99 protein-coding genes, 4 tRNA genes and 1 pseudogene (2 of these 104 only partly in view) are annotated in these 115,343 nt (G+C 69.7%); 63 read left to right on the plus strand and 41 right to left on the minus strand.

From position 1 onward, the window contains the following. The 4 genes from MT347_RS00885 to MT347_RS00900 all read right to left on the minus strand — a co-directional run. Positions 1-752, minus strand: partial view of a hypothetical protein gene (locus tag MT347_RS00885; protein ID WP_243497197.1) — the 5' portion only. Its footprint begins 187 nt before the window's first position; the window shows 752 of its 939 coding nt (coding positions 1-752); it begins with the start codon at positions 750-752; its stop codon lies off the left edge, out of view. Between the two features lie 10 nt (positions 753-762). Further along, positions 763-1,020, minus strand: a complete 258-nt coding sequence (locus tag MT347_RS00890; protein WP_243497198.1) for a glutaredoxin family protein — start codon at positions 1,018-1,020, stop codon at positions 763-765. Positions 1,021-1,108: 88 nt separating this feature from the next. Continuing rightward, positions 1,109-2,236 carry a glycosyltransferase family 2 protein gene (locus MT347_RS00895; RefSeq protein WP_243497199.1) on the minus strand — a complete coding sequence of 376 codons (1,128 nt, stop codon included), beginning with the start codon at positions 2,234-2,236 and terminating at the stop codon, positions 1,109-1,111. A gap of 154 nt (positions 2,237-2,390) precedes the next feature. Next, positions 2,391-3,542: a polysaccharide deacetylase family protein gene (locus MT347_RS00900; RefSeq protein WP_243497200.1), complete on the minus strand. Its 1,152-nt coding sequence runs from the start codon at positions 3,540-3,542 to the stop codon at positions 2,391-2,393. A gap of 103 nt (positions 3,543-3,645) precedes the next feature. Here MT347_RS00900 and MT347_RS00905 point away from each other — a divergent pair, with 103 nt between their 5' ends. From MT347_RS00905 to MT347_RS00915, 3 genes are all read left to right on the plus strand, one after another. Next, positions 3,646-4,602 carry a Gfo/Idh/MocA family protein gene (locus MT347_RS00905; RefSeq protein ID WP_243497201.1) on the plus strand — a complete coding sequence of 319 codons (957 nt, stop codon included), beginning with the start codon at positions 3,646-3,648 and terminating at the stop codon, positions 4,600-4,602. Positions 4,603-4,643: 41 nt separating this feature from the next. Continuing rightward, the gene (chrA, locus tag MT347_RS00910; protein ID WP_243497202.1) at positions 4,644-5,837 is read left to right on the plus strand and encodes a chromate efflux transporter; all 1,194 of its coding nucleotides are present in this window, start codon (positions 4,644-4,646) and stop codon (positions 5,835-5,837) included. 258 nt (positions 5,838-6,095) lie between these two features. After that, the gene (locus MT347_RS00915) at positions 6,096-7,676 is read left to right on the plus strand and encodes an AMP-binding protein (RefSeq protein ID WP_243497203.1); all 1,581 of its coding nucleotides are present in this window, start codon (positions 6,096-6,098) and stop codon (positions 7,674-7,676) included. A 25-nt stretch (positions 7,677-7,701) separates the two neighbouring features. Here the strand turns inward: MT347_RS00915 and MT347_RS00920 are convergent, their stop codons facing one another. Then, on the minus strand, positions 7,702-8,736 hold the full coding sequence (locus tag MT347_RS00920) for a LacI family DNA-binding transcriptional regulator (RefSeq protein ID WP_243497204.1): 1,035 nt from the start codon (positions 8,734-8,736) through the stop codon (positions 7,702-7,704). Positions 8,737-8,889: 153 nt separating this feature from the next. Between MT347_RS00920 and MT347_RS00925 the strand changes: the two genes are divergently transcribed. The 5 genes from MT347_RS00925 (at position 8,890) to MT347_RS00945 (ending at position 16,469) form a co-directional block, all read left to right on the plus strand. Continuing rightward, positions 8,890-10,989: a beta-galactosidase gene (locus MT347_RS00925; protein WP_243497205.1), complete on the plus strand. Its 2,100-nt coding sequence runs from the start codon at positions 8,890-8,892 to the stop codon at positions 10,987-10,989. Beyond that, complete coding sequence (locus MT347_RS00930) at positions 10,989-11,933, plus strand: carbohydrate ABC transporter permease (protein ID WP_243497206.1); 945 nt, start codon at positions 10,989-10,991, stop codon at positions 11,931-11,933. The genes MT347_RS00925 and MT347_RS00930 overlap by 1 nt, the downstream gene beginning before the upstream one ends. A 50-nt stretch (positions 11,934-11,983) precedes the next feature. Next, positions 11,984-12,829: a carbohydrate ABC transporter permease gene (locus MT347_RS00935; protein WP_243497985.1), complete on the plus strand. Its 846-nt coding sequence runs from the start codon at positions 11,984-11,986 to the stop codon at positions 12,827-12,829. Between the two features lie 91 nt (positions 12,830-12,920). After that, positions 12,921-14,267: an ABC transporter substrate-binding protein gene (locus MT347_RS00940; RefSeq protein ID WP_243497207.1), complete on the plus strand. Its 1,347-nt coding sequence runs from the start codon at positions 12,921-12,923 to the stop codon at positions 14,265-14,267. 78 nt (positions 14,268-14,345) lie between these two features. Continuing rightward, positions 14,346-16,469, plus strand: coding sequence for an RICIN domain-containing protein (locus MT347_RS00945; RefSeq protein ID WP_243497208.1), 2,124 nt, complete (start codon positions 14,346-14,348; stop codon positions 16,467-16,469). Between the two features lie 66 nt (positions 16,470-16,535). Here MT347_RS00945 and MT347_RS00950 read toward each other — a convergent pair whose 3' ends face one another. From MT347_RS00950 to MT347_RS00965, 4 genes are all read right to left on the minus strand, one after another. Continuing rightward, positions 16,536-18,596, minus strand: coding sequence for an MDR family MFS transporter (locus tag MT347_RS00950; RefSeq protein ID WP_243497209.1), 2,061 nt, complete (start codon positions 18,594-18,596; stop codon positions 16,536-16,538). A gap of 461 nt (positions 18,597-19,057) precedes the next feature. Then, positions 19,058-19,130: transfer RNA gene (locus MT347_RS00955), tRNA-Phe, on the minus strand. Positions 19,131-19,194: 64 nt separating this feature from the next. Beyond that, positions 19,195-19,268 (minus strand) — tRNA-Asp (locus tag MT347_RS00960). Between the two features lie 27 nt (positions 19,269-19,295). Continuing rightward, positions 19,296-19,368 (minus strand) — tRNA-Glu (locus MT347_RS00965). Between the two features lie 214 nt (positions 19,369-19,582). Between MT347_RS00965 and MT347_RS00970 the strand changes: the two genes are divergently transcribed. Beyond that, positions 19,583-21,037 carry a M23 family metallopeptidase gene (locus MT347_RS00970; protein WP_243497210.1) on the plus strand — a complete coding sequence of 485 codons (1,455 nt, stop codon included), beginning with the start codon at positions 19,583-19,585 and terminating at the stop codon, positions 21,035-21,037. A gap of 59 nt (positions 21,038-21,096) precedes the next feature. On the opposite strand, the gene MT347_RS00975 is transcribed toward MT347_RS00970, so the two are convergent. Next, a complete protein-coding gene (locus MT347_RS00975) occupies positions 21,097-21,630 on the minus strand; it encodes an inorganic diphosphatase (RefSeq protein WP_243497211.1) in 534 nt (177 codons plus the stop codon). A gap of 272 nt (positions 21,631-21,902) precedes the next feature. On the opposite strand from MT347_RS00975, the gene tilS reads away from it, so the two are divergent. The 13 genes from tilS to lysS all read left to right on the plus strand — a co-directional run bounded on the left by tilS (position 21,903) and on the right by lysS (position 34,282). Next, positions 21,903-22,901 (plus strand): tRNA lysidine(34) synthetase TilS, encoded by a 999-nt coding sequence (gene tilS, locus MT347_RS00980; protein WP_243497212.1) that lies wholly within the window; start codon positions 21,903-21,905, stop codon positions 22,899-22,901. A gap of 132 nt (positions 22,902-23,033) precedes the next feature. Then, positions 23,034-23,585 carry a hypoxanthine phosphoribosyltransferase gene (gene hpt / locus MT347_RS00985; protein ID WP_243497213.1) on the plus strand — a complete coding sequence of 184 codons (552 nt, stop codon included), beginning with the start codon at positions 23,034-23,036 and terminating at the stop codon, positions 23,583-23,585. A gap of 147 nt (positions 23,586-23,732) precedes the next feature. Continuing rightward, on the plus strand, positions 23,733-25,736 hold the full coding sequence (ftsH, locus tag MT347_RS00990) for an ATP-dependent zinc metalloprotease FtsH (RefSeq protein WP_243497214.1): 2,004 nt from the start codon (positions 23,733-23,735) through the stop codon (positions 25,734-25,736). A 6-nt stretch (positions 25,737-25,742) separates the two neighbouring features. After that, positions 25,743-26,330 (plus strand): GTP cyclohydrolase I, encoded by a 588-nt coding sequence (gene folE, locus MT347_RS00995; protein ID WP_243497215.1) that lies wholly within the window; start codon positions 25,743-25,745, stop codon positions 26,328-26,330. Then, on the plus strand, positions 26,327-27,121 hold the full coding sequence (folP, locus tag MT347_RS01000; RefSeq protein ID WP_243497216.1) for a dihydropteroate synthase: 795 nt from the start codon (positions 26,327-26,329) through the stop codon (positions 27,119-27,121). Before folE ends, folP begins: the two co-directional genes overlap by 4 nt. After that, positions 27,121-27,489: a dihydroneopterin aldolase gene (gene folB, locus MT347_RS01005; RefSeq protein WP_243497217.1), complete on the plus strand. Its 369-nt coding sequence runs from the start codon at positions 27,121-27,123 to the stop codon at positions 27,487-27,489. Before folP ends, folB begins: the two co-directional genes overlap by 1 nt. Then, positions 27,486-28,004, plus strand: a complete 519-nt coding sequence (gene folK / locus MT347_RS01010) for a 2-amino-4-hydroxy-6-hydroxymethyldihydropteridine diphosphokinase (RefSeq protein WP_243497218.1) — start codon at positions 27,486-27,488, stop codon at positions 28,002-28,004. Before folB ends, folK begins: the two co-directional genes overlap by 4 nt. Then, positions 28,001-28,486: a DUF3180 domain-containing protein gene (locus MT347_RS01015; protein ID WP_243497219.1), complete on the plus strand. Its 486-nt coding sequence runs from the start codon at positions 28,001-28,003 to the stop codon at positions 28,484-28,486. The genes folK and MT347_RS01015 overlap by 4 nt, the downstream gene beginning before the upstream one ends. A 307-nt stretch (positions 28,487-28,793) precedes the next feature. Continuing rightward, positions 28,794-29,390 carry a PH domain-containing protein gene (locus MT347_RS01020; protein WP_374206469.1) on the plus strand — a complete coding sequence of 199 codons (597 nt, stop codon included), beginning with the start codon at positions 28,794-28,796 and terminating at the stop codon, positions 29,388-29,390. Continuing rightward, positions 29,387-31,102 (plus strand): PH domain-containing protein, encoded by a 1,716-nt coding sequence (locus MT347_RS01025; protein WP_243497220.1) that lies wholly within the window; start codon positions 29,387-29,389, stop codon positions 31,100-31,102. The genes MT347_RS01020 and MT347_RS01025 overlap by 4 nt, the downstream gene beginning before the upstream one ends. Then, complete coding sequence (locus tag MT347_RS01030; RefSeq protein ID WP_243497221.1) at positions 31,099-31,818, plus strand: DUF2520 domain-containing protein; 720 nt, start codon at positions 31,099-31,101, stop codon at positions 31,816-31,818. The genes MT347_RS01025 and MT347_RS01030 overlap by 4 nt, the downstream gene beginning before the upstream one ends. Next, entirely contained in the window at positions 31,815-32,669 is an 855-nt protein-coding gene (gene panC / locus MT347_RS01035; protein ID WP_243497222.1) for a pantoate--beta-alanine ligase, read from the plus strand. The genes MT347_RS01030 and panC (MT347_RS01035) overlap by 4 nt, the downstream gene beginning before the upstream one ends. Before the next feature lie 92 nt (positions 32,670-32,761). Next, positions 32,762-34,282: a lysine--tRNA ligase gene (gene lysS / locus MT347_RS01040; protein ID WP_243497223.1), complete on the plus strand. Its 1,521-nt coding sequence runs from the start codon at positions 32,762-32,764 to the stop codon at positions 34,280-34,282. On the opposite strand, the gene MT347_RS01045 is transcribed toward lysS, so the two are convergent. Further along, entirely contained in the window at positions 34,233-35,387 is a 1,155-nt protein-coding gene (locus tag MT347_RS01045) for a DUF4192 family protein (RefSeq protein WP_243497224.1), read from the minus strand. The genes lysS and MT347_RS01045 overlap by 50 nt on opposite strands. A gap of 133 nt (positions 35,388-35,520) precedes the next feature. Between MT347_RS01045 and MT347_RS01050 the strand changes: the two genes are divergently transcribed. The 3 genes from MT347_RS01050 (at position 35,521) to MT347_RS01060 (ending at position 38,051) form a co-directional block, all read left to right on the plus strand. Continuing rightward, complete coding sequence (locus tag MT347_RS01050; protein WP_243497225.1) at positions 35,521-35,718, plus strand: hypothetical protein; 198 nt, start codon at positions 35,521-35,523, stop codon at positions 35,716-35,718. A gap of 64 nt (positions 35,719-35,782) precedes the next feature. Then, positions 35,783-37,249, plus strand: coding sequence for a cardiolipin synthase (gene cls, locus MT347_RS01055; protein ID WP_243497226.1), 1,467 nt, complete (start codon positions 35,783-35,785; stop codon positions 37,247-37,249). Positions 37,250-37,328: 79 nt separating this feature from the next. Continuing rightward, positions 37,329-38,051, plus strand: a complete 723-nt coding sequence (locus tag MT347_RS01060) for a hypothetical protein (protein ID WP_243497227.1) — start codon at positions 37,329-37,331, stop codon at positions 38,049-38,051. Between the two features lie 10 nt (positions 38,052-38,061). Here MT347_RS01060 and MT347_RS01065 read toward each other — a convergent pair whose 3' ends face one another. Next, entirely contained in the window at positions 38,062-38,295 is a 234-nt protein-coding gene (locus MT347_RS01065) for a helix-turn-helix transcriptional regulator (protein ID WP_243497228.1), read from the minus strand. Further along, positions 38,292-38,918: a hypothetical protein gene (locus MT347_RS01070; protein WP_243497229.1), complete on the minus strand. Its 627-nt coding sequence runs from the start codon at positions 38,916-38,918 to the stop codon at positions 38,292-38,294. The genes MT347_RS01065 and MT347_RS01070 overlap by 4 nt, the downstream gene beginning before the upstream one ends. Positions 38,919-39,109: 191 nt before the next feature. Between MT347_RS01070 and MT347_RS01075 the strand changes: the two genes are divergently transcribed. From MT347_RS01075 to MT347_RS01090, 4 genes are all read left to right on the plus strand, one after another. Beyond that, the gene (locus MT347_RS01075) at positions 39,110-41,635 is read left to right on the plus strand and encodes an ATP-dependent Clp protease ATP-binding subunit (RefSeq protein WP_243497230.1); all 2,526 of its coding nucleotides are present in this window, start codon (positions 39,110-39,112) and stop codon (positions 41,633-41,635) included. A gap of 75 nt (positions 41,636-41,710) precedes the next feature. Further along, entirely contained in the window at positions 41,711-42,220 is a 510-nt protein-coding gene (locus tag MT347_RS01080) for an amino-acid N-acetyltransferase (RefSeq protein WP_243497231.1), read from the plus strand. Between the two features lie 100 nt (positions 42,221-42,320). Then, on the plus strand, positions 42,321-43,001 hold the full coding sequence (locus MT347_RS01085) for a hypothetical protein (protein ID WP_243497232.1): 681 nt from the start codon (positions 42,321-42,323) through the stop codon (positions 42,999-43,001). Between the two features lie 380 nt (positions 43,002-43,381). Next, positions 43,382-43,792, plus strand: a complete 411-nt coding sequence (locus MT347_RS01090; RefSeq protein WP_243497233.1) for a dehydrogenase — start codon at positions 43,382-43,384, stop codon at positions 43,790-43,792. A gap of 594 nt (positions 43,793-44,386) precedes the next feature. On the opposite strand, the gene radA is transcribed toward MT347_RS01090, so the two are convergent. Continuing rightward, a complete protein-coding gene (gene radA / locus MT347_RS01095; protein ID WP_243497234.1) occupies positions 44,387-45,754 on the minus strand; it encodes a DNA repair protein RadA in 1,368 nt (455 codons plus the stop codon). A 229-nt stretch (positions 45,755-45,983) separates the two neighbouring features. After that, positions 45,984-46,937, minus strand: coding sequence for an L-lactate dehydrogenase (locus MT347_RS01100; protein ID WP_243497235.1), 954 nt, complete (start codon positions 46,935-46,937; stop codon positions 45,984-45,986). 257 nt (positions 46,938-47,194) lie between these two features. Between MT347_RS01100 and MT347_RS01105 the strand changes: the two genes are divergently transcribed. The 5 genes from MT347_RS01105 (at position 47,195) to MT347_RS01125 (ending at position 53,785) form a co-directional block, all read left to right on the plus strand. Then, positions 47,195-47,284: transfer RNA gene (locus MT347_RS01105), tRNA-Ser, on the plus strand. Positions 47,285-47,575: 291 nt separating this feature from the next. Next, positions 47,576-49,444, plus strand: coding sequence for a hypothetical protein (locus MT347_RS01110; RefSeq protein WP_243497236.1), 1,869 nt, complete (start codon positions 47,576-47,578; stop codon positions 49,442-49,444). An 85-nt stretch (positions 49,445-49,529) separates the two neighbouring features. Further along, the gene (locus MT347_RS01115; protein WP_243497237.1) at positions 49,530-50,894 is read left to right on the plus strand and encodes a 3' terminal RNA ribose 2'-O-methyltransferase Hen1; all 1,365 of its coding nucleotides are present in this window, start codon (positions 49,530-49,532) and stop codon (positions 50,892-50,894) included. Beyond that, entirely contained in the window at positions 50,891-53,410 is a 2,520-nt protein-coding gene (locus MT347_RS01120; protein ID WP_243497238.1) for a polynucleotide kinase-phosphatase, read from the plus strand. Before MT347_RS01115 ends, MT347_RS01120 begins: the two co-directional genes overlap by 4 nt. Positions 53,411-53,527: 117 nt before the next feature. Next, a complete protein-coding gene (locus MT347_RS01125; RefSeq protein ID WP_243497239.1) occupies positions 53,528-53,785 on the plus strand; it encodes a hypothetical protein in 258 nt (85 codons plus the stop codon). 40 nt (positions 53,786-53,825) lie between these two features. Here the strand turns inward: MT347_RS01125 and MT347_RS01130 are convergent, their stop codons facing one another. The 4 genes from MT347_RS01130 to MT347_RS01145 all read right to left on the minus strand — a co-directional run bounded on the left by MT347_RS01130 (position 53,826) and on the right by MT347_RS01145 (position 57,089). Continuing rightward, positions 53,826-54,443: a hypothetical protein gene (locus MT347_RS01130; protein WP_243497240.1), complete on the minus strand. Its 618-nt coding sequence runs from the start codon at positions 54,441-54,443 to the stop codon at positions 53,826-53,828. Positions 54,444-54,589: 146 nt separating this feature from the next. Next, positions 54,590-55,444: a 3-methyl-2-oxobutanoate hydroxymethyltransferase gene (gene panB / locus MT347_RS01135; RefSeq protein ID WP_243497241.1), complete on the minus strand. Its 855-nt coding sequence runs from the start codon at positions 55,442-55,444 to the stop codon at positions 54,590-54,592. Then, positions 55,441-56,322 carry a pantoate--beta-alanine ligase gene (panC, locus tag MT347_RS01140; protein ID WP_243497987.1) on the minus strand — a complete coding sequence of 294 codons (882 nt, stop codon included), beginning with the start codon at positions 56,320-56,322 and terminating at the stop codon, positions 55,441-55,443. Before panC (MT347_RS01140) ends, panB begins: the two co-directional genes overlap by 4 nt. 2 nt (positions 56,323-56,324) lie before the next feature. After that, a complete protein-coding gene (locus MT347_RS01145; RefSeq protein WP_243497242.1) occupies positions 56,325-57,089 on the minus strand; it encodes a DUF2520 domain-containing protein in 765 nt (254 codons plus the stop codon). A gap of 383 nt (positions 57,090-57,472) precedes the next feature. Between MT347_RS01145 and MT347_RS01150 the strand changes: the two genes are divergently transcribed. Together MT347_RS01150 and MT347_RS01155 are read left to right on the plus strand one after the other, a co-directional pair. Continuing rightward, positions 57,473-58,168 carry a MerR family transcriptional regulator gene (locus MT347_RS01150; protein ID WP_243497243.1) on the plus strand — a complete coding sequence of 232 codons (696 nt, stop codon included), beginning with the start codon at positions 57,473-57,475 and terminating at the stop codon, positions 58,166-58,168. A gap of 33 nt (positions 58,169-58,201) precedes the next feature. Beyond that, on the plus strand, positions 58,202-59,107 hold the full coding sequence (locus MT347_RS01155) for an alpha/beta fold hydrolase (protein WP_243497244.1): 906 nt from the start codon (positions 58,202-58,204) through the stop codon (positions 59,105-59,107). Between the two features lie 101 nt (positions 59,108-59,208). Here the strand turns inward: MT347_RS01155 and MT347_RS01160 are convergent, their stop codons facing one another. The 4 genes and pseudogenes from MT347_RS01160 to MT347_RS01175 all read right to left on the minus strand — a co-directional run. Beyond that, positions 59,209-59,586, minus strand: a complete 378-nt coding sequence (locus MT347_RS01160) for a PH domain-containing protein (RefSeq protein WP_243497245.1) — start codon at positions 59,584-59,586, stop codon at positions 59,209-59,211. A gap of 192 nt (positions 59,587-59,778) precedes the next feature. Continuing rightward, on the minus strand, positions 59,779-60,804 hold the full coding sequence (locus tag MT347_RS01165) for an agmatine/peptidylarginine deiminase (protein WP_243497246.1): 1,026 nt from the start codon (positions 60,802-60,804) through the stop codon (positions 59,779-59,781). 60 nt (positions 60,805-60,864) lie between these two features. Further along, complete coding sequence (locus tag MT347_RS01170; RefSeq protein WP_243497247.1) at positions 60,865-63,735, minus strand: aminotransferase; 2,871 nt, start codon at positions 63,733-63,735, stop codon at positions 60,865-60,867. Positions 63,736-64,097: 362 nt separating this feature from the next. Beyond that, positions 64,098-65,771: pseudogene (locus tag MT347_RS01175) on the minus strand (amidase); the annotation flags it as partial. A 66-nt stretch (positions 65,772-65,837) separates the two neighbouring features. Here MT347_RS01175 and MT347_RS01180 point away from each other — a divergent pair. The 3 genes from MT347_RS01180 (at position 65,838) to MT347_RS01190 (ending at position 68,064) form a co-directional block, all read left to right on the plus strand. Next, positions 65,838-66,470 (plus strand): TetR/AcrR family transcriptional regulator, encoded by a 633-nt coding sequence (locus MT347_RS01180; protein WP_243497248.1) that lies wholly within the window; start codon positions 65,838-65,840, stop codon positions 66,468-66,470. 93 nt (positions 66,471-66,563) lie between these two features. Further along, on the plus strand, positions 66,564-67,244 hold the full coding sequence (locus MT347_RS01185; RefSeq protein ID WP_243497249.1) for a phosphatase PAP2 family protein: 681 nt from the start codon (positions 66,564-66,566) through the stop codon (positions 67,242-67,244). 16 nt (positions 67,245-67,260) lie between these two features. Next, entirely contained in the window at positions 67,261-68,064 is an 804-nt protein-coding gene (locus tag MT347_RS01190) for a DUF1206 domain-containing protein (RefSeq protein ID WP_243497250.1), read from the plus strand. A 66-nt stretch (positions 68,065-68,130) separates the two neighbouring features. On the opposite strand, the gene MT347_RS01195 is transcribed toward MT347_RS01190, so the two are convergent. Then, the gene (locus MT347_RS01195) at positions 68,131-68,763 is read right to left on the minus strand and encodes a dihydrofolate reductase family protein (protein WP_243497251.1); all 633 of its coding nucleotides are present in this window, start codon (positions 68,761-68,763) and stop codon (positions 68,131-68,133) included. A gap of 210 nt (positions 68,764-68,973) precedes the next feature. On the opposite strand from MT347_RS01195, the gene MT347_RS01200 reads away from it, so the two are divergent. Together MT347_RS01200 and MT347_RS01205 are read left to right on the plus strand one after the other, a co-directional pair. Then, positions 68,974-70,125 (plus strand): sorbosone dehydrogenase family protein, encoded by a 1,152-nt coding sequence (locus MT347_RS01200; protein ID WP_243497252.1) that lies wholly within the window; start codon positions 68,974-68,976, stop codon positions 70,123-70,125. A gap of 183 nt (positions 70,126-70,308) precedes the next feature. After that, a complete protein-coding gene (locus tag MT347_RS01205) occupies positions 70,309-70,713 on the plus strand; it encodes an RCC1 domain-containing protein (protein ID WP_243497253.1) in 405 nt (134 codons plus the stop codon). A 35-nt stretch (positions 70,714-70,748) separates the two neighbouring features. Here the strand turns inward: MT347_RS01205 and MT347_RS01210 are convergent, their stop codons facing one another. Then, positions 70,749-71,933, minus strand: a complete 1,185-nt coding sequence (locus MT347_RS01210) for a Fic family protein (RefSeq protein WP_243497254.1) — start codon at positions 71,931-71,933, stop codon at positions 70,749-70,751. A 487-nt stretch (positions 71,934-72,420) separates the two neighbouring features. Further along, positions 72,421-73,227, minus strand: coding sequence for a DeoR/GlpR family DNA-binding transcription regulator (locus MT347_RS01215; protein WP_243497255.1), 807 nt, complete (start codon positions 73,225-73,227; stop codon positions 72,421-72,423). A 230-nt stretch (positions 73,228-73,457) separates the two neighbouring features. On the opposite strand from MT347_RS01215, the gene MT347_RS01220 reads away from it, so the two are divergent. From MT347_RS01220 to MT347_RS01240, 5 genes are all read left to right on the plus strand, one after another. Further along, positions 73,458-74,753 carry a sugar ABC transporter substrate-binding protein gene (locus MT347_RS01220; RefSeq protein WP_243497256.1) on the plus strand — a complete coding sequence of 432 codons (1,296 nt, stop codon included), beginning with the start codon at positions 73,458-73,460 and terminating at the stop codon, positions 74,751-74,753. 73 nt (positions 74,754-74,826) lie between these two features. Next, positions 74,827-75,756 (plus strand): carbohydrate ABC transporter permease, encoded by a 930-nt coding sequence (locus MT347_RS01225; protein ID WP_243497257.1) that lies wholly within the window; start codon positions 74,827-74,829, stop codon positions 75,754-75,756. 1 nt (position 75,757) lies between these two features. Beyond that, positions 75,758-76,657 carry a carbohydrate ABC transporter permease gene (locus MT347_RS01230; RefSeq protein ID WP_243497258.1) on the plus strand — a complete coding sequence of 300 codons (900 nt, stop codon included), beginning with the start codon at positions 75,758-75,760 and terminating at the stop codon, positions 76,655-76,657. A gap of 32 nt (positions 76,658-76,689) precedes the next feature. After that, positions 76,690-77,553 (plus strand): ketose-bisphosphate aldolase, encoded by an 864-nt coding sequence (locus MT347_RS01235; RefSeq protein ID WP_243497259.1) that lies wholly within the window; start codon positions 76,690-76,692, stop codon positions 77,551-77,553. Between the two features lie 19 nt (positions 77,554-77,572). Beyond that, positions 77,573-78,814, plus strand: coding sequence for an ADP-dependent glucokinase/phosphofructokinase (locus MT347_RS01240; RefSeq protein WP_243497260.1), 1,242 nt, complete (start codon positions 77,573-77,575; stop codon positions 78,812-78,814). Positions 78,815-78,829: 15 nt separating this feature from the next. Here the strand turns inward: MT347_RS01240 and MT347_RS01245 are convergent, their stop codons facing one another. Continuing rightward, positions 78,830-79,795, minus strand: coding sequence for an alpha/beta fold hydrolase (locus MT347_RS01245; protein ID WP_243497261.1), 966 nt, complete (start codon positions 79,793-79,795; stop codon positions 78,830-78,832). 78 nt (positions 79,796-79,873) lie between these two features. On the opposite strand from MT347_RS01245, the gene MT347_RS01250 reads away from it, so the two are divergent. Continuing rightward, positions 79,874-80,113 carry a DUF3072 domain-containing protein gene (locus tag MT347_RS01250; protein WP_243497262.1) on the plus strand — a complete coding sequence of 80 codons (240 nt, stop codon included), beginning with the start codon at positions 79,874-79,876 and terminating at the stop codon, positions 80,111-80,113. Positions 80,114-80,138: 25 nt separating this feature from the next. Here MT347_RS01250 and MT347_RS01255 read toward each other — a convergent pair whose 3' ends face one another. Further along, entirely contained in the window at positions 80,139-80,627 is a 489-nt protein-coding gene (locus MT347_RS01255) for a MarR family winged helix-turn-helix transcriptional regulator (protein WP_243497263.1), read from the minus strand. 135 nt (positions 80,628-80,762) lie between these two features. Here MT347_RS01255 and MT347_RS01260 point away from each other — a divergent pair, with 135 nt between their 5' ends. Then, complete coding sequence (locus MT347_RS01260) at positions 80,763-81,290, plus strand: MarR family winged helix-turn-helix transcriptional regulator (RefSeq protein WP_243497264.1); 528 nt, start codon at positions 80,763-80,765, stop codon at positions 81,288-81,290. A 110-nt stretch (positions 81,291-81,400) separates the two neighbouring features. Continuing rightward, positions 81,401-81,655, plus strand: a complete 255-nt coding sequence (locus tag MT347_RS01265) for a hypothetical protein (protein ID WP_243497265.1) — start codon at positions 81,401-81,403, stop codon at positions 81,653-81,655. A gap of 1 nt (position 81,656) precedes the next feature. Here MT347_RS01265 and MT347_RS01270 read toward each other — a convergent pair whose 3' ends face one another. Then, on the minus strand, positions 81,657-81,968 hold the full coding sequence (locus tag MT347_RS01270; protein ID WP_243497266.1) for a hypothetical protein: 312 nt from the start codon (positions 81,966-81,968) through the stop codon (positions 81,657-81,659). 114 nt (positions 81,969-82,082) lie between these two features. On the opposite strand from MT347_RS01270, the gene MT347_RS01275 reads away from it, so the two are divergent. Then, the gene (locus MT347_RS01275; RefSeq protein WP_243497267.1) at positions 82,083-82,400 is read left to right on the plus strand and encodes an ATP-dependent DNA ligase; all 318 of its coding nucleotides are present in this window, start codon (positions 82,083-82,085) and stop codon (positions 82,398-82,400) included. Between the two features lie 37 nt (positions 82,401-82,437). Here the strand turns inward: MT347_RS01275 and MT347_RS01280 are convergent, their stop codons facing one another. Then, positions 82,438-82,764 (minus strand): hypothetical protein, encoded by a 327-nt coding sequence (locus tag MT347_RS01280; protein WP_243497268.1) that lies wholly within the window; start codon positions 82,762-82,764, stop codon positions 82,438-82,440. A gap of 117 nt (positions 82,765-82,881) precedes the next feature. Here MT347_RS01280 and MT347_RS01285 point away from each other — a divergent pair, with 117 nt between their 5' ends. From MT347_RS01285 to treZ, 7 genes are all read left to right on the plus strand, one after another. Then, complete coding sequence (locus tag MT347_RS01285; protein ID WP_243497269.1) at positions 82,882-83,022, plus strand: hypothetical protein; 141 nt, start codon at positions 82,882-82,884, stop codon at positions 83,020-83,022. Positions 83,023-83,065: 43 nt separating this feature from the next. Then, a complete protein-coding gene (locus tag MT347_RS01290; protein WP_243497270.1) occupies positions 83,066-83,743 on the plus strand; it encodes a GTP pyrophosphokinase family protein in 678 nt (225 codons plus the stop codon). Positions 83,744-83,793: 50 nt separating this feature from the next. Beyond that, a complete protein-coding gene (locus MT347_RS01295; protein WP_243497271.1) occupies positions 83,794-84,645 on the plus strand; it encodes a transposase in 852 nt (283 codons plus the stop codon). Beyond that, positions 84,642-85,130: a glutaminase gene (locus MT347_RS01300; protein ID WP_243497272.1), complete on the plus strand. Its 489-nt coding sequence runs from the start codon at positions 84,642-84,644 to the stop codon at positions 85,128-85,130. The genes MT347_RS01295 and MT347_RS01300 overlap by 4 nt, the downstream gene beginning before the upstream one ends. 81 nt (positions 85,131-85,211) lie before the next feature. Next, a complete protein-coding gene (gene glgX, locus MT347_RS01305; protein WP_243497273.1) occupies positions 85,212-87,434 on the plus strand; it encodes a glycogen debranching protein GlgX in 2,223 nt (740 codons plus the stop codon). A gap of 5 nt (positions 87,435-87,439) precedes the next feature. Continuing rightward, positions 87,440-89,827: a malto-oligosyltrehalose synthase gene (treY, locus tag MT347_RS01310; RefSeq protein WP_243497274.1), complete on the plus strand. Its 2,388-nt coding sequence runs from the start codon at positions 87,440-87,442 to the stop codon at positions 89,825-89,827. Positions 89,828-89,913: 86 nt separating this feature from the next. Continuing rightward, a complete protein-coding gene (gene treZ, locus MT347_RS01315) occupies positions 89,914-91,665 on the plus strand; it encodes a malto-oligosyltrehalose trehalohydrolase (protein WP_243497275.1) in 1,752 nt (583 codons plus the stop codon). Positions 91,666-91,862: 197 nt separating this feature from the next. Here treZ and MT347_RS01320 read toward each other — a convergent pair whose 3' ends face one another. The 3 genes from MT347_RS01320 to MT347_RS01330 all read right to left on the minus strand — a co-directional run bounded on the left by MT347_RS01320 (position 91,863) and on the right by MT347_RS01330 (position 94,402). Beyond that, the gene (locus MT347_RS01320; RefSeq protein ID WP_243497276.1) at positions 91,863-92,678 is read right to left on the minus strand and encodes a tryptophan-rich sensory protein; all 816 of its coding nucleotides are present in this window, start codon (positions 92,676-92,678) and stop codon (positions 91,863-91,865) included. Positions 92,679-92,843: 165 nt separating this feature from the next. Beyond that, positions 92,844-93,572, minus strand: a complete 729-nt coding sequence (locus MT347_RS01325) for a GMP synthase (RefSeq protein WP_243497277.1) — start codon at positions 93,570-93,572, stop codon at positions 92,844-92,846. A 107-nt stretch (positions 93,573-93,679) separates the two neighbouring features. Next, a complete protein-coding gene (locus MT347_RS01330; protein ID WP_243497278.1) occupies positions 93,680-94,402 on the minus strand; it encodes a LysR substrate-binding domain-containing protein in 723 nt (240 codons plus the stop codon). A 34-nt stretch (positions 94,403-94,436) separates the two neighbouring features. On the opposite strand from MT347_RS01330, the gene MT347_RS01335 reads away from it, so the two are divergent. Then, the gene (locus MT347_RS01335; RefSeq protein ID WP_243497279.1) at positions 94,437-94,826 is read left to right on the plus strand and encodes a DUF1304 domain-containing protein; all 390 of its coding nucleotides are present in this window, start codon (positions 94,437-94,439) and stop codon (positions 94,824-94,826) included. A gap of 256 nt (positions 94,827-95,082) precedes the next feature. Here the strand turns inward: MT347_RS01335 and MT347_RS01340 are convergent, their stop codons facing one another. The 5 genes from MT347_RS01340 to MT347_RS01360 form a co-directional block, all read right to left on the minus strand. Further along, a complete protein-coding gene (locus MT347_RS01340; protein WP_243497280.1) occupies positions 95,083-95,490 on the minus strand; it encodes a transferase in 408 nt (135 codons plus the stop codon). A gap of 228 nt (positions 95,491-95,718) precedes the next feature. Beyond that, positions 95,719-96,495 carry a DNA-formamidopyrimidine glycosylase family protein gene (locus tag MT347_RS01345; protein ID WP_243497281.1) on the minus strand — a complete coding sequence of 259 codons (777 nt, stop codon included), beginning with the start codon at positions 96,493-96,495 and terminating at the stop codon, positions 95,719-95,721. Between the two features lie 162 nt (positions 96,496-96,657). Beyond that, a complete protein-coding gene (locus MT347_RS01350) occupies positions 96,658-101,340 on the minus strand; it encodes an ATP-dependent helicase (protein WP_243497282.1) in 4,683 nt (1,560 codons plus the stop codon). A gap of 107 nt (positions 101,341-101,447) precedes the next feature. Continuing rightward, positions 101,448-103,040 carry an ABC-F family ATP-binding cassette domain-containing protein gene (locus MT347_RS01355; RefSeq protein WP_243497283.1) on the minus strand — a complete coding sequence of 531 codons (1,593 nt, stop codon included), beginning with the start codon at positions 103,038-103,040 and terminating at the stop codon, positions 101,448-101,450. A gap of 265 nt (positions 103,041-103,305) precedes the next feature. Then, complete coding sequence (locus MT347_RS01360) at positions 103,306-104,025, minus strand: alpha/beta hydrolase (RefSeq protein WP_243497284.1); 720 nt, start codon at positions 104,023-104,025, stop codon at positions 103,306-103,308. Between the two features lie 237 nt (positions 104,026-104,262). On the opposite strand from MT347_RS01360, the gene MT347_RS01365 reads away from it, so the two are divergent. Continuing rightward, on the plus strand, positions 104,263-104,877 hold the full coding sequence (locus MT347_RS01365; protein ID WP_243497286.1) for an NUDIX hydrolase family protein: 615 nt from the start codon (positions 104,263-104,265) through the stop codon (positions 104,875-104,877). 91 nt (positions 104,878-104,968) lie between these two features. Beyond that, positions 104,969-106,897: a M3 family metallopeptidase gene (locus MT347_RS01370; protein WP_243497288.1), complete on the plus strand. Its 1,929-nt coding sequence runs from the start codon at positions 104,969-104,971 to the stop codon at positions 106,895-106,897. An 85-nt stretch (positions 106,898-106,982) separates the two neighbouring features. Here the strand turns inward: MT347_RS01370 and MT347_RS01375 are convergent, their stop codons facing one another. Then, positions 106,983-108,050 (minus strand): low specificity L-threonine aldolase, encoded by a 1,068-nt coding sequence (locus MT347_RS01375; protein WP_243497290.1) that lies wholly within the window; start codon positions 108,048-108,050, stop codon positions 106,983-106,985. A 101-nt stretch (positions 108,051-108,151) separates the two neighbouring features. Between MT347_RS01375 and MT347_RS01380 the strand changes: the two genes are divergently transcribed. Further along, a complete protein-coding gene (locus MT347_RS01380; RefSeq protein ID WP_243497292.1) occupies positions 108,152-111,349 on the plus strand; it encodes a DEAD/DEAH box helicase in 3,198 nt (1,065 codons plus the stop codon). A gap of 65 nt (positions 111,350-111,414) precedes the next feature. Then, a complete protein-coding gene (locus MT347_RS01385; protein WP_243497295.1) occupies positions 111,415-112,914 on the plus strand; it encodes an MFS transporter in 1,500 nt (499 codons plus the stop codon). A gap of 46 nt (positions 112,915-112,960) precedes the next feature. Here the strand turns inward: MT347_RS01385 and MT347_RS01390 are convergent, their stop codons facing one another. Further along, positions 112,961-113,659, minus strand: a complete 699-nt coding sequence (locus MT347_RS01390; protein WP_243497296.1) for an SDR family NAD(P)-dependent oxidoreductase — start codon at positions 113,657-113,659, stop codon at positions 112,961-112,963. A gap of 29 nt (positions 113,660-113,688) precedes the next feature. Beyond that, complete coding sequence (locus tag MT347_RS01395; protein WP_243497297.1) at positions 113,689-115,086, minus strand: DUF6421 family protein; 1,398 nt, start codon at positions 115,084-115,086, stop codon at positions 113,689-113,691. A gap of 108 nt (positions 115,087-115,194) precedes the next feature. On the opposite strand from MT347_RS01395, the gene MT347_RS01400 reads away from it, so the two are divergent. Continuing rightward, positions 115,195-115,343: the start of an Lrp/AsnC family transcriptional regulator gene (locus MT347_RS01400; RefSeq protein WP_243497301.1), read on the plus strand. It continues 343 nt past the right edge of the window; only the first 149 of its 492 coding nucleotides appear in the window; the start codon lies at positions 115,195-115,197; its stop codon lies beyond the right edge, outside the window.

The raw sequence follows: 115,343 nt of genomic DNA on the forward strand, positions 1-115,343 counted from the left end.
AGGGCCAGCAGCTCGCGGCGGTTCAGGCCGACCGGCAGGGGACCGTTCCCGAGGTCGGTTCCGTAGAGCACTCGTCCACCGCGCACGGCGAAGGCGCGAAGGTTCGCGATCGCCTGCGCGCGGGCGGGTCCGCGATGGATGTCGAGGGTCGAGATCCACGCCTGGCCCGCAGCGATGGCGCGCGAGAGGGTGCGCCGCGACACGGGCGCGTCGAAGGGTGTGTGCGCGAGGGCGGCGACCCCCGCCTCGACCGCCCGCTCGACCTGCCCGGCTCCCTGCGCGTGCGCGACGACCGGGAGGCCACGCTCGGCGGCCGCCGCGACGATGCCCGCGAGGATGTCGTCGGACATCACCGGACCCGCGTCGGCGTGGAGGGCCACCTTGATGACCGATGCGCCGGCATCCGCCTGCTCGTCGACGATCGTCTGCGCTCCACGGGCGACCCCCGGATGCCGGGACGCGTCGGTGACGACGCGCACGATGGCATCCGGGGCCCATGACCGCCCCTGTGGATACCCGCCAGGAGCGGTGAGGAACGCCCCCGCGTAGGAGACGCGGGGGAAACCGCTCGCACGACGAGCGAGGACGACCGGGTCTCCGCCGAGATCGACCACCGCGGCGATACCTCGCGCGGACAGCGCCGCCGCGTCGATCAGGTGCAGGTGCACGTGATGGTCGATGAACGCCGGGAGGGCGGTGCCGGATTCGGAGGTGAGTGCTCGCCGGACGGGCCAGGCGGCGGAGAGGGTCACGTCGACCCGGTCAGATCAGCGACAGCTCGCGCAGCTTGGTCTCGACGTCGGCGTTGGAGGGCTCGACGTGGTGGCTGGAGTCGGGGTAGACGACCACGGGGATGCTCGTGCGACCCGAGATCTCTTTCGCGACATCGGCCGCAGCGGGGTCGGCCACCAGATCGACGTACTCGTAGTCGATCCCCAGCTCGTCGAGCTGCTTCTTGGTGCGGATGCAATCGCGGCACCAGTCGGCGCCGAACATACGAATGGTTGCGTCGGAAGACATGTCTCCAGCGTACGCCGATGCACCGACACCGGACCCGGCCGAGAACGCGAGCCGAGCGTGTCCCGCACGTTTCCCGCCTCCGCGGATGTCAGGCGGTGACTTCGTCTTCGAGGGGTTCGATGGCGCGAGCGACTTTACCGATACGGCTCTTCTTGGGGGCGTAGACGACGAGCGCGTGGAAGACGAAGCGCACGACGAAGGCTGCGACGAGGGTGAGTCCTGCGGCGACGACGCTCTGGATGTGCGCCTGGCTCACCAGCACCCAGATGACCGGGATGCGGATGATCGCCTCGACACCGTTGAAGGTGAACGACTTGACGAAGCGGTGGCGCATGAGTCCCGACTCGGCGCGCATGTCGGCGAACACCAGGTATTCGAGGGCGAGGAAGTTCGCCACGATGGTCACCACGCTCGCGATGACCGCGGCGACGATGTATTGCACGCCCACCATCTGCAGCGCCCACATGATGGCCAGGTTGGCGACGGCTCCGAGGCCACCCACGAGGGCGAAGGCCGACATGCGGCCGAAGCGCAGCATCGTCAGCTGCAGCAGGAACCGCATGCCCTGGCTGAACGACGCCTTCGACTCGCCCGCGAAGCGGGGAGCGAACGAGAACGGTACCTCGGCGATGCGCATCTGCTTGCGAGCGAGGATCTCGAGCAGGATCTTGAACCCTCGCGGCTGCAGCGTCTCGATCTCGAGGGCACGACGGTCCACGAGGAAGAACCCGGTCATCGGGTCGGAGCAGTTGTGCAGCTTCTTCGGGAACATCGACTTGGTCAGCAGCGTCGACGCGCGCGACACCGTGGTGCGCACCGCGTTGGCGAGACCGTCGGAGGTGCCCCCGGCGACGTACCGGGATGCCACGACCACATCGACGTCGCCCTGCTCGGCGCGGGCGAGGAGGGACGCGATGACCTCCGGCGGATGCTGCAGGTCGCCGTCCATCACCACGCACCGATCGGAGGCGGCGGCTTTGATGCCCTCCACCACGGCACCGCCGAGCCCGCCCCGCGGGTCGTCGCGGTGGATCAGGCGCACCGGGATGTCCGCGGTCGCGGCGACCGCACGGATGACGTCGGGAGTGTCGTCGGTGGAGTCGTCGACGAAGATCACTTCGACGATTCGACCCGCCATGGCATCCGTCGTGCGACGCACGAGTTCGGCGACGTTCGGACCCTCGTTGAAGGTCGGAACGATGACGGAAAGATCCATGGGTACTCGCGTTTTCGTGGGAAGTCAGGGAAAGACAGCGTAGTGAGGCCGACGCGTGCCTTCACAGGATTGTGGCGGACGTACCTGTGAGCTAGCGGTTGCCCGCCCCAGCGTCGGATGCGCAGCGGTGGCGCGGATGTCGACGGGAGCGAGGTCAGCCGATCTTGGCCTGGAGGTCTTCGACGGTCATGCCGTAGTCGATACGGACGACGGGCAGGGCCAGCTTATCGGTCCCGATCCGCACGTACCCGGGTTCTATGCCGCGGGCCAGGTCGAACCCCGCCCGTCGGACGCCCTCCTTCGCCGTGTCGTCGTAGTGACCGAAGGGGTAGGCGATGACCTCTTTGGCGCCGAGGATCTGCGCCGAGGTCTCGAGGTCGGCGGCGATCGTGTCGGCGTCGTCGTTGACCATGCGGCCCTTGCCGTTGGCGCCCGCGCGGTGCATGTCATGCGTGTGCGAGCGCTGCATCACGAAGCGATTCGGGGTGGGTTCGGTCCGGGCGGACGTGATGACGAAGGAGGTGGTCAACAGGTTCCGCCCGTCGACGATCGGGGCGGCCAGTTCGAGCCAGGTGCTGTCGGCGTCATCATCGGTGATCACGACGGAGCGCTTCGGCAGGAAGAGCGCGCCGTCGATGAAGGCGCTCACCTCGTCCCACGTGGGGAGGTAGAACGCGCCCTCCTGGATGTGGGCCATCTGCGCGTCGAAGTCGCCGATGTAGGCGTAGTTGCCGCGCAGCCAGTTGTCTTCGCCCTCGGGCTTCTGCGTGAACTGGTGGTACATGAGGATCGGGAGCTCGGTGTCCTCCGCCTGGTTCGCCTCGGGCGTCGTCCACCCCGCGAACAGGGTTCGCTGACGCTCCGTGCAGGTGACGAGGTCGGCGCCGTTCACGCGCTCGGCGGTGTTCAGCGAGCTCGCGTCGGCAGCGGTGGCGTACCACCCGGCGAACACGCGTCCGTCGGTCCGGGGAAGGGGGAGCGCGTCGTACCGGAGGTCCTCGGACTGCAGCTGCGGGCCGAGGGCGATGCCGTCGCCGGTGAACGACACCGCACACGCCTTCGGATCGGTCGCGCTCGCCAGCAGTTCCTCGGCCGGGCTCCGGGGGGTGGGTGTGGGTGTCGGGCTGGGGGTCGGCTCGCTCGACGACACCGTTTCGGCGGTGGGAGCGGCGGACGGACCACGCGTGAGGGCGAAGGCGGTGACGCCCCCGCCGATCAGCACGATGGCGAGGGTGGCGACGACGGTGCGGCGCAGGCGCACGCGGCGAGAGGTGCGGCGACGGTGCTCGGCTCGGGTGACGGTCATGATGCCTCGGGTCGGCGGGCGGGTCGCCGCGATCCTATCGATACGGCACGCGCCTGCGCGGGACGCGCCACGCCGCGCGGTGACGGCACGGCAGGATGGAGGCATGATCCGCCTCGGCATCGTCGGCACCAGTTCCATCTCCGAACGCTTCGCGCAGGCGGTGGCGACCGTGGAGGGCGCGGAGGTGTCCCGGGTCGCATCGCGCGACGCGCAGCGCGCCCGCGCGTTCGCCGACCGGGTCGGGGCTCCCGGCGTCGCGGTCGGTCTCGACGACCTCCTCGCCGCGGACGACGTCGACGCCGTGTACCTCGCCAGCCCGAACTCCGTGCACGCCGAGCAGATCGCCTCGGCGGTGGATGCCGGCATCCCGGTGCTGGTCGAGAAGCCCGCGGTGCTGACGGCGGGGGAGTGGGATGCCGCGGTCGCCCACGCTCGTCGACGCGGTGTCGTCCTGCTCGAGGCGATGCGCACGGCCTACGACCCGGGTCTGGCCGCGGTCCGGGCGGCGCTGCCGGAACTCGGGACCGTCCGGCGGGTCTCTCTGCGCTACGAGAAACGGTCGGCGCGGTACGACGAGGTGCTGGCCGGTCGGCAGACGAACATCTTCGATCCCGCCCTGGGCGGGAGCGCCCTGCGCGATCTCGGGGTCTACCCGCTGCACGCGCTCGTGCGTCTCTTCGGGGAACCGCGCGCCGTGCAGGGCGTGCGCGTGGGGATCGGATCGGGAACGGACGGGCTCGGCAGTGCGCTGGCCGCCTACGAGGGCTTCGTGGCCGACGTCGCGTGGTCGAAGATCACCGACACGAGTCTGTCGAGCGAGATCCAGGGCGAGGAAGCCTCGCTGCTCATCGACGCGATCGACGCGCCGCGGAGACTCGTGCTCACCCCGCGCGGCGGTGCGGCGCGCGGGATCACGGTGGAGGCCGACGACAACCCCATGGTCGGGGAGGTGCGGCGTTTCGTGGACGCCGTCGCCGGCACCGACATCACCGCGGACCAGGACCTCACCGCCCTGACCCTGCGGATCGTCGACGAACTGCTCGAGCACCCCCTGGTCTGAGGGTTCACCCGTTGTTTCCCCCGCGACGGGAGGATGCCGGGATGCAGAGACCGGGTCGCGTGGGCGAGGTGTTCCTCGTGTTCCTCCGTCTGGGCCTGACGTCCTTCGGCGGCCCGATCGCCCACCTCGGCTACTTCCGCGACGACCTCGTCGTGCGGCGGAAGTGGATGGACGACCGCGCCTACGCCGACCTCGTCGCGTTGTGCCAGTTCCTGCCGGGTCCGGCGTCGAGCCAGGTGGGCTTCGCGATGGGCCTGCAGCGGGCGGGCGTGCTCGGAGCGTTGGCCGCCTTCGCCGCGTTCACCCTTCCGTCGGCTCTTCTCCTCGTCGCCTTCGCCGGGGGTGCGGCCGTGCTGGGCGGCGTCGTCGGCGACGGCATCCTGTCCGGGTTGAAGATCGTGGCCGTCGCGATCGTCGCCCACGCCGTGTGGGGGATGGCGCGCTCCCTCACCCCCGACGCGCCGCGCGCGGGCATCGCGGTCGCAGCTCTCGCTCTGGCGCTGCTGCTCCCCGCCGCCCCGGGTCAACTCGCCGCCCTCGCGATCGGGGCGGTGGCCGGTGTCGTCCTGCTGCGCGAGACCGACGAGGACACCTCGGTGCCATCGGCGACGTTCGGTGTGCGAAGGAGTGTGGCGGTCGCGTGCCTCGTCGTCTTCGTCGGCGGCCTGGTGACGCTGCCGCTGCTCGCCGCACTCACGGGATGGAGCACCGTGTCCCTCGTCGACGCCTTCTACCGCGCGGGTGCGCTCGTCTTCGGTGGCGGACACATCGTCCTTCCCCTCCTCCAGGCGGGGGTCGTGGAGACGGGCTGGATCTCGCCCGAGTCCTTCCTCACCGGGTACGCCGCCGCCCAAGCCGTGCCGGGGCCGCTCTTCACCTTCGCGGCGTACCTCGGCACCGTCTCGGGGGCCGGGCCCGGTGGCATCCCGGGGGCCGCCCTCGCGCTGGGCGCGATCTTCCTCCCCGGCTTCCTCGTGCTCGTCGGTGCGCTCCCGTTCTGGGACGCCCTGCGCGATCGCCCGCGCGTGCGGGCCGCGATGCGCGGAGCCAACGCTGCCGTCGTCGGCATCCTGGGCGCCGCGCTCTACACGCCCGTGTTCACCACCGCGATCACGGGGCCCGGGCCGCTCGTCCTCGCCGCGGTGGGCTTCGTGCTCCTCGCGGTGTTCCGCACGCCCGCGTGGGCGGTGGTCCTCGTGGGCGCCGCGGGCGGGATCGTGCTGGCGTTCGTGTGAGCGGTCGCGTGTTCGCGGTGCGCACGACGCAGCGTGCACAACGCAGGAGATATGGCCGCCGCCTCCGAGCGGTCCGCAGAATTCCGGGGCCCGCGACAGGTGGCGCCGACGTTCTTCCTGCGTTGTGCACCGCCGCTCCGCACGACCGCGGCACCTCGCGGCATCCTGAGACTCGTCTCCGCGAAGCGTGACACCGGGTACCGGCGGTGCCAGGATGAGCGCACGGCGACGCCGCCGGTGTTTTCGAGGGAGAGAACCGTGTTCCACAGCCCCCACCCGCCCGTCGAGATCCCCGACCAGAGCATCTACGACTATCTGTTCGGCTCACTCGACGACGGCGACCTCGATCGGGTGGCCCTGGTGGACCCGGCAAGCGGCGCCGAGACCACCTACGGTGCGCTGCGCGCGCAGGTCGACGCCGTCGCGGGAGCGCTCGCCGCCCGCGGTGTCGGCACCGACACCGTCGTCGCGATGCTGTGCCCGAACGTTCCCGCGTTCGCGACCGTGTTCCACGGCATCCTGAGGCTCGGGGCGGCCATCACCACGATCAACTCCCTCTACACCGCGCACGAGATCGAGAACCAGTTGCGCGATGCCGCGGCCACCTGGCTCGTGACCGTGTCGCCGCTGCTGCCGCCGGCGTTGGAGGCCGCGCGCGCGGTCGGCATCACCGACGACCGGGTGATCGTGCTCGACGGCGCCGAGGGGCACCCCGATCTGCGCACGCTGCTGAGCGAGCAACGGACGCCGCCTGAGGTCACCATCGACCCGGCCACGCACGTCGCCGTGCTGCCCTACTCGTCGGGCACCACCGGGGTGCCCAAGGGCGTGATGCTCTCGCACCGCAACCTCGTCGCGAACGTCCACCAGTGTCGTCCGGTGATCGAGATCGGCCCCGACGACCGCGTGCTCGCGGTGCTGCCGTTCTTCCACATCTACGGCATGACGGTGCTGCTCAACCTGGCCCTACGTCAGCGCGCGACCCTCGTGACGATGCCGCGGTTCGACCTGATGGAGTTCCTCCGCGTCATCCAGGATCACCGCTGCACGTTCCTCTTCATCGCCCCGCCCATCGCCGTCGCCCTCGCCAAGCACCCCGCCGTCGAGCAGTTCGACCTCTCGAGCGTGCACAGCGTGTTCTCGGGCGCGGCCCCGCTCGACGGTGAGACGGCCGAGACCGCGGGGCGGCGAATCGGCGCCCGCTTCTTCCAGGGCTACGGCATGAGCGAGCTGAGCCCGGTGTCGCACGCCATTCCGGCGGAGGGAGGGATGCCGGTGAGCTCGGTCGGCGTGCTCATCCCCAACTGCGAGGCCAAGCTCGTCGACCCCGAGAGCGGGGCGGAGCTCGAGGAGCACGGCGACGACGGATTGACGGCGCCGGGGGAGATCTGGGTCCGCGGACCGAACGTGATGCTCGGCTACCTGAACCGGCCCGACGCCACGGCCGAGACCCTCGACGCCGACGGATTCCTGCACACCGGCGACATCGGCGTGCACCACGTCGACGGCTACTTCACGATCGTCGATCGACTGAAGGAGCTCATCAAGTACCACGGCTACCAGATCGCCCCGGCGGAGCTCGAGGCCCTGCTGCTGTCGCATCCGAAGATCCAGGATGCCGCGGTCATCGGCGTCCGCGGAGACGACGGCGAGGAGATCCCCAAGGCGTTCGTCGTGGCGGCACCGGACGCGGGCCTGTCGGCGGAGGATGTGATGGCGTTCGTGGCCGAGAACGTCGCCCCGCACAAGAAGGTGCGCCGCGTGGAGTTCATCGACGTCATCCCGAAGTCCACCTCGGGCAAGATCCTGCGGAAGGACCTGCGGGCGCGGGAGCGCTGAACGTCGAGGCCGGTGACGGCTCCGGCTAGAGGCGGCGCGCCGGTCCGGTCGAGCGCCGCACGACCAGCGTCAGCGGCTCGGGTGCGCCGTCGATCACCTCGGGCGCGCGGACGCTGCGCAGCAGCGCGTTCACTGCGTCGCGGCCCTCGGCGCGGAAGTCCACCCGCACGGTGGTCAGGGGCGGTGAGAAGAACGCCGATTCGGGGGTGTCGTCGAGGCCCGTGACGCTGACGTCGCCCGGAACGTCGAGACCCGCCTCCGACAGGGCGAGCAAGGCCCCGAGGGCCATCTGGTCGTTCGCGGCGACGATGGCCGTGGGCCGCCCGAGCGCGAGCAGCTCCCGTGTGGCGCGATGGCCGGACTCGGCCGACCAGTCTCCCTCGACGTCTCCCGTCGACACCAGACCCCGCTCGGTCACGAGACGCTCGTACGCGAGTCGTCGGTTTCTCGCCGCCGACCACGTCAGCGGGCCGGAGATGTGTGCCACGTCGCGGTGTCCGAGAGAGATCAGGTGCTCCATCGCGAGCGGGATGCCGTTGAGCTGGCCGGGCCCGGCGTCTTCGTCCTGTTCCGAGAACAGCAGGACGGGGACGTCGACGGCCAGTCCGGCGATCGCGCTGCGCATCTCGTCGGTGGAGGCCAGGGCGACGACGCCCGCGAGATCGTGCTGCAGAAGGATCTCGAGGGCGCGGGTGATCTCGCCGGGGTCGCTCATGTCGAGGGCGACGATGTCGAGGAGATATCCCGCGTCGCGCGCCGCCGCGCTCGCGCCCTGCAGCACCTGGCTCGGACCGACCTGGTCGATCTCGTGCGTGAGGGCACCGAGGCGGTGGGAGCGTCCCGTCACCAGGGAGCGGGCGGTGAGGTTCGGCTTGTATTCGAGCGTCTCGAGGGCTCGTTCGATCTTGGCGCGGGTGGCCGAGCGTTGGTCGATGCCGCGCATGTAACGGCTCACCGACTGGTGCGACACCCCCGCTTCGCGGGCGATGTCGTAGATCGTGGCGGGTCTGCGCGGGGCAAGACCGGCCGAGGGTGGGGTGTCGGCGACGTGGATCGTCATCGATGGCCTCCTCTCCGAGCCTCGCGGTTGACGACGAGTCTGCACCCGAACCGCCGCACTTGCCAAACAGAACTTTTACCGATAACAATTGCTTCCACGCCGGTTCTGTTATCGAGAACAGTTGCCCTGCCGGCCTGACATGGAGGTCGACGGATGCCCGCAGCGATGCCCGCACCCCCGCGGCAGATCCTCTTCGGGGTCGCCTATTACCCCGAGTACCACCAGAGCGAGCGCGTGAACCTCGACCTCGATCTCATGGCCGACGCCGACATCACGGTCATCCGCGTCGGCGAGTCTGTGTGGTCGACCTGGGAGCCCCGGGAGGGCGTGTTCGACCTGGAGTGGTTGGAGCGGGTCCTCGACGCGGCGCACGAGCGCGGTATCGCGGTCATCCTCGGAACCCCCACCTACGCGGTACCGCCGTGGCTGCAGACCGCGCACCCCGAGATCGCGGGCGAGCGCCGCACCGGCGAGAAGATCGCGTGGGGAGCCCGCCAGGAGGTCGACTATTCGCACCCCGCCTTCCGGTACTACGCCGAGCGCGTCATCCGGCGCATCGTCGCCCGCTACGCCGCGCACCCCGCCGTCATCGGCTACCAGGTCGACAACGAACCCGGCCTCGAGCTCCTCCACAACCACGGCGTGTTCACGAAGTTCGTCCGCTGGCTGAAGGAGCGCTACGGCGACGTCGACACCCTCAACCGCGAGTGGGGCCTGACCTACTGGTCGCACCGCATCGCCGACTGGAGCGAGTTGTGGCGCCCCGACGGCAACACGTTCCCGCAGTACGACCTCGCGTGGCGGCGCTTCCAGGCCCTCATCACCACGGACTTCATCTCGTGGCAGGCCAACATCGTGCGCGAGTACGCCCTCGACGACCAGTTCGTCACGACGTGCCTGCAGTACCCGCGTCGGGGAGTCGATGACCGCACGGTCTTCGAGAACCTCGACATCACCTCCGGCAACCCCTATTACGGAATGCAGGATCGCCTAGCCCACGGCAAGGAACTCAGCCAGCTGAACTACTGGACCACGACCGGCGTCGCCGGACTGTTCCGCCAGGCCGATCGCCTGTACTCGTCGAAGCAGGGGCGCTACCTGATCACCGAGACCAACGCGCAGGCCATCGACGCCGCCGAGAGCAATCACCCGCCCTACCCCGGCCAGTTGCGCCAGGCGGCGCTGGCGTTCGTGTCCCGCGGCGCCGCGATGATCGAGTACTGGCACTGGCACACCCTCCCGTACGGCGCCGAGACGTACTGGGGCGGCGTGCTCCCGCACAGCCTCGTCCCCGGCCGCGTTTACCGCGAGGTGGCCGCGATCGGCGCGCAGTTCGCCGCGCTCGGCGATGCGCTGGACGGGTTCGTGCCCGACGCGGATGCCGCCGTGCTCTGGTCGACTCCGAGTCGCTACGCGATGCAGTTCATGCCGCCGTTCTCGCGCGACGGACGCGCCGACGACAAGTCGTACGAGCACATCGTGGACGCGTTCCACCGCGGCATCCTGGATGCCGGCGGGCAATCGCGCATCCTGCACGTCGAGCAGGCGGCCGAGCTCGGTGCGGCCGAACTCGCCGCGCGCTTCCCGGTCCTCGTGGCCGCCGGCGCATACGTGCTCACCGACGCGCAGATCGACGTCCTGCGAGACTACGCGCGCCTCGGCGGGCACCTCGTGCTCGGCCCGCGCACCGCGTACGCCGACCACGAAGCCCGGGCGCGCGTCCAGGTCGCCCCGCCCGGACTCGCCGACGCCGCGGGCGTCAGCTACGAGGAGTTCTCGAACCTCGAGACGGCCCTTCCGGTCTCGCTCGAGGGTGCCGGGTCCGCGGCCTCGGGTCGTCTCTGGGTCGACGGCCTGCGCCCCGACACGGCCGAGGTCGTCGCGCGGTACCACCACCCTCGTTTCGGCGACTTCGCGGCCGTCACGGAGTCGGTGTGGGGGAGCGGACGCATCACGGTCGTCGGCACGGTGCCCGACCCGACGCTCGCCGCCGACCTCGCACGTCGGCTGCTCGCACCCGTCCGGACGCCGTTCGGGGCGGTTCCGGAGGCGGTCACGATCTCATCGGGGGTCGCCGGTTCCGGCCGGAGGTATTGGTTCGTCTTCAACTGGAGCGGGGATGCGGCCGCGTGGTCGATCCCGGCCGACGCCGTCGACGCGGTATCGGGGGAGCGGATCTCCGCGGACACGGAGCTCGCGCTCACCGCCTGGGATGTCCGCGTGTTCACGCAGACCGAGGAAGCGGGCGCCTGATGGCCGTCTTCGACACTCCGTCGCGTCGGCGCGCGTTGCCGACCGGAGGCACGGCGACGTCCGCGCCGCGCCGAGCCAAACGGGACTGGAAGGGCTGGCAGTTCACCGGCCCGTTCGCGGTGGTCTTCGTCCTCGTGTTCATCGCTCCACTGGGGTACGCGCTGTACCTGAGCCTGTTCCAGAACCGCCTGATCGGGGGGAACAGCTTCGTCGGGCTCGAGAACTACGCCACGGCGCTGAGCGATCCGCAGTTCTGGGACGGGTTCCTGCGGGTCGTGATGTTCCTGCTGATCCAGGTGCCGATCATGCTCGTGCTGGCTATGGTCGCCGCCCTCGCGATCGACAGCGCCCGCCTCTACGCCTCCGGCTTCTTCCGCATCGTGGTGTTCCTCCCGTATGCGGTGCCCGCCGTCGTCGCGGTGCTCATCTGGGGCTTCATGTACGGCGACAACTTCGGTCTGACCGCCAACATCAACGACCTGCTGGGCGCGGACGTGCTGCAGCCCTTCGCGGGTACATGGATCCTCGCCTCGATCGGCAACATCGTCACGTGGGAGTTCGTGGGCTACAACATGCTCATCTTCTACTCGGCGCTGAAGACCATTCCCGCAGACCTGTACGAGGCGGCCGAGATCGACGGGGCCCGCGGCTGGCAGGTCATCCGGGCGATCAAACTGCCCGCGGCGCGAGGGGCGATCGTGATCGCCACAATCTTCTCGATCATCGGGAGCTTCCAGCTCTTCAACGAGCCCAACGTGCTCAAGCCGCTGGCGGAGAACGTCATCTCCTCCTCCTTCACCCCCAACATGTACGCCTACAACCTGTCGTTCGCCGGTCAGCAGTACAACTACGCCGCAACCGTCGCGATCATCATGGGCGTCATCACCGCCGCGATCGCGTACGTCGTGCAGCTGCGCGGAACCCGTAAGGAGGACCGCGCATGACCACGGCACTGCGCACCGTCAACCCGAAAGCCCGTCGCCGCACTTCTGTGATGCAGCCGAGGAAGTCGTTCGCCCTCACGATCGTCATGATCCTGTTCCTCATCTACGCGCTCATCCCGCTGGCGTGGCTCGTCATCAACGCGAGCAAGACGCAGGCCGACCTGTTCAGCACGTTCGGGCTCGGATTCGGCAACAGCTTCGCGCTGTGGGACAACATCGTCGCCACCTTCACCTACCGCGACGGGATCTTCGTTCGATGGCTCGGCAACACGCTGCTCTACGTGGTGGTCGGCGCGGGCGGGGCCACGCTGCTGGCGACCCTCGCCGGGTACGGGCTCGCCAAGTACACCTTCCCCGGCAAGCGCGCGTACTTCGCCACGGTCCTGGGCGCCGTCGCCGTGCCGGGCACGGCGCTCGCGGTGCCGACGTTCCTTTTGTTCAGTCAGATGGGCCTGACGAACACGCCGTGGGCGATCATCATCCCGTCCCTGATCACGCCCTTCGGGCTCTACCTCATCTGGGTCTACGCGATCGACTCGGTGCCCACCGAGCTGCTGGAGGCCGCCCGCCTGGACGGTGCCGGCGAGATGCGCACGTTCTTCACGATTTCGATCCGGCTGTTGACCCCCGGCATCGTGACGGTGGCGCTGTTCGCCATCGTGGCGACCTGGAACAACTACTTCCTGCCGCTCATCATGTTGAGCGATCCGGCGTGGTATCCCCTCACCGTGGGGCTCAACCAGTGGAGCGCCCAGGCCTCGGGCGTCTCGGCCCAAGCCATCTACAACCTGGTCATCACCGGGTCGCTGATCACGATCGTGCCGATCGTCGTGATCTTCCTCTTCTTACAGCGCTTCTGGCAGTCCGGCCTGAGCGCTGGGAGCGTCAAGCAGTGACGAGAGCACCGCGCGACGATCGATAACCCGAACTCTCGATCCCGGGGGGACACCCGCCCCCTGCACGAAGAAGTGGAAGGAACGAACTCACATGTTCAACGCAATACAGCGCTCGACCGGGCGCATCGCCGCGACCCTGATCGTCGCCGGTCTCGCGGCGGTCTCGCTGACCGCGTGCGGCGCGTCCGGGAACGGCAACGCCCAGCCCGGCTCGGCCTCGGACCTCGACGCCGCCCTGGAAGCCGGGGGCGAGCTCACCTATTGGACGTGGACGCCGTCGGGCGAGGCCCAGGCAGAGGCCTTCATGAAGGAGTACCCGAACGTCAAGGTCACGGTCGTCAACGCCGGTACCGCGACCGATGAGTACACGAAGCTGCAGAACGCGATCTCCGCGGGAAGCGGTGCACCCGACGTCGCGCAGATCGAGTACTACGCGCTGCAGCAGTTCGCGCTGTCGGACGGCCTCCTCGACCTCGGCGCGTACGGCTTCGGCGACCTCGAGAGCGACTACACGGCCTCCACCTGGGGAGCGGTCAACCTCAACGGTGGCATCTACGGCCTCCCGCAGGACTCCGGTCCCATGGTCATGCTCTACAACAAGGCGGTCTTCGACCAGTTCGGGCTGTCGGTGCCGACGACGTGGAGCGAGTACATCGCTGACGCGCAGAAGCTCACCGCCGCCGACCCGTCGAAGTTCATCACCAACGACGCCGGCGACCCCGGTTTCGCGCAGCCGCTCATCTGGCAGGCCGGTGGACAGCCCTACAAGACCGACGGCAGCTCCGTCACGATCGACCTGCAGGACGCCGGTTCGAAGAAGTGGGCCGACACCTGGAACCAGCTGCTGAAGCCGGGCCTGCTCGCCGACATCCCGACGTGGAGCGACGACTGGTTCCGTGCCCTGGGTGACGGCACGATCTCGACGATCATCACCGGCGCGTGGATGCCCGGCATCCTCGAATCCTCCGTGCCGGACGGCGCCGGTGACTGGCGTGTCGCTCCGCTGCCCAGCTACGACGGATCGCCCGTCACGGCGGAGAACGGCGGAAGCGCGCAGTCGGTGATCAAGCAGTCGAAGAACCCGGCCCTGGCCGCGGCGTTCCTGAAGTGGCTGAACAACTCCGACGCCAGCATCGACGTGTTCCTCGGAACCGGCGGATTCCCCTCCACCACCGCCCAGCTCGAGGACCCCGCGTTCCTCGAGGAAGCGCCGGAGTACTTCGGCGGGCAGCAGATCAACCAGGTGCTCGTCGAGTCGTCGAAGAACGTCGTCCCGGGCTGGGAGTACCTGCCCTACCAGGTGTACGCCAACAGCGTCTTCCCCGACACGGTGGGGCAGGCATACGCCAACCGCTCCGACCTGAACGCCGGCCTCACGGCCTGGCAGGAGAACCTCGTCACCTACGGCCAGAGCCAGGGCTTCGACGTCAACAAGTAACACCACCGGCCCCGCGGGAGCAGCAGCTCCCGCGGGGCCTGCGGCCTTCTCCTATCCCAACGAAGCGAAGTGAGATCCATGAAGACCCCCTCCCTACGTCGGCGCCTCGCCGCCGGCGCCGTCGCCCTCGTGACGGCATCCGTCCTCCTGGCCGGTGGTGCGACCTCGGCCCAGGCCTATAACGCCTCCGGCGACGCCATCGTGACGCTCGGCGATGAGCCCTGTCTCAAGGGCCGTGGCAACTGCATCGTCTACCCGAAGTCGGCGCAGCTGCCGGGCGGGCGCCTGGTCATGGCATTCGAGAAGTCCACGGTGGCCGTCTCCGGCAGCGCAGACGGACAGACCATGCCCGTCTACAAGAGCGACGACGACGGGACCACCTGGCAGTCGCTGTCACAGGTCCCCGCTCCCGCTTACGCCTCGAGCGACCCGAAGTTCGCCCCGTACGTCAGTAACTGGACGAACGGGAGCCTCTTCGTCCTGCCGCAGGACGTCGGGTCTCTGCAAGCCGGCACGCTGCTTCTGTCCAGCGTCGTCTCGGGTGACGACGAGTACTACAAGGAGCGCAAGGCCGCCGACCCGTCGTGGGTTCCCTCGAACGACGGTGACCGTTCGAACGTCGCGATCGCGCTCTACGCGAGCACCGACGAGGGAGCCTCGTGGTCGGTGATCGACATCATCGCCCGCGGTGGATGGCAGGGGGGCAGCGCCGGCAATATCGGCGGGGCGATCTCGGCGATGAACACCACGGCACAGGTCGACCCCGTGTGGGAGCCGCACCTGGAGGTCATCGGGGGCACGCTCGTCGCCTACTACTCCGACGAGAACGACTACCTCGGATTCGACCCGCAGACGGGGGTCGCCCGCATCGACCCCGACAACGCCACCGCGCCCGATTCCCGGGGGCAGATCCTGGTGCACAGGACGTGGACAGGGACCGGTGCGTGGAGCGAGCCCGTCATCGACGTGCCCGGCCTCACCGTCGACAGGGGCAACGGCAAGTCCCAGATCGGCGGCGGACGCCCCGGGATGACGACGATCGCCGAGACCACCGATGGCAAGTGGATGATGACGTTCGAGTACTTCGGCGGCGGCTCGACGGGTCGCTACCAGGTCGCCGACGACCCGCTGCAGTTCTGGCGCCTCGGCACCCCGGGAGGCTCGCCCGTGGGTCAGCTCCCCCTCGCCAACAACTCGCGCCCGTTGTGGGGCGGAGGGAGCCCGGTGCTCCTCGGTCTGCCCGATGGACGGATCATCTTCAACTCCGACGGCAGCGGCAACATCTGGGTCAACGAGTCGGGGCGATCCGACGGCGCGTGGGTCGAGCGTCAGACTCCGCTCGGTTCGGGGTACAGCCGCAATCTGCAGTACGTGAAGGACACGGGCCTGGTCCACATCCTCCAGGCCACGTGGGGCGGTCCCACAAGCGGGTCGGTCATCCGCTCGGCCGATGTCGACCTCGGTCGCTCTGCCGGCCCGTACGCGACGTTGGTCAACAAGAAGACCGGTCAGGTGCTGGGTACGGGGGGTAACACCACCGATGCCAGCATCGGCAACTTCGACCAGCCCGACGTCCGCGTCGAGGACCCGCGCACCGATGCCTCGGCCGCCACCCAGCTGTGGCACGTGCGTCAGGACACCGGCGGCACGGTGACCCTGCTGAACAAGTCGGGGGGTCGCGAGGCGGCCGTCTGGACAGGCAACGCCACCGCAGGGCAGCGACTCGGTTCGTGGGTCGACGATCAGGACGGCGGCCTGTACCGCGTCGTCTCCCGCGCCGACGGATACGTGTCGCTGCAGTCGGCGCAGAACGCGTCTCTTTACGTCAGCGCGCCGACCGCGAACGGCGCGGTGACCCTGCAGTCGGCAGCCTCCGACGGTGCCGATCAGTGGAGGATCGTGGATGCCACCGCCCCGGTGGATCCGTCCGCTTCGGTGTCGTCGTCGGCGCAGACGCGCTGCATCGGCAAGAAGGTCACGCTGATGGTGACCTCGACCAACACCGGCGACGCCACGGTCACCGCGGCCATGTCGAGCTCCTGGGGCTCCAAGTCGGCGACTCTCGCTGCCGGCGCGACCTCGACGGCCGCCTTCGCCACGCGGTCCGCCTCCGTGCCGTCCGGCTCGGCGCAGGTGGTCGTCACGAAGGGCGAGGCGACCGGGACGATCACGGTCCCCTACGCCGCGCGCAGCTGCAGCTGACCGTTGCAACGACGAACGCCCGGCCGGATTACTCGGCCGGGCGTTCGTCGTTCCCGTGCTGTCGTGTCAGGGCGTCAGCAGCGCGCCCGTGTGGGCGGCGGCCTCTTCCGCGCGCTTCTCTTCGTCGTCCTTGCCGCGGCGCTCGTCGGCGGCTTCCTGCAGCGCCGACTTCGCCCGCAGCGGCGGGGTGCGGAAGAACAGCGACAGCACGAACGCGAGCAGCACGACGCCCATCGCCACCCAGTAGACGCTCGTCGCGGACGAGTTGAATCCGACGAGGAAGGGCTTCGTCAGCCGGGCGTCGGCGCCGACGAGGAACGAGGTGTCATCCATCGCCGATCCCCCGATCGAGGTCTCCTCGTCGCCCGATGAGAACCGGTCCGTGAGGTCGGTCGCCACGGTGTCGACGAAGGCGGTGCGGTCGGCGGCGTTCGAGAAGTCCAGACTCACCGCGCCGTCGGCGTCGACACGCGCGACGGGCACCTGCTGCTGGATCTGCGCGGTCGCGGCCGAAATCGCCTGAGCGACGGCGGCTTGCGTGACCTGCGCTTGAGCGGCGGCGGGGATCTGCCCCGCGGCCACCTGCTGCGCCACGGCCTGCGTTGCGGCATCCGTCGCCTGCTGCACACCCTGCTGCACCTGCTGGGTCACGGCATCCGTCGTCTGCTGCACGATCGGGGTATAGATCGACGACATGATCTTCTCGTTGGCGGGCGCCGACGCCGTTGCCGGGTCGAACGCGGCGTCCAGCGCGTCGGTCAGGGTCGCGCGGTCGGCGAACGAACCGATGATGTTCGAGGGCATGAGCGTGAACAGCAGCGACAGCAGCACCGCGGTGCCGAGCGTTCCACCGATCTGGCGGAAGAAGGTCGAGCCGCTGGTGGCAACCCCCATGTCGCGCACGCCGACGGAGTTCTGGCTGGCGATCGTGAGCGTCTGCATGAGCTGGCCGAGGCCGAGACCGATGACGAGCATCGCGATGGCGACGTGCCAGTACGGACTGTCGTACTTCAGGAACGTCAGCAGGAAGAAGCCGATCGACATCAACAGCGTGCCGAGGATGGGGAACATGCGGTAGCGACCGGTGCGCGCGATGAGCTGACCGCTCGCGATGGCCGCGATCATGAGCCCCAGGATCATCGGGAGCATCTCGAACCCGCTCTGCGTGGGAGACGAACCGAGCACGAGCTGCAGGTACAGCGGCAGGGTGAGCATCGCGCCGAACATGCCGAAGCCGACGAGCACACCGATGATGGTCGCCATCGAGAAGGTGGGGGAGCGGAAGAGCTTGAGCGGGATGAGCGCGTCATCCTTCATCTTCGTTTCCGCGATGACGAAGGCCAGGATGCCGAGGGCTCCGACGACGTAGCAGGCGAGGGCGATGGGCGATCCCCAGCCCCACTCGCGGCCCTGCTCGGCGACGAGGAGCAGTGGGACGAGCGCGACGATCACCGTCGTGGCACCCCACCAGTCGATGCGCACCGAGTGGCGCGGCTGCTTCGGGATGTGGAGGAACCGCCACACGATCGCCAGCGCCACGATGCCGATCGGCACATTGATGAGGAAGACCCAGCGCCAGCCGGTGATGAACAGGATTTCGTTCGCGCCGGCGAACAGACCGCCCACGAGCGGGCCGATGACGCTGGAGATGCCGAAGACGGCGAGGAAGTAGCCCTGGTATTTGGCGCGCTCACGCGGGGCGAGGATGTCGCCCATGATGGCGAGCGGCATCGACATCAGGCCGCCGGCGCCCAGGCCCTGGATCGCGCGGAAGGCAGCGAGTTCGACCATCGAGGTCGAGAAGCTCGCGAGCACCGAACCGATGATGAAGATCACGATGGCGATCAGGAAGAGCGGGCGCCGACCGAAGATGTCGGAGAGCTTGCCGTAGATGGGCGTCGAGATCGTCGACACGATCAGGTAGGCCGTGGTGACCCACGCCTGCAGGCTGAGGCCCTGCAGGTCGTCGCCGATCGTGCGGATCGAGGTGCCGACCACGGTCTGGTCGAGGGCGGACAGGAACATGCCGGCCATGAGGCCGAAGATCACGAACATGATCATGCGGTGCGTCATGACCGTGTCGGTGGTGCCGGTGCGCGCGCGTCGGCTCTGGGTGATGTCTGACATCGGGTCCTCTTCACGAGAAGGCCTGGCGGACGGCAGGGAAGGCTCGGTCGGGCGCCAGGTGTTTGCTGAAAGTCAAACAAATAGTAGCGCTGTCCGGCGGCGCAAGAAACCACCCCGGCGTCGGGGTCTCTTCGCGCGTCGCTCGAGAGCAGGGGGTCGTTCGAGAACAGGATCTGCCTGCCGTCAGCGTCCTGTGCTCGCGCTGTCGCCTGTGCTCGCGTGGCGGCCTCGAATTGCGGCCCGCGTGGAGCGTCTCCGCAGGCGTCGCCTGGGGGAGGGGCGGGGGATGCCGAGCAGGCGGGGCGCGGGGCGGGAGGAATGCCGACGCAGAGCAGCATGCGGAGACGAAGAAGACCCCGTGGGCAGGAGCCTCACGAACTCAACCCTCGCCAGGGCAAAGCAAAACCCCCGCGGATAGAAGCTCCGCGAGGGTTTCTGGGGTGACGTAATGATCACCCGTGTGGCTCCGACGGGCGTCGATCCCGTGACCTCACGATTTTCAGTCGTGCGCTCTACCAACTGAGCTACAGAGCCGAGCGGCATGTCTGCCGCTTCCTAAACGAAAGGCCTTCTCGAAAGAAGGCCCGTCGCCATGGAGCGACCCTGACGGGACTTGAACCCGCGACCTCCGCCGTGACAGGGCGGCACGCTAACCAACTGCGCTACAGGGCCATGCGTATTCAATTATCCACCGGAAAGTGACCCCAACGGGATTCGAACCCGTGCTGCCGCCGTGAAAGGGCGGTGTCCTAGGCCGCTAAACGATGGGGCCCGATGAGGCTGAATCCTTGCGTTTTCAATCTCGCTTGCCGACGACCGAGCCTACTTCACATCTTTCGAGATTGCCAATCGGGGGCGTGGCGCTGCGACGTCCGCGCGTGTCGCGGGGCCAGAATCGGAAGGTGGCCGGGGAACTCGCCCTGTTGTGTCTGTGACTCGTGTTGCTACTGTGGGCCGAGTTGCGACCGGTGAGATGAGGTATTCCCGTGACGCTCGAGCGCCCCGAACCCCCCGAAGATTGCGGCTGCGCGCCCTCGGCGAGTGAGCAGCGGCGCCTGTGGACCGCGTTCGACCGCCGCAGCGCCCTCAAGATCGGCGCCTTCGGCGCCGTCGCCCTCGGAGCTTTCGGCTCCGTGGCATCCGGTTTCTCGACCCCCGCTCTGGCGGCCGACTATCCGTCGTGGGCCGATGTCGAGGCCGCGCGCGCGAACGAGTCCGCCAAGGCGGCGGAGATCACCCGCATCCAGGGGCTCATCCAGGGGCTGCAGTCCGAGGTCGAGCGCACGCAGGCCGAGGTGCGGGCGCGCTCCGACGAGTACTTCGCCGCGCAGCAGGCTTATCAGGACGCCGACTACCGCGCGCAGTTGCTGCGCCAGCAGGCCGACGCCGAGGCGAACCGCGCGACCGATGCCGCCAACAAGGCCGGCAAGGTCGCCGCCCAGCTCTACCGTTCCGGCGGCGACGACACCTCGCTCGACCTCTTCTTCTCGGGCTCCGCGGCATCGGCAGACGACCTGCTCGCCAAGCTCGGCACGATGGACAAGCTCCTCGAGCGCAACCGCTCGGTGTACGCCGCGGCGGTGGCCGCCCGTGACAACGCGAAGAACCTCAGCGCCCAGGCCGACGACGCCACGGCCGAGCGCGAGCGCCTGCGTCTGATCGCCGAAGAGAAGATGGCGGCGGCGCAGCAGGCCGCCCAGGCGGCGCAGGAGGCCCTCGCGGCCCAGCAGGCCAACCAGTCCGTCCTCGAGGCGCAGCTCGCCGCCCTGCAGGACACCACGGCAAAGACGGTCGCCGACTACCAGGCCGGCGTCGAAGCCGAACGAAAGGCCCGTGAAGAGCGGGAGCGTCGTGCCCGCGAAGAGGCCGCGGCCCGCGACGCCGAAGAGCGCGCGCGTCGTGAGCGGGAGGCCGCTGCGCGGCAGAACAGCGGCGGCGGGAGCAGCGGTGGGGGCGGCAGCAGCAGCGGCGGCGGCGAGAGCAGTGGCAGCAGTAGCGGCGGCGGCGGGAACGTCAGCGGCGGCGGCTGGGCACGGCCCTCGTCGGCCTACACCTCGTCGGGCTACGGCCCCCGGTCCAGCCAGTGCAACGGCAGCTACTGCGCGAGCTCGTGGCACCTCGGACTCGACTTCGGCGCGAGCTGCTGGTCGCCCATTTACGCCGCGTCCGCCGGGCGCGTGACGTACGCCGGATACAATGGCGGGTTCGGCAACTACATCCGCATCGCCCACGACGACGGCTCGGGCACCGGCTACGGCCACATCGTCGACGGCGGCATCTACGTGTCGAACGGCCAGCGGGTCTCGGCGGGCGAGCAGATCGCCGCGACCGGCCAGACCGGCAACTCGTTCGGCTGCCACCTGCACTTCGAGGTCTACCCCCCGTGGGGCGGAACCACCGATCCCGCGCCCTGGTTGCGAGACCGCGGCGTCGACGTCTGAGACGACGCACGAGAAAACCCCCGGTCGAACCGACCGGGGGTTTCTTCGTGCGCGGTGCGTCAGAGCGTGTTGGGCGCCTCGCCGGAACCCTGCGTCTTCGTCTGGGCGTCGTGCTCGTCGAAGCGCGTGAACGCCTCGCCCACGAGACGCTCGGCCTCGGCGACATCCGCCCAGTCGTCGACCTTGACCCACTTGTTGGGCTCGAGGTCCTTGTAGTGCTCGAAGAAGTGGGTGATCTCCTTCTTCGTCCACTCGTCGATGTCGGCGACGTCCTGGATGTGGTCCCAGCGCGGGTCCTTGGCGAGCACGGCCACGACCTTGTCGTCGCCGCCGGCCTCATCGCTCATCTTCAGCACGCCGACGGGGCGCACCTTGGCGAGGATGCCGGGGTGCAGCTCGCGGTCGAGCAGCACGAGCACGTCGAGCGGGTCGCCGTCTTCGCCGAGGGTGTTCTCGAAGAATCCGTAGTTGGCGGGGTAGCCGAACACCGTGTACAGGATGCGGTCGAGGTAGACACGGCCGGTGCCGTGGTCGACCTCGTACTTCACGCGGCTGCCGCGGGGGATCTCGATGACGGCGTCGTATGCGCCCATACTCGTGCTCCTTCAAGTCTGTGGATTTCCGCGCCCAGCCTATCCGGGAGCCCGCCGGGCCCTCGCACGTGCCCACAGCGCGACACAACGCAGGAGATTCGGGGCATGCCGCCGCGCCCGCGGTGCCACAGCTCGGCGGGTGCGCGGATCTCCTGCGTTGTGTCCGCTCGGGGCGGGGCGTTGCCGCCTCGGCCGTCCGGGGACAGTCGGGCCTGGTTCGCGGGGCGGGGGCCGGGGCGGCACAGCGGTAGCGGGGCGCATACCGTGGAGGCATGGATCACCGCCCCGGACTCGACCCGTCCGTCGCCGAGGTACGCCGCGCCGTGAGGGCGGCGCTCGACACCACCGACGGGCCCGTCGTCATCGCCCTCTCGGGCGGCGCTGATTCGCTCGCCCTCGCGGCGGCGACCGCATTCGAGGCCGCGAGGCGCGGCATCCACGTCGAAGCGGTCGTCATCGACCACGGACTGCAGGAGGGGTCGGATGCCACCGCCGCGGACGCCGCGGCGAAGGCTGTCGCGCTGGGGCTTACGGCCCGGGTCGTCCCGGTCGAGGTCGGCGCGGACGACGGTCCCGAGGCCGCGGCGCGACGCGCCCGCTACGACGCGCTCGCCCGTGCGGCGGCCGACATCGGTGCTGACACGGTGCTGCTCGGGCACACCCTCGACGACCAGGCCGAGACGGTGCTGCTCGGCCTCGCGCGCGGATCGGGCGGGCTGAGCCTGGCCGGCATGCCCGCAGAGCGACGGGATGCCACCGGGCCACGGTGGGCGCGTCCGCTGCTCGGCATCCGTCGACGAACGACCGTGTCGGCCTGCCGTGCGGAGGGGCTCGAGCCGTGGTCCGACCCGCACAACGTCGATCCCGCCTACGCCCGCGTGCGCGTGCGTGAGCGCGTGATGCCCGTGCTCGAAACCGAGCTCGGCCCGGGGGTCGCCGAGGCACTGGCGCGGACCGCGGAGCAGCTGCGGGAGGACGCCGAAGCGTTCCAGGACATGATCGACGAGACGATCGAAGACATCGTCGAGCACGCCGAGGCCGGCATCTCGATCTCGATCGCCGCCCTCGCGGCCAACCCGGCGGCACTGCGAAACCGCGTTATCCGCTACGTCGTCGAAAGCGAGTTCGGCGTCTCGCTGACGCGTGCGCAGACGCTCGAGGTCGCCCGGCTCGCCGTCGACTGGCGGGGGCAGGGCCCGATCGACTTGCCGTCGTGCGTGGCTCGTCGGGTGGGCGCACGTATCGAGATCGTGGCGCGCGCGACCGCCTGAACCCGCCGCGTTCAAAGGATGCTGGCGGACGGCCGCCACAGCAGCCGGAAAGCAGCGGCGACGTCGGGGTTCTGAGCCGTGCGGCATCCGGGATCAGGCGGCATCCCGAAGCGCGCGACGTAGACTCGACGGATGCGCGCGGCCGACATCTCCGACGACATCAGCGAAGTCCTCCTCACCGAGGAGCAGATCCACGAAAAGCTCGCCGAACTGGCGACGCAGGTCGTCACCGACTACGAGGGCCGAGAGGTCGTCCTTGTCGGCGTGCTCAAGGGCGCCGTCATGGTGATGGCCGATTTCGCGCGGCACCTCCCCGTGCACGTGTCGATGGACTGGATGGCGGTGTCGTCGTACGGCGCGAGTACCCGCTCCAGCGGAGTGGTGCAGATCCGCAAAGATCTCGACACCGACATCACCGGCAAGCATGTGCTCATCGTCGAGGACATCATCGACTCGGGTCTCACCCTCAGCTGGCTGCTCGAGAACTTCGCCTCGCGCGGGGCCGAGTCGGTCGAGGTGCTCGCGCTGCTGCGCAAGCCCGATGCCATGAAGGTGCAGGTCGACTGCCGGTACGTGGGCTTCGACATCCCGAACGACTTCGTGATCGGCTACGGGCTCGACTATGCCGAGCGCTACCGCAACCTCCGCGACGTCGCGGTGCTCGCGCCCCACGTCTACTCCTGACCCAGCGGTCTCTGCGAGGCGCGGATGCCGCGGCATCCGTGCCCTGTACGCCTGAAACGAACGCACAGGCCCGGCATAGTCGCCACACGTTAGCCTGATGCGACCGCATTTCTGCGGAGGATCACGAAAGGGCCGGGATAGCCCACCATGAATTTCAAGAAGATCACGCGCAACCCGATCATCTACGTTCTGTTGGTCGTTCTGCTTCTGATCATCGGTTTCTCCCTCATCTCCAACCTCACCGGTGCCCGTCAGGTGTCGACGAAGGAAGGTCTGGAACTGCTCAAGGGCAGCACCGTGACCAAGGTGGTGACGAACGACCCCGATCAGCGCGTCGATCTGACGCTCTCGCAGCCCTTCGAGGGCGCCGACAGCGTGCAGTTCTACTTCGGCCAGGCCCGCGCCGAGGAGGTGGCCAACGCCATCGACGCGGCCGCCCCCTCCGACGGCTTCAACGATGAGGTGCCCCGGCCCAGCTGGTTCGACGGCTTCCTCGGCCTCATGCTCCCGCTGGTGCTCCTCGGACTGCTGTTCTGGTGGTTGCTCTCCAGCGCCCAGGGCGGCGGCAGCAAGGTGATGCAGTTCGGCAAGTCGCGGGCCAAGCTCGTCACCAAAGAGACGCCGACGGTCACCTTCGACGACGTCGCCGGCTCCGACGAGGCGATCGAAGAGCTCGACGAGATCAAAGAGTTCCTCAAGGACCCCAAGAAGTTCGAAGAGGTCGGCGCCCGCATCCCCAAGGGCGTGCTGCTGTACGGCCCTCCGGGAACCGGCAAGACCCTGCTGGCCCGCGCCGTCGCGGGTGAGGCGGGCGTGCCGTTCTACTCCATCTCGGGCTCGGACTTCGTGGAGATGTTCGTCGGTGTCGGTGCGAGCCGCGTGCGCGACCTCTTCAACCAGGCCAAAGAGAGCTCGCCGGCCATCATCTTCATCGACGAGATCGACGCCGTCGGCCGCCACCGCGGCGCCGGCATGGGCGGCGGTCACGACGAGCGCGAACAGACGCTGAACCAGATGCTCGTCGAGATGGACGGCTTCGACCCCAAGGTCAACGTCATCGTGATCGCGGCGACCAACCGTCCCGACATCCTCGACCCCGCGCTGCTGCGCCCGGGCCGTTTCGACCGGCAGATCGGCGTCGACGCTCCCGATCTCAAGGGTCGCCAGCGCATCCTCGAGGTGCACGGTCGCGGCAAGCCCCTGTCCGACTCCGTCGACCTCGAGGTCGTCGCGCGCAAGACCCCCGGCTTCACCGGCGCGGATCTCGCCAACGTGCTCAACGAGGCGGCGCTGCTCACGGCCCGATCTAACGCGCAGCTCATCGACAACCGCGCGCTCGACGAGGCGATCGACCGCGTCATCGCCGGTCCCCAGCGGCGCACGCGCGTGATGAAAGACAAAGAGAAGCTCATCACGGCCTACCACGAGGGTGGTCACGCGCTCGCGGCGGCGGCGATGAACCACACCGACCCCGTCACGAAGGTCACGATCCTCCCTCGCGGCAAGGCCCTGGGTTACACGATGGTGCTGCCGCTCGACGACAAGTACTCCATCACCCGCAACGAACTGCAGGATCAGCTGACGTACGCCATGGGCGGCCGCGTCGCGGAGGAGATCGTCTTCCACGACCCCACCACCGGCGCATCGAACGACATCGAGAAGGCGACGAGCATCGCCCGGAAGATGGTCACCGAGTACGGCATGACGAACGAGGTGGGTCCGGTCAAGCTCGGCTCCTCCTCCGGCGAGGTCTTCATGGGCCGCGACATGGGCCACGGCCGCGACTTCTCGGAGCGCATCGCCGAGCGTGTCGACGCCCAGGTGCGCGCGCTCATCGAGCAGGCGCACAACGAGGCCTACCAGGTGATCAACGACAACCGCGAGGTGCTCGACCGGCTCGCGCTGGCGCTGCTCGAGAAAGAGACGCTCGACCACAACGAGCTCGCCGAGATCTTCACCGACGTCAAGCGCCTCACGCCGCGTCCGCAGTGGCTGTCGTCGGGTGATCGTCCCGTCTCGACCCAACCGCCCGTGAACGTACCCCGTCGTGAGCAGTTGGCCGGTGTCGCGGCATCCACCGAAGCCGAGGCCCAGGCCCAGGCTCAGGCGCAGCCCCGTCCGAGCGGACAGACGCGCCCGGCCACCGCCTGAGGCGCCGTGGCCGTCGATCGAGAACGGATCGCAGCGCTCGTCCGCGAGCTGCTGGAGGCGATCGGGGAGAACCCCGATCGCCCCGGCCTGCGTCAGACCCCGGCGCGCGTGGCCGAGTCGTGGACCGAGTTCTTCGGGGGAGTGGGGCAGGATGCCGGTGCCCCCCTGCAGCACACGATCTCGGTGACGCGGGGGCCGGCGCCCGACACCCTGCCGTCGGGCGCGGTGATGGTGCGCGACATCGCGTTCCGCTCGATGTGCGAGCACCACTTGCTGCCGTTCCGCGGTCACGCCCACGTGGCGTACCTCCCGGGCGAGGAAGTGGTGGGACTCGGCGCCCTCCCGCGCGTCATCGACATCCTCGCCGCCCGCCCGCAGGTGCAGGAGCGGTTGGGCGAGCAGATCGCCGATGCCATCGACTCGGCGCTCGACGCGCGCGGAGTGCTCGTCGTGCTCGACGCCGCGCACGAGTGCGTGACCATGCGCGGCGGCCGCCAGCCCGACGCCTCCACGGTGACGATCGCCGCCCGCGGCGCCTACCTCGAGCCCGCGGCGCGCGCCGAACTCATCGCCCTCATCGGAGCGCGCGCGTGACCCTGGTCATGGGGATCGTCAACGTCACCCCCGACTCCTTCAGCGACGGCGGCCGTTACCTCGACCCCGACGTCGCGGTCGCCCACGCCCGCTCGCTCCGCGCGCAGGGCGCCGATCTGCTCGACGTCGGCGGTGAGTCCACGCGGCCGGGAGCCGAGCGGGTGGCGCCCCGGGTGGAGCAGCAGCGAGTGCTCCCGGTCGTTGCGGCGCTGGCATCCGAGGGGGTTTTCGTGAGCATCGACACCATGAACGCCTCGACCGCGGTCGCCGCGGTCGACGCGGGGGCGCGGCTCGTCAACGACGTCTCGGGCGGGCTCGCCGACCCCGACATGCTCGCCGCCGTCGCCGACGTGCACGTGGACATCGTCCTGGGGCATTGGCGCGGGCCGTCGAGCGAGATGTACGCCCGGGCCGACTATTCCGACGTGGGTCGTGAGGTGGCCGCGGAGCTCCGGGAACGCGTGGCCGCCGCCGTCGCCGCGGGGATCGACCCGTCACGCATCGTCGTCGATCCCGGCATCGGGTTCGGCAAGCGCGGCGCGCAGAACTGGGAGACGCTCCGTGCGCTGCCGTCGATCGGCGCCTCGGGATATCGGACGCTGGTGGGAACCAGCCGCAAGCGGTTCCTCGCCGAGACCCTCGGCGACGAGGATGCCGACCTCACCCGACGCGACCTCGCCACCGCCGTGACCAGTGCCCTCGCCGCCCGGGCGGGCGCGTGGGCGGTGCGCGTGCACGACGTACCGACCACGCGCGACGCCCTCGCCGTCGCGCGCGCCTGGGGGGCCTGATGGATGCCATCGACCACATCACGCTGACGGGCGTGCGCGCCTACGGGTACCACGGCGTGTACCCCGACGAGAAGCGCGAGGGGCAGGAGTTCGTGGTCGACGCGGTGCTCGCCCTGTCGCTGCGACGTGCGGCCGAGACCGATGATGTCGTCGACACGGTGCACTACGGCGAGCTCGCGGAACGTCTCGTCGCGGTCGTCGCGGGCGAACCCGTCGATCTCCTCGAGACGCTCGCGCAACGCTTGGCCGACGACGTCCTGCGTGACGGCCGCGTGGAGTCGGTGACCATCACGGTGCACAAACCGCAGGCGCCCATCCCGGTGCCGTTCGGCGACGTCGCGGTGACGATCACGCGAGGCCGCCCATGAGCGTGCGGTTGGCCCACGGCATGGGTGAGGCACCCCGGGCCACGCCGGTCGAGGCGGTCGTCGCGCTGGGCGCCAACCTCGGCCGCCGCGCCGAGACGTTGGCCGCTGCGGTCGACGAGCTGACGCGACTCACCCTGACGACCGACGTCCGCGTCTCGGAGCCGATCGAGACCGTCGCCGTCACGGTCGACGGCGAGGACGAAGACGCGCCGCGGTATCTCAACGCCGTCGCGGTCCTGCGGACCCGCCTCGCCCCGGCCGAACTGCTCGCGTCGTTGCACCGCATCGAGGCGCGGCACGGACGCGAGAGGCGCGAGCGATGGGGCGATCGCACCCTCGACCTCGACCTCATCGCCTACGGGGATGAGTCCATCGATCGCGACGACCTCGTCGTGCCGCACCCCCGGGCCCACGAACGCGAGTTCGTGCTCGCCCCGTGGGCCGCACTGGACCCGGATGCCGAGATCCCCGGGCGCGGGCGCATCACCGACCTCTTGGAAAGGCTCCGACGATGAGGCGCACAGGTGCCGGCATCCTCACCATCGCCGCGGTCGTTGGCGCGGCGGTCGGGTTCATCCTGGACACGATGCTGACCGCGATGGGACGCGCGACGTTCACTCCGGCGGCCAGCCTGCCGACGATCCTCGCGCTGCTCGGGGCCGTGATCGTTGCGCTGGCGGTGTCGGTCTTCCGCGCGTCCCGGGGTCGCGGCGGTCGACCGGTCAATCCGTTCCAGGCCCTGCGCATCGCGATGCTGGCGAAGGCATCCTCGTTGCTCGGCGCGGCCGCGTTCGGCTTCTCGCTGGGGCTGATCGTCTTCCTGACGACCCGTCCGGTGACACCGTCGCTAGGCTCGATGGGAACGATCGTCGCGACGCTCGTGTGCGCTGTCGTCCTGGTCGCCGCGGGACTCGTTGCCGAGCAACTGTGCACCATCCGGAAGGACGACGATGACGACACCCCCGGAAACACCCCGACCGGACCCGTCGGCGCCTGACGCCGACGTCGAGGTTCCGCTTCACCAGGACTCGAGCCCCGGGGCGTCTGCGGACGGTGCCTGGCCTCAGCCCGATCCCCTCGCCCGATTCGTGGCACCGGCGGCGGGGGCGTTGCCCGACCCGGGCGTCGGTCGCCCTGATGCGCCGCCTGTCGAGGTCGAGAGGGCGCCGGAGGCCCCGGTGGGAGCGCGTCTGCGTCGAGACCGCCCGGCGGGTACGGCCTCAGCGGGCGCGCCTGAGCGGGAGGATCGGCGGCCCCGCGACGAGCTCGTCGGCGAACGGGTCGTCGATCCCGGCGAGGGGACCGTGGCCGGCGATCTCGGCCCCAGCGAGGGGACCGGGCCGGTCGATCCCGGTGCGCGCGAGGGGAGCGCCGTGCTCAGCGACCGCACCTACGACCGCATCCTCGAGCCCCGGTCGGACCGCCGCCTTCCGCTCGGCGACGGGACCTGGCACCAACTGGCTCGGGCGTACGTGCGCGTCCAGCTCATCACGCAGGGCGCCGTCTTCGTCCTCGTGATCGTCGCCGCCGTGGCGGCGCAGGTGATCACCGGGGTGCGGTGGCAATGGATCCCGGCGGGCGTCATCCTTCTGATCACCCTGATCGGGCTCATCATCACACCGCGGCAGGCCCGGTCCTTCGGCTACCAGCTGCGGCACGACGACCTCGTGTTCCGCCGGGGCATCCTCTGGCAGAGGGTCGTGGCGGTGCCCTACGGCCGGATGCAGCTCGTCGACATCACGCACGGCCCTCTGGATCGCGGTTTCGGAATCGCCCAGCTCAAGCTCGTGACCGCGGCCGCTTCGACGGGGGTCACCATTCCGGGGCTCACGCAGGAGGCGGCCGAGCATTTGCGCGACACGCTCGTCGCCGTGGCCGAGACGCGACGGACGGGACTGTGACCGACGCGGAGGCGCCCGGCGATCCGAGGTCCGCGGATCCCGCGGACGATCTCGGACGCGTGTCGGAGGGCGACCCGGGCAGGCCGAGGTCCACGGATCCCGCGGACGATCTCGGTCGCGCGTCGGAGGGTCAGATCGGATCGGGGCTCGAAGCGGGTCCGCCGCCGGGGCGCATCGGCCTGATCTCCGTCCGATCGCCGTACAGCGACGGGCAATGGCATCGTCTGCATCCCCTCACGCCGTTGCTGCGCGGGGGGCTGACGCTCCTCGTCATCATCGGCGTGATCGTCGCCAATCTGCGCGAGCGCCTCGTGGAGTTCCTCTTCCCGGTCTTCACCGACCTGCCGCCGGGTGAACTGCCGCCCGACCCGGTCGACTTCATCCTCGCGAACAACCTCATCCTCATCGTGGGCGGCGCGACTCTGGCGGTGCTCGTCGTCCTGCTGGTGCTTTTCCGGTTGTCGTGGCGGTTCCACACGCTGCGTATCGGCGACGACGACGTCGAAGTGCGCTCGGGCGTGCTGTTCCGCACCCATCGCCGGGCGCCCCTGGATCGCGTGCAGGGCGTCAATCTCACGCGACCGATGATCGCCCGGCTGCTCGGGCTGGCGAAGCTCGAGGTCGTCGGCGCGGGTCTCGACGCCAACGTCAAGCTCGAGTACCTGTCCGGGAAGGATGCCGAGGCCATCCGCGGAGATATCCTGCGGCTCGCATCGGGTCGCCGTCTGGCGGCGGAGCGGACGCCGGAGGGCCAGCGGTCTTCGCTCGCGCGCCAGGCCGCGGCCGCGGTGGGCTCGGGGCTGCAGGGACTCGTCGACGGGGAGGACTTCTCCGACTCCGAGCCCGAGAGCATCGTGCGCATCCCGATCGGGCGGCTCGTGGCATCCCGTATCCTGAGCGGCTCGACGCTGTTCCTCATCGCCCTCGTCGGGGGGATAGCGGTGGCGGCGTCGCTGTCGACGCTCTGGCTCCTGTTCACCGTCATCCCGATGTTCCTCGCGTTCGGGGCGTACTACGTGCGGTCCATCGCGCGCGGTCTGCGCTACTCGATCGCGCCGACGCGCGATGGGGTGCGGGTGACCTTCGGGCTGTTCACCACCGTCTCCGAGATCGTGCCGCCCGGACGCGTACACGCCATCGAGGTGCGTCAGCCGCTGCTGTGGCGCCCGTTCGGGTGGTGGACGGTGTCGGTGAACCGGTTGTCGGGTCGGTCCTCGACCGATACCAGCACCGACCAGTTCGCCGCCGTGCTGCCCATCGGCACGCGTGAAGATGTGGAGCGCGTGCTGGGCATCCTCGCGCCGTCTCTCACCGGCGATGAGTGGACGGGAATCTTCCGCGACGGCATCTTGGGTCCCGTGGACGACGACCCCTACGTGACGACTCCGGCCCGCGCGCGCTGGCTTCGGCCGATGTCGTGGCGCCGCAACGGGGTGCTGCTCACGGCCGATTCCCTCCTGATGCGTCGGGGATGGGTATGGCGCTCGTTGAGCGTCCTCCCCCTCGCGCGTCTGCAGTCGGTCGGCCTGGAGCAGGGGCCGCTGGCCAGGGCGTTCGGTGCGGCGACGCTCACCGGCCATGTGATCGCGGGGACCGTGCAAACCTCGGTCGGTGCCCTCGACCGCGAAGAGGTGGTGCGCATGTTCGAGCGGACCGCGCACGCAAGCGTCGACGCGGCCGCGACTGACCGCAGCCACCGGTGGGCCGGATGAGCGGCCGCGACGGACGCCTCGGCGTCGGAGTGATCGGCGCCGGCCGTGTGGGTCCCGTTCTGGCTGCGGCTCTCGCCGGGGCCGGGCACGCCCTGACCGGCATCACCTCGGGCTCGGATGACGACCGGGTCGAGGCCATCCTCCCCGGACTCCCCGTTCTGACCGCCGACGAGGTCGTGCGGCGTAGTGAGTTGGTCGTTCTCGCGGTGCCGCACGACCAACTGCCGAGCCTGGTGACGGGGCTCGCCGACCTCGGGGCCTGGCAACCGGGCCAGCTCGTGCTGCACACCGACGCCGCGTACGGCGTGCGTGTCCTCGACCCCGCGGTCCGCCTCGGGGCGATCCCGCTCGCGATTCATCCGGCCATCGTCTTCACGGGAGCATCGTCGATCGACCTGCGGCAGCTGGCCCAGGCGTACGCCGCCGTGACGGCGCCGGCGCCGGTGCTGCCCATCGCGCAAGCGCTGGCGGTCGAACTCGGATGCGAGCCGGTGGTGGTCGCCGAGGGCGACCGCGGCACGTATGCCGAGGCGATCGCGACCGCGACCGAGTTCTCGCGCTCCATCGTTCGGCAGTCGTCGGAGATGCTCGCGCGCGTCGGTGTCGACAACCCCGGCGGATACCTCTCCGCGCTCGTACGCTCGAGCGTCGACCAGGCCCTCGTGGAGGGGGCGGGCCGTCGAGCACCCGACAGCGACGCTACGATCGACGAATGATCCGCACCCTCGAGGATCTGCGCACCCGACTCGGTCAGATCCGAGGCGCAGACCGGTCGTCCGGCGGCCCCCGCGTCGCACTCGTTTCGACGCTGGGAGCCCTGCACGACGGCCACGTCGACCTCATCCAGGCGGCGCGCGAGCGCGCCGACGTGGTTGTCGTGTCGACCTTCGTCAATCCGCTCCGCTTCCGCACCGCCGATGAGACGGCGGCTTACCCGCGGTCGCCCGAGGCCGACGAGCGCGTGCTCGACGATCTCGGCGTCGATGTCGTGTTCGCGCCCACCGCGGCGGAGTTCCTCCCCGCGGGTACCGCGACCACGCGCGTGTCGGCAGGAGATGTCGGGTTGCGTTACGAGGGGCGTGCGCGTCCGTTCTACTTCGACGGTGTGCTGACGGTGGAGGCGAAGCTGTTCCACCTGGTCCGTCCCGACGTCGCCGTCTACGGCGAGCGCGACCAGCAGCGGGTGTTCCTGGTGCAGCGGATGGTGCGCGACCTCGACTTCGCGATCGACATCGCCACGGTCCCGACGGTCCGCACGGACGAGGGCCTCCCCGTGTCGAGTCGCACCGCTCTGCTCGAGCCCGCCGATCGACGCGCGGCCGCCAAGCTGCCGCGGGCGCTGGAGGCTGCGGCATCCAACTCCGATCTGGGCGTCGACTCGTGCATCGCCGCCGCCCAGTCGGCACTCATGGGGGAGCAGCGCATCGCGCTCGAGTACCTCAGCGTGGTGAACCCCGCCACGTTCCTTCCCGTCGACGATGGTCATCGCGGTCGCGCACTTGCCCTCATCGCCGCGACCGTCGGTGGGCACCGCTTCATCGACAACGCGGAGATCTCGCTGCGCTGACACGAGCGCCTGGGGCGGGTGCGCCGTCCGCCGTCGCCCCGGGGCGTCCGACCGCGACGAATAGACTGGGGGCGACCCCGAGGAGCTTCACGATGACCGACGCGCCCGCGAACGACGCCGCCGAACCCACCGAAGACGAGGTCTTCGAGCAGAAGGCGGTGCGCCTGGCCAAGCGCGAGCGCCTGCTCGCCGAGCGCGCCGACGCAGCGGGCGGACCGTACCCGGTCACCGTTCCCATCACCGCGACCATCCCCGAACTTCGAGCGCGCTTCGGCGAGCTCGAGGCCGGGGCCGAGACCGGCGAGGTCGTCGGTGTCGCGGGTCGCGTGGTCTTCAGCCGCAACACCGGCAAGCTGTGCTTCGCGTCGCTGCAGTCCGGTGACGGCAGCCGCATCCAGGCCATGGTCTCGCTCGCGAGCGTCGGTGACGAGTCGCTGCAGGCGTGGAAAGAGATCGTCGACCTGGGCGATCACGTCTTCATCTCGGGCGAGGTGATCTCCAGCCGCCGTGGAGAGTTGTCGATCATGGTCGACGGGTGGAGCGTGGCGGCGAAGGCGGTGCTCCCGCTGCCGAACCTCCACACCGAACTGAGCGAAGAGAGCCGGGTGCGCAGCCGGTTCCTCGATCTCATCGTCCGCGATCGCGCCCGTGAGACGGTGCTGGCCCGCGCGAAGGTCAACGCCAGCCTGCGCCGCACCTTCACCGAGCGCGATTTCGTCGAGGTCGAGACCCCCATGCTGCAGGTGCAGCACGGAGGTGCGAGCGCGCGTCCGTTCACCACGCACTCCAATGCCTTCGACACCGAGCTGTATCTGCGCATCGCGCCCGAGCTGTTCCTGAAGCGCGCGGTGGTCGGCGGCATCGACCGGGTCTACGAGATCAACCGCAACTTCCGCAACGAGGGCGCCGACTCCACTCACAGCCCCGAGTTCGCGATGCTCGAGGCCTACCAGGCCTACACCGACTACAACGGCATCGCCGATCTCACGCAGACCCTCATCCAGAACGCGGCGATCGCCGTCGCCGGCTCCACGACGGTGACGTGGGCCGACGGCACCGAGTACGACCTCGGGGGCGACTGGGACCGCATCTCGATGTACGACTCGCTGTCGGAGGCGTCCGGCCGTGTGATCACGCCCGAGACGACGCTCGACGCGTTGCGATCGCTGGGCGCCGAGAACGAGGTGGACGCCCCGCCGCACGAAACCCACGGCAAGTGGGTCGAAGAACTGTGGGAGCACTTCGTCAAGCCCGGCCTCACCCGCCCGACTTTCGTCATGGACTTCCCCGTCGACACCAGCCCGCTCGTCCGCGAGCACCGCTCCATCGCCGGTGTGGTGGAGAAGTGGGACCTGTACGTGCGCGGATTCGAGTTGGCCACCGGCTACTCCGAGCTCGTCGACCCGGTGATCCAGCGTCACCGCTTCACCGAGCAGGCGAAGCTCGCCGCGCGCGGCGACGACGAGGCCATGCCCATCGACGAGGAGTTCCTCCGTGCCCTCGAGCACGGCATGCCCCCGACCGGAGGGATGGGTATGGGCATCGACCGGCTGCTGATGGCCATCACCGGACTCGGGATCCGCGAGACGATCTTGTTTCCGCTGGTGAAGTAGGCCGCTCGAACACCCACTCGGGCAGTCGGCCGGCGTCGATCATCGTGCGCATGATCTCGCTGAGACCGTGCGTGCCGTCGATCGCGAGAGCGGCGTCGACATAGAACGCGGCGTGCGTGGAGCGTCCTGACGCCCACGCGAGCCATGCGCACGCCGAGAGCGCACCAGGCCGGCGCGGAGGAGTGGCGAGTGACGCCACCCGGCGGCACACGTCGAGTCCGGCTCGCAATCGGTCGGGGTCGGGCTGTGCGCCCTCGCCCCACATCGGACGGGCGAGATCCTCGGGTACGGGTTCGCCGCCGCGGAAGGCAGTCTGTGCCCGGAAGACGGCATCGCCCGTGGCCAGGTCGCCGGTCCACTGCATCAGGGCGACGTCGCGCAACGCGGGTCGTTCCAGACAGAACGCCAACGCCGCCATGCGGGTGGTGTCCACCTGTTCCGGCTGCGCGACCGCGTGCTCGAACAGACAGGGCGGGTCGGCGATCTCCGCGGCAACGGCGTCGGCGGCGACGCGACGTGCGGGGGAGAGGCGGCGACGGTCGCGCGACCGTCGGAGCGCGTGCTCGACGTCGACCAGGAGTCGTTCGACTCTCTTCGCGTCCTCCGAGGACGCCGCGGGGAGGCGGGCGGCGGACAGATGGTCGCCGCTGACATCGTGGTCCAGCCCGTCGAAAGCGGCATCCTGGATCTCGGCGAGAGGATGCGACGCGGGCGCGGGCTCGAGATAGCTCGCCCATCCGTCGGGGCCCACGACGAGTGCGTCGATGACGCGCAACCCGCAGATGTCGGCTCGAGCGCGAACGGCATCCACGAGTCGGGTGCGGGGTGCGCCGGCATCGCTCGTCACGGGATCGTCGGTGTAGACGGCGATGGCGACGGCGTCGGTGCGGGTCACCTTGCAGGCCATGCCGATGACGGTCGAGGCCACCCCCTCTTCGGTGGGGGCGTCGTCGTCGGGGGGCAGGTCGACGCGCATCGCCCCGAGCGAGCGCCCCCGATGGAACGGGACGACGACGAGGCTGTCCCGCGGCGTGCATTCGAGCAGGTGCGGGACGAGGGAGAGGAAGGCGGGTGACGAAGTGGCTCGCACGACGGTGGTGGTCATGGGTCGAGAGTGGCCGTCGGGGGAGGTCCCATTCGGGTCGGATTCGCTCGATCGTGGATCATCGCACGCATTCGCCGGATGGGGAGGAGGCGCGGGCGGGCGTTCGTCCAGCCGCCCCGGGTATCCTCGGAGCATGGACGAGACCTGGATCGCGATGCTGTGGGCGATCCTGCCGACCCTTGTGGTCTCCGTCGTCTTCTTCTTCATCCTCCGCAACGTCATCCGCATGGACCGCACCGAGCGCAAGGTCTACGCGCGGATCGAAGCGCAGGAGCGGGCCAAGCGAGGCCTCCCGCCGGTGGCTCCTCCGGGCGACGGCGCCGCGAACTGACGCTCGCGCGATCGCTGTCGCAGGTCATCGCTACGCTGGGTCCACAACCCTTCCAGGAGGACCCGTGATCAACGCCACGTTCGACGCGAGCTGGCTCGTGATCACGCTGTTCGTCGTCGACCTGGTCGTGCGCATCGCCGCCATCATCATCGTGCCCCGAAACCGGCGTCCCACCGCGGCGATGGCCTGGCTCCTGGCGATCTACTTCATCCCGTTCGTGGGAGTGTTCCTCTTCCTCCTCATCGGCAATCCGCGCCTGCCGCGCAAGCGGCGGCGCAAGCAGGCGGCGATCAACGAGTACATCCACGACACCAGCGCATCGCTCGAGTTCGGAACGCTCCGACCCCACGCCCCGCAATGGTTCCGTGCTCTCGTGCAGCTCAACCGCAACCTCGGCGCCATGCCCATCGCGGGTGACAACGCCGCCACCCTCATCGCCGACTACCAGCAGAGCCTGGATGCCATGGCCGAGGCGATCCGGCAGGCCACCCGCTACGTGCACGTCGAGTTCTACATCCTGCAGTCCGACGACTCCACCGACAACTTCTTCCGCGCGCTCGAAGAGGCCGCCGAGCGCGGTGTCGTCGTGCGTGTTCTGCTCGATCACTGGGCCAACCGCGGCAAGCCCTTCTACAAGCAGACACTTCGCCGCCTCGACGCGATGGGCGCACACTGGCACCTGATGCTCCCGGTTCAGCCGCTGCGGGGGCGCTGGCAACGGCCCGACCTGCGCAATCACCGCAAGCTGCTCGTCATCGACGGCGACGTGGCCTACATGGGGTCGCAGAACGTCACCGACTCCTCGTACAACCTGCGCAAGAACATCCGCCGCGGCCTGCACTGGGTCGATCTGATGGTCCGGGTCGAGGGTCCGGTGGTCGCGAGCATCAACGCCGTCTTCCTCTCCGACTGGTACAGCGAGACCGACGAGACCCTGACCGACGAGATCGACCTGTTCAGCGTGACCTCCGGCCCCGGCGACCTGGACTGCCAGATCGTGCCGTCGGGTCCGGGCTTCGACTTCCAGAACAACCTCAAGCTGTTCCTCGGGTTGCTCTTCGCGGCGAAGGAACGGATCATCATCGTCAGCCCCTACTTCGTGCCCGACGAAGCCCTGCTGCTCGCCATCACCACCGCGTGCCAGCGCGGCGTGCACGTGGAACTCTTCGTGTCGGAGGAGGGCGACCAGGCCATGGTCTACCACGCCCAGCGCAGCTATTACGAGGCGCTGCTGCGTGCCGGCGTCGTCATCTGGATGTACCGCAAGCCGTTCATCCTCCACAGCAAGAGCGTGACGATCGACGACGAGGTCGCCGTGATCGGTTCGAGCAACATGGACATGCGCTCCTTCGGTCTGAACCTCGAGGTGTCGATGCTCGTCCGTGGCGAGGAGTTCGCCCGTGACATGCGGGCCGTCGAAGACCACTACCGCGGATTGAGTCGTCAGCTCACGATCGAGGAGTGGCGACGCCAGCCCCTGCGCTCGACGATCCTCGACAATCTGGCGCGCCTCACGTCCGCGCTGCAGTGAGGCGACGCGGCATTCGCCGCCGGCATCCAGGAAGTTTCGCCATCATGGGTCGGAACCGAACCGTCCCCCGGAGGTTTTCATGTCCCGCCGTCGTTTGACTCTCATCGGCCTGCTGGGTGCGGGCATGCTCACCGCCGGAGCCCTGACCGGCTGCGCCTCCGGCGCGGCGTCGGCGCCGTCATCGTCTTCGCCCCCGGATGCCGCGACCGCGGAGCCCGCGGGCGACGTCGGAGCCGCGTGGGTCGATGCGGGCCGCGCAATCGCGGTGGTCACGTACGGCAGTTCGTCGTGCGTCCCCGCTGTGAGCGCCGAGCCGCAGATCGCCGACGGGGCTCTCACGGTCGATCTCGTCGAGCCGTCGCAGGAGCCCTGCACGCGAGACATGGCGCCGCGCGCCACGCTGGTGGGGCTTCCGGCGGGAACCGACGCGACCGCCGACCTCGCCGTGCGGGTGACGGGGGCCGCGGAGGGCGAGACGACCCTTACCGGGCTGGCGGAGGTGCCCGCGGCATCCGAGGACTTCGCGCCGAGCGCCGGCTGGGTGAGCTCGACGCTCGTCGCGATCGTCACGTACGGCAGTTCGAGCTGCGTTCCGACCGTCGAGTCGGTGAGCACCGACGGAAGTGACGTGGCGGTGCAGTTCGCCACGCCGCCCGCCGACCAGGTCTGCACGATGGACTACGCCGCGCGCGTGACGCTGGCCGACGTGGGGGCCGAGGCGGGCGACGGCTCCGTGTCCCTCGTGCTGTCCGGGGGGAACGTCCAGGTCGAAGGCCCCGTCCCCGTCCTCGGCACACGCTGACGCGGCGGCGTCAGCGCTCCACCACGAGCAGGTCGCCGACCTCGCACTCCAGGACACGGCAGATCGCGGCGAGCGTGGAATAGCGAATGGCCCGGGCGCGGTCGTTCTTCAGCACCGACAGGTTCACCACCGAGACCCCGACCAATTCGCTGAGGCGGGTGAGGGTCATGCTGCGGGCATCGAGGAGCTCGTCGAGGCGGCAGTGGATGCCGCTCGGCCCCTCTTCCGCGGGTGCCGGGGTCATACGAGACCCTCCGTGTCGCGCTGGAGGCGGTCGCCGACGGCGAAGACGGTGCCGGCGAGGGCGACGACGAATGCGACAGTGAAGATGGTGAGGACGTCTACCGTCCCGACGACGGCGCGGTCGTACGTGCCGTCGGACACCAGAGCGAGCGCACCGTTCACGGCCATGTTGTGGAAGAACGGCACGAAGTACATGCCCGTGATGGCGACGATGCCGGCCCCGGTCACGAGCGCGGTGTGCGCGCGAGAGAAGATGCGCCCGCGCAGGATGCCAAGGCACAAGACCAGCAGCAGTGTCACCACGGTCACCATCGTGACGGCGAAGAGCGTGTGGCTGATGACGAGCGCCACGAGGGACGGGGCCTGCAGCGATGCCACCGTCACCGAGGCGGAATCCAACTGGACCGTTACCGCCGCCCCGTTCGGGCCGAGCGGCGCCTGCGCCTCGGTCGCGACGAAGGGTGCCAGCAGAGTGATGTCGCGATTGGGAAGGACGTTCGCCAGGTTGATCACGGTCTGCACGACGGAGGCGACGGCGATCGCAAGGCCGCCGACGAGGAAGAGGACGAAGCCCACGGTGTCACCGCGGGAGAGGGGGCCGGAGATGGATCGGGGGGATGCCATGAGGCGCTCCTTATCGATGATCGATGCTATTGATTGTCGATAATGTAACGACTGTCGATACGTTCTGCAAGACCGGTCGCCCCGGCGGTATGCCCACGGCGAACACGCGTCCCTGGCGTCCGGCCGCTGGTTACTCTCGATGTACGGCGCGCGGAGGCGTGCCTGTCAGCCCATTTTTGGAGGGACTGAGGATGTTCGAAAGATTCACCGATCGTGCTCGTCGTGTGGTGGTGCTCGCCCAAGAAGAGGCGAAGATGCTGAACCACAACTACATCGGCACCGAGCACATCCTTCTCGGCCTCATTCACGAGGGCGAAGGCGTGGCTGCCAAGGCGCTGGAGTCGCTGGGTATCTCGCTCGACGCCGTGCGCGAGCAGGTGCAGGACATCATCGGACAGGGGCAGCAGCAGCCCACCGGTCACATCCCCTTCACTCCGCGTGCCAAGAAGGTTCTCGAGCTGTCACTGCGCGAAGCGCTGCAGCTCGGCCACAACTACATCGGCACCGAGCACATCCTGCTCGGTCTCATCCGCGAGGGCGAGGGCGTCGCCGCCCAGGTGCTGGTCAAGCTCGGCGCCGATCTGAACAAGGTGCGCCAGCAGGTGATCCAGCTGCTCTCGGGTTACCAGGGCAAGGAGCCCGCGGGCGTGGCATCCGGTGCCGGCGAGCAGACCCAGGGCGCGGCACAGGGTGGATCCGCCGTGCTCGACCAGTTCGGTCGCAACCTCACGCAGGCCGCGCGCGACAACAAGCTCGACCCCGTCATCGGGCGCGAGAAAGAGATCGAGCGCGTGATGCAGATCCTGTCGCGCCGTTCGAAGAACAACCCCGTCCTCATCGGTGAGCCCGGCGTCGGCAAGACGGCGGTCGTCGAGGGACTCGCACAGGCCATCGTCAAGGGCGACGTGCCCGAAACGCTCAAGGACAAGCAGGTCTACTCGCTCGACCTCGGTTCGCTCATCGCCGGCTCGCGGTACCGCGGTGACTTCGAGGAGCGCCTGAAGAAGGTCACGAAAGAGATCCGCACGCGCGGCGACATCATCGTGTTCATCGACGAGATCCACACCCTGGTGGGTGCCGGTGCCGCCGAGGGGGCGATCGACGCCGCTTCGATCCTCAAGCCCCTCCTGGCCCGGGGCGAGCTCCAGACCATCGGTGCCACCACGCTGGACGAGTACCGCAAGCACTTCGAGAAGGATGCCGCGCTCGAGCGTCGCTTCCAGCCGATCCAGGTGGCCGAGCCCAGCCTGCCCCATGCGATCAACATCTTGAAGGGTCTGCGCGACCGTTACGAGGCGCACCACAAGGTGCAGATCACCGACGGCGCCATCGTCGCCGCGGCGAACCTCGCCGACCGCTACATCAGCGACCGGTTCCTTCCCGACAAAGCGATCGACCTGATCGATGAGGCCGGCGCGCGCCTGCGCCTGTCGATCCTCTCGTCGCCGCCGGAGCTGCGCGAGTTCGACGAGAAGATCGCCAAGGTCCGCGAGCAGAAGGAGTTGGCCTCCGAAGAGCAGGACTTCGAAAAGGCCGCCTCGTTGCGTGACGAGGAGAAGTCGCTGCTCGCTGAGCGCCTGCGCCTCGAGAAGCAGTGGCGTTCGGGCGATGTCGCCTCCCACGCGGTGGTCGACGAGGGTCTGATCGCCGAGGTGCTCGCCCAGGCGACCGGCATCCCGGTGTTCAAGCTCACCGAAGAAGAGTCCAGCCGTCTCATGTTCATGGAGAAGGCGTTGCACCAGCGCGTCATCGGCCAGGAAGAGGCGATCGCGGCCCTCTCGCGGACGATCCGTCGTCAGCGGGCCGGCCTCAAGGACCCGAAGCGTCCCTCGGGCTCGTTCATCTTCGCCGGCCCCACGGGTGTCGGAAAGACCGAGCTCGCAAAGGCGCTCGCGGAGTTCCTCTTCGACGACGAGGGCGCATTGATCTCGCTCGACATGTCGGAGTTCGGTGAGAAGCACACCGTCTCGCGTCTGTTCGGTGCCCCTCCCGGGTTCGTCGGCTTCGAAGAGGGTGGTCAGCTCACAGAGAAGGTGCGCCGCAAGCCGTTCTCGGTCGTGCTCTTCGACGAGATCGAGAAGGCCCACCCCGACATCTTCAACTCCCTGCTGCAGATCCTCGAAGAGGGGCGTCTGACCGACGGTCAGGGTCGTGTCATCGACTTCAAGAACACGGTGATCATCATGACGACGAACCTCGGTTCGTCGGCGATCGCCGGAGGCCCGGTGGGCTTCCAGGTCGAGGGCAACGCCCAGACGTCGTACGAGCGGATGAAGGGCAAGGTCGACGAAGAACTCAAGCGTCACTTCAAGCCCGAGTTCCTCAACCGCGTCGACGACGTCATCGTCTTCCCGCAGCTGAGCAAGCCCGAGCTTCGGCAGATCGTCGGGCTGTTCGTGAAGCGTCTGGCCGACCGTCTGCTCGATCGCGACATGACGGTGGAGTTGTCGGACGACGCGAAGGACAAGCTCATCGAGATCGGCTTCGATCCGACCCTCGGCGCCCGTCCGCTCCGTCGCGCCATGCAGCGCGAGGTCGAAGACCGCCTCAGCGAGAAGATCCTGCACGGCGAGCTCGAGGCCGGCGACCATGTCAAGGTGAGCGTCGAGAACGGTCAGTTCTCGTTCGAGACCAGCCCGCGCGGCGAGAAGGTCGCGCTCGGCGTCGGGACGGTCGGCGAGATCGCCGCAACGCCCGACACCCTCGCCGGTAGCTGACGCGTCGCAGACACGACAGGGACCCGGATGCCATGGCATCCGGGTCCCTTCGCTGTCGCGGCGTACGCTGGGACGATGACTCCATCCGCGTCGTTCGTCGTCCGCCCCGCCGGGACCGCCGACGTCCGTCGCATCCACGAGTTGCTCGAGCCCTTCGTGCAGAAACGCATCCTGCTCGGCAAGGATCTCGTGGTGCTCTACGGCTCGGTACAGCAGTTCGTCGTGGCCGAGGTCGACGGGGTCGTGGTCGGGTGCGGCGCACTGCACATCATGTGGGAAGACCTGGGCGAGATCCGAACGCTCATCGTCCACGATGACTGGCTGCACCTCGGGGTCGGACGTGCCGTCGTCGAGACGCTCGAGCAGCGTGCACGGGAGCTGGGCGTCTCCCGCTTGTTCTGCCTCACGTTCGAGGTGGACTTCTTCACGCGCCGTGGGTTCTCGGAGATCGGCGAGCAGGTGGTGCCGCCCGACGTGTACTCGCAGTTGGTTCGTAGCCCCGACGAGGGCGTCGCCGAGTTCCTCGACCTCGCGCACGTGAAGCCCAACACGCTCGGCAACACGCGGATGCTCAAGAACCTCTGAACGTCACCGGGTCGCTCGGCCCCGGCTCGCGGTGCCTCGAGCAGCTGATTCCGAGCGTGCCGTGGAGAGTGGTCACAGTCGGGACGCCTACCCTGGATCCATGACCGATGCCCCCCGTAGGCGGAGGCAGTCCCCGGCGGTCTACCGTCGACGTCGTCTCGCGGCGGGGCTTCTCGCCCTGATCGTGATCGGCCTCGTCGTGTGGCTCGTCGCGGCTCCGCCCTGGCGTGTCACCCCGACCGCCGCCCTCACACCCGCCCCCTCCGCGAGCGTTCCTTCTGCGGGCACGCCCTCCGCGTCGACGGCGACGGCCGCCACACCGGCGGCTTCCGCGGAGCCGACGGCGACACCGACGCCGAGCGCGCCGACGGGTCCTGTCGAATGCACGGCCGGGACCATCACCGTCGAGGCACTGTCGGACAGGGCGGAGTACGCACAGGGCGAGAACCCGCAGCTGTCGATCCGTCTGACGAACACATCGACGAACCCGTGCACGATGAACGTCGGCACGAGCGCGCAGTCCTTCACGGTGACCAGCGGCTCCGATGTGTGGTGGCGCTCGACTGACTGCCAATCGGAGCCGAGCGACATGGAGGTGACGCTCGCCGCGGGGCAGGCGGTCACGAGTTCCGCGCCACTGACGTGGGATCGGACGCGCTCGTCGGTCAGCTCGTGCGACGGCGAACGACCGTACGCACCGGGCGGCGGGTCGACCTACCACCTGAGCGTATCGATAGGCGGCATCCCGTCGGCCGGCACTGCCTCGTTCGTCCTGCAGTGACGCGAGGTCGTCTCGATGGAGGCGGGTGACAGGTTGCAGGCGCCTGTCAGCGGAGCCGCGGTCCGGGTGCGGGACCGGGGGAGGAGATACGGCGAGCGGAGGATCCTCTCGCGCCGGCGGCTCCTCCCTGCGCCGTATCTCCTCCGCCGGCACGGTGCGCGCGTGTGGCGTGAACTGCGGCGCGACGGCCGGCATGGCGCGGCGGGTAGCCGTTCGGCGTCGGCGCGGATGGGTACGCGGACAGTCGCGGCTTACCGGATGGTGTGAGGCTGCGGAGAGGCCCCAAGTGCCGCCCCTGCGATGCTGCCGGCAGCCGCGGGGCAAACGGATGGCAGGGTTGCGGGCCCCGGGCGGTGCGGGGCCGCGGATAGGCTCGGGGGATGGCCGCAGGCAGGAAGCGCAAGGGGAAGAAGCTCGACGTGGACTTCAAGAACACCGCCCTCACCGATGCCCTGCAGACTCAGGACATGGCCGCCGTCGCCTTCGCCCTCCGGCACGGGCCGACCGTGGTCCCGCTCATGGCCCCGGGCGACGCCGACAACCCCCTCAGCGTCGGTGAAGTCTGGACCTATCGCGATCCCGCCAGCGGCGACGTCGCCCTTCTCCTTTTCAGCGACGCCGCGCACAAGCCCGAGACGTTGCCCCCGCACGTGGCGCTGCAGTCGCCGCAGTGGCTTCGGGCGTTCCTCGGCGCGCATCAGGATGCCATCACCACGGTCTTCATCGACATCGCCGGGCCGCATCCCATCCAGGCCTCACCGGTCGATCTGATCGCCGCACTCGACGTCTGATCGAGCGCGTCGCCACCGCGACGACGAGTCTTCGCCGGACGGATCGGCGGGTGCGAGGCGTCGGCTATCGGGGCAGCGGGTGAAGGTTCGAACTCGCGCGGGTGAAGCCCTCGTGTAAGACTCGGGGCATGGAGTACCTGATCGCCGGTGCCGTGTGCGCCGCCGGACTTGTCATCCCCGCTGTTCTGGGCATGACCTCGCCGCACCGTCGCCGGCGGGCCGCTCCTCCCGGGCGGTGACTTCCTGGCGGTGTTGCTTCGCCGCCCGGCACGCACTCGCTGCCAGCACGAGGTTGGGCTGCAGGCTCCGCTGATCCGCAGGCGGCGCTGGCGCCGGCTGTGCGCGCTGCGCCAACCCAGCAGGTGCCGCCAACCGCAGCACTGCGCTGACTCGCAGGCACCGCTGACACCTCCAGCGCCGACCCGCGGCCTCACGCTGACTCGCAGACAGCCCTAGCGCCGACCGCGGCCTCACGCTGACCCGCAGACAGCGCTAGCGCGGACCGCGGCCCTACGCTGACCCGCGCCTGCGGGGCCCGGCTACGGCGGTGCCGAGAGACGCCATGCTCGACCGACCGATCTCGGTCAGCCGGGCTCAGAACTCCGGCTGGCTCTCATCGCGGGGCATGCCCCGCACCTGCAACTCGTTGAGCGCCTGGGCGAGCTTGCGCGACGAGGAATCGAGCACGGTGTGGTAGCCGAGGCGCCTGGCCTCGGACGCGCGCTGAGCGGCCTGGGTGACGTTGCGGATCTCGCCGGTGAGCGTGAGCTCGCCGATGGCGGCGAGTCGCTTCGACACTTTGCGGTTCTTCACGGCGTTGGCCACCGCGATGGCGATCGCGAGGTCTGCGGCGGGCTCGACCAGGCGCACGCCGCCGACGGTCGAGACGTAGACGTCGCGATCGGAGAGCGTGAGCCCCATGCGACTCTCGAGCACCGCCAGCACCATCGCCACCCGCGAGGAGTCGACGCCGTTCACGATGCGCCGCGGATTGGGGGCGGTCTGGCGCACGGCGAGGGCCTGGATCTCGACCGGCAGGGCGCGCCGCCCTTCCATCGCGATGGTGACGCAGGTGCCCGGCTCGGGCTCGCCGTGGCCGAGGAACAGTGCGCTCGGGTCGGCGACTTCGGCGATGCCGGTGCCGGTCATGTCGAAGCAGCCGACCTCGTCGGTCGGGCCGAAGCGGTTCTTGAGCGCGCGGACGAACCGCAGGGAGGTCTGCCGGTCGCCCTCGAAATGACACACCACGTCGACGAGGTGCTCGAGGATGCGGGGTCCGGCGATGGACCCGTCTTTCGTGACGTGCCCGACGAGGATGATAGGCAGTCCTCGTTCTTTCGCGACCCGGATGAGGGCGGAGGCCACCTCTCGCACCTGGGCCGGCTGGCCCGCGGCGCCGTCGCTGTGAGCCGACGACACCGTCTGCACGGAGTCGACGATGAGCAGCCCCGGCTCGACCTGATCGATGTGGCCGAGGATGGTGGCGAGGTCGGTCTCGGCGGCGAGGAACAGCTCGTCGTGCAGAGCGCCCGTGCGCTCGGCACGCAGACGCACCTGGGCCGCGGACTCCTCGCCGCTGGCGTAGAGCACGCGGCGCCCTGCGCGGGCGCTCTGCGCGGCGACCTCGAGGAGGAGGGTCGACTTGCCGACGCCGGGCTCGCCGCTCAACAGGATGGCCGCACCCGGCACGATCCCCCCGCCCAGCACGCGGTCGAATTCGCCCACGCCACTGGTGCGTCGAGGGGCGTCTTGCGTGTCGATCTCGGTGATGCGCCGGGCGGCGCGCGCCGCCCCGGGGACCACCGGCGTCAGGGAGCGGACGATTCCCGTCTGCTCGGCCGCCTCGACCACGGTGCCCCAGGATTGACACTCGCCACAGCGACCGACCCACTTCAGCGTCGTCCACCCGCACTCGGTGCAGCGATAAGGAGCGGGGGCTGCAGCGGGTCGTCGGGATGCCATGAGTTCAGGCTACGCGGGGCCTCCGACATCGCCGTCGAGCTCGCGGCATCCGGGTACCGCATCCCGCCGCCATCACCGCCGACGAACAATGTTCGCGGCGAGACACGTCGCGTCAAGGCGTTTCTGCGCGCCGATGACGCTTCTCGCAGGGCCGACCGCGTTTCTCCGCGCAGAGCCGATGGCGTTTCACGCGCGACTCCCGATCAGGACTGCGAAGAGGAGGACGACCTCAGCTGCGCAGCGAGTCGGCGACCTCGGTGAGCGCGTCGGCGGAGCGGCGCAGCAGCGCCACCTCGCCGTCGGAGAACGGCGTGCCGGCGACGGGGACCGCTCCGGCCGCGCTGACGATCGACGGCACCGACAGGGCCATGCCGTCGACTCCGTGGAAGTCCTGCAGCACGGTGCTGACGGGGAGGATCGCGTGCTCGTCGCGCAGGATCGCCTCGACGATGCGCGCGCTCGACAGACCGATGGCGTAGTTGGTCGCGCCCTTGCCCTTGATCACCTTGTACGCGGCGTCGCGCACGTCGACGGCGATGGCATCCAGTTCGTCCTGGTCGAAACGGCTTCCGTCCGGCAGGTCGAACTCGGTGATGGGCACCGATCCGATCGTGGCGGTCGACCAGAGCGGGAACTCGGTGTCGCCGTGCTCGCCGACGATCCAGGCGTGGACGCTGGAGGTGGCGACGCCGGCGCGTTGCGCGATCTTCCAGCGCAGGCGCGAGGTGTCGAGCACCGTGCCCGACGCGAAGATCCGGCGGGCCGGCAAGCCCGTCGCCTCCTGCGCGAGCACCGTCAGCACATCGCAGGGGTTCGTCACGATCACGTAGACGGCGTTCGATGCGACCTCGAGCAGCTTCGGCAGCATGTCGCGGATGATGCGCGCGTTCGTCGCGGCGAGTTCGGTTCGGGTCTGGCCGGGGTTCTGCTTGGCGCCCGCCGTGATCACCACGACATGAGAGCCCGCGGCGACCGAGACGTCGCTGCCGCCGATGATGTCGCTGGAGCCGGTGAACTGCGTCCCGTGCGCGAGGTCGAGCACCTCCGCCTCGACCTTCTCGGTCGCGATGTCGTAGAGCGCGACGTGCCGCGCCGAGCCGCGGATGAGAGCCGCGTACGCGACGCTCGCCCCCACGCTTCCCGCACCCACGACCGTCAGCTTGGAGTTCTCGATCACGCTCATGGCTCGATCCTGGCAGCGGCCGTGGGCAGCCTCCAGCGCGGTCGTTCGACGGTGGACGAACGGATGCCGCGGGCGGATGGGTGGGCCGGGCGCGGGCCCGTGCGTAACTCCGGAGATCGAGCCGCCGGCCGCGGCCAGGGCTCGATCCAGCGCGGTCGCGGGGCCGAATCTCCGGAGTTCGGCACGTGCGCGGGCCCGGGACACCGCTCGCGGGCGCCGATTCGCGGCATCCGCGCATCTGTCGTAAGCTTTCCGGCGGTGACGTGTCCGAGCGGCCGAAGGTGCAACACTCGAAATGTTGTGTAGGTTCACCCCTACCGTGGGTTCAAATCCCACCGTCACCGCCACCACGAAGGCCCCGATCCTCACGGATGCGGGGCCTTCGTCGTATCGAACGACCACGCGCTCGGGGCGATCGAGCGGACGAAAGCCGCCGAGGATCAGGGCGGTCACGACGCGACCGAAGCCCCGCCACCAGTCGCGCCGTCTCTCCAACCGAGCGATGTAGTGGTCGTACGCATCGTGCGGTGACGACGCGGGAGTCTCCAGGGACGCGACTCTCGCTGTGCTGCCCAGGGACGTTGATCGACCTGTGACCACTCGCCGTCGTCGTTCGAGTGCGTCGCTATCGTGCTGATATGGGCAGGGAACACGAGTACGCGGGGCGCGAGCTCCTCCGCCCCGAGCAGTACGACGGCGAAGAGACCGTGGCGGTCTCCGCGTGGCCGGCGGCGAACGGGGAGCACCGACGCCGAAGCGAGAGGTTGGCGATCCTCGACGAGTGGATCGCCTTCTTCGGCACGCCCTCGCCGGTTCGTCATCTCTCTCTGACATGCCGGGTCACGGACGTCCTCCTCGGAGCGCTCGCGCCGCAGATCCAGCTGGAGTCGCTGGCCCTGAAATGGGGCCCGTATCGCGACCTCCGGGCGCTGGAGGAGATGGAGGATCTGCGCTGCCTGGAACTCGGCGGCGCGAGTGCGCTCGTGAATCTCTCGCCGCTGCGTCATCTCACCCAGCTCCGCAAGCTGGAGGTGTCCAACGCGCGCGCACTCACGGATTACGCGCCCCTCGCGGAGCTGTCGGAGTTGCGGTTCCTCAACGTGCACCGCGGTATCACCGGGGCACGCTCGAATGCCGACTCGCTCGACTTCGTCCGCGGGTTCGCCCATCTCGACGAACTGTGGTGGGACCCCCGCGTCACGAGCGCCGACTACTCGCCCCTGCTGCATCTGACATCCGCGAAGAAGGTCTCGGTGACGCCGATGAAAGGCATGACACCGGCTCATGTCGATCTCGAGTGGGCGCTGCCCGGCATGCGGGCGGTGCTCGAAGAACGCGCCGCGCACCGGATTCCGGTCATCTCGTCCACGGGCGAGGTCGCCGTCCTGACCACCGATGTCACGAGCCGGACGGTCTGGGTAGCGGCCGAGCCGACCGATGAGATCGACGAGGAGTGGCACTTTCCCCCCGGCCGCGAGGCGATCACGGCAGCCGTCAGCGGACGCACGATCCGAACGTTCGCTTCCACGGCGCGGACCCGGACGGAGAGGTTCTGGCTGCAGCTCGAGTCGCCGCAGACCTCGGACCAATCGCCGCCCCTCTCCGAGTCGGTCGTCGCGACCTTCCCCTTCTCGGGGGATGCGTCGGGCCCGATCCTGGTCTGGGACTCCGCTCTCCCGGCGTGCGAAGACATCGCGGACTTCTTCTCCGGGAACACGGATGCCTGGACCTACAGCCCGCCGCTCCGCCTCGACGCCACGCACGAGGCGGCCCTGCCGGACGACGAGTTCTGGGAACTCGTGGGCGCGTTCGGCGGTCGCGCCAATCTGATGTCCACGTACAAGGCTGTCGCAGCGCTCGCGACCAGGGGAGAGCAGGTCGCGCTCCGCTGGGCGCATGCGTTCAGCGACCATGCCCTGCGCGTGATGCCCCGCGTGGAGGCGCTCGCGGCGAAGGGTCATGTGCCACCGGACCGCATCTTCGAGGCCGTCGGGGCCATCGTGGTCGCGGGTCGGACGACGTACGGCGCCATCCTGGCCGACGCCGATTCGTTCGACCGAAGACTTCTGCGCGAGGCCGCGCTCGATGTGATCTTCACCGCACAGTTGGCGGTCCGGCGTCTTCGTCCCGAGGTCGAGTCCGTAACGACTCCGCTGTCGCTCCTCTGGGATTCCGGACCTGCGGCGCAGAAAACTCGACGACTTCTGACGGAACGGGACCCCTCCTTCACGCGGATGCACTGCGCCCGCGGCATCCTCCGGATCGACGGGCAGCTTCACGAACGCCTCGTGCTCGTCGATTGGGGAGACGAAACGGACGAGCACTCGACGACTCATGCGATCGCGGCGCTCAAATCGTTCGGTGGGCACCTCGTCGCCGGGCCGGAGTTCGCCGAGGGCGCGGTCAATCACCTCGCGAACGCCGGCGCCGTCTTCCACACGCGTCGACGCTCGAGCATGCCGGTCGCGGAATACCTCGCGATCTACGCCCCGGGGGATGGGGGATGACGGCTCCTCCCGCGACCGGGATCGTCTCCGCGCCCGCAGCACCCGTCTCATACAGTGGGCAGATGCCCCCGCGAAGGATCCGCCGATGCTGGTGACCGTGACGTACGAGCCCGACAACGGCTCGGAGACCGATGCCACCGTGCTGGGATACCTCCTGCACAAACACCCCGCCCGCGCGCAGACTTTCACCGCACCGGTCGGCGACATCCACGTATTCGCCCCGGAGGCCCGGCCCGAGCGGTGCACCTTCGCGATGCTGCTCGAGGTGGACCCCGTGGGCCTCGTCCGCAACAAGAGGTTCCGCGGCGACGCGGGCGCGCTCGACCACTACATCAACGACCGTCCCTACGTCGCCTCGAGCATGCTCGCGGTCGCGATCGGCGCGGTGTTCCGCACGGCGATGACCGGTCGCAGCGACTCCTACCCCGACCTCGCCGCGTCGCCGCTTCCGCTGCGCATCGAGATCCCCGTCGTCTCGGTGCGCGGCGACGACGACATGGTCGAGCGCCTGTTCGCTCCGTGCGGGTGGAGTGTCGCGCAGGAGCAGGTCCCCCTCGACCCGGCCTTTCCCGAGTGGGGTGACTCGCGCTTCCGTTCGGTCACGCTGAAGGGACGCGTGCGCTTGGCCGATGCTCTGCGCCAGCTCTATGTGCTGCTCCCCGTCCTCGACGATGCGAAGCACTACTGGGTCGGCGACGACGAGATCGCCAAGCTCGAACGCGCGGGCGAGGGCTGGCTGCCCGAACACCCCGAGCGGGAGCTCATCACGCGCCGGTACCTTCTGCATCACGGTTCGCTCGTCTCTCAGACCCTCGAAGCGGATCCCGAGGCCCCGGCGACACCGCTCCGGCAGTCGCGGGCGGACGCCGTCATCCGGGCGCTCGCCGACGTGGGGGCACGCAGCGTCGTGGACATGGGCTGCGGGCAGGGTGCTCTGCTCGCCCGGCTGACGACGGATCGCTCGTTCTCGAGGATCGTCGGCGTCGACGTCTCCGCGCGTTCGCTCGAGCATGCGGCGCGTGCGCTACGCCTCGAGAGAGCATCGGATGCCGAGCGGGAGCGCATCCAGCTGCTGCACGGTTCCGTCGTCTATCGCGACGACCGACTGCGCGGCATGGACGCGATGGTGCTGATGGAGGTCATCGAGCACGTCGAACCGTCGCGACTGCCCGCGCTCGAGGATGCGGTTCTCGCGGGCGCACGGCCCGCGACGATCGTGATGACCACACCGAACGCGGAGTACAACGCGCTCTACCCCGGGCTGCCGTCGGGTGCGCTCCGTCACGACGACCACCGGTTCGAGTGGACGCGCGCGCAGTTCCGGGAGTGGGTGGACGCAGCCGCCGCTCGGCACGGTTACGCGGCGGAGTACCGCCCGGTCGGGCCGGAGCACCCCGTTCATGGCTCGCCCACCCAACTGGCACTGCTTCGACGGGAGAGCGCCGCATGAGCGTGCTGGACATCCCCGAACGTTCCCTCGTCGTTCTCGTGGGGGCGTCGGGCTCGGGGAAATCGACCTTCGCCCGCGCGCATTTCGGGCCGTACGAGACGCTGTCGAGCGACGTCTTCCGCGGGCTCGTCGCCGGCGACGAGGCGGACCAGTCCGCGACTCCCGCTGCCTTCGACGCGCTGCAGTACGTGGCGGGCAAGCGCCTCGAAGCCGGTCTGCTGACCGTGATCGACGCCACCAGCGTCCAGCCCGAGTCCCGGCGCCGTCTGGTGGAGCTCGCCAAGGCGCACGATCTGCTGCCGGTGGCCATCGTCTTCGACCTCCCCGAGTCGACGTGCCTCTCTCGCAACGCCGAACGCACCGACCGTCTCATCCCACCCGCCGCCGTCAAGCGGCAGTCCGACCAGTTGCGCCGGGGGCTGCGGCACCTGGGGAAGGAGGGCTTCCGCAAGGTGCACATCCTGCGCACGCTCGACGAGGTCGCGACGGCCGAGATCGAGCGGACGCGCCTGCTCAACGACCGGTCCGACGAGCACGGCCCCTTCGACGCGATCGGCGACGTGCACGGTTGCCTGGGGGAGCTGCGGAGTCTGCTCGGGTGCCTGGGATACACCCTCGTCCACGACGACGAGGGACGTGCGGTGGATGCGGTGCACCCGGAGGGACGACGCGTCATCTTCCTCGGGGACCTGGTCGATCGCGGTCCCGACGTGGTCGGCGTCCTCCGTCTCGCGATGGGAATGGTGGCATCCGGATCCGCTCTGGCCGTACCCGGCAACCATGAGGCGAAGCTCGTCCGGGCGCTTCGGGGAGCGCGAGTGACGCCGACGCACGGTCTCGCCGAGACCCTCGCCCAGCTCGCCGGGGAGTCGGCGGAGTTCCGGGAGCGAGTGGCCGATTTCTGCTACGGCCTCGTCTCGCACCTCGTGCTCGACGAGGGGCGCCTGGTGGTGGCTCACGCCGGTCTCAAGGAGCAGTACCACGGTCGCGCCTCGGGACGCGTGCGCTCCTTCGCGCTGTACGGGGACACGACGGGGGAGACCGACGAGTTCGGCCTCCCCGTGCGCTATCCCTGGGCGGAGGATTACCGCGGCGCGGCCGTGGTGCTCTATGGTCACACGCCGGTCCCGTCGGTCGAATGGGTCAACAACACCGCGTGCCTGGACACGGGATGCGTGTTCGGTGGTGCGCTGAGCGCCATGCGTTACCCCGAGAGGGAGGTGGTCGCGGTTCCGGCCGAGCGAGTCTGGTACGAACCCGTGCGGCCCCTCGTCAGCGAGACTCCGCAGCGCGCTCCGGGGGCCCTTCACTTGGCCGACGTGCAGGGGAGGATGATCGTCGAGACGGGCATCATCGGGCGCGTCAGCATCAAGGAACAGCAGGCGGCGGGCGGACTCGAGACGATGAGCCGCTGGGCGGTCGACCCGCGATGGCTCACCTATCTCCCGCCCACGATGTCGCCGCCGGCGACGTCGACCAGGGAGGGCTTCCTCGAGCATCCCGACGAGGCCTTCGCCTCCTTCCGTGACCACGGCGTCACGGACGTGATCTGCGAGGAGAAGCACATGGGTTCCCGCGCCGTGGTGCTGGTGTCGCGTGATCCCGCCCGCTTCGACGCCCCCGAGGGCTGGCGGGGCGTCGTCCACACGCGCACAGGGCGGGCCTTCTTCCCCGCCGACGAGGAGGCGACGATGCTCGCCCGCCTCGACGATGCCCTCGAGCGCGCCGGGCTGTGGGACGAGCTCGGGGCGGACTGGATCCTCCTCGACGGCGAGATCGTTCCCTGGTCCGCCAAAGCCGGGCCGCTCATCCGCGACCTCTTCGCCTCGGTGGGCGCGGCCGGTGCGGCGGCCACGGGGGCCGCGGCACAGGTGCTGGCCGCCGCTCTGGCATCCGGAATCGACGTCACCGCTCTGGCCGAGCGGACCCGGGTGCGCGCGGACGACGTCGACCGCTTCCGCCAGGCGTACCGGCGGTACGTCGGCCCCGCCGATGAGGTGGGGTTCGCGCCGTTCCAGGTGCTCGCGGCGGGCCGCGACACCTTCGAACAGCGGGACCACGGCTGGCACCTCGCCGTCGCCGACCGGCTGGCGCAGGTGGCGCCCGACCTGGTGATGTCGACCGCTCGCATGAGGATCGATCTCGGCGACCCCGCATCGACCAATGCCGCGACGACGTGGTGGGAGCAGCTGACCGACGCCGGTGGGGAGGGGATGGTCGTCAAGCCGTTCGCGAATCTGACCCGCACGGCGAAGGGCCTCGTTCAGCCCGGGATCAAGGTGCGCGGTCGTGAGTACCTCCGCATCGTGTACGGGCCCGACTACACCACCCCCGCGAACATCGCGCGCCTGCGAGACCGCGACGTGGGCCGCAAGCGCTCCCTCGCGGCGCGGGAGTACGCGCTCGGGATCGAGGCCCTGCGTCGCGTGACCGCCGGGGAGCCGCTGTGGCGCGTGCACGAGGCCGTGTTCGGCGCGCTGGCGTTGGAGTCGGACCCGCTCGACCCTCGATTGTGAGCGGGCGGTACCGGCCTGTGCGTCGAGGGGTGCTCCCCTGGGCCAGGGGACCCCTCGATGAGGCTCCGACACCGGGTGGGCTATCCGTACCCCACTCCGCGGCGTACAGTCCGGACTATGGGCGATACGGAGAACGACGACGAGATCGCCGCTGAGAATTGGGACGACGAAGGCGGCCACTTGCTGACGCTGCGGAGTAGTGGTCTCGGGGCCCCGCGCAGGGGCGAACACTTCAAGCCGATCGACGGCGACGGCCAGCCGGGCGGTGACGAGGCCGCGCGGGAGTACGGGGCGGGCGTAAGCGCGACGGGTCCGATCCGGAGCCCGCCGCGGTCGCATGCACCTCGCCAGATCGCGCACTTCCCGCCCCTGTAATCGCTCGGTCGCCGGGATCGGATCCGTCGGGCGGGCGACCTCAGCCACCCGGTCCGGACGGATCGATCGGGGCACCGTCTCCGTTCTCGGGCAGGTCGCCGCGCTCGACCGGTTCGCGCGCCTCGGTCGGCGCGTCGGAGAACAGCGCCTCCAGCTCGCTCTCGGACGGGACGCGCACTGCTTCGGCGGCGGCACGGACGTCGTCCGCGGGGGTCCCGTTCAGCCCGATCACCCAGATGGTCGTGCCGTCGCGTGTGGCGAAGTACTCGTGCGCGTCGCCGCCTTCGCGATGCCACAGACCGGACTCCTCGGTGCAGGTGACCGCGGTGTCGGGCAGGTCCCACAGCGGTGTCGTCGCGCAGCCGGCCGCGTCGGGTTCTCCGGGCGAGGTGCGGATGGTGATTATGGCCGCGGTCTGTTCGTCAACCCACGTCGCCGACAGGCCGTCGTCGTTCGCCGGTCCGACCGACTGCGGTGCGAGGTCGTATCCCTCGACCTGGGTGGTGAAGACGAGCGCCGGGTCGATGTCGAGCAGGGCGGCCTTCTCGGCGATCGAGGCGCTGTCAGCCGGCGTCGGCGTTCCCCCGCAGGCCGTCGAGGTGAGGGCGACGACCGCTGCGAGCCCGACGAGGATCGGGGCACGTGAGGCGGGGCGCATGACAGCATCTTCGCCCAGTGCGCCCGTGCAGTCGATCCTCGCCCACCTGCGGCGATGTCGCGGGGCCGCGGTCGACGGCCCGTCGCATGTCGACCACGGCGACGTCCGATCGATCGTCGTCGATCGCCCGGATGGACAGGCGAAGGTCAGAGCCCGTCGATGAAGGTCCGCACGGCTGCTGCGGCCTCGGCGGCGGCCGGGTACGTGTGTTCGCTCGCGGGGAAGACGCCCTCGCGCACTTCGCGGGCGTACGCCGCGACGCCCTCGACCATCGCGTCGCCGATGGCGGCGTAGCGCTTCACGAAGACGGGCGCGCGGCCCTCCGTGATGCCGAGCAGGTCGTGTTGAACGAGCACCTGCCCGTCCGCGGCTCCCGCGCCGATGCCGATGACGGGGATGCGCAGGGCCCGGCGGATCTCGTCGACGACGTCGGCGGGCACGGCCTCGATGACGAGCAGGAAGGCCCCTGCCTCCTGCACGGCGAGCGCGTCGCGCGCGACCCGGACCGCCTCGTCGGAGGTGCGTCCCTGGGCGCGGAGACCTCCGAGCGCGGTCGCGGTCTGCGGGGTGAGACCGACATGCCCGACGACCGGGATTCCGGCTTCGACGATCGCCCGGAGGCGGGACAGGCGTGTCGGGTTCGCACCCTCGATCTTGACCGCCTCGGCGCCGGCCTCGTGGATGAAACGGATCGACGTCGCTACCGCCTGCGCGTCGCTCAACTCGGTCGACCCGAATGGCAGGTCGCACACCAGCAGGGGCGTCTGAAGCGCCCGGCGGACGGCTTTCGACAGCATCAGCATCTCGTCGAGCGTCACCGACGTGGTGTCGGGGTGCCCCAGCACCACCTGCGCGCCGGAGTCGCCCACCAACACGAGGTCGACGCCCGCTCGTTCGGCCACCCGGCCCGAGGCGTAGTCGTAGGCGGTGACCATGACCAGAGGCGTACCCGCCGCGGCGAGCTCGCGGAGCCGGCGGAGCGACACCTTCCGGCGGGTCACGCGCCGCTCCTCTCGACGGCGGTGCGGTCGTCGACCGCGGGGTCGAGCACCACGTTGTCGATGAGTCGCACCGTGCCCACCCGGACGGCGAGCGCGAGCAGTGCCGGGCGCGTGACGTCGGTGAGCGGATCGAGGGTGTCGGCGTCGACGATCTCGACGTACTCGTCATCCAATCCGGCCTCGGCGAGCCCCTCGCGCACGAGGGCGGTGAGGCGGTGGGCGTCCCGGATGCCGGAGGCGAAGGCATCCTGAGCCGCGCGGAGCGACCGCGGGACGATCGCTGCGAGCTGACGTTCCTCTGCCGACAACCGCGCGTTGCGGCTAGAGCGGGCCAGGCCGTCGGCCTCACGCGAGGTAGGGCACGTGACGATCGCGACAGGGATGCGGAGGTCGGTGACCATGCGCCGGACGACGACGACCTGCTGGGCGTCCTTTGCGCCGAAGTACGCGCGGTCGGGCTGGACGGCGAGCAACAGCGTGGCGACGACCGTGGCGACCCCGTCGAAGTGGGAACGACCCCGGACGGCGCCTTCGAGCGTCGCGGTGACGGCGCCGCCGACGGAGATGGTCGTGGCGAAGCCCGCCGGGTACATCTCGGCCGCCGACGGTGCGAAGACGACGTGGGCGCCGGCGCTCGCCGCGAGCTCGACGTCGGCCTCCTCGGTACGCGGGTAGGCGTCGAGGTCGGCGGCCTCGCCGAATTGCGTCGGGTTCACGAAGATGGACAGCACCACGGTGGGGTTCTCGACAGCCGCGGCGCGCAGCAGCGAGAGGTGCCCCTCGTGGAGGGCGCCCATCGTCGGTACGAACCCGATTCCTCCGGAGCGGTGAGGTTCGAGTGCGGCGCGCAGCTCGGTGACGGTGCGCACGATGCGAATGGTCACGGGAGGGACTCGATTCGGGGTCGTTGTGCGGTGGCGAGGTCGCGGGTCGCGTCGACGAGCGCGTCGAAGAGCGCCACACGGTCGGGGAGACGCTCGACGACGGCTCGCCGCTGCCGCGCCACGGTGGCGTCGTCGCCGCGCGAGACCGGACCGGTGAGGGCTGCGACCGCTCCGCGTTCCGCCCAGTTGTCGACGGCGGCGCGCACGAGGGGGACGAGGGCCTGTCTGCTGATGCCCGCGGTCGCGGCGAGCTCTTCGGCCACGCCTTCGAGCGTCACGAGGAAGTTCGCGGCGACGGAGGCGGCCGCGTGGTACGCCGCGCGATCGCGGTCGCGCACCTCCACGCCCGTCATCCCGAGGGAGTCGGCGAGAGCCGACGCGATCGCGAAGCTCGCGGCGGTCGTCCCCGCGAGGGCGGCGGTGACCCCTGCGAACGACGCGCCGGCGCCCGTGACCGTCATGAGCGGGTGGATGCTGAAGGCGTCGTGCGGATGGAGGACCGACAGGTCGAGCACCCCCGAGAGGTGCCCCACGGTGCGGCCGGGTGCGATGGCGCTCGCGGCGGTGGCGATATCGGCATCCGGGACCGCGAGCAGCACGATCGCGGCATCCGCGCCCGATTCGCCCCGACCGGCGGGGCCGACGACCGAGACCTGGGCGGCGTGCAGCGCGGCCACGAGCGCGCGTCCCATGCGGCCGTCGCCGACGACGAGAACGGCGCCCGAGAGCATCGGGGCGGAGGAGAGGGGAGGTGATGTCATATTCGTGTGGCGCCGGCCCCTGGGGCGGCTTCGCCGCCTCCCACCGTACGCGCTCCCGCCCACGGTGGAGCGGTGCTCGGGCGTGACGAAGGTCGCGACGATGTCGACGTGGCCGTTGGCGCCGAGGTCGTCGCCGTAGCGGGGGAGTCCGCGCGAGAGCCGGATGGCATCCGCCGCCCGGAGGTCTCGTGCATGAGCCCGATCACGCGGCCGTCGCCGGCGGATCGCCCCGGTGCGCCGACGAGGGAGGCGGGGTCGCGATCGAGTACCGTGCACCGGGGATGCCGTCGTACGCGGCGAGGACGCGCGTCGCGTCGGCTGAGGATCATGGTGGCCCGCGGCGTCATCCGCGCCGTGTTCCCGGGCGAAAAGGAGGCGTCGGAGTGAACATCGGGGAAGTCGCTCGGCTGGTGGGCGTCTCGACGAAGACGGTGCGTCACTACCACCGCGTCGGTGTTCTGCTCGATCCCGTCCGCGACGCGAACGGGTACCGCACCTACGGAGCAGATGACGTCGCACGTCTGTTGACGGTGCGACGCTTGCGCTCCGCCGGGATGAGCCTGCCGACGATAAAAACGGCGCTGGAGGGCTGGGACGATCGTTCCGCGTTCGTCGGGGAGATCGAGGACGCGATTGCGACCATCGAAGCCGACATCCGTCGCCTCACCGCGCAGCGGGCGTCCCTCGGGAGCGCTCTCGGATCACCCGACCCCTGGGCGATGCTGTTGGCGGCCGCTCCCCGGGGTGAGCATGACGCAGCCGGTGACCCCGGGGTCACGCCGGAGCAGCTGTTCGACGCAGCGGTCATCGGTTCGCTGCTCGCCCTCGACCTCCGTCCCCCCGTCCGCCAGCAGATCGAGCAGATCGTCGCCGAGTACGAGCGGTCCCGAACCGGCACGTCGATCGAAGGAGCAGACCTTGCCCGCCTGCACCAGCTCATCGCTGCACTCCCCGATGAAACCGTGGCTCTGGTCGCGGCGCTGACGGCGGAACATGTCGCCCGCGGTGCGCGTCCGGACGTCGATCGCGAACGTGCCACGGCGGAGCTCGCTCGGGTCACGGTGACGAAGTCGTCTTGACCTTGCCCCGCGGCAGGGCGCCACGTTGGGCGCATGACCAATGATCGACGCCCCACGAATGCCTCCACATACCTCGCCATTCCGGGCTCCTCGCGCAGGCTCGCGTTCGTCGAGTGGGGTGATCCGGGCGGCGTACCTGTTCTCCTGCATCACGGGATGCCGGGGACGGCCGCCGATTTCGAGGACTGGGACGGCGCGTTGAGGGAAGCGGGAGCGCGGGGGATCGCCATCGATCGCCCCGGCATGGGTGAATCCGACCGTATGCCGTGGCGCACACTGCGCGACTGGCCGCGCGACGTGGAGGCGGTCGTGGACCACCTGCGGATCGACCGCTTCGTGGTCCTCGGTGTCTCCGGCGGGGGGCCGCACGCGTTGGCCGTGGCGGCAGCGATGCCGGAACGCGTCGACCGGTGCGTGCTCGTCAGCACCGGGGTGGAGATCGGGACCGACGGGCAACAGGACGGCGTGTCCGCGGGAAACCTCCTCGCCTACCGCATCGTGGGAAAGTCGCGGGTGCTCGCCCGCATCCAGGCGTCCGTCCAGGACCGCCTCATCCGAAGGTCTCCCGCGGTCGCGGCTCGGGCCGTGCGACGGATGGTCGAACAGTCGGATGCGCGACTGATCGAGGGCCTGAGCGATGGAGAACTGCTGAAAGGATTCCGGCGCGCCACCGAGGGTGGGACGGGAGGGGTCGCCGACGAGATCCTGCTGCACGCCCAGCGATGGCCCTTCTCCCCGGAAGACCTCACCCGGCCGGTCGTCATCTGGCACGGCGTCGAGGACACCCTGTCGCCCCACCGGGGAGTGCAGACGCTGGCACGCAGGCTCCACCACGCCAGCCTGTCGACGATCCCCCACCGCGGACACCTGCTCGAATCGGTCCCCGAGGTGAGGGAACGCATCATCGACAGCGCCCTCCCGCGGACGCCTCGTGCGTGACGAGCACGACCGACAGCTGAGGCCCGCGGCATCCTCGTGAGCACGGCCCGAGTGCGAAGACGGAGGTCGCCGCCGCCGCCGCAGCCCGGGGATCCCGACCGTCAGTGCTTGTGCAGCACAGCCCACGCGATGAGGCTGTCGAGGCGTCGGATGTCGGCTCCCTTGGTGACCTTCACCTTGATGTGCCCGACCTTCGTCCACAGTTCGATCTCGGCATCGCGGTCGAGGAGACCACCCGCGTTCTCTGACGACCACATCTCGATGGCCGAGTACGGCAGCGAGTAGATCTCGACCTTGCGTCCCGTGATGCCCTGCGCGTCGCGGACGATGAGCCGCTTCGTCGTGAAGGTCGCGGAGTCGCGGAACGTCTGGAACGACGCCACCGCCTGCTCGCCCTCGACGAGCAGCGGCGCGATGTCGCTGGGAGTGGGGATCTCACGCTGGAGGGTCCACGAGAGGATTTGGCTGTTTTCGACCACGGGGAGGCTCCTTCATCCGGCGCCCATCCTGGCGCGTCGTCTTCACGGTAGCGGGACGGCCGCTCGCGCAAGGAGGCCGAGGCGGGACAGAGTCCTCAGCCGCCCGGTCCGGACGGGTCGATCGGGGCGCCGTCGCCGTCCTCGGGCAGATCGCCGCGCTCGACCGGTTCGCGCGCCAGGGTACGGCTCGTGTCAGACCCGCGGCTGCTGCTGCGTGATGCAGTGGATGCCGCCCCCGCGATCGAAGATGGGGCGCGCGTCGACCGTGACGACCCGCCGCCCTGGGTAGGCATCGGCGATGATCTCCGCGGCGCGTGCGTCCGCGGCCGCGTCACCGAAACCGCAAAGCACCACGCCGTCGTTGGTGACGAGGTGGTTGATGTAGCTCCAGTCGACCCAGCCGTGGTCGTCGCGGAGAGTCGCGGGTGCGGGCACGCCGGTGATCGTCACCGAGCGGCCGAGGGAGGCGAACGCGTCCGACAGCTCGGCGCGGACGATGCGCGAGACCTCGTGGTCGGGGTGCGTGGCATCCGTCTGCTCGTGCACGAGAACGTGATCGGGCGAGGCGAAGGTCGCGACGATGTCGACGTGGCCGTTCGTGCCGAGGTCGTCGTAGTCGCGGGTCAGTCCGCGCGAGAGCCAGATGGCATCCGTCGCTCCGATCGTGCGGGCCATCTCGGCCTCGACGCGGGCGCGGTCGGCGAAGGGGTTGCGGCGCGGGTCGAGCTGCACGGTCTCGGTGAGCAGCACGGTGCCGGTGCCGTCGACGTGCAGGCCACCGCCCTCGGCGACGAGGAGCGAGTCGATGCGTTCAGCGCCGAGGTGCTCGGCCACGACGCGGGCGATGCCGGCCGAGGTCTGCCACTCGGCCCAGTCGGGGGCGCCCCAGCCGTTGAAGATCCAGTCGACGGCGCCGAGGACTCCCGGGCGGTCGGGGTCGCCGACGAAGGTGGGCCCGATGTCGCGCATCCAGAACTCGTCCAGGGGTGCCTCGACGATCTCGATCTCGGCGGAGAGCATGCGCCGGGCGCGGGGCAGCTCGGTGGGGTCGACGACCATCGTCACCGGCTCGAACTCCGCAACCGCGTGCGCGACCTCGGTCCAGGCCCGGTAGCCCTGTTCGCGGTGCTCCGTACCGTCGCCGAGGGTGACGCCCTCGCGGGGGAAGGCCATCCAGGTGCGCTCGTGCGGGGCGGTTTCGGCGGGCATGCGCCACATGTCGGTCTCCTCGGGGTGTGATGGGGGTCGGGCCCGGCGGCGGGGGATGCCGGGGCGGGCTCAGAAGCCGGTGGTGAGGACGCGGTCGAGGGCATCGACGAACACGTCGACGGAGGCCCGCGTGACGACCAGCGGCGGCTTGATCTTGAGGACGTTCTGGAAGTCGCCGGTCGGCTGCATGATGACCCCGAGCTCGAGCAGCCGGTCGCAGATGGCCGCCGTCTCGGCAGTCGCGGGCTCGAGCGTCTCGCGGTCGCGCACGAACTCGACGCCCAGGTAGAGGCCCGACCCGTGGACGGTGCCGATGAGATCGTGCTTCTCGCCGAGCTCCTCGAGGCGTCGCTTGAGGTGCCCGCCGACGACCCGCGCGTTCTCTTGCAGTCCCTCCCGCTCGATGACGTCGAGCACGGCCATGCCGATCGCGGCCGATACCGGCGAGCCCCCGGTAGAGGAGAAGAAGTACCCCTGGGTGCGGTAGCGGTCGGCGATCTCGCGGCGCGTGATGACGGCACCGAGCGGGTGCCCGCCACCGATCGACTTGGCGACGGCCACGATGTCGGGCACGGCTCCCTGCTGCTGGAAGCCCCAGAACCACTCGCCGAGCCGGCCGTAGCCGACCTGCACCTCGTCGGCGATCGCGAGACCGCCATGGCGACGGATCGCGGCGTACACCTCCGTGAGGTACCCGTCGGGCAGGGCCACCCCGCCGGCGTTGCCGAAGTACGTCTCGGCGATCATGCCCGCGGGCGGACGACCGGATGCCGCGAGCTCGTCGATGACGGCGACCGCTTCGGGCGCATAGGCTGCGGCATCCGCTCCCCGGTGCTTTCCGCGGTAGGAGTTCGCGGCATCCACGGTGTGCACCCACTCCGGTCGGGTCTCGAGGGCGAAGGGGTTGTCGGCGATCGAGGTCGACACGGCATCGCTGGCGTACGTCCAGCCGTGGTACGCCTCGCGCATCGCGACGATGTCGGGGCGGCCGGTCGCGGCCATCGCGAGGCGGATCGCGAGGTCGGTCGCCTCGGACCCGGAGTTGACGAAGAAGACCGTGTCGAAGCCCTCGGGCAGGGTCGCCGCGATCCGGTCGGCGTAGTCGGCGATCGCGCGGTAGTGGAAGCGCGAGTTCGTGTTCAGCAGGTGCATCTGTCGGGAGCCCGCGGCGACCACGTGCGGGTGCGCGTGACCGATCGAGGCGACGTTGTTGACCATGTCGAGGTAGACCCGGCCGTTCACGTCGATCAGGTGCTCTCGCCACCCCCGCTCGATGCGCGGGGGAGCGGCGTAGTAGTGCTCCTGCACCTCGGCCAGCACCTGATGGCGGCGCGCCAGCGAGTCGTCGGCGACCGGGACGGGGGCGGGGGCGCCGATCGCGACGCCGGGGTCACCGGCCGCCTCGCGCCATGCCGCGGCGAGGGCGGGCGTGACGCGCTCGGGCGGGAACGTCCCGTCGAGACCGCGACGAAGCACCAGGCGCGTGCGGGCGGGCAGGGTGGGGGATGCCGGGTCGGAGACGCCGGTGATCCTAACGGACTCCCGGCCCGAGGCCCAGACCAGGTCGTCGCCGTCGCGCCGTGTCCCACCCGGGGCGAGGGTAGTCGGCTCGGCGAGCCACACGGTCACGCCGGTCGGGATCGTGGCGGCCGTCGAGGGCAGGGGGGTCGTGGTCTCGGTGAGCTGGGCCCGCCAGGCCGGAACCGTGACCATCGCCGCGCCGGCATCGAGCGCCTCCAGGGCGGCCGCGTCGAGCGTGCCGGCATCGAGCCAGGCGCCGGCGTCGTTGAGCGGGGATTCGGTCGTCGCGTCGAGCTCGACAGGGCGACCCGCCGGCAGCAGCGGGGCGGCGCCCCACCCCGGCCCGCTCGCCGGCGGGCGACCGAGGGCGGATCGCGTGGCGGCCGTGATCACCGGGATCGGGACGGATGCCGCCTGCACGAGGATGCGGAACTCGCGATCGAGTCCGTCGGTGGCGTAGGCGTTCTCGTCGTCGAGGCGCACCTGGGCGCGACCGCTCAGCACGAGCACGGCACCGCGGAGGATCACGAGCGGCCAGAGCGCCGTGATCTCGTCGTCGCCGAGATCGCGGAGGCGGTCGAAGGCGCGGATGGCGGGCAGCGCCGCCTCGGGCGAGGCGCCGTCGTGGTGCAGCACCGACGACACGGTCGTGGCGATCTCGCCGACGCGCCAGGAGGAGCACACGTCGCCGAAGTCGATGACGGCGTCGGGCACGAGTGCTCCGTCGGCGCGCAGCACGTTGTCGTCGGTGACGTCGAAGTGCCCCGCCTGGATCGGCAGGGTGTCCTGCACCGGCGCGAGAGCCGCGCGGGCGGCGTCGGCGGCGCTCTGCACGATCGCGCGCACCTCGGCATCCGGTTCGGTGGGCAGGAGGGTGTCGATGACGCGACCCGCGTGACGCAGGTCCCACTGCAGGACGCGGCCGCTGGCCGGGTGGGTGAAGTCGGCGAGCGAGCGGCTCACCGCCCCCGAGAGGGCGCCCATCCCCTCGACGACGGCGGGGGAGAGGTAGCCGGAGCCGTTGAGGGTGCTCCCCGCGATGTTCTCGATCACGCGGGCGTGGATGCGCCCCTGCGACGACTCCCACCATGCCGACATCGCTCCGCGGGGGCCCTCGACGAGCTTCGGGATGCGCAGGTGGGGGCTGCGGGCGGCGACGGTGGCCGCCGCGGCATCCTGCATGTCGATCTCGGCCTCGCTGAACACCGGGTTGCTGAGCTTGAGCACACCCAGCGGCTCCGCCGAGCCGCGCCGGAAGACGCGGAAGTTCTGGTCCTGCTGACTGCCGAGTGCGCGCAGGTCGACCTCGACGCCGAAGGTCTCGGCGAAGAGGCGCTGCACCTCGTGGTCGCGGAGGGTGGGGGTGGGCAGATCGACCTGGGAGAAGTAGTCGAAGACGGCGGTCGTGTCGGTGGTCATGTCGGTTCCTCGAGAGACGCGGGATGTCAGAGGGAGGCGTGCGGGGTGGTGGCGACCGCGCCGACGACGGCGCCCTCGGCATCGCGGGCAACGACGACGACGAGGGGGCCGTAAGGGGCGACCCATTCGCTCACGGCCTCACCGTAGGTGCCGGGGGCCACCTCGGTCGAGCCGCTCACTCGATCACCCTCGCGCGACGTCTCGACGCGGACGCCGTCGACGTAGGCGACCACGTCGGCAGTGCCACCGGTCACCGTGGCCGTGACCTGGACGCGGGCGCCGTCGATGAAGACCTCGTCGATCGTGACCGCGAGCGTGCCCTCCGCGGCGGGCATCGGCGCGGGGAACAGCGCCTCGTGGGCCAAGGCGGGGGTGCGCTCCGGCGTCGTGCGGCGCTCGCGGAGGGCGGCCACAGCCGCCCCCAGCTGCACGAGCCGGGTGTCGCTGTACGCGGGGCCGGCGATCGTCAGGCCCACCGGCATCCCGGTGTCGTCCATCGTGCCCATCGGCACGGTGACGGTGGGGATGCCGAGGTGCCGCGGCACGAGGTTGCCGTTGGAGACCCACACGCCGTTGCGCCACGCGATGTCGGCCGAGGCGGGATTCACGTCGGCATCGGAGGGGCCGACGTCCGATTGCGTGGGGAAGATCACGGCGTCGTAGCCGCCCTTCGCCATCCATTCCTCGAAATCGACGCGGCGCGTGTGCTCGAGACCGCGCAGCCCCGCTTCGAGGCTCGCCACCTCGCGCCAGTCGGGATGCCATTCGCTCGCGCGGGTGACGTACTCGCCGATGTCGTACGAGATGTCGTAGTGCCATATCCCGTAGCGGTCGGCGAGAGCGCCCGGGGGATGCGGGAAGATGCGCGCGGCGTCGACGTCGGCGAGGCTGTCCAGCTGCGGGTCTCCGTTCTGGTGGAGGAACGTGTCCGTCGCCCACACCGCCAGGTCGCCGACCTCGTCGTCGAGGAACTGCCGGGTGACGAAGCCGCGGTCGAGGAAGTCCTCGTCGCCGGGGTGCAGTTTCTCGTAGCGGTCCACGACGGGGAAGTCGGTCTCGACGACCTCGGCGCCCGCGGCTTCGAGATGGTCGCGGAGGTCCGCCCACAGCCGCATGACGCTGTCGCGCGTGACGATGGGCGAGGCGTTGTCGGGGTCGCCGTTCACGTAGATGCGGGGGACGGCGAACCGCAGCCCCGCGAGCGGCAGGGGAGCGAGCTCGGCGAACGATGCGGGCCGCACGTCGGAGGGTCGGGGGAGGGGGATCCACGGCTGCGTGCGCCACAGGTCGCCGCCGGTGTCGGGGTCGTCGGCGACCACGGCATCGAGCACGTGACGAAGGTCGGCCATCGAGCGCGTGTGCGGAACGACGACGTCCATGGTCGGCACGAGCGGCCAGTTGCCGCGCACCGAGATGACGCCGCGCGAGGGGGTGTAGGCGACGAGCGCGTTGTGCGAGGCCGGCGCGCGCCCCGACGACCAGGTCTCCTCGCCCAGGCCGAAGGCGCAGAAGCTCGCCGCGGTGGCCGTCCCCGAGCCGTTGGAGGAGCCGGAACCGAACGCCGAGGTGAGGTAGGCGGCGTTGTAGGGCGACTCGGCGCGGCCGTAGACCCCGCGCTGCATCCCGCCCGCCGCCATGGGCGGCATGTTCGTCAGCCCGAGGAACACCGCACCGGCGGCGCGGAGCCGCTCGATCGCGAACGCGTCGCTCTGGGCGATGAGGTCTCGGAACGCGGGGGATCCGGATGCCACGGGCAGGCCCTCGACCCGGTAGCTGTCCTTTGCGGTGAAGGGGATGCCGTCGAGCGGGCCGCGCGCCTGACCGCGGGCGCGACGCACGTCGGAGGCGCGGGCGTCATCGAAGGCGCGGGGATCGAGCACGGGCACGGCGTTGAGGCGGATGCCGGAGCGGTCGTACGCCCCGATGCGGTTCAGGTAGCGAGCGACGAGCTCGACGCTGGTGACCTCGCCGGCGTCCAGGGCGGCGCGCAGCTGGTCGATGTCGGCTTCGACGACGGTGAGGGCCTCAGCGGTCATGGCGGTAAACATACACTGTTTGTTTTAGGAGGGCGAGGGGTAAGTTAGGGCCTCCCGTCCCGACCCTTGGAGGCCGTCATCGCCAGACCGTCGAAGCCGCTGCTGAGTCGCGATCTGATCGCGTCCACGGCTCTCGCGCTCGTCGACCGGCACGGCCCCGACGGCGCCAGCATCCGTCGCGTCGCCGCACGCCTGGGTGTCAATCCGGCGTCGCTGTACAACCACGTGCCGAACCGGGCCGCGATGGTCGAGGACGTGCGGGCTCTCGTCTCGGCCGCCATCGATTCGCGCCCCTTGCGCGAGCTGCCGTGGGAGCAGGCGCTGCGCGCGTGGGCTCAGTCGTACCGTCGGGCGTTCGCCCGCCACGCTAGGGCGATCCCGTTGCTGATGACCGAGCGCGCCTCGTCCCCCGTCCTGCTGGCGGGGTACGAGGACTTCGCGATCGCCGCCGAGGCCGCGGGCTGGACGCCGCGCGATGTGCTCCCGTTGCTCACCGCCTTCGAGTCGTTCATCCTCGGGAGCGTGCTCGACATGTCGGGCCCTGCGGTCGTGTTCGATCCGACCGGGCAGGAAGAGGACTTCCCCCGCTTCGCCGCCGCGTTCGACACCCTCGTCGACGAGGACCCCCTCGACCCCGTCGCCACGCGCGCATTCGAGCTCGGACTCGACATGCTGATCTCCTCATCGCGACCGCGCTGACGCCCGCGAGCCCGCGGCTGGTGCCGGTGGACCATCCGCGGCGCCCGAGGCAAGAGCTGGCCTCGGGACGTCCGCGCCTGACACGATGCGCCCATGGATGCCACGACCGACGACACCGCCCTGCCCCCCGATCGGCCGCGCATCGATCCGCGTCGCCCGGTCGCCCTCGTCGTCGGTGTCATCGCGACGGTGCTGTTCGTGGCCCTGCGATTCGCGGTCGCACTGGGTGGGGCCACCCCCCTGCCGATCGATCAGGCGTGGGACGACGCCATGGCGGCCCTCGCCACCCCCGTCGGGGTGATCCTCGCGTGGGTGCCGGCGATCGTCGGCGGAACGATCGGCATGATCGTCATCGGAGTCGCCACGACGATCGTCTTCCTGATCGTGCGCCGCCCGTGGGATGCGCTGAACGTCGCGGCATCCATCGCCCTGGTGGTGCTGATCGGGGCGCCCCTGGCAGCGGTGATCGCCCGCAGCCGCCCCATCGACTCCCTCGCCGAGACGATGGCGACCTCCTTCCCCTCGGGTCATACCGCGGTGGCGACCACGATCGCGGTGACCCTCGGGCTCATCCTGCGTCGCCGGTGGGTGTGGGCCGTCGGAGTGGCCTGGGTGGTACTGATGATGTGGAGTCGCACCTACCTGCACGCGCACTGGTTGTCGGACGTCGTGGCCGGCTTGCTCGAAGGCGTCGCGGTCGCCACGCTCGTCTGGGCGCTGATCGACGTGTGGCGCGTGCGGCGCGCGCAACGCCCTCACGCCCCCGCCGCGTGAGCGCTAGGGTGCCCGCATGACTTCCGCTACCGCAGCTGCCGACAAGGCTCAGGACTCTACGGCGTTCCGGGCGACCGCCCGTGCCGGCTACGTCGTCCTGGGCGTGCTGCACCTGCTGATCGGCGTGATCGCCGTCTCGATCGCGACCGGAGGAGGCGGCGACAGCGCCGACCAGAGCGGCGCCCTCCAGCGGGTTCGCGATGCCCCGCTCGGCACCGCGCTGCTGTGGGCGATCGTGGTGGGGCTCGCGGCCCTCGCGGTGTGGCAGATCGCCGAGGCGATCGTCGAGCGCGACCCGGATGCCAAGAAACGATGGGCCCATCGTGCGAAGTTCATCGGCACGGCGGTGGCGTACGTCGCTATCGCGGCGACCGCCTTCACCCTGGCGACCGGCGGGAGCTCGGAGTCCGCGGAGTCGTCCAAGACCGTGAGTGCCCAGATCCTCGCCATGCCCGGGGGCGTGGTGCTGCTCGTCGTCGTGGGACTCGGCGTGGCCGTGATCGGCGGAGCCTTCGTGGTGCGCGGCATCACACGCGCCTTCGAGAAGCACATGTCGATTCCCGGCGGAACGGCGGGTCGTGGCATCCGGGCCTTCGGCACGATCGGATACGTTGCCAAGGGGATCGCCGTGGGGGTGGCGGGCATCCTCTTCATCGTCGCGGCCGTCACGCACGATCCGAACGCCGCCGGCGGCATCGACGCGGCTCTCCGGTCGCTCGCGGCCCTGCCGTTCGGCCAGATCGTCCTGTGGATCGTCGGGGCGGGACTCGTGGTCTATGGGCTGTTCTGCTTCGCCCGAGCGCGCTACGCCCGGATGTGAGGACTGACCGGCCCGCCTTCTTCGGCGCACCGGACTCCGACCTCGACGGCACGGTGCCCGCGCACCTCAGGTCATGTCGCCGGTGCGCACGGCCGGTCCCGGTCCGTACCGCAGGGCGACGGCGCCCGCCGGCCCGGACGCGGGCGGCTCGAGCAGGGTGAGCCCGCGAGCGACGCCCGAGTCGGGGAACAGTCGCTTGCCCGCGCCCAGCACGATCGGGTAGACCAAGAGGTTCAGCACGTCGAAGAGGCCTTCCGCCACCAGGGTGCGCGCGAGGTCGATGCTGCCGACCACGTGCACGTCACGGTGGCGAGCTCGCAGTTCGGAGATCGCCGCGGTCAGGTCGGTGTCGATCAGGTGCGAGTTGTGCCAGGTCAGCTCGGGCGTGCCGCGGGAGGCGACGTACTTCGGGAGGGCGTTGAAGATGCGGGCGATCTCGCTCACCGGGCCGTCGTCGGTGAAGGTCGGCCAGTACGCCGCGAAGATGTCGTAGGTGCGCCGACCGAGCAGGAGCGCGTCCATGCTCCGGATCCCCGCGATCACCCGCTCCCCGACGACGTCGTCGTCGATCGGTGCCTGCCACCCCCCGAACGCGAAACCGCCGGAAGGATCCTCGTCCGGCCCCCCGGGTGCCTGCATCACCCCGTCGAGCGTGCTGAACAGGTCGATCTGCACCCGTCCCGTCGCTGCGTCTGACATCGCAGACCTCCTCGTCACCGTCGGCACGATGGCCGGTAGGGCTCATGCTCGTCCTCCGCCGCGGGGGAGTCAACGACCCCTCCCCGGCTGCCCGCGCTCGACCTCCGAGCGGGAGCTCGACCCCGACCGCTCCCGGCTCACCACGCAATCCCCGGCGACATTCCAGGCGCGACGGGTATGCCGGAAGTCCATCCGTGCACAGGAGGCCTCATGTCGACCCTCGATCCCCGCTCCGTCGCCGGCCCTCGCCGCGGCGGGATAGCCCTCGGCATCACCCTCACGCTCCTGGCGGTCACGGGGTGCACGGGCGAACGGCAGGCGGATCCTGCCGCCCTCGCACCCGCGTCCTCGTCTCCGGCGGGCGAGGTCACGGTGCCCGCCAGCCCCGACGCCTCAGCACCCGGGCCCCTCGTCCCGACGGGTACGCCCGAGGTCGTGGCATCCGGGTTCACGACTCCGTGGTCGGTGGCCTTCGTCGGTGAAACGGCACTGGTGAGCCAGCGCGACACGGGCGAGATCCTCGAGATCACGGACGGGGGCACGCGGATCGTGGGGGAGGTCCCCGATCTTGCGGCCCGCGGAGAAGGCGGGCTGCTCGGTATCGCGCACGCCGACGGCTACCTCTACACGTACGTGACGATTCCCGGGGGCAACCGGGTGATGCGGTTCCCGCTCGAGGGAACACCCGGCTCCTTCGCCCTCGGGGCGGCGCAGACCGTGTTCGATGGCATCCCCTCGGCGAACATCCACAACGGCGGGCGCATCGCCTTCGGCCCCGATGACCAGCTCTACATCACGGCGGGCGACGCGACCGATCCCGACACCGCCCAGGATCCGAACACGCTGGGCGGCAAGATCCTGCGGGTGACTCCCGAGGGGGAGGTGCCCGCCGACAACCCGTTCCCGGGGTCGCCGGTGTGGAGCCTCGGGCACCGCAATCCGCAGGGGATCGGGTGGGATGCCGCGGGCACGATGTACGCCTCGGAGTTCGGGCAGGACACCTGGGATGAACTGAACATCATCGAGCCGGGGGCCAACTACGGCTGGCCCGAGGTGGAGGGGATCGGCGGGCAGGCCGGTTTCGTCGACCCCGTCCAGCAGTGGGCGCCCGCGGATGCCAGCCCCAGCGGTCTCGTCGTCGTCGACGGCTCGGTGATCATCGCGAATCTCCGCGGTCAGCGGCTGCGGGTGGTCCCCACCGCCGATCCCTCGAGCGCGCAGGAGTTCTTCGTGGGCGATTTCGGTCGCCTGCGCGATGCCGTGGTGTCGCCGAGCGGCGATCTCTGGTTCGTCACGAGCGACACCGACCGCGCCGGCGGAAGCGACGACGAGATCCTGCGCGTGCCGCTCGCCGCGGGCTGAGGTCACAGGCCCGCGACGACGCGTCTCACACTCTCTCGCGCGAGGCCCGGGGGCAGCAACCAGAACGGGCAGCTGTGTGACGGTACGACCACCTTTTCCCACACGCCTCTGCAGATCAGTGCGCTCACGAACGTCAAACAGCTATCGGGGTGCAACGGAGACGACTGGCTGAACGACAACGGAATGGCGTTGAAGAACGACGGGACTGTCTGGACCTGGGGCTCGAATCTGGCCGGCCAACTCGGCGACGGCACCACCAATGACCGGCACTACCCCGGTCAGGTCGCGAACCTCAGCGGCGTGAAGGAGATCGCCGGTTCCATCGGAGCGGCCTACGCCTTGCTCGACGACGGACGCGTAGCCGCCTGGGCGAAGACGGGCATCGACGGGATCGGGTATACCAGGACTCCGAAATTCTTCGCTCCCAGCCGGCCGGTTGCCAAGATTCGCGCCTCGTTGCACAACTGGCACCCCTCCGCGCGCTCTCCCTCATCACGGAGTGATGGCGCACCGACCGACATCGAAGGGCACCGGTCCGACGACCTTTCATCGGATCGCAGCTGTTCCACCGTCGAGTCACCGTCCTGACCTCACGCGGACTGGCGACGTCCGTTCCGGCGCTATCAGGCCGCGCTGGGAGCCGAGATGATGTCGACGACCTCGCGAGCTCGAAACGCCATCACGCCGGGTACCTCCCGCTGCTCCAGGATGCCCAGATCGGTGAGCTTCTTCACGGCGTTGCTGACCGCTTGGTAGGTGAGGCCCGTCGCGTCTCTCAGATTGGGAATGTTGACGAATGGGCGACCGATCAAGAGATCTGCGATGTCCCGAACCGCGCCCCTTGCGCCGGCAGCCCGGAGTCGCTCATGGTAATCCGTTTGGAGTTCGAGGAGCAGGCGGATCCGTTCGGCCGAGTCGACTGCAGAAGCCTCGATGCCTTCCGCGAAGAAGGCGACCCATGCGTCCCATTCCCCTGTGGAGCTGACCTGGGCGAGGAGATCCTGGTAAGACCCCCTCCGCTTCTCGAACCAGGGGGACACACTCAAGAGCCCTTCGGACAGCACCCCGAGGCCGACCAATTGCAGCACGATCAGCAAGCGCCCGATGCGGCCATTGCCGTCGTTGAAGGGGTGCAAGGTCTCGAACTGATGGTGGGTCAAAGCCGCGGCAACGATGGGATCGATGCTGTCGTCAGCGCTCTGCATCCACGTCATGAGGTCTTGCACCCCGGATTCGAGCTGTGCGCCGCCGGGCATCGGGATGAAGCGAGCGTCAGTCACGCGGCCGCCACGGCTGCCGATGACCACCTGGATCCGTCGGATCCGACCAGCCTCGTCGGTGTCGGCAGACGTCCCCTGAACGAGCGTTCGGTGAAGATCGCAGAGCAACCCGACCGTCACAGCGCGTTGTTGCTGGACCCATCGGAAGCCGTTCTCCGCCGCGCTCACATAGTTGAGTACCTCGTTCAGGGCTGCCGACCGTTCGCTCCCCTGCATGACGTCAGCGGCGAGAACGTCCTCCAGAGGTGCATACGTGCCCTCCAGTGCCGACGTACTCTGCGCCTCTCTGCGGAGCGTTGGTTGGCGGAGCAGGCCCGGGTTGATCACGAGGAGTGAACCCTGCTGCAGACGGCCAAGTGCACGGTTGGCCCGCGCCACCCGGTTCCAGGTGGCCGTGCTCAGCGTTGGTGGAGCGCTGAGCGGGTGTGCGGCGAAGGCGACATGCTCGTAGTGCTCGCCTCTCCCGTCCGTTCCCGTGATCGGAAGAAGCGCGCCGATCGGACTTGTCGCGAAGCGTGAGCGGTGCATGGCTCCCTTTCAAGCGCAGTTGACTCCGCCGCGCTGATAGTCAAGTAAATCGCGATCTACTTGAAGCTACAACGATGTTATTAAAGTCGAAATCAATCCTGCGGCCACTCAGGGTGTCGACATGGTCTCGCGCGCCCCCAACGAGAGAAAACCGCGACTGCGCCCGCGGCATCCGCCCCGGCCCCGTCGCCGGCAACTTTGCCGCGGGACGCAAGTGGCCGATCTCGGGCGTGAGGGACTCCCGCTCCGGGCGACCAAAATGCGCGCTTCCCCCGGAAGTCCTCCCGCAGTCATCTCTGCCGCAGTGCCATCGCGTCGATGCCCCAAAACCTCCGGCGAAGTTCTCCCCGGCGCGTCGTCAGAAGCCTCGAGGGGCTGAGCCCCGGGAGATCAGCCGAACGGGGATCTGTCTTCGGGGGAGGTCCTTCCGGCGGCGTCCCGCACGACGAGCGAGAACACCGTCTCCACCGCGGGTTCGACGCGGATCTTACGGCGTGAGCACCGTCACGCCCGCCTCCGCCAGCGCCGCCGCCAGATCGGGGGACGGTGGGGCATCGGTGACGAGGTAGTCCGCCCTCTCGAGCGGAGTCACCTGCGCGAACAGCCGGCGGTCGAGTTTGCTCGAGTCGGCGAGGATGACGGTGCGATCGGCGCGTTGAATCATCTCGCTCATCATCGTGGCGTCGCCGAGATTGCTCGTGGAGTACCCCGATGCATCGACCGCACCGACGGCGATGAGGGCGTAGTCGCAGCGGATGTCGACCTCGGTGGTGTTCGAGGTCATCGCGAGGGTGACCGGGCCGGTCGTCGCCTGCGTGATGGTGCGGACGGCGCCGCCGAAGATGAAGAGGTCGCGGAAGACGGTGGGGGAGATCTCCGCGGGAATGCGCAGGTTGTTGGTCGCGATCGTCAGGTTGCGGTGGTTGCGCAGCGCGCGGGCGACGGCGAGCGTCGTCGTCCCGGCGTTGAGCATCAGAACCGAGCCGTCTTCGACCAGGTCGACGGCCAGGGCGGCGATGCGTTCCTTCTCGGAGATCTGCATCTGCAACCGGACGTCGAGACCCCGGTCGCGGCCGGGCACCGACATCGCACTCACCGCTCCTCCGTGCGTGCGCACGACGATCCCCTCTCGGTCGAGTTGATCGAGGTCGCGGCGAACGGTGTCGATGGAGACACCGAAGTGCGAGGCGAGATCGACGACGGTGACCTGCCCGGATTCGGCGACGTATGCGGCGAGCTCGGCCTTCCGCCCGGCCGGCAGGCGCCTCTTCGTCGTCACTGTGGCTGCGTCCATGCCGTCATCTCTAGCACAGAGCAGCACGGGAAGCCGCATGAATTCCGGAAAAACAGCACGGAACAGCAGCAAAACCGCGACTTCTGCGTCTCTAAGCGCACTTCCGTGCCGCAATAGTCACGAATCTGCATCGGGCGCTTGACCACTCCGGCACAGGAGCGCATACTCATGCTTAAAGATGCAAGAACGCGCAGAACAGCGCGAAATGCAGCAGATCTCAACGAGGAGAAATGATGGACAACAGCGGGCGTCGGCGTCGGAACGCCATCAAGCTCGTCGGTGTCGCAGCAGCGGCCACGACCCTCCTGGCGATGGCGGGGTGCTCGTCGAGCGGCTCCGCTCCCGCCGCAGACGGAGACGTCACGATCGAGTTCGCCCAGTGGTGGGAGCCCGAGCTCGGCGATGGCGAGTTCCGCGGTCTCATGGACCAGTTCGAGCAGGAGAACCCCGGCATCAAGGTCGACCTCGTCAGCGGCCCCTACGCCTCGACCAAGGAGCAGCTCTTCGCCGGGGCCGCGTCCGGAACCATGCCCGACGTCGTCGGTCTCGACGGCGCGTGGGTCAGCGACTTCGCCAACCAGGGCGTGATCGCCGACCTGACGCAGCTCATGAGCGAGGCGGGATACGACGACAGCCAACTCGCCAGCCAGATCCAGGTCGACGGCAGCACGTACATGATCCCGGTCGTCAACTTCGTCTACCCCATGTTCACGAACGACGCGTTACTGGCGCAGGCGGGCGTCAGCGCACCACCGTCGACGCGCAGCGAGTTCGCCGACGCGGCCAAGAAGATCAAGGCGCTCGGCACCGACGCGTCGGGCTGGGTCCTGCCGCTGTCGCTCGAGGCTCCCAACGGCGTCCAGAACGACGTCATGTCGTGGGCATGGGCCTCGGGCGGGTCGATGCTCAAGGACGGCCAGCCCGATCTCACCAATGCCGATGTGACCTCGGCCACCGACTTCATCCAGCAGCTCTGGAAAGACGGAGTGATCGCGCCCGGATCCTTCACGATGAAGGAGCAGGACAAGGTCGAGGAGTTCACCAACGGTCGGGTCGGCATGATGATCGACTCGCTCGCGCACATCAACCTCATCCGCGAGTCCAACCCCGACCTGACCTTCTCGATCTCGGCGATCCCCGCCGAGGACGGCTTCTCGGGTGAACGCGGCATCCCCTACGCCTCGTGGGGCATCGGCGTGGCCGAGAACTCCGAGCACAAGGACGCCGCGTTCAAGCTGGTGCAGTTCCTGATGGGCACCGACGTCAACAGCGAACTGTCGACGATGGCCAAGGCGTTCCCCGGCAACACCGAGAGCGTGCCGACCTTCGTCGAGGACGACGAGCTGTTCAAGACCGCGTTCGAGATCTACAAGGACGGCTACCCCGCGAACGAGTTCACGGGTCTCCCCGTCGCCGAGGAGCTCATGCGCCAGTTCGGCACCCAGTTCCAGGCAGCGCTGGACGGTCAGCAGTCGATGAGCGACGCGCTGAAGAAGACGCAGGACGAATGGACGTCGGAGTTCTGATCCGACCCCGAACCGGGATGCCGCACCGCCCCCACGCGCGGTGCGGCATCCCGCTCATCGAAAGCCGCTCATCATGACCATGCGCACCCTCACACCCCCCGACACCGAGGTGATCGTCACCGGACGACCGCTCTCGCGCCGTACCCGCCAGCTCCGCAAGGCCGGCGAGGCCTACGTCTTCCTGTCGCCGACGCTCATCCTGCTGTTCGTCCTCATGATCGTCCCGATCGTGATGGTGATCGGCTACTCGTTCCAGGACAACGTCATCCTGAACAAGAGCCCCGAGGTCGTGGGCGTCGCCAACTACGTCACGATCCTCACCGACCCGGGCTTCTGGAAGGCGACGGGCAACACCCTCTTCTTCACGCTCACCAGCGTCGCGGCACACCTCGTGCTCGGCCTCTCGTTCGCGCTTCTGCTGAACAGCCGTCTCATCGGCGCGGTCCCCCGTGCGATCTTCCGCGGCCTCTACGTGCTGCCGTGGCTGTTCACCGTCGCCGTGATCGCGGTGCTCTGGCGCATGCTGCTCGCCCCCAACGGCATCGTGAACTTCCTGCTCAACACCGACATCGAATGGCTCGCCTCCCCGGCGCTCGCCCTCGGCACCGTGACCTTCATCAACATCTGGGCGGGCTACCCCTTCTTCATGGTGAGCCTGCTCGCAGGGCTCCAGGGCATCCCGAGCGACCTGTACGAAGCGGCGACGGTCGACGGCGCCAGCCCCGTCCAGCGCTTCTGGAATGTCACGATCCCGCAGCTGCGCCCCATCATCGTCAGCCTCGTGCTGCTCGACCTCATCTGGACGTCGCAGCAGTTCGCGCTCATCTGGCTGACCACGGGCGGCGGTCCCATCGACGTCACCGAGATGCTCAGTACCTACACCTACAAGCTCGCATTCGCGAAGTACGACTTCTCGATGGCCTCCACCTCAGCGGTGCTGGTCCTGGCGATGTCGATGATCATCGCGGTGCTCTACGTCCGCCAGCAGAAGGCGAGGGACTGACATGGCCCTGACCACCCCCGCGCGTCCGCGCGTCACGAGCCCTCCGGCGCGGCGCCGCGGAACCACCACCGTCGCTCGTCGCCGACTCGCCAAGACCGGCGTGTTCATCGGCCTCCTGCTCGGAGCGGTCTTCGCCGCCGGCCCCGTGCTGTGGATGCTGTCGAGCTCGTTCAAATCGAACACGCAGATCTTCGAACTGCCCCCGCGACTGGTCACCGAGACCTTCTCGTTCGACGCGTACGTCGCGATCTTCACCAACCCCGAGACCGTGCGCTTCTTCATCAACAGCTACGTCGTCGCGGGAGCGGTCACGATCCTGACGTTGCTGGTGGCCATCCAGGCGGCCTACGCGTTCAGCCGGTTCGAGTTCCGCGGCAAGCGCATCGTCAACGTGATCATCGTGAGCGTCCAGGCGGTGCCGCCGATCACGCTGCTCATCCCGTACTTCGGTCTCATGGTGGGACTCGGGCTCTACAACACCTACCCGGGCCTCATCTTCACCTACATGGTGTTCACGCTGCCCTACGCGATCATCATGATGACCGGGTACTTCAACACCCTGCCGAAAGAGCTCGACGAGGCCGTCCGTGTCGACGGCGCCGGCTCCTTCACCGCGCTGTGGCGGGTGCTCGTGCCGATCTCCATCCCGGGCATCGTCTCGGTGGGCATCTACACCTTCATGATCGCGTGGAACGAGTTCCTCTTCGCGCTGACCCTCACGCGCACCATCGACATGCGCACCGTGCCGATCGGCATCCAGTTGCTCATGGGGCAGCACTCGTACGAGTGGAACCAGATCATGGCGATGAGCATCCTCGGCTCGATCCCGGTGCTGCTGCTCTTCCTCTTCTTCCAGCGCTTCTTCATCAGCGGCCTCACGGCCGGCTCGGTGAAGAGCTAGCCACCCGACCCCACCCAACAAGGAGAATCTCCGTGCTCTACACCGGCAAGTCCATCCTCGACGTGGCGAACGCCCACAGCTTCGCCATCCCGGCCTTCAACATCAGCGATTGGGCGATGTTCACCGGGATCATGGACATCAGCGAAGAGAAGTCCGCTCCGGTCATCATCGCCGTCCACCCCGACGAACTGTCGCACATCACCGCCGACCTCATCCCGGCGATGCACGCCCGCGCGCACCGCTCGAGCGTGCCCGTCGCGATCCACTGGGACCACGGCGGAACGTACGAGCAGATGATCACGGCGATCCAGGCGGGATTCACCTCGGTCATGATCGATGCCTCGCTCGAGCCGTTCGAGCAGAACGTCGCCCTCACCCGGAAGGTCGTCGAGGCCGCGCACGCGGTCGGCGTGCAGGTCGAGGGCGAGCTCGGCACCATCGGCGCGAACGACAGCTACGGCGAGTCGGGCGCGGCCGAGATCATCTACACGAACGTCGATGACGCGGTCCGCTTCGTCGAGCAGACCGGTGTCGACAGCCTCGCGATCGCCATCGGCACCTCGCACGGTCTCTACCCGGCCGAGAAGAGCCCGGAGCTGCGTCACGACCTGCTCGAGCAGATCAAGGCCGCGGTCGGCATCCCCCTCGTGCTTCACGGCGGGTCGAGCAACCCGGATGCCGAGCTCCGCCGCGCGGTCGAGCTGGGCGTGAACAAGATCAACATCTCCAGCGACATCAAGGTGGCCTATCACGACCGCATGCGCGAGATCCTCGGCACCGACCGGCGCCTGCGCGAACCCAACGCGATCCAGCCCGAGCCCATCGCCGCGATGAAGATCACCGCGGCCGAGAAGATCGACCTGTTCGGCGCCGCCGGCAAGGCCGACCTCTACTGATCGGACGGTGATCGGCGTCATGGCAGAAGACCTCGTCCTCGGGCTCGGCGGCACCGTCGACTACGAGATCCGGTGGGATGCCGCGGTGCTCTCCGCCCTCGCGCGGGAGCACGGCATCCACCTCGGGGAGCTGACCACCACGACGCCGATCATCGACGAGCGCGCCCTCGTCGTCACGGTGCTCGCCTTCCTCGCCACCGGCGGGGGAGGCGAGCGCTTCGTGCTGTCGTCGGAGATCGTCGAGCGCTTCGCGTCGCACTTCGCCGTCGAGGTCACCCTCGGGGGCACGGGGGTGCGGGCGGGGATCGCGCTCGACCGCATCGGCGTTCCGACGGTGCAGCATCTTGTGAGCATCGACGACAACGTGCGTCGGCTCCTTCCCGCCTCGATGCGTGTCGTCTCGTCCGCAACGCACGACACCCTCGACCCGCACCTGATCGTGCAGTACCCCGAGGGCACCACGGTCCACCTCACGGATGCGGCGGTGACCGCCCCGGCATCCAATCGCCTGATCTTCGCGAACGACGCCCCCAACCGCGAGATGGCGATCGCCGACGACCTCGGGGACGCGCTCGCCCACGCGGCGGCCTTCCTCGTCTCGGGTTTCAACACGATGCAGGATGCCGCCCTGCTCGAGCGGCGTCTCGTCGACCTCGAAGCGGCGATGCGGCGTCTTCCCGCCGACGCGCTCGTCTACTACGAGGACGCCGGGTTCTATCAACGGGAGCTGTCGATGCGCGTGCGCGCGCGACTGCTCGACCGCATCGACGTGTACGGAATGAACGAGGACGAGCTGCAGGAGTACCTCTCCCGTCCGGTCGACCTGCTCTCGCCCGACGACGTCGTCGTCGCTCTCGCCGAGGTGCACGGTCTCATCCCCGCCCCGGCGCTCGTGGTGCACACGAAGTACTGGGCCATCGCGGTCGGCCCCACCGCCGTCCGGCATCGGGTGGGCCTGGAGAGCGCGGTGCGCACGGCCGCTGCACGCTACCGGTTAGGTGACGCCTGCACGGCCGCCGACCTCGACGACACCGCGCGGCTCCCGCGCCATGGTGGCGGCGCGGCCGTCGTCGCGGCGGCCGAGAGCAGGCTCAGCGCGGCCGGCGTGCCCGCCTACGTGGTCGACACCGCGCACCCCACCACGATCGGCCTGGGCGACACGTTCGTCGGAGGCTTCCTCGCAGCCGTCCCCGCGGCCGCGCGGATCGCGACCGCTGCAGCCCTGGAGCGCGCGCTCGACGCCGCGTCGACCGCGCGCTGACCGCGAGAGAGCCCCTCAGCGCGAGGGGCGGTACGCATTCCACAGCACGCGAGCGTGGCGGGCTTTCGCCCGTTCGACGCCCTGCTCGTCTTTGCGTGCGGCGCTGATCCATTCCGCCAGCCGGCTGGCCACCGCCCCGAGCACCATGCGCACGTCGGCGTGCCCGGCGGGCGGGACCACGGCGTCGGCCGCCGGCATCCGTCCCTTCGGCGCGAGCTCGTCGCGCACGTGCCGCATCGTCAGTCGGGCGACGCCCACCGCGTGGCTGTTGACGACGCAGTGCGCCGCGCCCTCGATCTCCCATCGCCGAGCCGCGTGCGCGCGGGCCACGAGACGGGAGTGCAGACGCCGGGGGGAGGGGCGGTCGAACTCTCCGCGGATGAGCAGCACGGTCGCCCGACCCGCGCCGATGCGATCGGAGATGCGGTACCGCAGCATGTGCGGGAGCGTCTCGAAGAAGTAGAGGAATCCGCACAGTAGATACGCCGAGAGGGCGAGGAGGGCGATGTGCAGGGACTCGCGCGCGGTGGATTGAGCGAAACGCACCGCCTGCAGCAGGGTGCGGGCTTCGGACTCGTCGACCACCGGGCTCACCAGCACGGCGTGCGACAGGTGAGGCCGCCGAGCCAACACCTCGGTGACGACCTGCGTTCCCATCGAATGACCGATGAGCACCGGGTCGGAGAGTCCGTAGTGATCGAGGACGCTCTCCACCTGATCGGCGAAGAACCCCGCGGTCGGGTGCTCGCCGGATGCCGGCACGCCCCCGAAGCCGGGAAGATCCAGGGCGTACACCTCGCCTTCCTCGGCCAGCAGAGGGGCGAGGAACTCGAAGTACGACGAGGCGACCCCGATGCCCGCGACGAGCACGAACGACTTTTCAGTCTCGGCACCGGTGGTGACCCGCGTGACGCGGGTGCGCGCCGGTCCGCAGCGGTGTGTTTCGACCCGGACGTCGGCGGGGCGGGAGTCTTCGGCCATCCGACCAGGATGCCGTACCCGCCTGAGCGCCCTGTCAATCCCGGGGTCGGTGTCGATGGTCGCGCTTAGCCTCGGGCCATGAGCGATTCCTCCCGTGAAGAAGAGACCCTGGGCGCCGTCCGTGAGAATGACAACCCCGCCGAGAAGGACCCGTCGGACTGGGTCACCGGTGATGAGCCGATGACAGCCCCCCAGCGCAGCTACCTCGACACCCTCGCGCGTGAGGCGGGCGAGGAGATCCCCGCCGACCTCACCAAGGCGGAGGCGTCCGAGCAGATCGATCGCCTGCAGTCGGAGACCGGCCGCTCGACCGAGTGACCCGGAGCGCGAACGCCCCGCACCCTCAGGGTGTGCGGGGCGTTTCGTCGTTGGGGCAGATCCCGCCCATGTCTTCGGTCTCGCCGCGCGCGATGTCGTCGAGGAAGTCGGCGACGATCCGGCGCTCCTCGGGACCGAGGCGTTCGGCCGCCGCGACCGCCGACGCGCGGCGCACCGACAGGATGCGCCGGGCGGGGGATGCGACCTCGACGATCTCGCGCACCACGATCGAACGACGGTCGCCGGGGTAGGGCTCGCGCGCCACCCAGCCGGCGTCGGCGAGGCGGTCTATGAGCGCGGTCGTGGCCGCCGACGAGATGCCGAGCATCGCCGCCAGCATGCGAGGGGTGACGGGCTCCTCGTCGGGGCGGCGTTGAAGGAGAAAGCGGAGCACCTTGGCGTCGTTCGCCCCGATACCCAGTGACTGCAGCGCCGTCCGCTCGGAGGCTATGCCCGAATCAGTGAGGTCATTGAGTACCTTGACGACGTCGTCCGCCGTCGCGGGATCGCGCATCTCGCCTCCTCAGGTCTCTCGATACGTGAGTGTCTTCGTTGCCGATCAAGTAGTCAACCGTTGCAGTCGATGCTACCCGCACCTTACACGTGGCGGCAGGGGGCTGGACGAGCCCCCCTGGCATAAGATGCGGTGGTGGAAAACGGGTCGGAATCGTCGCGCTACTGGTACGGCGCCAGTGATCAGGACCGACGTCGCCGGGCCGTGGACGTCCTGCAGGCATTCCGTGTGTACCGGGCCGCCGAAGTGGCCATGCGTCGCCGCACCCGTGAGTCGATGTCGATGGGCGAGAACGAACTCCTCGTCCTGCGCTACCTGCTGAAGGCGGCGGGACAGGACCGGAAGGTGTCACCCAGCGAACTGACCCGGTATCTGGGAGTCTCCACAGCTTCCACGACGGCGATCGTCGATCGCCTCGAGAAGACCGGTCACGTGGTGCGGGTGCCGCACCCGACCGACCGTCGCAGCATCTTCATCGTTGCCACGACCGCGAGCGACGACGAGGTACGGGCAACGCTCGGCGCCATGCATGCGCGCATGATGGCGGCCGTCGTCGACATGACCCCGGATGAGAGCGCCGCGGTCATCGCGTGTCTCGGGCGCTTGCAGGATGCGGTGGACGAGGTCGACCCGCACCCGGTCGATGCCGACACCCCCCACTGACCGCTCTGCTCGACCTCCATACCGCTGATCGAGCGGAACACGAGTAGGTAGCCTGCCTACTTTCCTCCGGAGTTTTAGGCGCGCGTCGAGCGGCGTGAAACCATGGACGCATGGACGAGCGCGCAGTGGACACGAGCGCGTTTCCGCGGCCCGGCGAAATCCTCGCCGCCGTCGACGGGGTGCCGGTGGCATCTTTCCGCGAGGTCGTCGCGCGCCTTCGTGTCGACTATCCCCGCGAGGATCCCTCGCACGTCGAGGGTATCGTCCTGCGCGAATGGGAGGCTTTCTCCGCGGGTCGCCCGCTGGTGGTGCCGACCGCCGTCGAAGGCGGAGCGCGCGAGATCCTGGATCAGCCGCGCGTCTGACTCACGGCCGCGGGGGATCGGGCTCCCCGACCAGAAGGAGTCCCCCTGACGAGTTCGCCGATGTGGCCAACGCCTCGATCCACGCACGGCTCAGCAGCGCCGGCTCGGGCTCGTCGAACACGAAGCGAAGCGGAATCGACGGGTGCAGCCACACCGTGCTGCGTCCCACCTCTTGGCCTGGTCCGTGCGTCCACGACAGCGTGAAGCTCTCGCCGCGCCGGAGCTTGGTGGCGATGACGACCTTGACGTGCGCCAAGGCCCGATCGTCGATCTCGATCGGTGTTGCGACGTCTCCGTAGTAAAGCGTTCCCACACCCGCACGTTAGCCGTGACCCACCGCGCCGGCTCGAGGGGTTGATTCGGGGGAGCCGGCATGGCACCGCCGAATGCGGATGGCGCCCTGCGTTCCTCGACTAGGCTCGGCGGTATGGGCAGATTCATCTACGACACCGTGGCCAATGCGGTCGACATCGATGACCGCACGCTTGCACACCTGCGCATCGTCGTGATGAACAAGCTGCGCCGGTCGGAATCGTTCATGTTCGACGTCGAGGTCGGCGACGGCAGCGGTCGTCGCAGTTTCTGGATGCACCCGTCCGTGCCGATCCAGTTCCACTTCTACGGCAGCCGTCAGCCCCGTATCAACCGCGTGTGGGTCGAAGACCTCATGCTCGCCGCGTCCGGTCCCAACGGCCTGGCCATCACGCCCGAACCGAGCGAGGACTCCCACATCGAAGAGGGCTGAGGCCCGTCTCCGATCCCTCGCGGAGAGCGCAGTGTGCTCAGTCCGCGCGGGAGTGCTCGGCCGGACTCATGTCCTCGGGCACGAGGAGGATGCCGCCGGACGAATTGGCGGAGTCGGCGAGACGTTCGATCCACTCACGGCTGAGCGTCGTGGGTTCGGCGTCGTCGAAGACGAAGCGCAACGGAATGGCGGGGTGCAGCCACAGAGTGCTGCGCCCGCGCTCCTCGTCGTCGCGGTGACGCCAGGACAGGGTGAAACTCTCGCCGCGACGCAGCTTGGTCGAGATCACGACTTTGAGGTGCGCGAGAGCGCGGTCCTCGATGTGGACAGTCGTGCCGCTTCCGCCATAGTGGATGGTCCCCATGCCGCCACGATACGCCAGAGCGCCGGGAGAAGTACGTGGACCGGTGCTCGGTGTCAAGACCACCCGGGGGTCGGGAGCCGCCTGTCATCGTGGAGGGACGCACGGAAGGAGAACGCCGTGACCCATCCCCCCACTCCTCGGCATCCTCAGCCCGCGGACGACCCCGACGACCTGCCCGAGGTTTTCCGCAGCCTCATCGGAATCGACGTCATCGACGGCGAGCTCGTCCCCCGCTCGTCGGAGCCGCCCCGACGGTGACGCTCCCAGCGACCTCGTAGTCACCGCCGTTACGGTCGGGGGCATGTCGGATGCGCTGGACGATCAGCAGATCACCGTCTCCGGTGCCGCCCTCCGGGCACTGCGCGACGAGTTCCAGCGCTTCCTGATGGAGTACCGCTTCGGGCTGGCCGAGGTCGAGACGAAGATCACGATCCTGCGTGAAGAGTTCCAGGAGATGCACGCGTACAACCCGATCGAGCATGTGTCGAGCAGGGTGAAGTCGCCGGACAGTCTCGTCGACAAGGTGCGGCGGAAGGGCATCGGGACGGACTTCGACTCGATTCGTTCCGCGATCACCGACATCGCGGGCATCCGCATCACCTGCAGCTTCGTCGACGACGCCTATCGTCTGTCCGACCTCCTGACGCATCAGGACGACATCACCGTGCGTCACGTCAAGGACTACATCGCCGAACCGAAGGCGAACGGCTACAAGAGCCTGCACGTCATCGTCGAGGTGCCGGTGTACCTGTCGACGGGTCGTGTCGACGTGCCCGTCGAGGTGCAGTTCCGCACGATCGCGATGGACTTCTGGGCGAGCCTGGAGCACAAGATCTACTACAAGTACGACCGTCTCGTACCGGACGACCTGCTCGCGGAGCTCAAGAACGCGGCCGACACGGCATCCGAACTCGACGCCCGGATGGAGCGACTGCACCGCGAGATCCGCGGTTCGCATCCGGGGGTCGTCTCTCTCTGACACGAAGCGCGCGGCTGGCACCGCTCCACCCGGGCGGAGACAATGGAGAGATGAGCGACGACGACGCCCGCCTCGACGAGGCCGCCGCCGACCTGCTCCTGCTCCCGCCCGCGCGCTTCACCACTGCCCGCAACGAGCGCGCCGCCGACGTCGGCGGTGCCGCCGGTCGACGCATCGCGAAGCTGCGCAAGCCCACCGTCGCGGCCTGGGCGGTCAACCTGCTCGTGCACGACGGCCAACTCGGGGAGGCGGTCGAACTGTCGCGAGCGCTGCGCGAGGCGCAGGACGATCGGGATGCCGCCGAGCTCGCACGGCTGGGACGGCAGCGCCGGCAGCTGGTGTCGGCACTCGCCCGCCGCGCGGGGGAGCTCGCCGCCGACGCGGGGACGCCGCTGAGTGCGGCGATGGCGGATGCGGTGGAGAAGACCGTGAATGCCGCGATCGTCGACGAAACGGCGGCCGCGGCGATCTTGACGGGGCGTCTCGTGTCGGCCGTCGACCTGGCGGACCTCGACGGCGATGCCCTCGGACAGGCTGTCGCGGGTTCGCTCCCCGACGCCTTGCCCACGCCGCCCCCGCGCGACGACCTCGCTGCCCGGAGGGCTCGGAAGGCCGCGGAACGGGCGGTGCGCGAGGCGGAGCGTGCGCGCGCCGATGCAGAGCGAGAGCAGGCGACCGCCGAGAAGAAGCTGGCCGGGGCGCGAGAGAAAGCCGATCGCGCGCACGAGCGAGTCGACGCTCTCCGCGGCGACCTCGCCCGGGCCGAGAAGGACGCGGCGGACGCGGACGCGGTCGTGCATCGGCGTGAGGGAGAGCGGGAGGATGCCGCGGACGGGGTACGCGCAGCTCGTCGTGCCGTCGAGCGCGCCCAGGCTCAGAGAGACGACGGAGGCGACGCATGACCGACGCATCGGCGGAGTCCCTCGTGGCCGCCGCCCGAGCGCGTCTCGCCGACGCGCCGCGCGAGCGCATCGGCGACCTGCAGGAGGGGCGCCGACTGCTCGGCATCCCGCGGGCTCCGCGCATCGTCGCGCGAGGAACCGCCTGGCACCTCGGCGTGCTGCTGCTCACTGACGACGGCGTGCTCGCCACCGGCGACATCGTGCGTTCGCGCGCCGAGGTCCGTCGCGGCTTCGCGGCCGAGTCGCAGCGGCGCCGGGCGGAGCTGTCGGCCGCGGCCGCACGCGGGGGCGTTCCCGAGGGGGAGACCGTGCACATCGGGTGGCATCCGATCGATCTCGCCCGCCTCGACGCGTCGTCGAGCCCGCTGGCGGTGCGCGAGGGGGAGACGCTCGTGCGATGGAGTGCGGCCGGCGGTTACCAGCCCCTGTCGCGCTACCTCGAGGAGCGGATCGAGCTCGTGCGGCATCCGCCGGAGCGCGCGTAGCGAGCTCTGCGCATAGTCGGGGCGGTGAGGCCTGTCAACAGCGACGACCGCGGTCCTGACCGGAAACGACGCTGGTCTATCGTGAGCGACGTGCAGCAGGTATGGCCAGGATCCAGTTATCCCCTCGGGGCCACTTACGACGGTAACGGGACGAACTTCGCCCTGTTCAGTGAAGGAGCGGAACGCGTAGAGCTCTGCCTCTTCGAAGAGGACGGAACGGAGAAGCGTGTCGATCTCGTGGACGTCGACGCGTTCGTGTGGCACGCCTTCCTCCCCAACGTCCAGCCCGGGCAGCGGTACGGCTATCGCGTGCACGGGGAGTACGACCCGAAGAGCGGTAAGCGCTACAACGCGAGCAAGCTCCTTCTCGATCCGTACGCCAAGGCCGTCGAGGGGCAGATCGACTGGGGTCAGCCGGTCTTCAGCTACGCCTTCGGCGACCCCGACTCGTTCAACGACGAGGACTCCGCCGCGCACATGATGAAGGGCGTGGTCGTGAACCCGTTCTTCGACTGGGCGGGCGACCGTCTCCCGAAGATCCCCTACGCCGAGAGCTTCATCTACGAGGCCCACGTGAAGGGCCTCACCCAGCTGCACCCCGACGTGCCCGAGGAACTGCGCGGCACCTACGCCGGTATCGCCCACCCCGCCGTCATCGACCACCTGCGCAAGCTCGGCATCACCGCCATCGAGCTCATGCCGGTGCACCAGTTCGTCAACGACTCCACGCTCGAGGAGAAGGGGCTGTCGAACTACTGGGGCTACAACACCATCGCGTTCCTCGCGCCGCAGAACACCTATTCCTCGACCGGTGACCACGGTCAGCAGGTGCAGGAGTTCAAGGCCATGGTGAAGGCGCTCCACGCCGCCGGCATCGAGGTGATCCTCGATGTGGTGTACAACCACACCGCCGAGGGCAACCACATGGGCCCCACGCTCTCCATGCGCGGCATCGACAACGAGGCCTACTACCGCCTCGAAGACGACGACAAGCGCTACTACACCGACTACACCGGCACCGGCAACAGCATGAACGTGGGCAACCCCCACACGTTGCAGCTCATCATGGATTCGCTCCGCTACTGGGTGCTCGAGATGCACGTCGACGGCTTCCGCTTCGACCTCGCCTCGACCCTCGCTCGCGAGTTCTACGAGGTCGACAAGCTCGCCACCTTCTTCGAGCTCGTGCAGCAGGACCCGGTGGTCTCGCAGGTCAAGCTGATCGCCGAGCCGTGGGACGTCGGCCCCGGGGGCTACCAGGTCGGCAACTTCCCGCCCCAGTGGACCGAGTGGAACGGCAAGTACCGCGATACCGTGCGCGACTTCTGGCGCGGCGAGCCCCAGGCCCTCGGCGAATTCGCCTCGCGCCTGACCGGTTCGGCCGACCTCTACGAGCACTCCGGCCGGTTCCCTGTGGCATCCATCAACTTCGTCACCGCGCACGACGGCTTCACGCTCCGCGACCTCGTGTCGTACAACGACAAGCACAACGATGCCAACGGCGAAGACAACAACGACGGCGAATCGCACAACCGCTCGAGCAACATGGGTGTCGAGGGGCCGACCGATGACCCCGACGTGTTGAAGCGCCGCGCGCAGCAGCAGCGCAACTTCATCGCGACACTCCTGCTCAGCCAGGGCGTCCCGATGCTTCTCCACGGCGACGAGCTGGGCCGCACGCAGGGTGGCAACAACAACGGCTACGCGCAGGACAACGAGATCACGTGGGTGGACTGGTCGAACATCGACACCCCGCTCATCGAGTTCACCGCCGCCCTCGCGCGTCTGCGCAAGCAGCACCCCACCTTCCGTCGCAGCCGGTTCTTCGACGGCCGCCCCGTGAAGATGGAGGAAGGCTCACCCATCCCCGACGTGGTGTGGCTGCGTCCTGACGGCTCACTCATGCAGCCCGAGGACTGGGACAACGGCTTCGGGCTCGCGGTCGGCGTCTTCCTCAACGGTCAGGGGATCCGCGAGCGCGACCGCCGGGGTGAGTCGATCAGCGACGACCACTTCCTCGTACTCTTCAACGCGGGTGACGATAAGGTCGACTTCCAGCTCCCCGACTTCGAGTACGCACCCAAGTGGGACGCGTACGTCGACACGGCGGGCGAGCGGGCGAACACCGAGCCGCTCGATCCGGGCGAGACGCTCCCCCTGGAGCCGAAGTCGCTCATGGTGTTGCGCGAGCACCACCTGCCCGAGCCCGAGATCGACCACTCGGTCGCGGCCTCCCTCACGGCCCAGATCCAGGTCATCGGCAACGACGACCTGCCCGGACAAGCGCCCAAGCCGGAGCTCTGAGCGACGTGCGGCATCCGCTCTCGACCTACCGCTTGCAGATCCGCGAAGCGTTCACCCTCGACCAGGCCGCCGAGGTCACGGACTATCTCCGTGACCTCGGGGTCTCGTGGGCGTACCTCTCCCCGATCCTCGAGGCCACGCCCGGATCCGATCACGGCTACGACGTCGTCGACGTCACGCGGGTGGATCCGGCCCGGGGCGGCGCTGTCGGTCTCGACCGGTTCGCGGCAGCCGCGCGCGCCGAGGGACTCGGCATCCTGATCGACATCGTGCCCAACCACATGGGCGTGTCGGAACCGCGCACGAATGCGTGGTGGTGGGATGTGCTGCGCCAGGGCCGCGCCTCTGCGCACGCGACCGCGTTCGACATCGACTGGGAGTTCGGCGGCGGCAAGGTGCGCGTGCCGGTGCTCGGCGACCACCTCGACGCCGTCATCGAGGACATCTCCTACGACCCGAAGCCGGCCGCAGACGCCCCCGACGGGCTCATCCGGTACTTCGATCACGTGTTCCCGGTGGCCCCGGGGACGGGCTCCGCGGGCGACGACATCCGCGCGCTGCTGGACGCGCAGAACTTCGAGCTGCGGTTCTGGCAGGACGAAGCGGCCGACCTGAACTACCGCCGCTTCTTCGCCGTCACGACGCTCGCCGGCGTCCGCGTCGAGCTGCCGGAGGTGTTCGAGGCCACGCACGCCGAGATTCTGCGCTGGGTGCGCGAGGGTCTCGCCGACGGCCTGCGGGTCGATCACCCCGACGGGCTCGTCGACCCGGGCGGCTACCTCGACCGACTCGCGGTCGCGTTGACCGAAGCCAGCGACTCCGAGGTGGGATACGTGTTGGGGGAGAAGATCCTCGAACACGGCGAGGCTCTTCCCTCCTGGTGGAAGACCGCCGGCACCACCGGCTACGACGCGCTGGCCGAGATCGACCGCGTGCTCACCGATCCCGCGGGTGAGGCGGCGCTGGACGCGCTCGATGCGCGACTGCGCGTCGACAGCGACCTGCCCGCGCTGACCGGCTGGCACGACCTCATCCACGACACCAAGCGGAAGATCGCCGACTCCATCCAAGTGTCGGAGATCCGCCGCATCGTGCGGGGTCTTCCCGCCGCGCTCCGCGAGGAGTTCGAGGCCGAGGTGCTCCAGGATGCGCTCGCCGAGATCCTCGCGTGCTTCCCCGTCTACCGCTCCTACCTTCCGGCCGGTCGTGCGCACCTCGACGCCGCCGTGGGCGAGGCGGAGGGCCGCCGCCCGGAACTCGCAGACGTGATCGAGAGGCTCGTGCCGGCCCTCGCCGACACCGAGCTCGAGATCGCCTGGCGCTTTCAGCAGACGACCGGCCCGGTGATGGCGAAGGGCGTGGAGGACACCGCGTTCTACCGCTACACCCGCCTGGGCTCGCTCACCGAGGTGGGCGGCGACCCCGGGCAGTTCTCGCTCGACATCGCCGGCTTCCACACGGCGCAGGCGCAGCGCCACGCATCGTGGCCCACCGCCATGACGACCCTGTCGACCCACGACACCAAGCGCGGCGAGGACACTCGTGCTCGCATCGCCGTGCTCGCCGAGATCCCCGAGCGCTGGGCCGAGGTGCTGGAGGAGTTCCGCGGCGTCGCCTCGACCGGACACGGGCCGTTCGATTCCCTGCTGTGGCAGGCGATCATCGGAGCGTGGCCCGCTTCGGCATCCACTCCCGAGGGGCTGAAGGTGTACCGCGAGCGCCTGCACGCGTACGCCGAGAAGGCCGCGCGCGAAGCGAGCGAGGTCACCGGCTGGTGGGAGCAGGACGAGGCCTTCGAGGAGCGCATGCACGCGGTCGTCGACGCAGCGACCGGCCCCGCCGCGGAGCGCGTACGCGCATTCGTCGACGAGATCTCGGCCGCCGGCTGGTCGAACGGCCTGTCGGCCAAGCTGTTGCAGATCCTCGGCGCCGGAGTGCCCGATGTCTACCAGGGCTCGGAGTTGTGGGAGCAGTCGCTCGTCGACCCCGACAACCGCCGGGCGGTCGACTTCGCCGAGAGGCGCCGACTGCTCGCGGAGATCGACGCTCCCGGCGCTCCGACGCCGGCGGTGGATGCCACGGGTGCCGCGAAGCTCCTCGTGACCTCCCGCGCCCTGCGTGTGCGCCGCGACCACCCGCTCGACGTCTACCGCGCGCTCGAGGCCGCGGGCGCGGCATCCGATCACGTCGTCGCGTTCGACCGCGGCGGGGTGTTCGCCGTGGCGACCCGCCTGCCGTGGGGTCTCGCCGAGCGGGGCGGGTGGGGCGACACGGTGGTGCTGCTGCCGGACACGCCCGTCATCGACGTGCTGACCGGCCGCTCTTTCGCCGGCGGCCCGACCCCCCTCGCCGACCTGTTGGCGTTCCTTCCGGTCGCCCTCCTGATCTACTGACACAGCGCGTGAGGCGCCAATATTTGTCGCCTCACACGCTCCTCGAGCGACAATTCTTGGCACCTCACGCGTAAGGACGAACCCCCATGAGCATCGACGTTTGGGCACCCAAGGCTGAGCGGGTGCGGTTGCGCCGCCTCGACGACAGCGGCGACACCGTCGTCGAAGACGTCGAGATGTCATCCACCGCCGACGGATGGTGGACGGCTCCCGTCGACCTCGCCGACGGGGAGCGCTACGGCTTCGTGCTGGGCGACGGCGACGACCTGCGCCCCGACCCGCGCTCGCGGCGTCAGCCCGGCGGCGTGCACGAGGCATCGGCATGGTTCGATGCGTCGGTGTACTCGTGGAACGACGCCGCGTGGACGGGCAAGCAGCTGGCCGGTGGCCTGATCTACGAGCTGCACCTCGGCACCTTCACTCCCGAGGGCACCCTGGATGCCGCCGTCGGCCGTCTCGACCACCTCGTCGACCTCGGCGTGACCCACGTCGAGCTGCTGCCGGTGAACGGCTTCAACGGCACCTGGAACTGGGGCTACGACGGGGTGCTCTGGTACACCGTCCACGAGGCGTACGGCGGACCCGAGGCGTACCAGCGCTTCGTGGACGCCGCGCACGCCGCCGGTCTCGCCGTGATCCAGGACGTCGTCTACAACCACCTCGGCCCCTCCGGCAACTACCTGCCCGAGTTCGGCGAATACCTCCGCGAGGGCAGCCGCAACACCTGGGGCGACTCCGTCAACCTCGACGAGGACGCGGTGCGCTCGTACATCGTGGACAACGCCCTGATGTGGATGAGCGACTACCACGTCGATGGACTTCGCCTGGATGCCGTGCACGCCCTGCTCGACCACCGCCCGGTGCACCTGCTGCACGAGCTCGCCGAGCGCACCGACGCTCTGTCGGCGCACCGCGGGCTGCCGCTCACGACCATTGCGGAATCCGACATGAACGACCCGAAGCTCATCCTGCCGCGCGAGGCCGGCGGGTACGGGCTGACCGCCCAGTGGTCGGACGACTGGCATCACACCGCGCACGTCGCCCTCACCGGCGAGACGATCGGCTACTACGAGGACTTCGCCGACCTCGAGGCCTTCCACAAGGTCAGCGTGGGCGGGTTCTTCCACGACGGGACGTATTCGACGTTCCGTGGGGAGAAGCACGGCAAGCCCATCCCGGCCGATGTGCCGAACTGGCGCCTGGTGACCTTCGCGCAGGACCACGACCAGATCGGCAACCGCGCCGCCGGCGACCGGCTGTCGCAGTCGCTCGGCTACGACCGCCTCGCCGCGGCCGCCGTGCTCACCCTCACCGCCCCGGGTACGCCGATGCTGTTCATGGGCGAGGAGTGGGGGGCGTCCACGCCGTGGCAGTTCTTCACCTCGCACCCCGAGCCCGAGCTCGGCAAGGCCACCGCCGAGGGGCGCATCGCCGAGTTCGAGAAGATGGGGTGGGACGAGTCCACCGTCCCCGACCCGCAGGATCCCGCGACCTTCGCGAACTCGAAGCTCGACTGGGACGAAGTGGGCGAGGGCGATCACGCCCAGCTCCTCGGCCTGTACCGCGAGCTCGCGAAGCTGCGCCGCGAGCGCCCCGAGTTGACCGACCCCTCCCGCGACGGTCTCTCGGCCGCGGCGCGGGAAGCCACCGGCGGACGCGTCTACGAACTGCGCCGCCGCGATCTCGTGGTCGTGGTGAACCTGTCGGATGCCGAGACCACGGCATCCGTGGCATCCGGTGCCCGCGTTCTGCTCGCGACGGCCGAGGGCGTCGCGCTCGACGGGTCGGAGGTCTCCGTGCCGGCGGGCGCGAGCGCGATCGTCGCCCCGCCGCTCTGACAGACGTGCGAATGGCCCCGACCTGTCGGTCGGGGCCATTCGCGTTCGTCCTCGTCCGATCCGCTTGCGTGCTCGTGCACAATGGCAGGGCGTGACTGCGACATGCCCTTCCGGGAGCCGAGAGACCGAGGTGTCGCGGATCGGCCCGCCGCTGTTCGCGGAGACCCGCTCGCAGGAGGGATGCCGAGGACTCGACGTCAGTCGACGGTCGGTCGGATCAGGCGCAGCACGCGGACGATTGCGGGCGGCAGCAGCACGACGGCGGCCACGACCAGCGCCGTCGCGCCGATGGGGGCGCTTTGCGGCTCGCCGGTGAAGCGCTCCACCGCGAGCCAGCTGAGGCCCCACGCGAGGGCCAGGGCGGGAGTGATGCGCCAACCGCTCCGCCAGGCGATGGCGAGGCCGATCAGGGCGACCACGATCAGGACCGCGATGCCGATGGCGTCCGCTGCGTCCTCCCAGCTGGGCGGGACGACCGAGGTGAGGAACGCCGCGACGTTCGCGACGGTGGCCAGGGTGACCCATCCGAGGTGCAGGCCGGTCACACCGTCGATCAGCACGGAGTCCACCACGCCTCCGCGCGGCTGCCGCGTGGCGACGGCGACCTTGAAGGTCCAGCCGAGGGCGGCGAGAAGCAGGACGATGACGACGACCGTGAGGAACAGCGTGCCGAAGCGCGCGGCGACGAGCCACAGGCCGTTCAGCGTCATCGTGAGGGCGATGAGCCAGCCGAGGGCGCGCTGGCGGGGGGTGGTGCGCTGACCGGGAAGCGCCTGCCAGATGCCGTAGGCGATCAGGCCGAGGTAGATGACCGACCAGATCGAGAAGGCGGGTCCGGCGGGGGCGAGGTAGGAACCGTCGGTGTCGAGGGCACCGCCCTGTTGATCTTGGACGGCGGAGTTGCCGAAGGCCCCGGCCCCGATCACGGCTGCGATGAGCATGAACGACAGCGCGGAGAGGACGACGATCTGACGAGCGAGGTCGGTACCCCGCCAAGTAGGTGAAGCGTTCATAGTGAGAACACTAGAAAAGCTAGGTAAATGTGGGCCGTGGGCTTGACACGGCGCTCCCGGCTTCCGCAGCGTCGACGTGCCGGCTCCCCAGTCGGACGTCGTCACGGCCGGACGTGCGCGTGCGCGGTGCGTTCGCCCGAGAGGCGCAGGCGAGCTCTGGCGAGCTCAGGCGGCGACGACGCGGGCGGCGAACGAGCGCAAGAGGCGGGTCGGCTGCTCCACCGATGCGGTGCGCACGTGCGCCGACACCTCGTCGAAGGCGTCGGCATCGAAGTACCCCGCGTCGCGGTACACCCGCATGCGCGCCACGAACGCGTCGGTGGTCGGCTCGGGGTGGAACTGCGTGGCCCACAGCCCGTATCCCGCCCGATAGGCCTGCACCGGGCAGGCGTCGTTCTCGGCGAGGAGCGTCGCACTGGGCGGAACGCTGTCGGTCCCCTCTTTGTGCGCGGTGAGCGCCTCGAAGCGGGGACTCAGGATGCCGAACAACTCGTCGTCGCGGCCGGCCTCGGTCAGCACGATGTCGGCGGGGCCGGTGCCTTCGGGGTGCTGCAGCGTCACCGTCCCGCCCAGCAGACGGGTGACGACGCCGATGCCGAAGCAGGTGAAGAGCGCGGTGGTGCGGCCCTCGATCGCCGTTGCGGCCAAGCGCTCGAGGTCACGTTCGAGGCGGCGCTGGTCGTCGGTCTTGTCGGGGTCGGTGACGTTGAAGGGGCTCCCGCCGACCACGACGGCGGCGAAACGCTCGAGGTCGTCGGGGAGGGGCTCACGCACCAGGTCGTGGTGCAGCAGGTCGTCGTCGCCGACCCCCAGACCGTCCCGGAACGACGCCCACTCGGCCACGGCCGCAGCACGCTGCGGGCGGGCGCAGACGTAGAGCAGGGGCGCGGTCACCCAGGGATTCTATGCGGACCCGCGCCTGCGCGAAGAGGGGGTGGAAATGCGGCGCAACGTTGGGCCTACCGTCGCGAAAGACGTCCCTGCGCCCGGGGAGGGGAGTGTCAGCGCGACGATCGGGCGGTGCGCCCACGCACGACGCCGACGAACGCTTCGACGTCGGGGGTGGTGCGCTCGCGCAGCCACGACAGTGCGACCGTCGAGCCCGGACCGTCGCGCAGCACCCGGTACTCGACATCGCGGCGCTGATGTGCGCGAGCGAGCGACATGGGTACGATCACGACTCCGACCCCCGCAGCGACGGTGGCGATGGCTTCCGCGGTGTCAGCGGGTGGGGCGAACGCCGGGGCGACGGCATCCGGGATCTCCGTGCCGAGCACGTCGTCGCGGGGGACGATCACGACCTCGCCCGCCAGGTCGGCTCGATCGAGCTCGTCGGCCGCCGTGAGATCGGAGTCGGTCGACATCACCACGACGGCCTGCTCCTCGTAGAGCGGGATGACGTGGAGGTCGTCGTCGACCTCCATCGGCAGCCGGACGAGAGCCGCGTCGAGGTCGGTGAGCGACGCGCGCTGGTCGGCGACGGCGATCTCACGCAGGACCAGGGTCACGTGCGGCATCCGCTCGCGCCACAGGCCGATCCACTTGCCCGGGGTTGCTCCGGGAATGGCCCCGAGGACGAAGTCCCGCGGCTCTTCGCGCTGGCGCCGCTCGGACTGATCGCGCTTCGGGGCTTTCGGTCGCCCACGGGCGGGAGTCGACGGCTTCGCGCCACCGGTGCGACGGGGTCCACCGGTGCGCCCACGGGATCCGCCGCCGTTCGCCATGGCTCCAGGCTAGCCGCGACGGTAGCGTGGACGCATGATCGGCACCGTCGCGCTCGTCTTCGCGGGGCTCGCCGCCCTCTTGCACGTGTACATCTTCGTCCTCGAGAGCGTGCGCTGGACACAGCCGAAGACGTGGAGGGTGTTCGGCATCGCCGACCAGCAGACGGCCGAGGCGACCAGACCGATGGCCTACAACCAGGGTTTCTACAACCTGTTCCTCGCGGTCGGGGCCGCCATCGGGATCGTGCTCTGGACCGTGAACGGCGTCGGAGACATCGCCGGCCGCACGCTGTTGATCTTCTCGCTCGGGTCGATGGTGGCCGCATCGCTCGTGCTGGTGACCTCGGGACGCAAATACCTGCGGCCCGCGAGCATCCAGGGAACGCTGCCGCTCATCGGTCTGGTGCTCGCCATCCTCGCCTGAGGCGAGTGCGCGCCACGCGGTGGAGGAGCGGGTGCCGTGCGGAGGGGTGTCGGGTCACGTGAGGTCGCGCGCGGCACCCGGCAACCTGCGTGATCACCGTGGCCGACATTCCCTGTCGAGGCGACTTGCGGTCATACTGTCCACCGTCCGCCTGAGCTCGTCGTCTGTCGACGCGGGGCACCGCGACCTTGGGGAAAAGCGAACCCGCACGCTCCGGGGAGTCGTGCGGGTCGTGAATGCGGTGGTGAACAGGGCGTCAGGCGGCCAGACGCAACCCCCGGCGGTCCGTGGCGACGGCCTCACCGTCATTGATGATCTCGTCGTCGCCGATCAGCGACCCGACCGCGATCCGCGCATTGTGACCGACCTGGGTGCGGACGCCGATGTGCGCGCCTGCACCGATGACCGCTCCCGCGCAGATGTGCGCATGAGGCTCGATGTGCGCCTCCGGGCCGATCACGGCGTCGGACTCGATCCAGGCACCCCGACCGACACGGACACCCGCGGCGATCTGCACGCCGGGTTCGACGTACGCACCGTTCTCGACCAGCGCCGACGGGTGGACCTTCGCGCCGTGCGCGACGAGCCCACGACCGTTGACGTGCTTGCGGTAGCGCAGCGTTTCGCCAAGGTCGTTCTCGATGTCGATGTAGTTTTTTCCCACGATCCCCTCCGGTCGGTCATCGGGTCTGCCGACATGTGTGACAACGAGTCGGAAGAACCCTTCATTCCCTCGAATGGTTCTTCGTCGCCCCTACCGTGATCGGTTTTCTCGATGTCGAGAGACCTGCCCGGCTTCGTGTCGTCCCTTTGTTCTCGCATGCGAAACCGGTCCTCGCGGGCGGGTTGACACGAGGGCTCGAGAGAGAAGAGTGCAAGAGACGTCGCTCGCTCAGCCGGGCTGGCAGGTCGGACACCAGTAGACGTTGCGTTCGCTGGTCGCCGACGCACCCAGACTGGTCGCGCGGATCGGGGTTCCGCAGCGTCGACAGGGTGCGCCCTCGCGACCGTAGACCCAGAAGCGTCGACCGGGGCGGCTGTCTCCGGTGAAGGTGCGCTCGGGTCGCGGCAGGTTCGCGCGGATCATGCGCTCGCCGAGGGCGATGGTGGCCTGCGCGTCGATCTCGGTCGCCGGCGTCGTAGGGGCGATCCCGCGCACGAAGAGGAGTTCGTTCGCGTAGACGTTTCCGAACCCGGCGACGTTGCGCTGATCTAGGAGCGCCACGTGGGCGGCGCGCTCATCCGCGGCTACGCGGCGGACGGCCTCGGCCTCATCCCAGTCGTCGGCGAGCAGATCAGGGCCGAGGTGACCGATCACCGTGTGCTCGTCGACAGTGCGGAGCACCTCGACCATCGCGAGGTCGAAGCCGATCGCGTCGGCGCCGCTCACCCCCACGATCGCGCGGGCCTTGAACCCCGGGCGGCGCCACCGTTCGCCGGGACGATAGACGTCCCACCGGCCTTCCATCTTCAGATGGGAGTGCAGCGTGTAGCCGCCGATGCGGTGCAGGAGGTGCTTGCCGCGCGCGGCGACCTCGTGCACGGTCTCACCCCGGAGGTCGGCCGTGGCGCTGCCGGGAACGCGGATGTCGAAGCGCGTGACGACCTTTCCCGCCAGAGCGGCCGTGAGCTTGGCCGCAGCGCGGTAGACGGTGTCGCCCTCAGGCATGCGCGCTCGGCTTTCGCGGGAATCGGGCGCGGGTGCACACCCGAGACGCAGAGCGCGCACGCGCCGGCGCTGAGAGGACGTGCGGGCGGCTCGTCGGCGGGGTGGGGCTCGGGGTGTCAGGCACGGGCGGCCGGCTCGTCGGCGGGGTGGGGCCCCGGGGTGTCAGGCACGGGCGGCCTCCCGCAGGCTGTCACCGGCGGTGAGCTTGCGCAGTGTCAGCCCCTTGGGGGATTCGACGAACCCGGCCTCCCGCAGGGCACGGCCGACCGCGGTGCCGTAGACGAACTCTCCGTTTACCTGTTCGACGGTGAGGGTTTCGAGGCGTCGCTTCTTGGCCGTCTCGGCCAGATGGCGCGCGGCCGCCTGCAGTGTCGTGTCGGCGTCGGTGAAGGCGAGGGCGCTGCGGCCCCCACGTTCGAGATACAGCGTCAACTCGCCGTCGACCAGCACGACGAGCCCCCCCGCCTTCCGGCCCGGTCGGTGGGTGACGCCCTCGATGGCGGGCCAGCCGAGGGCCGCGCCGTAGGGGTTCGCGGGATCGGTCGCGGCCAGGGTGACCGTGCGCAACGGCGGAGGATCGGCCACGGCGGCGAACTCGCGGAGGCGGTCCACGGTGGCCGAGGCGGCGAACTGGGCAGCCCCGAGCTTCTCGATGACGTAACCGCGTCGGCAGTGCCCGGCTTCTTCGAACCCCGCGAGGATGCGGTATACCTGGGCGAAGCCCCCGGGCACGCCCTCGGACTGCACGGCTCCGCGGGTGACGACGCCGTAGCGGTCGAGGAGCAGGCTCGCCGCGGCGGTCGCCCGAGCGGCGGCATCCTGCTCGCGCTCGGGCAGCAGTGACCACCGGCCGCCGAGGGTGGGCGGACGAGGAGCCGAGGTCGCTCGCGGCATAGTCGCGCCACGGTACATGCGCGCGCGAGGAGCACGACGGGCAACACGGTGCGATTGACCTCCGCCGCTCAACAATGTGCGGACGGGGGCGAAGGTGTCATTGGTCACCCGCCCGGCCCACGTCAGCGCCCACAGGGCGTCGTTGACCGACTGCTCGTTGTCGGCCCCGGCCAGCTGCTTCAGCTGCGAGGCGAAGTACGCTCCGCCACCGGAGAGAGCGGACAGCAGACGCGCCTCCAACGAATCGGGTGCGGGGTCGTCGGCATCCGCGGGGTCTTGCAGCGTGAAAGGTGCCGCCTCCGCCGGATGCAGCGCGATCCAACCGTCGCGACCGGGCAGGGTGCCGTGACCCGACCAGACGACCTCGCCGGTCGCGGTCAGCTCGTCGAGGAGGGCGGGCGAGTAGTCGGCGACGCGCGAGGGCAGGACGAGTGATTCCCAGGCGCTCGCCGGGATCGGCACGCCCGCGAGCTGCTCGACGACGGCGAGCACCCCGTCGATGCCCTCGAGGGGGCGGCCGAGATGCTGCCAGACCGGCAGGAAGCGCGCGTAGGCCGCCGGCGGCACTGGCTCGACACTGCCGCGGATGGCGGCGAGCGAGCGCATGCGCAGGCGCCGGAGCACCTCGACGTCGCACCACTCGGTATCGTCACCACGCGCACCGCCCGACGCCTCGGGGAGGAAGAAGCCGCTCGCCAGGCGCCCCTGCGACTCGAGACGCTGCAGCGTGAGCCGCGCGACGGCGATCCCGACGCCGAGCCGTTCGGCCACCGCGTCGGTTGCGAAGGGCGCATGTGTGCGGGCGTATCGCGCCACGAGGTCGCCCAGCGGATCGGCGAGGGGCTCGAGGAAGGCGTTCGGGATGCCGACGGGCAGCGCCGCACCGAGCGCGTCGCGCAGGCGGCCGGCGTCTTCGATGCCGGCGACCCGAGACACCCCGCCGATGGTGACGCGGATGGCGCGGCGTTCGTCGACGAGGGCCGCCAGGTGCTGTCCCGCCTCGGCCAGGGCGTCGCCCTCGGTGTCGAGGCGGACGGCGACCTCATCGGCGTCGAGGGGGCCGAGGATGCGCAGCAGGTCGGCCACCCCCTCCACTCCCCGGGCACGGCGGTCGGGGTCGAGACGCTGCGCCTCGCGCTCGAACTGCGCGATGACCTCGGGATCGAGCAGCTCCCGCATCTCGACCTTGCCGAGCAGCTCGCTCAGCAGCGCGGGGTCGACCGACAGGGCGGCGGCGCGACGCTCGGCGAGCGGGGAGTCGCCTTCGTACATGAACGCGCCGACATAGCCGAACAGCAGGTCGCGCGCGTACGGCGACGGCTGCGACGTGGTGATCTCGACGAGGCGGATGCGCCGCTCGCCGATCTGGCGGGTCACGCGCAGCAGCGCCGGGAGGTCGTAGACGTCTTGGAGCACCTCGCGCAGCGTCTCGAGGATGATCGGGAACGCCGGGTGGCGTTTGGCGACATCGAGCAGCTGGGCCGAGCGTTGCCGTTGCTGCCACAGGGGGGACCGGCGGTTCGGATTGAGACGCGGCAGCAGCAGGGCGCGTGCGGCGCACTCGCGGAAGCGGGAGGCGAACAGTGACGAGCCGCCCACCTCGTCGGTGACGATCTGCTCGAGCTCGTCGGGCTCGAAGACGAAGAGATCGGCCCCGGGCGGCTCCGCCGCGGCATCCGGGACGCGAGCGATGATGCCGTCGTCGCTCGCGACGGCGGCTCCCTCGACGCCGAGCCGCTCGCGGATGCGCGCGTTCACCGCTAGCGCCCAGGGCGAGTGCACCTGCATGCCGTAGGGCGAGTGCAGGATGATCCGCCAGTCGCCGACCTCGTCGCGGCTGCGTTCGACCGTGAGACTGCGGTCGGTCGGCAGGCTACCGGTGGCCTCGCGCTGTTCGGCGAGGTACGACAGCAGGTTGGTGATGGCGTTGTCGTCGAGCCCGGACTCGCGAAGCCGTTCCTCGGCCTTCGGTCGGTCGGCGGCGGCGATGTCGCGCGAGAACTTCCCCAGGGCTTCACCCAGCTCGGCCGGGCGCCCGATGCCGTCTCCGTGCCAGAACGGCAGCTTGCCGGGCTGGCCGAAGGCGGGCACGACGTTGACGCGGTCGTGCGTGATCTCGACGATCCGCCAGCTCGTCGTGCCGAGCGTGAAGACGTCGTTGACGCGCGACTCGTAGACCATCTCTTCGTCGAGCTCGCCGACACGGGCGTTCTGCGACTCGCCCGCGACGAACACCCCGAAGAGTCCCCGGTCGGGAATGGTGCCGCCGCTGGTGACGGCGACGCGCTGCGCTCCCGGGCGGCCCGTGAGCGTTCCGGCGTCGCGGTCCCAGACCAGGCGCGGGCGCAACTCGGCGAACTCGTCCGACGGGTATCGCCCGGCAAGCAGGTCGAGAGTGGCCTCGTACGCCGAGCGCGGGAGCGAGCGGAACGGCGCACTGCGCTTGACCGTCTCGAACCACTCCTCGACGTCGATCGAACCCAGCGCGGACGCGGCCACGGTCTGCTGCGCGAGGATGTCGAGCGGGTTCTGCGGCACGGAGATGGCCTCGATGCGCCCCGCGAGCATGCGCTCGGTGACGACGGCGGTGTGCAGCACGTCGCTGCGATGCTTGGGGAAGAGGGCCGCGCGGCTCACCTCGCCGACCTGGTGGCCGGCGCGTCCGACGCGCTGGAGTCCCGATGCCGCGCTCGGCGGAGCCTCGACCTGGATGACGAGGTCGACGGAGCCCATGTCGATGCCGAGCTCGAGGCTGCTCGTCGCGACGACGCAGCGGAGGACGCCGGACTTCAGTTCGTCTTCGACCTGGGCGCGCTGCTCCTTCGAGACCGAGCCGTGGTGGGCTTTGGCGAGGATCGCGGGAACGCCGGCCGAGGACCCCGCCTGTGCCATGGTCGCGGCGGGAACGGTCGGCTCGGGTACGTCGATGCCTTGCCGTTCGGCGTAGATCTCGTTCAGGCGACCGGTGAGCCGCTCGGCCAGACGCCGGGAGTTCGAGAACACGATGGTCGACCGCCGCTCGAGGATGCGATCGACGATGGCCTCCTCGACGTGGGGCCAGACCGACCCGGCCATCTCGGTGCTCTCTGGTCGCTCCGAGAACCACTCGCCGTCGACCGCCTCGTCGGGGGCGGGGGAGCCCGGCGGAGGTGGCGGGTTGAGCATGTCTTCGATGGGCACGACGACCGAGAGGTCGAACGCTTTCGTCGCCTTGGGGGCGACGATGTCGACGGGCTGAGCCCCGCCCAGGAACCGGGCGACCTCGTCGATCGGCCGTACGGTCGCGGAGAGGCCGATGCGCTGCGCCGGCTTCTCGAGGAGCGCGTCGAGGCGTTCGAGGCTCACCGCCAGGTGGGCACCTCGTTTCGTCGCCGCCACCGCGTGCACCTCGTCGATGATGACCGTGTTGACGCCTCTGAGCGTCTCGGCCGCCTGGCTGGTCAGCATGAGATACAGCGACTCGGGGGTCGTGATGAGGATGTCGGGCGGGGCGGTCACGAGCTTGCGCCGATCGCTCGAACTCGTGTCACCGGAGCGGACGCCGACCGTGACGGAGGGCACCTCGATGCCCAGGCGCCGGGCAGACTGGCCGATGCCGACCAGCGGGGAGCGGAGGTTTCGCTCGACGTCGACGCCGAGCGCCTTCAGCGGAGAGATGTAGAGAACGCGCGTGGTGGTCGGCGGCGTCTTGGCCGCCGTGGGCGCCGAGCGCTTGCCGCGACGCGGGGGCTCGGCATCCGGAGTGTCGGGGGCCTTCTCGCGGAAGATGCGGTCGATCGCGAAGAGGAACGCCGACAGCGTCTTGCCTGAGCCGGTCGGGGCGACGACGAGGGCGTTGCGCCCGGACGACACGGACTCCCACGCGCCCTTCTGTGCGTTGGTCGGAGCCGAGAACGCACCACGGAACCAGTCCTGCGTCGCAGGACCGAATCTCTCCAACACGTCGGCCATTCCGACATCCTCTCCCGGACCTCCGACATCGGGTCGGGGTTGACGTTCGCCCGCCGCGGAACGCCCCCGGAGAAGGCGGAGACCGGCTCCGCGCGACGGGGCCGACGTCAGCGGAGTTCGCGCAGGCTCCCGTGGCGGAGTTCCAGGCGCAGGTCGAGGTCGAGGCGCTCGAGGAACGCGTCGTCGTGGCTCACCACCAGAACGGCACCGCGGTACGCGCGCACCGCCGCGACGACCTGATCGACGGTGTCGAGGTCGAGATTGTTGGTGGGCTCGTCGAGCACGAGCAGCTGCGGCGGAGGATCGGCCAGCAGCACCCGCGCGAGGGCGACGCGGAAGCGTTCGCCTCCCGAGAGGCTGCCGACCGGTCGGGCGACGGCATCCCCCCGCACGAGGAACCGCGCGAGTCGGTCTCGAAGCTGTGCGGTGGCGATGCTCGGGGCCGCGGCGCGGACGTTGTCGAGAACGGACGCGGCGTCGTCCAGACCGTCGAGGCGCTGCGGCAGATAACCCACGCGATCGACGCTCGCCACGGCGCGGACGGATGCCGAGTCGCCGGTGCCGTGGACGAGACCTTCGAGCAGTGTGGTCTTGCCGGCGCCGTTCGGTCCCTCCAGGGAGACCCGCTCGCGGCCGGCGACGATCCACTCCCGCTCGCCGTCTGCCACCGAGAAGATGCGACGGGTCGCCGCATTGCCCGGGTCGGGCAGGTCGATGCGGACCACATCCTCATCGCGAACGCGCGCCGAGGCGTCGGCGAGGGCCGCCCGTGCGGCATCCTCTTTCCCTCGGGTCTCAGTGCGGAGGCGTCCGGCGCTCACCTGCGCCGCGCTCGCGCGGAGCCCGGCGGCGATCCCGGGTACGCGCTTCTCCGCCTGCGCCTTGCGGGCGGTACGAGAACGCGCGGCGAGCTTGTCCTGCGCCTCGATACGGTCGCGCCGCTCGCGCCGCAACGCCTGTGACGCGTCGCGCTCGGCGCGCTGCGCGGCATCCTGCTCCGTGTCGCGGTGCGCACGCCACACGCTGTAGGGGCCGGCGACCATGTTGAGGGCGTGGTCGTACAGTTCGGCCGTGGTGTCCATCTGCTCGAGCAGATGCACGTCATGGCTCACGACGACGAGAGCACCGGGCCACGTGCGCACGAGATCGACGACGCGGGCACGAGCATCGCGGTCGAGATCGTTCGTCGGCTCGTCGAGAAGGGTGACCGCCGCGGCAGCGGCTCGAACGCCCAGGAGGGCCACGAGCACCGCCTCCCCACCCGACAGTTCGCCGACCGAGCGGTCCAGCACGTCGGGGGCGAGCCCCGCCTCGGCCAGCAGCGCGTGCGCGCGGGCCTCGACGTCCCAGTCGTCGCCGACGGCGTCGAAGTGCCGGGCATCGACGTCGCCCGACTCGATGGCGCGGACGGCGGCGAGCGCCGCCTCGACGCCGAGGAGGGAGGCGACCCGGCGTTCGGGGTCGGTGGCGAGGCGCTGGGGAAGCATCGCGACCTCGCCGGTGGCGGTGACCCGCCCTGACGTGGGAGTGAGCACCCCCGCGGCGACGCGCAGCAGGGTGGACTTGCCGCTGCCGTTACGGCCGACGAGGCCCGTGTGGCCGGCGCCGAAGGCGCCGGACACATCGGACAGCGCGACGGTGCCGTCCGGCCACACGAAGCGGACGCGGTCGAACAGGAGACAGGGGGCAGAGGATGGCACGACGGGACTCCGGGAACGCGGGGTGCGCGGACGCCGGACCCGTCCGCATCAGCGGAGGGGAGCCGAGAAAACGGCGGGTCGACGGGTCAGCGCGCGGACAGGGGCGCGGAAGCGTCGACGTTCTTCACCGGAGGAGACCTCGTACTCGGGGACAGGGGTCACCACGATAATCGACCGGCGGCCATCGCGATAGTCCGGTCGCGGCACACATCCGACGGGGGTGGGTGCCTTCGGTCGGGCCACGGTCGGGCGTGTTGGTCCTGGGTCAGCTGTCGGTCGGGGCGTTCGAGGGCGGGACGGGCATCGCCGTCACGTCCCCCTTCGCGCCGGGGGCGTTTCGATCGGCCAGCCGTGCGTCGAGGAAGGCTCGGACGTCGTCGAGCTCGTCCGGGGAGATGGAGTGCGTCAGCCCGGGGTAGACCCGCCCGCTCAGCTCGCTGTGCGCCGGGAGCCACTGCGCCGTCTGATCGACCAGAGCGGCGGGGATGACGTCGTCGGCGGCGCCGCGACCCCAGAAGACCGGGGGTCTCCGCTCGGCCAGGAGCGCATCGCCCGGCAGCTCGCCGCCCGCGGCATAGCCGGCGAGAACGACCGCGAACGACACCGCGTCGGGCGCCGTGCGCAGCGTCTGCAGCGCGACGGCACCGCCCTGCGAGAACCCGAGCAGCCCGACGGGCGCGTCGCCCACGGCCTCCCGGATCCAGGCGAGCACCGACTGGGCTGCGAGGGACACCGCCCCGGGATCGCGGCCGTCGAGCCCCTCGATCGCGTACCACGACGCCCCGGGCATGGGCCATGGGGGTGCGAGCGGCGCGCGGACGCTCGCGACGACGAACGCGTCGGGCAGGTACGGCACGAGGCCGAAGAGGTCGTGCTCGTCGGAGCCGTAGCCGTGCAGGAGCAGCAGCACGGGTCGGTCTCCGCGCTCCGAGGCGGGAACCGACCACCGCACCACGGACGGATCGAGAGAGGGATGCGCACTCATGCGGCCATTGTGGCAAACGGCTCCGACATCGCCGTCGTGGGCGGGCGGCGCGCGGCGGTGCGCGGAGAGCGGAAGGGAGGAGATTCGGGCGGTGGAGGACGAGGGGCGGCCCGGGTGTCCTCCGGGACCCGGATCTCCTCCGCTCACCACCACGCCGTGGCCTCCCGCCCACGGGAACCCGTTTCCGCTGGCGGCGGACACGCGGCATCCGGCGCGGACGGTTGATATACAGGGAGCATGCCTGTGCGCACCCCCGATCCCGAACCCGGCGACAACGGCGACGAGCGCGAGCAGCTCTCGGCGTCGTTCTCAGGCGCGCGGGGAGGCCCCAACCCCAATCCGGGCTGGCTCAGCGAGGTCGAACTGGCCGAGGCGCGTCGACGCCTGCCGATGCTCTACGTCGAGGCCCTGCCCGTGCGGACGGACGGAATGGGGGCGGTGACGGAGGTCGGCATCCTGCTGCGGGCGACGCCGCTGGGCGAGATGACCCGCACCCTCGTGTCGGGGCGCGTGCGCTACGGCGAGACCGTGCGCGATGCCCTCTTCCGCCATCTCGAGAACGACTTGGGACCCATGGCGTTCCCGCTGCTCCCCCCGCAGCCGACGCCGTTCACCGTGGCCGAGTACTTCCCTCTGCCCGGCATGAGCGCCTTCCACGACGATCGCCAGCACGCGGTCTCGCTCGCCTACGTCGTCCCCGTCACGGGCACCTGCGAACCCCGTCAGGACGCGCTCGAAGTGACGTGGCTCTCGCCGGAGGAGGCGGCATCCGATGCCCTGTCGGACGAGATGGAGGGCGGTCGCGGCACGCTCATCCGTCTCGCTCTCGCCTCGGTGGGCGCGCTGCGCTGACGGCGCGTCGCGGCTCCTCCCCAGGGCGCCGAGCGACCGCTGATCCCCGCGGGGCGTTGCCGGTGTCGGTGACCCTCCCTAGGGTCGGAGGATGCCGGATTCTCCCCTCGAACCTCTCACCCTGCCGAGCGACCTCGCCGCCTGGCGTGCTTTCGCCGAGGAGCGTCCTCGCGACAAGCTCGACCGGGTCTCCGCGATCGACGCGCGGCTCGTCGCCGAGACCGATCTGACGCTGCGCGAACGTCTGGTGCTGTGGAACGACGCCGACATCGCGCTCGCCGAAGCCGCCGCCCCGTCGCACCTGATCAGCGAGTCGCACCCCGACGCCGACGTCCGCGACGCCGCCGAGAAACAGGCCCAGGCCGTGGACGCCGTGCAGTCGCGGCGCCTGCTCGACCGCAACCTCTGGGCCATCTTCGCCGACGCGGATGCGGACGCCGACGGGCTGGAGCCCGACGAGCAGCGCTTCCTGACGCAGGTGCGCCGCGACTTCCGCCGTGGAGGGGTGGACCTGTCCGAGGGGGCTCGCGAGCGCGTGCGCGAGCTCACCGACCGTGACACCGAGCTGTCCCTGACCTTCTCGCGCAACATCCGCGAGGGGCGCCGCGAGATCCGCGTGCCCGCGGCGTCGCTCGAGGGGTTGCCCATCGATTTCCGCGAGGAGCACCCGGCCGACTCCGAGGGCATGGTGACGTTGACCACCGAATACACCGATCTCATGCCGGTGCGAGAGTACGCGCGCGATCGGTCGGTGCGGCACGCCCTCGTCGGTGCCTACAACGACCTCGCGTGGCCCGAGAACGAGCCCGTGCTGGCCGAACTGCTCGCCGTGCGGGCGGAACGGGCTGCGCTGTTGGGGTACGGCGACTGGGCCGACTACGAGACCGAGACGCGCATGATCGGCTCGAGCGCCGCTGTCGCCGCCTTCCTGGAGCGCGTCGCCGATGCGGTGGCGCCGGCGGCGTCCGCCGAGTACGAGCGCGTCCTCGCACGGCTGCGCCGCGACGACCCGGCCGCGGAGGCGGTGACCATCGCCGACTTCTGGTACCTGCTGGGTGCCCTCAAGCGCGAGGAGTACGACGTCGATGCGCAGCTCGTGCGCTCGTATTTCCGTTTCGACCGCGTGCTCGACGGCGTGCTCGCCACCACGGCACGCCTGCTCGACGTCGAGTACGAACCGGTCGATGCGGCGTCGTGGCACGACGACGTCCGCACGTACGACGTCGTTCGCGCGGGCGGACGACTCGGTCGCATCCACCTCGATCTGCACCCGCGCGAGGGCAAGTACTCCCACGCGGCGTGCTTCGGCCTCGCCCCCGGCATCAGCGGCCGGACCCTGCCCGAATCGGTGTTGCTGTGCAACTTCTCGCGCGGTCTGCTCGAGCACGACGAGGTCGTCACGTTCTTCCACGAGTTCGGCCATCTCGTGCACGACATCCTCGGCGGGCACCAGAAGTGGGGGCGCTGGACGGGCGTCGCCACGGAGTGGGACTTCGTCGAAGCGCCGAGTCAGCTGCTCGAGGAGTGGGCGTGGGATCCCGAGGCTCTCGCCGCCTTCGCGCAGAACGACGCGGGCGAGGCGATCCCCGCGGATCTGGTGGCCCGCATGCGCACCGCCGACGGGTTCGGTCGCGGCCTCGAGGTGACGCGTCAGCTCGGACACGCGACGACGTCGTACCGACTGCACGTCGATCGACCCGCCGATCTGCCGGTGGCCGTCGACGGCTACTACCGTGCCGCGAGCCCGGTGACCCCCCTCGACGGCTCGCACTCCTACGCGGGGTTCGGGCACCTCACCGGCTACGGCGCCTGTTACTACACCTACCAGTGGAGCCTGGTGATCGCGCGCGATCTGCTCTCGGCGTTCGGCGACGATCTGTTCGACGCCGATACCGCAGCCCGCTATCGCCGCGAGATCCTCGTGCCCGGCGGCACGCGCGACGCCCGAGAACTCGTCGCGGCGTTCCTGGGTCGGGAGAGCACGTTCGACGCCTACCGCGACTGGCTCGCGGGGGAGTGAGTCGACGGCCGCGGCTTCCCAGAAAGGACGCCGCGGCCGGGCTTCTCGTCACCTCGATGCCGAGGCCCTCGGTTGGCGTTCGGTGTCAGGCCGTCGTCTCGCGGGCGATCGCCGCGACGAAGGCGTCGATGTCGTCCTCGGTGGTGTCGAACGAACACATCCAGCGCACTTCGCGACGCAGCTCGTCCCAGTCGTAGAAGCGGAAGCTCTGCCGCAGACGGTCTGCCACACCGGCGGGCAGGGTCGCGAAGACGCCGTTGGCCTGCGTGGGCTGGGTGAACTCGACGCCCTGGATCGAGCCGTCAGCCAAGCCCGCCTCCACGCCCGCGCGCAGGCGCTGCGCCATGGCGTTCGAGTGCCGCGCGTTCTTCAGCCACAGGTCGTCCTCGAGCAGGGCGACCAACTGCGCCGAGACGAAGCGCATCTTGCTCGAGAGCTGCATGTCGAGCTTGCGCAGGTAGGTCAGCCCGGTGGATGCCGCGGCGTCGAGCACGACGATGGCCTCTCCGATCATGGCGCCGTTCTTTGTGCCGCCGAAGCTCAGCAGGTCGACACCCGCGTCGCGGGTGAAGGCGCGCAGGGGCACATCGAGGGCGGCGGCGGCGTTGGAGATGCGTGCACCGTCCATGTGCAGGCGCATCCCGTGGCCGTGGGCGTGCGCCGCGAGGGCGGTGATCTCGTCGACCGTGTAGAGCGTCCCCAGTTCGGTCGACTGCGTGATCGATACGACCAGCGGCTGCGCGCGGTGTTCGTCGCCCCAGCCCCATGCTTCGCGGTCGACGAGCTCGGGGGTGAGCTTGCCGTCATCGGTGGGGACGGTGAGCAGCTTGATGCCGCCCACCCGCTCGGGCGCTCCTCCTTCGTCGACGTTGATGTGTGCCGTGGAAGCCGAGATCACGGCGCCCCAGCGGGGGAGCATCGACTGCAGCCCGACCACGTTGGCGCCGGTGCCGTTGAAGACCGGATAGACCTCGACGCCGTCGCCGAGCAGACCCGTGAAGAGCTGCTGGAGGCGAGCGGTGTAGACGTCTTCGCCGTAGGCGACCTGGTGTCCCTCGTTGGCCGCGGCGATCGCGGCGAGCACGTCGGGGTGGATGCCGGAATAGTTGTCGGACGCGAAGCCGCGCACCGATGTGTCGTGGAGGGATGTCACGTCTCCAGCGTAACTTTTCCCGGCTCCTCCCCAGGTGGGTCTTCCTCCTCGATTCGTCCGACCCGCGGCGAGGTGTCCGTGGCCCCGACGACAATGGGGGAATGCGATTAGACCCCGAGGCGCTCAGCATCGCCGGCGAGATGTTCTCCGCCTCGGCGATGATGCGCGCCGATCGTCTCCTCGTATACGGGTCGGTCGAGGTCGGCGACGCCAGATCGGTCGGGGACGTCCTCGTGGTGTCGGCGCAGTCATTCGGGGCGGCGGGCTACGAGCATCTGGAGTTGCGTGTGCCCGCCGATCTGTCCCGCCTGTCGGGATGGTGCTCGTGCGGACGCGGTCCCGAGTGCGAGCACTCGTGCGCCGCTGCCCTCGTGCTGTTCGACCGCATGATCTCCGCCGGTCGTCCGCCCCGCCCCGAGTGGCAGCGCTCGCTCGACGAGCTGTTCTCCACCTCGCCGGTGGTCGACGACGAACCGCCCTCCGACCTCTGCCTGTTCCTCTCGATCCGTCGGGGCGGCGGGCGTGGCCGCAGCACCGCCCTGACTCTCACCGCCCGCCCCGGCATGCGCGGCACCCGCGGCACGTGGATCAAGGGCCGCGCGGGGTGGTCCTCCCTCGCGGTGCTTCCCGCCGATCCCCGGGCGCGTGCCGCGCTCGACAGTCTCGGACGCCTGGGGCGTTCCGGATCCGGCGCGTACTCGTCCGACGAGTGGATGCCGCTCTCCGCCGTCCCTCCGCACTCCCTGTGGTTGCAGCTCGAAGCCGTCGTCGCAGCCGGAGTGCCGCTGGTGTCGGGTGCCGGCACCCACCATCCGGTGCGGATCATCGAGGAGGAGGCGACGGTCGCCGTGTCGCTCGATCGTCGGGGCTCGACCCTGCACGTGCGCGGGGTCGTCCAGGGCGTCGACGACGAGACAGCCGCCCTGCCCTCCTGGGTGGTGGGCGATCCGGCGGTCGCGGTGGTTTTCGTGGCCGACCGAGACGGCGACGGGGAGCGCATCACGCTCGCGCGTCTGTCCGCTCCCGCCACCGGACCGGTGCGCGGTCTCGTCGCCCGGTCCGGCGCGCTCACCATCGAGCAGGGGGGAGCCGAGACGTTCCTCCGCGAGTACCTCCCCCGTCTGCAACTCGACGCGCCGGTGATCTCGCCACGGGGCACGGTCGAGGTTCCTGCCGCCCCCCGGCCCGTGCTCGAGGTGCTCGTCGAGCATCGCAACGAATCGACGACGCTCGCCACGCGCTGGGATCGCTCGCCCACGCACGGTCGCCGTCACGACGACCACGAGGGGCGCGTGTGGGCCGCCGTCGGGGCCGTCGCCGATGAGTTGCGGATCGAGATCCCGGGGCCGTTCTCGACGGGAACGGCGCCCGCGCGTGCACTGTCCGCGCCGGTCGCGGCGCTCCTCGTCGTCGAGGTACTGCCGCGGTTGCGCTCGCTGGAGCACGTTCGGGTGCACCTGACCGGCGAAGAACCCGCCTACCGGGCGGCGGCGGAGGCCCCGGTCGTGCGTGTGAGCACCGGCGAGGACGACGGGAGCGACTGGTTCGACCTGAACGCCCGCGTCAGCGTCGGCGACGTCGACGTGGACTTCACCGTCCTCTACACCGCTCTGACCCTCGGCGATCGGGTACTCTTCCTCGGCGAGGGGGAGTACGTGCGCCTCGACACCCCCGACTTCGATCGCTTGCGCGCCGTGATCGACGAGGCCCGGGCGCTCACCGATCGGCCGGGTGCCGAGCTGAAGCTCAACCGTTACAACGTCGGTCTGTGGGACGACCTCTCCGAACTCGGCATGCTCGCCGCCCACGAGGCCGAGTGGTGGTTGCGCGTCCGCGGCCTGACCGACGAGGCCTCGCTCGTGCCCGTCGCCCCGCCGGTGGGCCTTCGCGCGACGCTCCGCGACTATCAGCGCGCCGGTCTCGACTGGCTTCACTTCCTGCGCGTCCAGGGGCTCGGCGGCGTCCTTGCCGATGACATGGGGCTCGGCAAGACCGTGCAGACGATCGCGATGATGGAAACCGCCCGGACGGACGACCCCGCCATGGCGCCCTTCCTCATCGTCGCGCCGACGAGTGTCGTGGGCAACTGGGCTCGCGAGTGCGCCGCGTTCGCCCCCGGCCTCGATGTGCGCGTGATCGCGGCCACACGCGCGCGGCGGTCGACCAGCGTGGCCGATGTCGCCGCGGGTGCCCACGTCGTGGTGACCAGCTACGCCCTCTTCCGACTCGAGCAGGAGCAGTACGGAGCGGTCGCCTGGTCGGGGTTGGTGCTCGACGAGGCGCAGCAGATCAAGAACCCGTCGTCCCGGGGCTATCGCGCCGCGCGCGCACTGGCGGTGCCGTTCACGCTCGTCATCACCGGCACACCGATGGAGAACAACCTGCTCGAGCTGTGGGCGCTGGTGTCGCTGGTGGCTCCGGGGCTCCTGGGTACCCGCGAATCCTTCACCGCCCTTTATCGCACGCCCATCGAGAAGCACTCGGATGCCGCGCGTCTCGACCTCCTGCGCCGGCGCATCCGCCCGTTCCTCCTGCGCCGGACGAAAGACCTGGTCGCCTCGGAACTCCCGCCCAAGCAGGAGACGATCCTCGAGGTCACCCTGCATCCTGTGCACCGCAAGCTCTACGACCGGCGCTTCCATCGGGAGCGCCAGCGCTTGCTCGGCCTGCTCGACGACGACGCCGAGGGCAATCGGTTCGCCATCTTCCGGTCGCTGACGATGCTGCGCCAGCTGGCGCTCGACCCTTCTCTCGTCGACGAGGGCGAGGCGCCGTCGGCGAAGCTCGACGCTCTGGAGGAACTGCTGGTCGAAGCCGCAGCCGAAGGACATCGTGTGCTCGTGCTCAGCCAGTTCACTCGGTTCCTGCGCGCCGCCCGTCAGCGCTGCGCCGACGCGGGTCTGTCCTCGGGCTACCTCGACGGCGCGACCACGCATCGGCAGGCCGAGATCGACCGGTTCCGCGACGGTGACGACCCCGCCTTCTTCGTGTCGCTCAAGGCGGGAGGGGTGGGTCTCAACCTTGTGGAGGCCGACTACGTCGTGCTGCTGGATCCCTGGTGGAACCCCGCGGTCGAAGAGCAGGCGATCGACCGCGCGCACCGCATCGGTCAGACGCGACCGGTGATCGTCTACCGTCTCGTGTCCGTCGGCACTGTCGAAGAGAAGGTCGTCGCGTTGCGCGAGGCCAAGGCCGGCCTGTTCTCGCGCGTCCTCGACGGCGGTGCCGACGATGACGGCGTGACCTTCGCGGGCGGTCCGCGACTCACCGCCGACGACATCCGCAGCCTTCTGGACTGACGGCTCCGTCCCGGGGCGCCACCCGGGTCTGGCCGATGTCGGAGGTCGGGTCTAGCGTGACTCTCATGTCCGATGCACAGCCTTCACCCGTCGACGGCGGGGCGTCCGGTGCTCCGGTGGGTGGCCAGCGCACCTTCCTCGCGGTGCTGGTGAACACGGCCGCGGCGAACGTCACCACGAGCTTCCTGTGGTTCGCCCTGACCTTCTGGGTCTATCTCGAGACGCGTTCGGTGCTGGCGACGGGCATCATCGGCGGCGCGTACATGCTGCTGCTCGCCGTCTTCGCGATGGTGTTCGGCTCCATCGTCGATCGCCATCGCAAGCACCGCGTCATGCTCTTCTCCGGTCTCATCACCCTGACGGCGTTTCTCATCGCTGGGGGGTTGTGGCTCGCTTTCCCCGAGGCGGCACTGCTCGACCTGGGCGGGCCCTGGTTCTGGCTGTTCGCGGGGGTCATCCTCGCCGGAGCCGTCGTCGAGAACATGCGCAATATCGCTCTGTCGACCACCGTCACCCTCCTCGTCCCCGTCGAACGCCACGCGAACGCGAATGGTCTGGTCGGCACCGTGCAGGGACTCGCCTTCGTCGTCACGAGTGTGTTCAGCGGACTGTCGGTCGGCTTCCTCGGCATGGGGTGGACGCTGGCCATCGCGATCGGTCTGACCCTCGTCGCGCTCGTGCATCTGCTGACCATCCGCATCCCCGAGGAGCGACCGGCGGCGGGTGCCGAGCCCGGCCCCCTGGTCGACCTCGGCGGAGCCGTTCGCGCCGTTCGGGCGGCCCCCGGCCTGTTCGCGCTCATCATCTTCTCGACGTTCAACAACCTCATCGGCGGCGTCTACATGGCGCTCATGGACCCCTACGGCCTCGAACTTTTCAGCGTGCAGGTCTGGGGCGTGGTGCTGGGTGTCACCGCCACCGGCTTCATCATCGGCGGCGGTCTGGTGGCGAAGTTCGGGCTGGGCAAGAACCCCATCCGGACGATGCTCTGGATCGTGATGGGCATGGGGGTGCTCGGAGCCGTCTTCGTCCTCCGCGACTGGTGGTGGCTGTACGCCGCCGGCATCTGGGTCTACATGGCCCTCATCCCGCCGGTCGAGGCGGCCGAGCAGACCGTCATCCAGAAGGTCGTCCCCTTCGCCATGCAGGGTCGGGTGTTCGGTTTCGCCGCCGCTTTCGAGTCGGCCGCGGCACCCGTGACGTCGTTCCTCATCGCCCCGATCGCCGAATTCGCGATCATCCCCTACATGGAGCGCGCCGACGGGCGCGCAACCTGGGGCTGGCTGCTGGGTGACGGCGAATCGCGCGGGATCGCCCTGGTGTTCGTGTTCGCCGGGCTCGTGATGGTGGTCGCTGCCTCCCTCGCCTTCCTCACGCGGTCGTACCGCATCCTTTCGCAGCAGTACCGCACGGCCGAGGTCAACGCCGACGTCGTCGAGACCGCGTCCGACCGGGCCGAGACCGCCCCGGGCGACGGTTCGTCGGACGTCGAGGTGGCGGACGCCGCCGCGCGCGGCATGCGCGGGGCCCCTCCCACCGTCGCGTCCGACGAACGGCGCGAGTAGCGCGGCGTCCGCTGGTACGCCGGTCGCCCATCCGTTCGAAGACGGCTCAGACCGGCGGATCGATCCGGATCACGACGTCGTTCCACGCGGCGGCCTCGTCGTCCCACAGGGCGACGAATGACGCCGCGAGAGCGCCCTCGAGGCCGTCGAGGCTCTTCACCCGGAAGATGACGGCCGCGGCCGTGTCCGCCTGCTCCGCGTCGCGGGCGTGCTTCGCGTACCCCTGGGCGACGGCGCGGACCCACGCTTCCGACGCGGCCTTCACCGCCGCGTAATTCGCCCCACCGGCCAGGGGGCGGTCGACGGTTGTCGAGGAGACGATGGCGAGGCGCCCGGCATCCGAGGTGCGAAGGTCGTCGTCGAAGGCGCGACTGATGTGCCGCAGGGCCGTCAGCGATCGGAGCAGGAAGGCGAAGTCGTCGTCGCTCTGTCCGGCCAGGCCCCCGCCACCGCGCCAGCCGCCGACGAGGTGCAGGATGCCGTCGACCCGGCCGTACGCGGCGTGCACGCGTTCGCGCAGCGCGAGGACGGCATCCGGGTCAGTGAGGTCGCACCGTTCCACGGCGATTCCCGGGATCTCGGACGCTGCCACGTCCAGTCGGGCGTGATCGCTGCCCACGACGACCACGGACGCGCCGGCGTCGACGAGGGTCCGCGCGACGGCGCGCCCCGCTGCGCTCGTCCCTCCCGCGAGCAGCACGCGACGCTCGTGCACTCCCTCGTCCACGGCTTTCGCATCCGTCATGGCAACTCCTTCTCCCGCGTCGGGCCCCGTCAGTCCGTCCCGCGGATCCCCTCGGTCGATGCGATCACGGGCCGCATCTTCTTCTCGAGCGCCTCGAAGAACATCGACAGCGGGAACTCGTCGTCGAGCACCGCATCGGTGTAGCCCTTCGGCAGTCCCGCGAGCACGTCGTCGGGCAGGCCGCGGGCCCACACCGATGCGGGGTGCGGGGTCACGACGCTGCGCACAAGGTTGTACGCGGCGAGCCAGTGCGCCGTCTTGGGGCGGTCGATCGAGCGCCAGTACAACTCGTCGATCGCGTCGGCGAGGGCCACGACCGCGGCGGGCACCTCTGCCCAGTCGAAGGCGAGGGACGTGTCGGTCCAGTGCAGCACACGGCGCTGGTGCAGCCACGCGAAGAGCAGCTGCCCGCCGAGGCCGTCGTAGTTGCGCACACGGGAGCCGGTGATCGCGAATCGGAAGATGCGGTCGAAGATCACCGCGTATTGCACGAGCTCGGCGTGTTCGAGCATCGTCTGCTCGGCGGCATCCAGGTCGTCGCGCGACGACAGGCGCGCCTGCAGCGTGACGCTTTCGCGGAACGCGGTGAGGTCGCACCGCAATTCTTCGAGCGAGTAGAGGAAGAACGGCATCCGCTGCTTGATCATGAACGGGTCGAAGGGCAGGTCGCCGCGCATGTGGGTTCGGTCGTGGATGAGGTCCCACATGACGAACGTGCGCTCGGCGAGATCCTGATCGTCCAGCAGTCGTGCGGCGGCGGGCGGAAGCTCGAGCTTGGTGATCCCGGCTGCGGCGCGGGTGACGCGGCGGTACCGGGCGGCTTCGCGGTCCTGGAAGATCGCACCCCAGGTGAAGGTGGGCACCTCGCGCATGGCGACCGTCTCGGGGAAGAGGACCGCCGAATTCGTGTCGTAGCCCGAGGTGAAGTCGATCAGACGCAGCGAGACGAAGAGCCGGTTGGTGAATTCCGTTTCGAGCCGCGCGATGAACTCGGGCCAGATCGCCTCGACGAGAAGTGCTTCGACGTGCCGATCGCTCGAGCCGTTCTGCGTGTACATGGGAAAGACGACGAGGTGACGGATGCCGTCGACGCGGTGCTCCTGCGGCTGGAACGCCACGAGCGAGTCGAGGAAGTCCGGCGCCCCCAACCCCCGGTCGCGCCACCGGCGGAAGTCGGCGACGGCGGCGGTGAGGTAGGCGGCATCGTGGGGGAACAAGGGGGCGAGGGCGTCAATGGAGCCGATGACGTCGTCGATGAGCGGTTCCGCGGCGTCGGTGTCGTCGATGGACCCGTCCTTGGCCTGCAGGGCCTGGAGGGCGGTGGCGGCGCTCCTCAATCGCGCCCACGCGGGGGTGCGCTCGACCGTGTCGACGCCGTGGCCGGCGAGTTGATCATCGACGGCACGGGTGGGTGTGGCGATGGTCATGGCATCCTCCGTTCGTGTCTGTAAATATTCCTGCCAAAGCCGGATACTAACGGAAATCATACGGCACAAGCCCGGCCGCATCTGGACCGTCCTGATAATGTCGAGTCCATGACCGAGGCTGCCGCGCCCCGCGCCCCGCGCCTGGACGACGCCGTCGACGCCGCGATCGTGCGTGAGATCTCGCTCGACGCACGCGCGACGCTCTCGCACCTGTCCGAGCGCGTGGGCCTGTCGGTGTCGGCCGTGCAGTCGCGTCT

Source organism: Microbacterium sp. VKM Ac-2923, from assembly GCF_022815605.1.
Lineage (GTDB): Bacteria > Actinomycetota > Actinomycetes > Actinomycetales > Microbacteriaceae > Microbacterium.

Excerpts from the sequence above, each read along its gene's own strand:
- MT347_RS00890 (WP_243497198.1), bottom strand. The coding sequence starts at position 1,020 with ATGTCTTCCGACGCAACCATTCGTATGTTCGGCGCCGACTGGTGCCGC.
- MT347_RS00895 (WP_243497199.1), bottom strand. The coding sequence starts at position 2,236 with ATGGATCTTTCCGTCATCGTTCCGACCTTCAACGAGGGTCCGAACGTC.
- MT347_RS00900 (WP_243497200.1), bottom strand. The coding sequence starts at position 3,542 with ATGACCGTCACCCGAGCCGAGCACCGTCGCCGCACCTCTCGCCGCGTG.
- MT347_RS00905 (WP_243497201.1), top strand. The coding sequence starts at position 3,646 with ATGATCCGCCTCGGCATCGTCGGCACCAGTTCCATCTCCGAACGCTTC.
- chrA (WP_243497202.1), top strand. The coding sequence starts at position 4,644 with ATGCAGAGACCGGGTCGCGTGGGCGAGGTGTTCCTCGTGTTCCTCCGT.
- MT347_RS00920 (WP_243497204.1), bottom strand. The coding sequence starts at position 8,736 with ATGACGATCCACGTCGCCGACACCCCACCCTCGGCCGGTCTTGCCCCG.
- MT347_RS00925 (WP_243497205.1), top strand. The coding sequence starts at position 8,890 with ATGCCCGCAGCGATGCCCGCACCCCCGCGGCAGATCCTCTTCGGGGTC.
- MT347_RS00930 (WP_243497206.1), top strand. The coding sequence starts at position 10,989 with ATGGCCGTCTTCGACACTCCGTCGCGTCGGCGCGCGTTGCCGACCGGA.
- MT347_RS00935 (WP_243497985.1), top strand. The coding sequence starts at position 11,984 with ATGCAGCCGAGGAAGTCGTTCGCCCTCACGATCGTCATGATCCTGTTC.
- MT347_RS00940 (WP_243497207.1), top strand. The coding sequence starts at position 12,921 with ATGTTCAACGCAATACAGCGCTCGACCGGGCGCATCGCCGCGACCCTG.
- MT347_RS00945 (WP_243497208.1), top strand. The coding sequence starts at position 14,346 with ATGAAGACCCCCTCCCTACGTCGGCGCCTCGCCGCCGGCGCCGTCGCC.
- MT347_RS00950 (WP_243497209.1), bottom strand. The coding sequence starts at position 18,596 with ATGTCAGACATCACCCAGAGCCGACGCGCGCGCACCGGCACCACCGAC.
- MT347_RS00975 (WP_243497211.1), bottom strand. The coding sequence starts at position 21,630 with ATGGGCGCATACGACGCCGTCATCGAGATCCCCCGCGGCAGCCGCGTG.
- tilS (WP_243497212.1), top strand. The coding sequence starts at position 21,903 with ATGGATCACCGCCCCGGACTCGACCCGTCCGTCGCCGAGGTACGCCGC.
- hpt (WP_243497213.1), top strand. The coding sequence starts at position 23,034 with ATGCGCGCGGCCGACATCTCCGACGACATCAGCGAAGTCCTCCTCACC.
- ftsH (WP_243497214.1), top strand. The coding sequence starts at position 23,733 with ATGAATTTCAAGAAGATCACGCGCAACCCGATCATCTACGTTCTGTTG.
- folB (WP_243497217.1), top strand. The coding sequence starts at position 27,121 with ATGGATGCCATCGACCACATCACGCTGACGGGCGTGCGCGCCTACGGG.
- folK (WP_243497218.1), top strand. The coding sequence starts at position 27,486 with ATGAGCGTGCGGTTGGCCCACGGCATGGGTGAGGCACCCCGGGCCACG.
- MT347_RS01015 (WP_243497219.1), top strand. The coding sequence starts at position 28,001 with ATGAGGCGCACAGGTGCCGGCATCCTCACCATCGCCGCGGTCGTTGGC.
- MT347_RS01030 (WP_243497221.1), top strand. The coding sequence starts at position 31,099 with ATGAGCGGCCGCGACGGACGCCTCGGCGTCGGAGTGATCGGCGCCGGC.
- panC (WP_243497222.1), top strand. The coding sequence starts at position 31,815 with ATGATCCGCACCCTCGAGGATCTGCGCACCCGACTCGGTCAGATCCGA.
- lysS (WP_243497223.1), top strand. The coding sequence starts at position 32,762 with ATGACCGACGCGCCCGCGAACGACGCCGCCGAACCCACCGAAGACGAG.
- MT347_RS01045 (WP_243497224.1), bottom strand. The coding sequence starts at position 35,387 with ATGACCACCACCGTCGTGCGAGCCACTTCGTCACCCGCCTTCCTCTCC.
- MT347_RS01050 (WP_243497225.1), top strand. The coding sequence starts at position 35,521 with ATGGACGAGACCTGGATCGCGATGCTGTGGGCGATCCTGCCGACCCTT.
- MT347_RS01060 (WP_243497227.1), top strand. The coding sequence starts at position 37,329 with ATGTCCCGCCGTCGTTTGACTCTCATCGGCCTGCTGGGTGCGGGCATG.
- MT347_RS01065 (WP_243497228.1), bottom strand. The coding sequence starts at position 38,295 with ATGACCCCGGCACCCGCGGAAGAGGGGCCGAGCGGCATCCACTGCCGC.
- MT347_RS01070 (WP_243497229.1), bottom strand. The coding sequence starts at position 38,918 with ATGGCATCCCCCCGATCCATCTCCGGCCCCCTCTCCCGCGGTGACACC.
- MT347_RS01075 (WP_243497230.1), top strand. The coding sequence starts at position 39,110 with ATGTTCGAAAGATTCACCGATCGTGCTCGTCGTGTGGTGGTGCTCGCC.
- MT347_RS01080 (WP_243497231.1), top strand. The coding sequence starts at position 41,711 with ATGACTCCATCCGCGTCGTTCGTCGTCCGCCCCGCCGGGACCGCCGAC.
- MT347_RS01085 (WP_243497232.1), top strand. The coding sequence starts at position 42,321 with ATGACCGATGCCCCCCGTAGGCGGAGGCAGTCCCCGGCGGTCTACCGT.
- MT347_RS01090 (WP_243497233.1), top strand. The coding sequence starts at position 43,382 with ATGGCCGCAGGCAGGAAGCGCAAGGGGAAGAAGCTCGACGTGGACTTC.
- radA (WP_243497234.1), bottom strand. The coding sequence starts at position 45,754 with ATGGCATCCCGACGACCCGCTGCAGCCCCCGCTCCTTATCGCTGCACC.
- MT347_RS01100 (WP_243497235.1), bottom strand. The coding sequence starts at position 46,937 with ATGAGCGTGATCGAGAACTCCAAGCTGACGGTCGTGGGTGCGGGAAGC.
- MT347_RS01110 (WP_243497236.1), top strand. The coding sequence starts at position 47,576 with ATGGGCAGGGAACACGAGTACGCGGGGCGCGAGCTCCTCCGCCCCGAG.
- MT347_RS01115 (WP_243497237.1), top strand. The coding sequence starts at position 49,530 with ATGCTGGTGACCGTGACGTACGAGCCCGACAACGGCTCGGAGACCGAT.
- MT347_RS01120 (WP_243497238.1), top strand. The coding sequence starts at position 50,891 with ATGAGCGTGCTGGACATCCCCGAACGTTCCCTCGTCGTTCTCGTGGGG.
- MT347_RS01125 (WP_243497239.1), top strand. The coding sequence starts at position 53,528 with ATGGGCGATACGGAGAACGACGACGAGATCGCCGCTGAGAATTGGGAC.
- MT347_RS01130 (WP_243497240.1), bottom strand. The coding sequence starts at position 54,443 with ATGCGCCCCGCCTCACGTGCCCCGATCCTCGTCGGGCTCGCAGCGGTC.
- MT347_RS01145 (WP_243497242.1), bottom strand. The coding sequence starts at position 57,089 with ATGACATCACCTCCCCTCTCCTCCGCCCCGATGCTCTCGGGCGCCGTT.
- MT347_RS01155 (WP_243497244.1), top strand. The coding sequence starts at position 58,202 with ATGACCAATGATCGACGCCCCACGAATGCCTCCACATACCTCGCCATT.
- MT347_RS01165 (WP_243497246.1), bottom strand. The coding sequence starts at position 60,804 with ATGTGGCGCATGCCCGCCGAAACCGCCCCGCACGAGCGCACCTGGATG.
- MT347_RS01170 (WP_243497247.1), bottom strand. The coding sequence starts at position 63,735 with ATGACCACCGACACGACCGCCGTCTTCGACTACTTCTCCCAGGTCGAT.
- MT347_RS01185 (WP_243497249.1), top strand. The coding sequence starts at position 66,564 with ATGGATGCCACGACCGACGACACCGCCCTGCCCCCCGATCGGCCGCGC.
- MT347_RS01190 (WP_243497250.1), top strand. The coding sequence starts at position 67,261 with ATGACTTCCGCTACCGCAGCTGCCGACAAGGCTCAGGACTCTACGGCG.
- MT347_RS01195 (WP_243497251.1), bottom strand. The coding sequence starts at position 68,763 with ATGTCAGACGCAGCGACGGGACGGGTGCAGATCGACCTGTTCAGCACG.
- MT347_RS01200 (WP_243497252.1), top strand. The coding sequence starts at position 68,974 with ATGTCGACCCTCGATCCCCGCTCCGTCGCCGGCCCTCGCCGCGGCGGG.
- MT347_RS01205 (WP_243497253.1), top strand. The coding sequence starts at position 70,309 with ATGGCGTTGAAGAACGACGGGACTGTCTGGACCTGGGGCTCGAATCTG.
- MT347_RS01210 (WP_243497254.1), bottom strand. The coding sequence starts at position 71,933 with ATGCACCGCTCACGCTTCGCGACAAGTCCGATCGGCGCGCTTCTTCCG.
- MT347_RS01215 (WP_243497255.1), bottom strand. The coding sequence starts at position 73,227 with ATGGACGCAGCCACAGTGACGACGAAGAGGCGCCTGCCGGCCGGGCGG.
- MT347_RS01220 (WP_243497256.1), top strand. The coding sequence starts at position 73,458 with ATGATGGACAACAGCGGGCGTCGGCGTCGGAACGCCATCAAGCTCGTC.
- MT347_RS01225 (WP_243497257.1), top strand. The coding sequence starts at position 74,827 with ATGACCATGCGCACCCTCACACCCCCCGACACCGAGGTGATCGTCACC.
- MT347_RS01230 (WP_243497258.1), top strand. The coding sequence starts at position 75,758 with ATGGCCCTGACCACCCCCGCGCGTCCGCGCGTCACGAGCCCTCCGGCG.
- MT347_RS01240 (WP_243497260.1), top strand. The coding sequence starts at position 77,573 with ATGGCAGAAGACCTCGTCCTCGGGCTCGGCGGCACCGTCGACTACGAG.
- MT347_RS01245 (WP_243497261.1), bottom strand. The coding sequence starts at position 79,795 with ATGGCCGAAGACTCCCGCCCCGCCGACGTCCGGGTCGAAACACACCGC.
- MT347_RS01250 (WP_243497262.1), top strand. The coding sequence starts at position 79,874 with ATGAGCGATTCCTCCCGTGAAGAAGAGACCCTGGGCGCCGTCCGTGAG.
- MT347_RS01255 (WP_243497263.1), bottom strand. The coding sequence starts at position 80,627 with ATGCGCGATCCCGCGACGGCGGACGACGTCGTCAAGGTACTCAATGAC.
- MT347_RS01265 (WP_243497265.1), top strand. The coding sequence starts at position 81,401 with ATGGACGAGCGCGCAGTGGACACGAGCGCGTTTCCGCGGCCCGGCGAA.
- MT347_RS01275 (WP_243497267.1), top strand. The coding sequence starts at position 82,083 with ATGGGCAGATTCATCTACGACACCGTGGCCAATGCGGTCGACATCGAT.
- MT347_RS01280 (WP_243497268.1), bottom strand. The coding sequence starts at position 82,764 with ATGGGGACCATCCACTATGGCGGAAGCGGCACGACTGTCCACATCGAG.
- MT347_RS01290 (WP_243497270.1), top strand. The coding sequence starts at position 83,066 with ATGTCGGATGCGCTGGACGATCAGCAGATCACCGTCTCCGGTGCCGCC.
- MT347_RS01295 (WP_243497271.1), top strand. The coding sequence starts at position 83,794 with ATGAGCGACGACGACGCCCGCCTCGACGAGGCCGCCGCCGACCTGCTC.
- MT347_RS01300 (WP_243497272.1), top strand. The coding sequence starts at position 84,642 with ATGACCGACGCATCGGCGGAGTCCCTCGTGGCCGCCGCCCGAGCGCGT.
- treZ (WP_243497275.1), top strand. The coding sequence starts at position 89,914 with ATGAGCATCGACGTTTGGGCACCCAAGGCTGAGCGGGTGCGGTTGCGC.
- MT347_RS01320 (WP_243497276.1), bottom strand. The coding sequence starts at position 92,678 with ATGAACGCTTCACCTACTTGGCGGGGTACCGACCTCGCTCGTCAGATC.
- MT347_RS01330 (WP_243497278.1), bottom strand. The coding sequence starts at position 94,402 with ATGGCGAACGGCGGCGGATCCCGTGGGCGCACCGGTGGACCCCGTCGC.
- MT347_RS01335 (WP_243497279.1), top strand. The coding sequence starts at position 94,437 with ATGATCGGCACCGTCGCGCTCGTCTTCGCGGGGCTCGCCGCCCTCTTG.
- MT347_RS01345 (WP_243497281.1), bottom strand. The coding sequence starts at position 96,495 with ATGCCTGAGGGCGACACCGTCTACCGCGCTGCGGCCAAGCTCACGGCC.
- MT347_RS01350 (WP_243497282.1), bottom strand. The coding sequence starts at position 101,340 with ATGGCCGACGTGTTGGAGAGATTCGGTCCTGCGACGCAGGACTGGTTC.
- MT347_RS01360 (WP_243497284.1), bottom strand. The coding sequence starts at position 104,025 with ATGAGTGCGCATCCCTCTCTCGATCCGTCCGTGGTGCGGTGGTCGGTT.
- MT347_RS01365 (WP_243497286.1), top strand. The coding sequence starts at position 104,263 with ATGCCTGTGCGCACCCCCGATCCCGAACCCGGCGACAACGGCGACGAG.
- MT347_RS01370 (WP_243497288.1), top strand. The coding sequence starts at position 104,969 with ATGCCGGATTCTCCCCTCGAACCTCTCACCCTGCCGAGCGACCTCGCC.
- MT347_RS01380 (WP_243497292.1), top strand. The coding sequence starts at position 108,152 with ATGCGATTAGACCCCGAGGCGCTCAGCATCGCCGGCGAGATGTTCTCC.
- MT347_RS01385 (WP_243497295.1), top strand. The coding sequence starts at position 111,415 with ATGTCCGATGCACAGCCTTCACCCGTCGACGGCGGGGCGTCCGGTGCT.
- MT347_RS01390 (WP_243497296.1), bottom strand. The coding sequence starts at position 113,659 with ATGACGGATGCGAAAGCCGTGGACGAGGGAGTGCACGAGCGTCGCGTG.
- MT347_RS01395 (WP_243497297.1), bottom strand. The coding sequence starts at position 115,086 with ATGACCATCGCCACACCCACCCGTGCCGTCGATGATCAACTCGCCGGC.